Annotated in this window: 106 protein-coding genes, 1 tRNA gene and 2 pseudogenes; 50 read left to right on the top strand and 59 right to left on the bottom strand. The window is 69.5% G+C overall.

Translation table 11 applies throughout. The annotated features are described in order from the left end of the window. From ACIPQB_RS22080 to ACIPQB_RS22065, 4 genes are all read right to left on the bottom strand, one after another. On the bottom strand, window positions 1–683 hold a 683-nt coding region (locus ACIPQB_RS22080; protein ID WP_446487401.1), incomplete at its 3' end, for an RluA family pseudouridine synthase. Then, a complete protein-coding gene (locus ACIPQB_RS22075; RefSeq protein ID WP_446487395.1) occupies window positions 676–807 on the bottom strand; it encodes a hypothetical protein in 132 nt (43 codons plus the stop codon). The genes ACIPQB_RS22080 and ACIPQB_RS22075, both read right to left, overlap by 8 nt. Continuing rightward, on the bottom strand, window positions 804–1,031 hold the full coding sequence (locus tag ACIPQB_RS22070) for a hypothetical protein (protein ID WP_446487394.1): 228 nt from the start codon (window positions 1,029–1,031) through the stop codon (window positions 804–806). Before ACIPQB_RS22070 ends, ACIPQB_RS22075 begins: the two co-directional genes overlap by 4 nt. A gap of 70 nt (window positions 1,032–1,101) precedes the next feature. Then, window positions 1,102–2,403, bottom strand: coding sequence for a replication-associated recombination protein A (locus ACIPQB_RS22065; protein WP_446487393.1), 1,302 nt, complete (start codon window positions 2,401–2,403; stop codon window positions 1,102–1,104). Between the two features lie 34 nt (window positions 2,404–2,437). Between ACIPQB_RS22065 and ACIPQB_RS22060 the strand changes: the two genes are divergently transcribed. Continuing rightward, window positions 2,438–2,854, top strand: coding sequence for a VOC family protein (locus ACIPQB_RS22060; RefSeq protein ID WP_446487392.1), 417 nt, complete (start codon window positions 2,438–2,440; stop codon window positions 2,852–2,854). A 35-nt stretch (window positions 2,855–2,889) separates the two neighbouring features. Here the strand turns inward: ACIPQB_RS22060 and tatC are convergent, their stop codons facing one another. The 8 genes from tatC to ACIPQB_RS22020 form a co-directional block, all read right to left on the bottom strand. Beyond that, window positions 2,890–3,801 carry a twin-arginine translocase subunit TatC gene (gene tatC, locus ACIPQB_RS22055; RefSeq protein ID WP_446487391.1) on the bottom strand — a complete coding sequence of 304 codons (912 nt, stop codon included), beginning with the start codon at window positions 3,799–3,801 and terminating at the stop codon, window positions 2,890–2,892. Continuing rightward, the gene (gene tatB / locus ACIPQB_RS22050) at window positions 3,798–4,361 is read right to left on the bottom strand and encodes a Sec-independent protein translocase protein TatB (RefSeq protein ID WP_446487390.1); all 564 of its coding nucleotides are present in this window, start codon (window positions 4,359–4,361) and stop codon (window positions 3,798–3,800) included. Before tatB ends, tatC begins: the two co-directional genes overlap by 4 nt. A 141-nt stretch (window positions 4,362–4,502) precedes the next feature. Beyond that, complete coding sequence (locus tag ACIPQB_RS22045; RefSeq protein WP_446487389.1) at window positions 4,503–4,727, bottom strand: twin-arginine translocase TatA/TatE family subunit; 225 nt, start codon at window positions 4,725–4,727, stop codon at window positions 4,503–4,505. Window positions 4,728–4,904: 177 nt separating this feature from the next. Then, window positions 4,905–5,555, bottom strand: a complete 651-nt coding sequence (gene scpB, locus ACIPQB_RS22040) for an SMC-Scp complex subunit ScpB (RefSeq protein WP_446487388.1) — start codon at window positions 5,553–5,555, stop codon at window positions 4,905–4,907. Continuing rightward, window positions 5,552–6,376, bottom strand: a complete 825-nt coding sequence (locus ACIPQB_RS22035) for a segregation and condensation protein A (protein WP_446487387.1) — start codon at window positions 6,374–6,376, stop codon at window positions 5,552–5,554. Before ACIPQB_RS22035 ends, scpB begins: the two co-directional genes overlap by 4 nt. Further along, window positions 6,373–7,398, bottom strand: coding sequence for a beta-N-acetylhexosaminidase (gene nagZ, locus ACIPQB_RS22030; RefSeq protein WP_446487386.1), 1,026 nt, complete (start codon window positions 7,396–7,398; stop codon window positions 6,373–6,375). The genes ACIPQB_RS22035 and nagZ overlap by 4 nt, the downstream gene beginning before the upstream one ends. Before the next feature lie 13 nt (window positions 7,399–7,411). Continuing rightward, window positions 7,412–8,242, bottom strand: a complete 831-nt coding sequence (gene ftsN, locus ACIPQB_RS22025) for a cell division protein FtsN (protein WP_446487385.1) — start codon at window positions 8,240–8,242, stop codon at window positions 7,412–7,414. Window positions 8,243–8,359: 117 nt separating this feature from the next. Beyond that, window positions 8,360–9,541 (bottom strand): deoxyguanosinetriphosphate triphosphohydrolase, encoded by a 1,182-nt coding sequence (locus tag ACIPQB_RS22020; protein ID WP_446487384.1) that lies wholly within the window; start codon window positions 9,539–9,541, stop codon window positions 8,360–8,362. A 78-nt stretch (window positions 9,542–9,619) separates the two neighbouring features. Between ACIPQB_RS22020 and ACIPQB_RS22015 the strand changes: the two genes are divergently transcribed. The 7 genes from ACIPQB_RS22015 to ACIPQB_RS21985 all read left to right on the top strand — a co-directional run bounded on the left by ACIPQB_RS22015 (window position 9,620) and on the right by ACIPQB_RS21985 (window position 14,464). Continuing rightward, a complete protein-coding gene (locus ACIPQB_RS22015; RefSeq protein WP_446487383.1) occupies window positions 9,620–9,952 on the top strand; it encodes a HesB/IscA family protein in 333 nt (110 codons plus the stop codon). Window positions 9,953–10,126: 174 nt separating this feature from the next. After that, on the top strand, window positions 10,127–10,438 hold the full coding sequence (locus ACIPQB_RS22010; protein WP_446487382.1) for a hypothetical protein: 312 nt from the start codon (window positions 10,127–10,129) through the stop codon (window positions 10,436–10,438). A gap of 137 nt (window positions 10,439–10,575) precedes the next feature. Beyond that, window positions 10,576–11,364, top strand: a complete 789-nt coding sequence (xth, locus tag ACIPQB_RS22005) for an exodeoxyribonuclease III (RefSeq protein WP_446487381.1) — start codon at window positions 10,576–10,578, stop codon at window positions 11,362–11,364. 61 nt (window positions 11,365–11,425) lie between these two features. Then, on the top strand, window positions 11,426–12,268 hold the full coding sequence (locus ACIPQB_RS22000; protein WP_446487380.1) for a hypothetical protein: 843 nt from the start codon (window positions 11,426–11,428) through the stop codon (window positions 12,266–12,268). Between the two features lie 71 nt (window positions 12,269–12,339). Then, on the top strand, window positions 12,340–12,669 hold the full coding sequence (locus tag ACIPQB_RS21995) for a hypothetical protein (protein WP_446487379.1): 330 nt from the start codon (window positions 12,340–12,342) through the stop codon (window positions 12,667–12,669). A 45-nt stretch (window positions 12,670–12,714) separates the two neighbouring features. Next, window positions 12,715–13,065 carry a hypothetical protein gene (locus ACIPQB_RS21990; protein WP_446487378.1) on the top strand — a complete coding sequence of 117 codons (351 nt, stop codon included), beginning with the start codon at window positions 12,715–12,717 and terminating at the stop codon, window positions 13,063–13,065. A 172-nt stretch (window positions 13,066–13,237) separates the two neighbouring features. Continuing rightward, entirely contained in the window at window positions 13,238–14,464 is a 1,227-nt protein-coding gene (locus ACIPQB_RS21985) for a M1 family aminopeptidase (RefSeq protein WP_446487377.1), read from the top strand. Window positions 14,465–14,472: 8 nt separating this feature from the next. Here ACIPQB_RS21985 and ilvD read toward each other — a convergent pair whose 3' ends face one another. After that, window positions 14,473–16,203 (bottom strand): dihydroxy-acid dehydratase, encoded by a 1,731-nt coding sequence (gene ilvD / locus ACIPQB_RS21980; protein WP_446487376.1) that lies wholly within the window; start codon window positions 16,201–16,203, stop codon window positions 14,473–14,475. Between the two features lie 155 nt (window positions 16,204–16,358). Beyond that, window positions 16,359–17,222, bottom strand: a complete 864-nt coding sequence (locus ACIPQB_RS21975; RefSeq protein WP_446487375.1) for a LysR family transcriptional regulator — start codon at window positions 17,220–17,222, stop codon at window positions 16,359–16,361. A gap of 93 nt (window positions 17,223–17,315) precedes the next feature. Here ACIPQB_RS21975 and ACIPQB_RS21970 point away from each other — a divergent pair, with 93 nt between their 5' ends. After that, the gene (locus tag ACIPQB_RS21970) at window positions 17,316–18,287 is read left to right on the top strand and encodes a quinone oxidoreductase family protein (protein ID WP_446487374.1); all 972 of its coding nucleotides are present in this window, start codon (window positions 17,316–17,318) and stop codon (window positions 18,285–18,287) included. 184 nt (window positions 18,288–18,471) lie between these two features. Here the strand turns inward: ACIPQB_RS21970 and ACIPQB_RS21965 are convergent, their stop codons facing one another. Continuing rightward, complete coding sequence (locus tag ACIPQB_RS21965; RefSeq protein ID WP_446487373.1) at window positions 18,472–19,401, bottom strand: Gfo/Idh/MocA family protein; 930 nt, start codon at window positions 19,399–19,401, stop codon at window positions 18,472–18,474. A 154-nt stretch (window positions 19,402–19,555) separates the two neighbouring features. On the opposite strand from ACIPQB_RS21965, the gene ACIPQB_RS21960 reads away from it, so the two are divergent. Together ACIPQB_RS21960 and ACIPQB_RS21955 are read left to right on the top strand one after the other, a co-directional pair. Further along, window positions 19,556–20,059: an RcnB family protein gene (locus ACIPQB_RS21960; protein ID WP_446487372.1), complete on the top strand. Its 504-nt coding sequence runs from the start codon at window positions 19,556–19,558 to the stop codon at window positions 20,057–20,059. Between the two features lie 178 nt (window positions 20,060–20,237). After that, window positions 20,238–20,606, top strand: coding sequence for a proteophosphoglycan 5 (locus ACIPQB_RS21955; RefSeq protein ID WP_446487371.1), 369 nt, complete (start codon window positions 20,238–20,240; stop codon window positions 20,604–20,606). A 74-nt stretch (window positions 20,607–20,680) separates the two neighbouring features. Here the strand turns inward: ACIPQB_RS21955 and gatB are convergent, their stop codons facing one another. Then, on the bottom strand, window positions 20,681–22,177 hold the full coding sequence (gatB, locus tag ACIPQB_RS21950) for an Asp-tRNA(Asn)/Glu-tRNA(Gln) amidotransferase subunit GatB (RefSeq protein ID WP_446487370.1): 1,497 nt from the start codon (window positions 22,175–22,177) through the stop codon (window positions 20,681–20,683). A gap of 30 nt (window positions 22,178–22,207) precedes the next feature. Next, a complete protein-coding gene (locus tag ACIPQB_RS21945; protein ID WP_446487369.1) occupies window positions 22,208–22,606 on the bottom strand; it encodes an endonuclease domain-containing protein in 399 nt (132 codons plus the stop codon). A 195-nt stretch (window positions 22,607–22,801) separates the two neighbouring features. Between ACIPQB_RS21945 and ACIPQB_RS21940 the strand changes: the two genes are divergently transcribed. Next, window positions 22,802–23,377, top strand: coding sequence for a hypothetical protein (locus ACIPQB_RS21940; RefSeq protein WP_446487368.1), 576 nt, complete (start codon window positions 22,802–22,804; stop codon window positions 23,375–23,377). Window positions 23,378–23,443: 66 nt separating this feature from the next. On the opposite strand, the gene gatA is transcribed toward ACIPQB_RS21940, so the two are convergent. Both gatA and gatC read right to left on the bottom strand, forming a co-directional pair. Further along, window positions 23,444–24,916 (bottom strand): Asp-tRNA(Asn)/Glu-tRNA(Gln) amidotransferase subunit GatA, encoded by a 1,473-nt coding sequence (gene gatA, locus ACIPQB_RS21935; protein WP_446487367.1) that lies wholly within the window; start codon window positions 24,914–24,916, stop codon window positions 23,444–23,446. After that, on the bottom strand, window positions 24,916–25,203 hold the full coding sequence (gene gatC, locus ACIPQB_RS21930) for an Asp-tRNA(Asn)/Glu-tRNA(Gln) amidotransferase subunit GatC (RefSeq protein ID WP_446487366.1): 288 nt from the start codon (window positions 25,201–25,203) through the stop codon (window positions 24,916–24,918). The genes gatA and gatC overlap by 1 nt, the downstream gene beginning before the upstream one ends. 101 nt (window positions 25,204–25,304) lie before the next feature. Between gatC and ruvX the strand changes: the two genes are divergently transcribed. The 6 genes from ruvX to ACIPQB_RS21900 all read left to right on the top strand — a co-directional run bounded on the left by ruvX (window position 25,305) and on the right by ACIPQB_RS21900 (window position 34,355). Beyond that, entirely contained in the window at window positions 25,305–25,799 is a 495-nt protein-coding gene (gene ruvX / locus ACIPQB_RS21925; RefSeq protein ID WP_446487365.1) for a Holliday junction resolvase RuvX, read from the top strand. Window positions 25,800–26,146: 347 nt separating this feature from the next. Beyond that, window positions 26,147–27,169, top strand: a complete 1,023-nt coding sequence (locus tag ACIPQB_RS21920; RefSeq protein ID WP_446487364.1) for an aspartate carbamoyltransferase catalytic subunit — start codon at window positions 26,147–26,149, stop codon at window positions 27,167–27,169. Between the two features lie 112 nt (window positions 27,170–27,281). Then, the gene (pyrC, locus tag ACIPQB_RS21915) at window positions 27,282–28,583 is read left to right on the top strand and encodes a dihydroorotase (protein ID WP_446487363.1); all 1,302 of its coding nucleotides are present in this window, start codon (window positions 27,282–27,284) and stop codon (window positions 28,581–28,583) included. Window positions 28,584–28,679: 96 nt separating this feature from the next. Beyond that, a complete protein-coding gene (locus ACIPQB_RS21910) occupies window positions 28,680–30,548 on the top strand; it encodes a right-handed parallel beta-helix repeat-containing protein (protein ID WP_446487362.1) in 1,869 nt (622 codons plus the stop codon). A 1,252-nt stretch (window positions 30,549–31,800) separates the two neighbouring features. Next, a complete protein-coding gene (locus tag ACIPQB_RS21905) occupies window positions 31,801–32,859 on the top strand; it encodes an acyltransferase family protein (RefSeq protein ID WP_446487361.1) in 1,059 nt (352 codons plus the stop codon). A gap of 389 nt (window positions 32,860–33,248) precedes the next feature. Continuing rightward, window positions 33,249–34,355 carry an O-antigen ligase family protein gene (locus ACIPQB_RS21900; protein WP_446487360.1) on the top strand — a complete coding sequence of 369 codons (1,107 nt, stop codon included), beginning with the start codon at window positions 33,249–33,251 and terminating at the stop codon, window positions 34,353–34,355. Window positions 34,356–34,562: 207 nt separating this feature from the next. On the opposite strand, the gene ACIPQB_RS21895 is transcribed toward ACIPQB_RS21900, so the two are convergent. Then, window positions 34,563–35,267 (bottom strand): SGNH/GDSL hydrolase family protein, encoded by a 705-nt coding sequence (locus ACIPQB_RS21895; RefSeq protein ID WP_446487359.1) that lies wholly within the window; start codon window positions 35,265–35,267, stop codon window positions 34,563–34,565. A 122-nt stretch (window positions 35,268–35,389) separates the two neighbouring features. On the opposite strand from ACIPQB_RS21895, the gene ACIPQB_RS21890 reads away from it, so the two are divergent. The 4 genes and pseudogenes from ACIPQB_RS21890 (at window position 35,390) to ACIPQB_RS21875 (ending at window position 37,302) form a co-directional block, all read left to right on the top strand. Next, a complete protein-coding gene (locus ACIPQB_RS21890; protein WP_446487358.1) occupies window positions 35,390–35,722 on the top strand; it encodes a hypothetical protein in 333 nt (110 codons plus the stop codon). A 268-nt stretch (window positions 35,723–35,990) separates the two neighbouring features. After that, window positions 35,991–36,572, top strand: a pseudogene (locus tag ACIPQB_RS21885) (SGNH/GDSL hydrolase family protein); the annotation flags it as partial. Between the two features lie 95 nt (window positions 36,573–36,667). Beyond that, window positions 36,668–36,901, top strand: coding sequence for an antitoxin (locus tag ACIPQB_RS21880; protein WP_446487357.1), 234 nt, complete (start codon window positions 36,668–36,670; stop codon window positions 36,899–36,901). Then, complete coding sequence (locus ACIPQB_RS21875; protein WP_446487356.1) at window positions 36,898–37,302, top strand: PIN domain-containing protein; 405 nt, start codon at window positions 36,898–36,900, stop codon at window positions 37,300–37,302. The genes ACIPQB_RS21880 and ACIPQB_RS21875 overlap by 4 nt, the downstream gene beginning before the upstream one ends. On the opposite strand, the gene ACIPQB_RS21870 is transcribed toward ACIPQB_RS21875, so the two are convergent. Further along, window positions 37,299–37,829 (bottom strand): phosphoribosyltransferase, encoded by a 531-nt coding sequence (locus ACIPQB_RS21870; protein ID WP_446487355.1) that lies wholly within the window; start codon window positions 37,827–37,829, stop codon window positions 37,299–37,301. The genes ACIPQB_RS21875 and ACIPQB_RS21870 overlap by 4 nt on opposite strands. 11 nt (window positions 37,830–37,840) lie before the next feature. Further along, window positions 37,841–38,779: a DUF3426 domain-containing protein gene (locus ACIPQB_RS21865; RefSeq protein ID WP_446487354.1), complete on the bottom strand. Its 939-nt coding sequence runs from the start codon at window positions 38,777–38,779 to the stop codon at window positions 37,841–37,843. A gap of 83 nt (window positions 38,780–38,862) precedes the next feature. Here ACIPQB_RS21865 and ftsE point away from each other — a divergent pair, with 83 nt between their 5' ends. Genes ftsE through ACIPQB_RS21845 form a run of 4 tightly spaced genes read left to right on the top strand, consistent with a single transcriptional unit; the run spans window position 38,863 to window position 41,841 of the window. After that, window positions 38,863–39,615, top strand: coding sequence for a cell division ATP-binding protein FtsE (gene ftsE / locus ACIPQB_RS21860; RefSeq protein WP_446487353.1), 753 nt, complete (start codon window positions 38,863–38,865; stop codon window positions 39,613–39,615). Then, window positions 39,612–40,505, top strand: coding sequence for a cell division protein FtsX (locus ACIPQB_RS21855; protein ID WP_446487352.1), 894 nt, complete (start codon window positions 39,612–39,614; stop codon window positions 40,503–40,505). Before ftsE ends, ACIPQB_RS21855 begins: the two co-directional genes overlap by 4 nt. Then, window positions 40,502–41,134, top strand: a complete 633-nt coding sequence (locus ACIPQB_RS21850; protein ID WP_446487351.1) for a YdcF family protein — start codon at window positions 40,502–40,504, stop codon at window positions 41,132–41,134. The genes ACIPQB_RS21855 and ACIPQB_RS21850 overlap by 4 nt, the downstream gene beginning before the upstream one ends. Further along, the gene (locus tag ACIPQB_RS21845) at window positions 41,131–41,841 is read left to right on the top strand and encodes a lysophospholipid acyltransferase family protein (RefSeq protein WP_446487350.1); all 711 of its coding nucleotides are present in this window, start codon (window positions 41,131–41,133) and stop codon (window positions 41,839–41,841) included. Before ACIPQB_RS21850 ends, ACIPQB_RS21845 begins: the two co-directional genes overlap by 4 nt. A 148-nt stretch (window positions 41,842–41,989) precedes the next feature. Here ACIPQB_RS21845 and ACIPQB_RS21840 read toward each other — a convergent pair whose 3' ends face one another. Beyond that, complete coding sequence (locus ACIPQB_RS21840) at window positions 41,990–42,571, bottom strand: aspartyl/asparaginyl beta-hydroxylase domain-containing protein (RefSeq protein ID WP_446487349.1); 582 nt, start codon at window positions 42,569–42,571, stop codon at window positions 41,990–41,992. 54 nt (window positions 42,572–42,625) lie between these two features. On the opposite strand from ACIPQB_RS21840, the gene ACIPQB_RS21835 reads away from it, so the two are divergent. Beyond that, a complete protein-coding gene (locus ACIPQB_RS21835; protein ID WP_446487348.1) occupies window positions 42,626–43,846 on the top strand; it encodes an aspartyl beta-hydroxylase in 1,221 nt (406 codons plus the stop codon). Here ACIPQB_RS21835 and rodA read toward each other — a convergent pair. The 8 genes from rodA to ACIPQB_RS21795 form a co-directional block, all read right to left on the bottom strand. Further along, window positions 43,835–44,992, bottom strand: coding sequence for a rod shape-determining protein RodA (rodA, locus tag ACIPQB_RS21830; protein WP_446487347.1), 1,158 nt, complete (start codon window positions 44,990–44,992; stop codon window positions 43,835–43,837). The genes ACIPQB_RS21835 and rodA overlap by 12 nt on opposite strands. Beyond that, on the bottom strand, window positions 44,989–47,013 hold the full coding sequence (gene mrdA, locus ACIPQB_RS21825; protein WP_446487346.1) for a penicillin-binding protein 2: 2,025 nt from the start codon (window positions 47,011–47,013) through the stop codon (window positions 44,989–44,991). The genes rodA and mrdA overlap by 4 nt, the downstream gene beginning before the upstream one ends. Window positions 47,014–47,017: 4 nt before the next feature. Beyond that, window positions 47,018–47,533 carry a hypothetical protein gene (locus ACIPQB_RS21820; protein ID WP_446487400.1) on the bottom strand — a complete coding sequence of 172 codons (516 nt, stop codon included), beginning with the start codon at window positions 47,531–47,533 and terminating at the stop codon, window positions 47,018–47,020. Beyond that, a complete protein-coding gene (gene mreC, locus ACIPQB_RS21815) occupies window positions 47,530–48,726 on the bottom strand; it encodes a rod shape-determining protein MreC (protein ID WP_446487345.1) in 1,197 nt (398 codons plus the stop codon). Before mreC ends, ACIPQB_RS21820 begins: the two co-directional genes overlap by 4 nt. A gap of 61 nt (window positions 48,727–48,787) precedes the next feature. Further along, window positions 48,788–49,831 carry a rod shape-determining protein gene (locus tag ACIPQB_RS21810; RefSeq protein WP_004623009.1) on the bottom strand — a complete coding sequence of 348 codons (1,044 nt, stop codon included), beginning with the start codon at window positions 49,829–49,831 and terminating at the stop codon, window positions 48,788–48,790. A gap of 380 nt (window positions 49,832–50,211) precedes the next feature. Then, window positions 50,212–51,096 (bottom strand): EamA/RhaT family transporter, encoded by an 885-nt coding sequence (locus tag ACIPQB_RS21805; RefSeq protein ID WP_446487344.1) that lies wholly within the window; start codon window positions 51,094–51,096, stop codon window positions 50,212–50,214. Window positions 51,097–51,289: 193 nt separating this feature from the next. Continuing rightward, window positions 51,290–52,864 carry a 2-isopropylmalate synthase gene (locus tag ACIPQB_RS21800; RefSeq protein ID WP_446487343.1) on the bottom strand — a complete coding sequence of 525 codons (1,575 nt, stop codon included), beginning with the start codon at window positions 52,862–52,864 and terminating at the stop codon, window positions 51,290–51,292. A gap of 300 nt (window positions 52,865–53,164) precedes the next feature. Then, window positions 53,165–53,872: a TVP38/TMEM64 family protein gene (locus tag ACIPQB_RS21795; RefSeq protein WP_446487342.1), complete on the bottom strand. Its 708-nt coding sequence runs from the start codon at window positions 53,870–53,872 to the stop codon at window positions 53,165–53,167. Between the two features lie 194 nt (window positions 53,873–54,066). Here ACIPQB_RS21795 and ACIPQB_RS21790 point away from each other — a divergent pair, with 194 nt between their 5' ends. The 5 genes from ACIPQB_RS21790 to ACIPQB_RS21770 all read left to right on the top strand — a co-directional run bounded on the left by ACIPQB_RS21790 (window position 54,067) and on the right by ACIPQB_RS21770 (window position 57,640). Continuing rightward, entirely contained in the window at window positions 54,067–54,729 is a 663-nt protein-coding gene (locus ACIPQB_RS21790; RefSeq protein ID WP_446487341.1) for an AAA family ATPase, read from the top strand. Between the two features lie 185 nt (window positions 54,730–54,914). Then, entirely contained in the window at window positions 54,915–55,568 is a 654-nt protein-coding gene (locus tag ACIPQB_RS21785; RefSeq protein ID WP_446487340.1) for an AAA family ATPase, read from the top strand. 334 nt (window positions 55,569–55,902) lie between these two features. Next, window positions 55,903–57,105, top strand: coding sequence for a pyridoxal phosphate-dependent aminotransferase (locus ACIPQB_RS21780; RefSeq protein ID WP_446487339.1), 1,203 nt, complete (start codon window positions 55,903–55,905; stop codon window positions 57,103–57,105). A gap of 117 nt (window positions 57,106–57,222) precedes the next feature. Beyond that, a complete protein-coding gene (locus ACIPQB_RS21775; protein WP_446487338.1) occupies window positions 57,223–57,369 on the top strand; it encodes a hypothetical protein in 147 nt (48 codons plus the stop codon). 10 nt (window positions 57,370–57,379) lie between these two features. Further along, on the top strand, window positions 57,380–57,640 hold the full coding sequence (locus ACIPQB_RS21770) for a hypothetical protein (RefSeq protein ID WP_446487337.1): 261 nt from the start codon (window positions 57,380–57,382) through the stop codon (window positions 57,638–57,640). A gap of 24 nt (window positions 57,641–57,664) precedes the next feature. Here ACIPQB_RS21770 and ACIPQB_RS21765 read toward each other — a convergent pair whose 3' ends face one another. Together ACIPQB_RS21765 and ACIPQB_RS21760 are read right to left on the bottom strand one after the other, a co-directional pair. Then, window positions 57,665–58,303 (bottom strand): glutathione S-transferase family protein, encoded by a 639-nt coding sequence (locus ACIPQB_RS21765; protein WP_446487336.1) that lies wholly within the window; start codon window positions 58,301–58,303, stop codon window positions 57,665–57,667. 71 nt (window positions 58,304–58,374) lie between these two features. Continuing rightward, entirely contained in the window at window positions 58,375–58,611 is a 237-nt protein-coding gene (locus tag ACIPQB_RS21760) for a DUF2171 domain-containing protein (protein WP_446487335.1), read from the bottom strand. A gap of 136 nt (window positions 58,612–58,747) precedes the next feature. On the opposite strand from ACIPQB_RS21760, the gene ACIPQB_RS21755 reads away from it, so the two are divergent. Together ACIPQB_RS21755 and ACIPQB_RS21750 are read left to right on the top strand one after the other, a co-directional pair. After that, entirely contained in the window at window positions 58,748–59,761 is a 1,014-nt protein-coding gene (locus tag ACIPQB_RS21755) for a DUF6807 family protein (protein ID WP_446487334.1), read from the top strand. Window positions 59,762–59,763: 2 nt separating this feature from the next. Then, on the top strand, window positions 59,764–59,952 hold the full coding sequence (locus ACIPQB_RS21750; protein ID WP_446487333.1) for a DUF4169 family protein: 189 nt from the start codon (window positions 59,764–59,766) through the stop codon (window positions 59,950–59,952). 21 nt (window positions 59,953–59,973) lie between these two features. On the opposite strand, the gene ACIPQB_RS21745 is transcribed toward ACIPQB_RS21750, so the two are convergent. Then, entirely contained in the window at window positions 59,974–61,809 is a 1,836-nt protein-coding gene (locus tag ACIPQB_RS21745) for a vWA domain-containing protein (protein ID WP_446487332.1), read from the bottom strand. 69 nt (window positions 61,810–61,878) lie between these two features. Then, window positions 61,879–62,046: a hypothetical protein gene (locus ACIPQB_RS21740; protein ID WP_446487331.1), complete on the bottom strand. Its 168-nt coding sequence runs from the start codon at window positions 62,044–62,046 to the stop codon at window positions 61,879–61,881. 94 nt (window positions 62,047–62,140) lie between these two features. Between ACIPQB_RS21740 and ACIPQB_RS21735 the strand changes: the two genes are divergently transcribed. Then, entirely contained in the window at window positions 62,141–63,058 is a 918-nt protein-coding gene (locus ACIPQB_RS21735) for a LysR substrate-binding domain-containing protein (protein WP_446487330.1), read from the top strand. Window positions 63,059–63,210: 152 nt separating this feature from the next. Beyond that, window positions 63,211–63,432, top strand: a complete 222-nt coding sequence (locus ACIPQB_RS21730) for a ribbon-helix-helix domain-containing protein (protein WP_446487329.1) — start codon at window positions 63,211–63,213, stop codon at window positions 63,430–63,432. A gap of 2 nt (window positions 63,433–63,434) precedes the next feature. Here the strand turns inward: ACIPQB_RS21730 and ACIPQB_RS21725 are convergent, their stop codons facing one another. Both ACIPQB_RS21725 and ACIPQB_RS21720 read right to left on the bottom strand, forming a co-directional pair. Then, window positions 63,435–63,683: a hypothetical protein gene (locus tag ACIPQB_RS21725; RefSeq protein ID WP_446487328.1), complete on the bottom strand. Its 249-nt coding sequence runs from the start codon at window positions 63,681–63,683 to the stop codon at window positions 63,435–63,437. A gap of 11 nt (window positions 63,684–63,694) precedes the next feature. Beyond that, the gene (locus ACIPQB_RS21720) at window positions 63,695–63,919 is read right to left on the bottom strand and encodes a hypothetical protein (RefSeq protein WP_446487327.1); all 225 of its coding nucleotides are present in this window, start codon (window positions 63,917–63,919) and stop codon (window positions 63,695–63,697) included. A gap of 138 nt (window positions 63,920–64,057) precedes the next feature. On the opposite strand from ACIPQB_RS21720, the gene ACIPQB_RS21715 reads away from it, so the two are divergent. Next, window positions 64,058–66,454 (top strand): ATP-dependent helicase, encoded by a 2,397-nt coding sequence (locus ACIPQB_RS21715; RefSeq protein ID WP_446487326.1) that lies wholly within the window; start codon window positions 64,058–64,060, stop codon window positions 66,452–66,454. 91 nt (window positions 66,455–66,545) lie between these two features. Beyond that, window positions 66,546–67,382, top strand: coding sequence for an AraC family transcriptional regulator (locus ACIPQB_RS21710; RefSeq protein WP_446487325.1), 837 nt, complete (start codon window positions 66,546–66,548; stop codon window positions 67,380–67,382). A gap of 180 nt (window positions 67,383–67,562) precedes the next feature. Here the strand turns inward: ACIPQB_RS21710 and ACIPQB_RS21705 are convergent, their stop codons facing one another. Then, the gene (locus ACIPQB_RS21705) at window positions 67,563–67,913 is read right to left on the bottom strand and encodes a nuclear transport factor 2 family protein (protein WP_446487324.1); all 351 of its coding nucleotides are present in this window, start codon (window positions 67,911–67,913) and stop codon (window positions 67,563–67,565) included. A gap of 454 nt (window positions 67,914–68,367) precedes the next feature. On the opposite strand from ACIPQB_RS21705, the gene clpS reads away from it, so the two are divergent. From clpS to ACIPQB_RS21685, 4 genes are all read left to right on the top strand, one after another. Next, complete coding sequence (gene clpS / locus ACIPQB_RS21700; RefSeq protein WP_007672483.1) at window positions 68,368–68,697, top strand: ATP-dependent Clp protease adapter ClpS; 330 nt, start codon at window positions 68,368–68,370, stop codon at window positions 68,695–68,697. A gap of 11 nt (window positions 68,698–68,708) precedes the next feature. Continuing rightward, complete coding sequence (gene clpA / locus ACIPQB_RS21695) at window positions 68,709–71,030, top strand: ATP-dependent Clp protease ATP-binding subunit ClpA (RefSeq protein ID WP_446487323.1); 2,322 nt, start codon at window positions 68,709–68,711, stop codon at window positions 71,028–71,030. 124 nt (window positions 71,031–71,154) lie between these two features. Further along, complete coding sequence (locus ACIPQB_RS21690; RefSeq protein ID WP_446487322.1) at window positions 71,155–71,487, top strand: hypothetical protein; 333 nt, start codon at window positions 71,155–71,157, stop codon at window positions 71,485–71,487. Between the two features lie 266 nt (window positions 71,488–71,753). Beyond that, window positions 71,754–72,647 (top strand): hypothetical protein, encoded by an 894-nt coding sequence (locus ACIPQB_RS21685; protein ID WP_446487321.1) that lies wholly within the window; start codon window positions 71,754–71,756, stop codon window positions 72,645–72,647. Window positions 72,648–72,665: 18 nt separating this feature from the next. Here the strand turns inward: ACIPQB_RS21685 and ACIPQB_RS21680 are convergent, their stop codons facing one another. After that, a complete protein-coding gene (locus ACIPQB_RS21680; protein WP_446487320.1) occupies window positions 72,666–73,097 on the bottom strand; it encodes an HIT family protein in 432 nt (143 codons plus the stop codon). A gap of 60 nt (window positions 73,098–73,157) precedes the next feature. Between ACIPQB_RS21680 and ACIPQB_RS21675 the strand changes: the two genes are divergently transcribed. Then, window positions 73,158–73,742 carry a DUF4287 domain-containing protein gene (locus tag ACIPQB_RS21675; protein ID WP_446487399.1) on the top strand — a complete coding sequence of 195 codons (585 nt, stop codon included), beginning with the start codon at window positions 73,158–73,160 and terminating at the stop codon, window positions 73,740–73,742. 31 nt (window positions 73,743–73,773) lie between these two features. Here ACIPQB_RS21675 and ACIPQB_RS21670 read toward each other — a convergent pair whose 3' ends face one another. The 4 genes from ACIPQB_RS21670 to ACIPQB_RS21655 all read right to left on the bottom strand — a co-directional run bounded on the left by ACIPQB_RS21670 (window position 73,774) and on the right by ACIPQB_RS21655 (window position 76,720). Then, the gene (locus tag ACIPQB_RS21670; protein WP_446487319.1) at window positions 73,774–74,934 is read right to left on the bottom strand and encodes a GNAT family N-acetyltransferase; all 1,161 of its coding nucleotides are present in this window, start codon (window positions 74,932–74,934) and stop codon (window positions 73,774–73,776) included. After that, window positions 74,931–75,704: a glycerophosphodiester phosphodiesterase family protein gene (locus ACIPQB_RS21665; protein ID WP_446487318.1), complete on the bottom strand. Its 774-nt coding sequence runs from the start codon at window positions 75,702–75,704 to the stop codon at window positions 74,931–74,933. The genes ACIPQB_RS21670 and ACIPQB_RS21665 overlap by 4 nt, the downstream gene beginning before the upstream one ends. Next, window positions 75,704–76,165, bottom strand: a complete 462-nt coding sequence (locus ACIPQB_RS21660; protein WP_446487317.1) for a RidA family protein — start codon at window positions 76,163–76,165, stop codon at window positions 75,704–75,706. The genes ACIPQB_RS21665 and ACIPQB_RS21660 overlap by 1 nt, the downstream gene beginning before the upstream one ends. Window positions 76,166–76,285: 120 nt before the next feature. After that, window positions 76,286–76,720, bottom strand: a complete 435-nt coding sequence (locus tag ACIPQB_RS21655; protein ID WP_446487316.1) for a phasin family protein — start codon at window positions 76,718–76,720, stop codon at window positions 76,286–76,288. A gap of 326 nt (window positions 76,721–77,046) precedes the next feature. Between ACIPQB_RS21655 and ACIPQB_RS21650 the strand changes: the two genes are divergently transcribed. Then, complete coding sequence (locus ACIPQB_RS21650; RefSeq protein WP_446487315.1) at window positions 77,047–78,366, top strand: serine hydrolase; 1,320 nt, start codon at window positions 77,047–77,049, stop codon at window positions 78,364–78,366. A 165-nt stretch (window positions 78,367–78,531) separates the two neighbouring features. On the opposite strand, the gene ACIPQB_RS21645 is transcribed toward ACIPQB_RS21650, so the two are convergent. Further along, window positions 78,532–78,957 (bottom strand): J domain-containing protein, encoded by a 426-nt coding sequence (locus ACIPQB_RS21645; RefSeq protein ID WP_446487314.1) that lies wholly within the window; start codon window positions 78,955–78,957, stop codon window positions 78,532–78,534. 49 nt (window positions 78,958–79,006) lie between these two features. After that, window positions 79,007–79,843, bottom strand: coding sequence for a division plane-positioning ATPase MipZ (gene mipZ / locus ACIPQB_RS21640; protein WP_446487313.1), 837 nt, complete (start codon window positions 79,841–79,843; stop codon window positions 79,007–79,009). Between the two features lie 180 nt (window positions 79,844–80,023). Here mipZ and panC point away from each other — a divergent pair, with 180 nt between their 5' ends. After that, window positions 80,024–80,884, top strand: coding sequence for a pantoate--beta-alanine ligase (panC, locus tag ACIPQB_RS21635; protein WP_446487312.1), 861 nt, complete (start codon window positions 80,024–80,026; stop codon window positions 80,882–80,884). 154 nt (window positions 80,885–81,038) lie between these two features. On the opposite strand, the gene ACIPQB_RS21630 is transcribed toward panC, so the two are convergent. From ACIPQB_RS21630 to ACIPQB_RS21610, 5 genes are read right to left on the bottom strand one after another with little or no spacing between them, the layout of a single operon-like run. Then, window positions 81,039–81,440, bottom strand: coding sequence for a DUF1489 family protein (locus ACIPQB_RS21630; protein ID WP_446487311.1), 402 nt, complete (start codon window positions 81,438–81,440; stop codon window positions 81,039–81,041). A 10-nt stretch (window positions 81,441–81,450) separates the two neighbouring features. After that, complete coding sequence (locus ACIPQB_RS21625) at window positions 81,451–83,409, bottom strand: ATP-binding protein (RefSeq protein ID WP_446487310.1); 1,959 nt, start codon at window positions 83,407–83,409, stop codon at window positions 81,451–81,453. Between the two features lie 9 nt (window positions 83,410–83,418). Continuing rightward, window positions 83,419–84,621: a DUF3667 domain-containing protein gene (locus ACIPQB_RS21620; protein ID WP_446487309.1), complete on the bottom strand. Its 1,203-nt coding sequence runs from the start codon at window positions 84,619–84,621 to the stop codon at window positions 83,419–83,421. 19 nt (window positions 84,622–84,640) lie between these two features. After that, a complete protein-coding gene (locus ACIPQB_RS21615; protein ID WP_446487308.1) occupies window positions 84,641–85,492 on the bottom strand; it encodes an enoyl-CoA hydratase-related protein in 852 nt (283 codons plus the stop codon). Between the two features lie 33 nt (window positions 85,493–85,525). Continuing rightward, window positions 85,526–87,133 (bottom strand): carboxyl transferase domain-containing protein, encoded by a 1,608-nt coding sequence (locus tag ACIPQB_RS21610; RefSeq protein WP_446487307.1) that lies wholly within the window; start codon window positions 87,131–87,133, stop codon window positions 85,526–85,528. A 111-nt stretch (window positions 87,134–87,244) separates the two neighbouring features. Here ACIPQB_RS21610 and ACIPQB_RS21605 point away from each other — a divergent pair, with 111 nt between their 5' ends. Further along, window positions 87,245–88,996 carry a patatin-like phospholipase family protein gene (locus tag ACIPQB_RS21605; protein ID WP_446487398.1) on the top strand — a complete coding sequence of 584 codons (1,752 nt, stop codon included), beginning with the start codon at window positions 87,245–87,247 and terminating at the stop codon, window positions 88,994–88,996. Between the two features lie 75 nt (window positions 88,997–89,071). On the opposite strand, the gene ACIPQB_RS21600 is transcribed toward ACIPQB_RS21605, so the two are convergent. Continuing rightward, window positions 89,072–89,848, bottom strand: a complete 777-nt coding sequence (locus ACIPQB_RS21600) for a methyltransferase domain-containing protein (protein ID WP_446487306.1) — start codon at window positions 89,846–89,848, stop codon at window positions 89,072–89,074. 141 nt (window positions 89,849–89,989) lie between these two features. On the opposite strand from ACIPQB_RS21600, the gene ACIPQB_RS21595 reads away from it, so the two are divergent. Both ACIPQB_RS21595 and ACIPQB_RS21590 read left to right on the top strand, forming a co-directional pair. Next, window positions 89,990–90,124: a hypothetical protein gene (locus ACIPQB_RS21595; protein WP_446487305.1), complete on the top strand. Its 135-nt coding sequence runs from the start codon at window positions 89,990–89,992 to the stop codon at window positions 90,122–90,124. Window positions 90,125–90,301: 177 nt separating this feature from the next. Further along, a pseudogene (locus ACIPQB_RS21590) lies at window positions 90,302–90,387 on the top strand (hypothetical protein). A gap of 100 nt (window positions 90,388–90,487) precedes the next feature. Here the strand turns inward: ACIPQB_RS21590 and ACIPQB_RS21585 are convergent. The 4 genes from ACIPQB_RS21585 to ACIPQB_RS21570 form a co-directional block, all read right to left on the bottom strand. After that, on the bottom strand, window positions 90,488–91,642 hold the full coding sequence (locus ACIPQB_RS21585) for an acyl-CoA dehydrogenase family protein (protein ID WP_446487304.1): 1,155 nt from the start codon (window positions 91,640–91,642) through the stop codon (window positions 90,488–90,490). Window positions 91,643–91,822: 180 nt separating this feature from the next. Beyond that, window positions 91,823–93,025 carry a lysozyme gene (locus ACIPQB_RS21580; protein WP_446487303.1) on the bottom strand — a complete coding sequence of 401 codons (1,203 nt, stop codon included), beginning with the start codon at window positions 93,023–93,025 and terminating at the stop codon, window positions 91,823–91,825. Window positions 93,026–93,096: 71 nt separating this feature from the next. Then, entirely contained in the window at window positions 93,097–94,539 is a 1,443-nt protein-coding gene (gene mgtE, locus ACIPQB_RS21575) for a magnesium transporter (protein ID WP_446487302.1), read from the bottom strand. 142 nt (window positions 94,540–94,681) lie between these two features. After that, window positions 94,682–94,766, bottom strand: a tRNA-Leu gene (locus ACIPQB_RS21570). 63 nt (window positions 94,767–94,829) lie between these two features. On the opposite strand from ACIPQB_RS21570, the gene ACIPQB_RS21565 reads away from it, so the two are divergent. Then, window positions 94,830–95,072, top strand: a complete 243-nt coding sequence (locus ACIPQB_RS21565) for a hypothetical protein (protein WP_446487301.1) — start codon at window positions 94,830–94,832, stop codon at window positions 95,070–95,072. A 2-nt stretch (window positions 95,073–95,074) separates the two neighbouring features. Here ACIPQB_RS21565 and ACIPQB_RS21560 read toward each other — a convergent pair whose 3' ends face one another. Next, complete coding sequence (locus tag ACIPQB_RS21560; protein WP_028040691.1) at window positions 95,075–95,326, bottom strand: FliM/FliN family flagellar motor switch protein; 252 nt, start codon at window positions 95,324–95,326, stop codon at window positions 95,075–95,077. 70 nt (window positions 95,327–95,396) lie between these two features. Between ACIPQB_RS21560 and lipB the strand changes: the two genes are divergently transcribed. Next, window positions 95,397–96,122 (top strand): lipoyl(octanoyl) transferase LipB, encoded by a 726-nt coding sequence (lipB, locus tag ACIPQB_RS21555; protein WP_446487300.1) that lies wholly within the window; start codon window positions 95,397–95,399, stop codon window positions 96,120–96,122. A 226-nt stretch (window positions 96,123–96,348) separates the two neighbouring features. On the opposite strand, the gene ACIPQB_RS21550 is transcribed toward lipB, so the two are convergent. From ACIPQB_RS21550 to ACIPQB_RS21540, 3 genes are all read right to left on the bottom strand, one after another. Next, the gene (locus ACIPQB_RS21550; protein WP_446487299.1) at window positions 96,349–96,753 is read right to left on the bottom strand and encodes a DUF805 domain-containing protein; all 405 of its coding nucleotides are present in this window, start codon (window positions 96,751–96,753) and stop codon (window positions 96,349–96,351) included. 71 nt (window positions 96,754–96,824) lie between these two features. Then, the gene (locus tag ACIPQB_RS21545; RefSeq protein ID WP_446487397.1) at window positions 96,825–97,211 is read right to left on the bottom strand and encodes a RusA family crossover junction endodeoxyribonuclease; all 387 of its coding nucleotides are present in this window, start codon (window positions 97,209–97,211) and stop codon (window positions 96,825–96,827) included. A 2-nt stretch (window positions 97,212–97,213) separates the two neighbouring features. Further along, window positions 97,214–97,537 carry a YbjQ family protein gene (locus ACIPQB_RS21540; protein WP_446487298.1) on the bottom strand — a complete coding sequence of 108 codons (324 nt, stop codon included), beginning with the start codon at window positions 97,535–97,537 and terminating at the stop codon, window positions 97,214–97,216. Between the last annotated feature and the right edge of the window lie 186 nt (window positions 97,538–97,723).

The following is a 97,723-nucleotide window of genomic DNA, read 5'->3' as shown; positions in this document are numbered from 1 at the left end:
AGCAACCGCCGGGCGACCGGCGCCCCGCCCAGCATCCGCCCCCCGCCCTCGCGGCTGTCGCCGGCGATCGGCCGGCCGATCGACGCCATGTGGACCCGCAGCTGGTGCATGCGGCCGGTGTCGGGGCTGAGCTCGACCAGGGCCGCCCCCTCCCCGGTCGCCAGGGTGCGGTAGCGGCTGCGGGCCGCCTCGGCCTCGGGGTGGTCAGGCGGGCAGACCCGCATATAGGCCTCGCGGCCGATCGACTCGCGGCGCAGCGGGCTGTCGATCTGGCCGCCGCGCGGCTCGGGCGCGCCGGGGGCGACGATGGCCAGGTAGGTCTTGCGGAACCGCTTGCCCATCAGGGCCTTGCCCAGGAAGGTCGCCGCCGGCTTGGTGCGGGCGGTGAGGATCACCCCGGAGGTGTCGCGGTCCAGCCGGTGGATCAGCCGCGGCCGCGGCCTGTCGCGACGGGCCAGGGCCCACAGCAGGTCGTCCAGCGTATGGGCCCGGATGCGGCCGCCCTGGCTGGACAGGCCGGCGGGCTTGTTGAGCACGAAGACGCTGTCGTCCTCGTAGATCACCAGTGACCGGGTGAAGGCGACCTCCTCCGGCGTCAGGGCGATGGGGGTGTCGGACGCCTTGGGCTGGGGCTGGGCGGGCGGGGTGCGGAAACGGGGGCTCGTGGCGTTCGACTTATTCAGCGTGATGCTTCCCCTCGCGACGCGCTATCAGGGCGTCGAGTTCGCGCCTGAGGAAAATGCCATAGATTCCAACCGCGATCCCGACAGGGCCGAGAATGCAGATCATGGCTTCCAGCGGGGTCATGACGTCTCTCCGTGGGGCGCAACATACCACGCCAGCACATGCAGGACGAGCGCCAGAACCATGCCCACATAGCTCGCCGCCTTGAACCCCGCCCCTTTGATATAGGGTTCGACGAACGAGGCCCCGACGATCGCATAAGCATAGGTCGTCAAATTGGCGGTGAGGAGTTTGAGGCGCACCTTGAGATGCGCTTCCTGCTCAGCACTGCGTATCAGACGCGGCATCCCTCGCCCTCGAAAACAAATGGAACGAAACGGAAACATGAATTCAGGATGAATTCAACACCGCAACGTCCTACTTCCCCTCCCGCCGCAAGGGGTTCCAGGCGTCGAGCCGTTCCTTGACCTTGGCCTCGGCCCCGACCGGCTTGGGGTCGTACAGGTTGGGCCGGGCCATGCCGTCGGGGAAGTAATTCTGGCCCGACACCCCGCCCTCGACGTCGTGGTCGTAGGCGTAGCCGTCGCCATAGCCGAGCGACTTCATCAGCTTGGTCGGGGCGTTGAGGATGTGGGCCGGCGGCGGCAGGCTGCCGGTCTCCTTGGCGGCGCGGCGAGCGGCCTTGTAGGCCGTGTAGACGGCGTTGGACTTCGGGGCGCTGGCCATGTGGACCACGGCCTGGGCCAGGGCCAGCTCACCCTCGGGCGATCCCAGGAAGTCGTAGGCGTCCTTGGCGGCGGTGGTCAGCAGCAGGCTCAAGGGATCGGCCGCGCCGATGTCCTCGCTGGCCATCCGCACTAGGCGGCGGGCGATGAACAGCGGGTCCTCGCCGCCCTCCAGCATTCGGGCCAGCCAGTAGAGCGCCGCGTCCGGATCGCTGCCGCGCACTGACTTGTGCAGGGCCGAGACCAGATTGTAGTGCTCCTCGCGGTTTTTGTCGTAGGCCGGGCGGCGCTTCTGCAGGAACTGGCCCAGCTGGGTCGGGTTGAGCGGTGTGTCCGTGCCCACCGCCAGCAGGGTCTCGGTCAGGGTCAGCAGATAGCGGCCGTCGCCGTCGGCCATGGCGACCAGGGTGGCGCGGGCGTCGGGATCGAGCGGCAGCTTGCGCCCCTCGGCGGTCTCGGCCTTGACCAGCAACGCCTCCAGCGCCTCCTCATCCAGGCGCTTGAGCACGAAGACCTGGCAGCGCGACAGCAGGGCGCCGTTCAGTTCGAACGACGGGTTCTCGGTGGTGGCGCCGACCAGGGTGACGATCCCCTCCTCGACGAAGGGCAAGAAGCCGTCCTGCTGGGCGCGGTTGAAGCGGTGGATCTCGTCGACGAACAGCAGGGTGCTCTGGCCGGCCGAGCGGCGCACCCGGGCCTGCTCGAAGGCCTTCTTCAGATCGGCGACGCCGGAGAACACCGCCGAGATCTGCATGAACTCATAGCCCCCGGCCTTGGCCAGCAGGCGGGCGATGGTGGTCTTGCCGGTGCCGGGCGGCCCCCAGAGGATCATCGAGGCCAGGCGGCGGGCGGCCGCCATCCGGCCGATCGGGCCGTCGGGGCCCAGCAGGTGCTCCTGGCCCACGACCTCGTCGAGGCTCTGGGGCCGCAGGCGGTCGGCCAGCGGGCTGGGCGCATGGGGCGTCAGGCCGGCGGCTTGGAAAAGATCGGACATGGAGTAGGTTTACTGAATAGCGGGAGGAACCACCATGACCAACGACGGCGACCCGACCCGAGGTCCCGAAACCGGGATCACCCCCTATCTCTCCGTGGTCGGCGGCCAGGCGGCCGTGGACTTCTACAAGCGGGCGTTCAACGCCGAGGAGACCTTCCGCAACACCGCCGACGACGGCGAGCGCCTGCTGCATTCGCGGCTGCTGATCAACGGCGACTGGGTGATGCTGTCGGACCACTTCAGCGAGATGGCCCATGGCGACTATGTCCCGCCGTCGGCGGTCACCCTGCACCTGCAGGTCGACGACGCCGACCTGTGGTGGAACCGGGCGGTCGAGGCCGGAGCGACGGTGCGCTTCCCGCTGGCCGACCAGTTCTGGGGTGATCGCTACGGCCAACTGGTCGACCCGTTCGGCCACAGCTGGTCGATCGCCTCGAAGATCAAGGCCTGACGACGTCGCTTGTAGGATGGCTGACGACGGCGGTCCTAGACCACCGCCACGTCGGTGCCCTGCCCGGCCTCTTCCTTGGCGCGGCGGCGTTCGATCAGCCACACGCACCAGATCGACACCTCATAGAGCAGGCACAGCGGGATCGCCAAGGTGATCTGGCTGATCGGATCGGGCGGGGTGACGATGGCGGCGATCAGGAACACCCCGACGATGGCGTAGCGCCGGCCCTCGCGCAGCAGCTTGGAGCTGACCAGCCCGGCCAGGCCGGCCAGGGCCAGCACCACCGGCAGCTGGAACGACAGGCCGAACGCCAGCAGCAGGGTCGTCACCAGGCTCAGATAGTCGGAGACCTTCGGCAGCAGCTGCACCTCGATCGCCCCGCCGCCGGTGATCTGCTGGCTCAGCGAGAACCACAGCACGAACGGCAGCATGACGAAATAGACCAGGGCCGCGCCCATCAGGAACAGTACCGGCGAGGCGATCAGGAACGGCAGGAAGGCGCGGCGCTCCTTGCGGTAGAGGCCCGGCGCGACGAAGCGGTACAGCTGCCAGGCGATCACCGGGAACGACACCACCACCGCCCCGAAGGCGGCCAGCTTCATCTTGGTGAAGAAGAACTCCAGCGGCGCGGTGTAGACGAACTTCAGCGTGCCGGTCCCGGCGTGGGGCACTTCCTTCAGGCCGATCAGGGCCAGCAGCAGGTCGAACGGGCCGTGATGGCCGCCGCTGGCCTTCTGGGCGGCCAGCAGTTCCGAGCCGACCTGGAACGGGTGCAGCAGGAACATGTAGATCGGGCCGGCATAGAAGAAGCAGACCATGAAGGCCACGGCCAGCACGGCCACGCAGATGATCAGCCGGGTGCGCAGCTCGACCAGGTGCTCGAGCAGCGGCGCGCGCGAGGCCTCGATCTCGGCTTCGTCGGGGTCGTGTCCGAGGGCCTGGGTCAAGAGATGATGTCCGATTTCCTGGAGGCCCGGGTCTTCTTCGGCGGCGGGGCCGAGATCTCGTCAGTCTTGCGGGCCGCGCGCTTGGCGGGGGCCTTGGCCGGCTTGATCTCGACCGCAGGTTCAGGCGTCGGCGCGGCCTTCGGCTTGGCCTTGGCCCGCGGCCGGGGCTTGGGCGCGTCGAGCGCGGCCGGTTCGGCGACGGCCGGCGATTCGGGCGCGGCGGCGGGCGGATAGGGCTGGACCGCGCCGCTGTTGAGACTGGCGTCGATCTCGGCGAAGGTCTCGTTGAGGCCGACGTCGCGGGCCGCGTCGGCGGCGTCCTTGAACGGCTGGATGTACTGGCCCGAGCGCATGGCCTGGACCTCCTTGCGCAGCTCGTCGAGCTCCGACTGGCGGGCCATCTCGTCGAAGCTGGCCCGGAACTCCGAAGCCATGCCGCGCATCTTGCCGACGAACTGGCCGATCTTGCGCAACAGGACGGGCAGGTCCTTGGGCCCGACGACGATCAGGGCGACGATCGCCAGGACGAGCAGTTCGGATCCACCGATATCAGGAAGCATAGCCGCCGGCCTTAGAGCGCTTTCCGGTCCGGGGGAAGCCCGACCGTCGCGCCGCTGTCAAAGTCACGCGCCCCGCCCCGCTTTCACGAGGCCCGAGGCGTTGGCGTGGCGGCGATTTGGGCCGCGCCACGCCGCCATCGCCTACGACTTGCGCAGGTCTTCCTTCTCGGCCTCGGTGCGCGGCAGCGCGCCGTTGGCCTTGTTGTCGGCGGTCTCGCTGCTGGTGTCGTCCTTCAGGCCGTCCTTGAAGGCGCGGATGCCCTTGGCGGCGTCGCCCATGATCCCCGACAGCTTGCCGGGACGCGCAAAGAAGATCGCGACAATGGCGGCCAGGACAAGCCAGTGCCAGATGCTCAAACTACCCATATCGCCATGCTCCTTCGCGTACGCGGCCCCCCGGGACCGGACGCACGCCATACCACAATATTTCACTTAATATAGGCGGTTGCGAGGCCGAGCGCCAAGCGCCGCCGGCCGCTTCACGGGCGAACGGCGAAATTGCCGCAGCGCGCCCTTCTCTCCTTGCGGGAGAAGGAAAGAACTTCAGGCCTCCCCGAGGAAATCCTGCGCGAATTCCGGCGCCTCGTCGCCGTCCTCCAGCGGGTCCTCGTCCTCGCCCGGGCGCAGGCCCATCGGGTCGGGCACGGTGAAGCCCGGCGGCAGGTCCAGGGCCAGCAGGCCGGCGGCGCGCATCTCGGCGATTCCCGGCAGGTCGCTCAAGGTCGCCAGGCCGTAATGCTCGAGGAAGGCGTCGGTGGTGCCGAAGGTCACCGGCCGCCCGGGCGTGCGCCGGCGGCCGCGCATCCGCACCAGGCCCAGCTCCAGCAGCACGTCCAGGGTGCCGCGGCTGGCCTGGACGCCGCGCACCGCCTCGATCTCGGCCCGGGTCACCGGCTGGTGGTAGGCGATGATCGCCAGGGTCTCCTGGGCGGCCTTGGACAGCCGCCGCGGCTCCTCGCGCTCCTCGGTCATCAAGAAGGCCAGGTCGACGGCGGTCTGGAAGCGCCAGCGGCCGGCCACCTGGACCAGCTCGATGCCGCGGCCGGCGTAGCGGGCGTGCAGGTCGGCCAGGGCCGCCCCGATGTCGGCGCCCTCGGGCAGGCGCTTGGCCAGGTCCTCGAAACTCAGCGGCTCGGCGGCGGCGAACAGCAAGGCCTCGATGCAGCGCTCGGTGAACAGAGGATCGAGGGTCAAGCGATCGGCTCCAGCGGCTCGGCCCTCGTCCGCAGATAGACGTCCGAGAACGCCTCCATCTGCCGGGCCTCCAGCAGCCCCTCCTTCACCAGCTCCAGGCTGGCCGACAGGGTCGAGGCCAGGTAGCTGGCCGGGCTGGGGCCGTCGGGATCGTCCTCGTAGCGGTCGACCGGGGCGACGCCCGACAGGGTCGTCCAGTCGGCCATCTCTGGCAGCAGGGTGCGCAGGCGATCGCGGGCGTCCTCCAGCGGATAGGCCTGGGGCGGGCGCGGGGCGTAGTGGCGGCCGTGCTCGCGCTTGCGCTGGGTGATATAGGCGGTCATCAGGGCGTAGAGGTCGCCCTCGAACCGCGTCGAGGAGACGATCTTCACCGCCTCCGGATCGCCGCGCATGAACACGTCGCGCCTGAGGATCGGCCGATCCTTCAGGGCCTCGACGGCCTTGCGCATCACGTCCAGCTTGGCCAGGCGGAAGGCCAGCTGGGCGGCCATCTCCTCGGCCGGCGGCTCCTCGGCCTTGGGCCGCTCGGGCTTGGGCAGCAGCAGGCGCGACTTCAGATAGGCCAGCCAGGCGGCCATCACCAGATAGTCGGCGGCCAACGAGAACCGCACCCGGCGGGCCTGCTGCACGAAGGCCAGGTACTGCTCGGCCAGCTTGGTGATCGACAGCTGCAGCAGGTCGACCTTCTGGCTGCGCGCCAGGGCCAGCAGCACGTGCAGCGGACCTTCATAGCCGTCGATGTCGATGACCAGGGCCGCGCCGTCCTCGGCCGCCGCGTCGGCGGCCTCGAAGTCGAGGGTGGGCTGGAAGCCCGTGCTCACGCAAAGCGCCCTTCGAAGGCGGCGTCGAAGCGGGCGCGGGCCTCCGCCACGTCCAGCGGCTCGGGAACCTTGACCAGCCGCCCCATGACCGCCTGCACCCGGCGGCGGGCCTCGCGCGACAGCTTGCCGACGCCCGACATCACCGCCTTCATCTCGGCCATGTCGCCGTTGCAATGCAGGACCATGTCGCAGCCGGCGGCCAGGCTGTCCTTGGCCCGCTGCCGGAAATCGCCCGACAGCGCCTTCATCGACAGGTCGTCGCTCATCAGCAGGCCGTCGAAGCCGAGGGATTCGCGGATGATCTTGCGGATCGCCTTCTTCGAGGTGGTGGCCGGACGGCTGCGGTCGATGGCCGTGTAGACGACGTGAGCGGTCATCGCCATCGGCATGTCCGACAGCACGCGGAACGGCGCGAAGTCGCGGGCCTCCAGTTCGGCCAGCTTGGCCTTGACCACCGGCAGCTCCAGGTGGCTGTCGCTCATCGCCCGGCCGTGGCCGGGGATATGCTTGATGATCGGCAGCACGCCGCCGGCCAGCAGGCCCTCGGCCGCCGCCCGGCCCAGGGTCGCCACCTGCTCGGGGGTGTCGCCATAGGCGCGGTCGCCGATGATCTCGTGGCCCTTGGGATCGGGCACGTCGAGCACCGGCACGCAGTCGACATTGACGCCCAGCGACAGCAGGTCATGGGCGATCAGCCGCGCGCCCAGACGGGTGATCTCGCGGGCGACCAGCGGGTCGTTGGCGACCAGCTCGCCATAGGCCCGGCCGGGCGGATAGGTCTTCCAGTGGGGCGCGCCCAGGCGGGCGACGCGGCCGCCCTCCTGGTCGATCAGGATCGGCGCCTCGGCCCGGCCGACCGTGGCCCGCAGGGCGGCCGTCAGGGCCCGCACCTGGTCCGGGCTCTCGATATTGCGCCGGAACAGGATGAAGCCCCACGGCTTCACGTCCCGGAAGAACGCGACCTCTTCCGCCGTCAGGGTGGTCCCGGCGCAGCCGAGGATGGCGGCGGAGATGCTGGCCAAGCGACCTGCTCCCTTACTTCACGAAGCAGGATTTGCCGGCGGCGCTCAGGGCGTCGCAGAAGGCCTTGGCCTCGGCGCGGCTGGCGAAACCGGTGACGGCGGTGCGGTAGAGCGTGGCGCCGTTCTTGTCGATCGCCTCGACCTTCTTGCCCTTGCCGGCGGCCATCCCCGGAGCGATGCGGGCGGCGTCGGCCCAGGCCTTGTCGGCCAGGGCGGTCGAGGACAGGGCGCCGATCTGCACGCTGGCCGGGCCGCCGGCCGAGGCGGCGGCGACCGCCGTCGGCGGCTTGGCCGCACCGATGGGCGGTTTGGGCGCGCCAATGGGCGGCTTGGGCGCGACCGCGGCGGTGGCCAGGCCTTCGATGGTCGGCGAGCGGGCGGGCGGCTTGGCGGCGGCGGGAGCGGCCGAGACCGGGGCGCTGGGCCCCGCCGGAGCCGGCTTGGCCGGGGCCAGGGTCGCGGTCTGCACCGGCGCGGTCGGCGGCGGCGCGGCCGGACGCGGCAGCGGCGCCTCGGGCTGTGCGGCGAAGGTCGGCGAGGCCTCGGGCGTCTCGTTCTTGTAGATCTGCAGGCCGGCGGCCGGATCGGTCGGCTGGGCGGTTCCCGCCGCCGGAGGGGCCTTCACCTGGGCCACCGGTTCGCCGACCGTGCGCGGCGGCTCGTTGGCCCCCCGCACGCCGCCGCGATAGATCAGCAGCACCGCGACCAGCAGCGTGGCCAGGACCACGGCGCTGATGATCAGGGTCATGGGCAGGGGCCGGGAGCCGCGGACCGGCTGACGCGCGTCGAACGAGAGCGGCGCATCGGTGGGCGGCGTATAGGCGCCGCGGTGGGGATCGGACATTCGCGTCGAGGCTCCAGACTTCATGCGCGCGGACCGCCGAACAAAAAGCGAATCAGGCGCGCGCCACCGCAGTTTATCGAAGCCCGAGCCTAGCCAGAACCACTCCGAAAGCGCGGGCTAGTTCCAGACATCCAGCTGGAACAATTTCCGGTGCTCCTCGATGGCGAAACGGTCGGTCATGCCCGCGATATAGTCGCAGACCACGCGGGCGCGGCCGGCCTCGTCGCGGTTCTGCGAGCGGGCGAACCATTCCGTCGGCAGGACCTCGGGTTCGGCCAGAAACAGACTGAACATCTCGGCCAGAATGCGGCGAGCCTGGCTGCGCGTCCGGTTGACGCGCCAGTGGCGGTACATGCGGGCGTGCAGGAACTGCCGCAGGCGGGCCAGGTCCTCGGCCATGTCCGGCGAGAAGGCGACCAGGGCGTGGTCCAGGGCCCGCACCTCGTCGGCCGACGCCACGCCGGTGGCGGCGGCGCGCTGCAGGGTCTCGCCCATCACGTCGTCGACCATCGCCCCGATCATCCGCCGCACGGCCTCCAGCCGGGTCAGGCGCAGGTCCAGATCCGGACGCTCGCTTCGCACGGCCGCCAGGATCGGACCGATCAGCGGCACGTCCATCAGCTCGTCCAGGGTGAACAGCCCCGCCTCGACCCCGTCGTCGACGTCGTGGTTGTTATAGGCGATGTCGTCGGCCAGGGCCGCGACCTGGGCCTCGGCCGAGGCCCAGGTGTTCAGGCCCAGCTTGTACTCGGCGTCGTATTTGGAGATCGCCTTCCAGGACGGCTGGCCCAGCTTTGCGGTCACCGGGCCATTGTGCTTGATGATCCCCTCCAGGGTCTCCCAGGTCAGGTTCAGCCCGTCGAAGTCGGGATAGCGGCGCTCCAGCTCGGTGACGACGCGGAAGGTCTGGACGTTGTGGTCGAAGCCGCCATAGGGGGCCATCTTGTCCTGCAACTCATCCTCGCCGGCGTGGCCGAACGGCGGGTGGCCGATGTCGTGCCCCAGGGCGATGGTCTCGGCGAGATCCGAATCCAGTCCCAGGGCCGTGGCCAGCGAACGCGCCACCTGGGCCACCTCCAGCGAATGGGTCAGGCGGGTGCGGAAATTGTCGCCCTCGTGGGCGACGAAGACCTGGGTCTTCTCCTTCAGGCGCCGGAAGGCCGAGGTGTGGATGATGCGGTCGCGGTCGCGGGCGAAGGGGGTGCGCGTGCGGCTCTCGTCTTCCTGGAAGCGGCGGCCGCGCGACTTGGCCGAGTCCTCGGCGTAGGGGGCGCGCGGAACGATGAACGGAGACGACATGGGCGGCCTTTGCTGATCGCCCCCTTTCCCTGGGGCGCGGACACCCTCATATAGGCCAAGCACGGGTTTTCCACAGCCATGACCGACACCGCCGTAACGCTTTCTCCCAACGCCGCCCGCCGGCTGCACGCCATCTCGCAGATGGAAGGCCATCCGGTGATGCTGCGCGTCGCCGTCGACGGCGGCGGCTGCTCGGGCTTCCAATACCGCTTCGACCTGGTCGACAGCGCAGAGGCCGACGACCTGAGGGTCGAGCGCGACGGGGCCGCGGCCCTGGTCGACGTGGTCTCCCTGGCCCTGCTGAAGGGTTCGGAGATCGATTTCGTCGACGAACTGGCCGGCGCCGAGTTCCGGGTCCGCAACCCCAACGCCAAGTCCAGCTGCGGCTGCGGCGTCAGCTTCTCGATCTAGGGCCTCGCGAGCTTTCAAATTCCAACGGTTGATCTGCGCAGCGTCTCTCGCTAAGGAAGAGGAACAAACCATAAACACGCAAGCAGCGGAACGGAAGCGGACGCCGGCGGGAAGAAGATGGTCGCGTCGAAAAGCCAATTGAATTCGAACCCTGTCGATCGCAGGATGAACGCCATGACGCGCGAAGAGATGGACGCCAGGCTGGAGGCCGCGGAGGCGCGAAGCGAGACACGCTTCGTCGAACTCAACAGCAAACTCGACCGCTTGGGCGAAATCCTGACCGGCGACCAGGGTTTCATAGCGCAGATGAACGCCTTGAAGGCTGAAAACAAGGCCGACAACAAGGCTACGCGATGGACGGTTGTCATTACCATGATCACCTCCATCCTGGCTGCGGCGGCCTTGGTGATGAGCGTCCAGGCCAATCTGCTGTCGGCCTTCCAAGCCGGACAGGCCGTGGGCGCTTCGCCGCGGGCTCCGCGCTAAGGACTTGAGGCTGGGGGGATCGCGTCGGCACCTGCCAGACCCACCGCTCATAGCCCGCGGCCAAGTGAAATCCCCAAACCGCGACTTGAGCGCCCGGCCCATGCGCCCTAGCCTCCGCCCGCCTCACGGAGCCTTCGATGCGCATCGCCACCTGGAACGTCAATTCCATCAACGCCCGTCTGGACAACGTCCTGGGCTGGTTCGAATCGGCCGCGCCCGACGTCGCCGTGCTGCAGGAGATCAAGTGCCTGGACGAGAAGTTCCCGGCCGAGGCCTTCGAGCGCCTGGGCTACAACGTCGCCGTCCACGGCCAGAAGACCTATAACGGCGTGGCCATGCTGTCGAAGTTCCCGCTCGAGGAGGTCCGGCGCGGCCTGCCCTTCCTGGATGACGGCGAGGTCGACGAGCAGGCCCGCTATATCGAGGCGGTGATCGGCGCGCCGACCCCGGTGCGGGTGGCCGGCATCTACCTGCCCAACGGCAACCCGCTGGGCACGGAGAAGTTCGCCTACAAGCTGGCCTGGATGCGGCGACTTCAGGCCCACGCCCGCGGGCTGCTTGAGCTGGAGGAGCCGCTGGTCATCGCCGGCGACTACAATGTCATCCCAGAGGCCGAGGACGTGGCCAATCCCCAGGCCTGGCTGGGCGACGCCCTGTTCCAGCCGGAAAGCCGCGCCGCGTTCCGGGCCCTGAAGAACCTCGGCTTCACCGACGCCTATATGCAGGCCGATGGGACGCCGGGCGGCTACACCTTCTGGGACTACCAGGCCGGGGCCTGGCCGCGGAACCTCGGCATCCGCATCGACCACCTGCTGCTGTCGCCCCAGGCGGCGGACAAGCTGGCCGGCGTGGTCATCCATCGCGACGAACGCGACCGGGAAAAGCCGTCGGACCACGTGCCGGTGGTCGCCGAGCTGAGGCTCTGATCCCGCTTCCGCGACGATGCTGGCCCTATTCGAAAACCGGGACTCTCGCTAGCCTGACCTCATGAGCGAACTCTGGCGTCTTTTGGTGCTCGTGACCTTGTCGGCGTCCGCCGTGACCTGCGCGGGCAGCGCCGCGATCTGGTTCATGGACGAGGACCGCCGAATCCGCCGGGCCCTGCGGCACGTGCTTAAGGGCGCCCCCGAGACGGTGATCGTCGCCAAAGGGCGCGGGCGCGGGGCCGGCTTCAACTTCACCAGCAACCAGGCCGCCGTGGCCTGGGACAGCGGCGCCTGGTGCCTGATCTACCGCATCGACGAGTTGATGGGCGCGGAACTGTCGGTCGACGGCCAGGTGATCGGCCGGGTCCATCGGGGCGAGCCGCGCCGGGCCATCGACCAGGTCGTCCAGCAGGCCGCCCGGGTGACCCTCAAGCTGATCTTCGACGACCCGCGCCATCCCGACTTCGAACTGGACCTGTGGCTGGAGGGCGACCAGCAGCGGCGCGAGACCCGCTCGCCGGCCGACGCCATCCAGGAAGCCAACCGCTGGCTGCTGCGGGCCGACGCCATCGTACGCCGGCCGCTGGCCCCCAAGACCCAACCGGTCGACCTGTCGCGCCCGCCGCCGGAGCCGGAGATCGCGCGCCCGGCCCGCGCCGAGCCGCCCAGGCCCTACCAGCCGGCGCTGGAGACCGTCGCGGCGGCCGCCGAAGCCCGTCCGGCCGCCACCGCCCCGCTGTTCGACACCCTCGACACCACCGCCGACCCGGCCGAGGCTCCCTGGGACGACGACCTGGACGACGAACCGCCGCTGGTGCTGGAAAAGCCCTACAAGCCGCTGTCGAAGGCCGCCCGGCCGCCGCGCGACGACCAGGACGAGCTGCCGTTCGACCTGGATGACTAAAGCGCCACCTGGCGTTGACAGGGGCCGATGCGGCGCCGCTAATGACGAGGTTCGCCTGGGAGTTTCGTCCGATGCGCCTCGTCCTCGCCGCCGCTACGATCGGCGTCCTGCTGGCCGGACCAGCCTTGGCCGCGCCGCAGCCGCTGGCGCTGAACCCCGCCGACCTCGATCGCGACGGCGCGGTCAGCCCCGAGGAAGCCGCCGCCTGGCTCGACCGCGATCGGGGCGCCATCATCCCCGTCCGGATGCCAGCCCCGGCCCGCGCCGCGGCGGCGGTGGAACAGCGTCGGACAATGTTCGACCAGGGCCTGCTGCGCCCCAACGATTTCCGCGCGCCGGCGCCGGAGGATCGGCCGCCCGAAGAGCTGTTCTACAAGGATTTCAGGAAGATCAAGAAGTAGGCCGGGCGGCGCTCGACGCTGCTTTCAAAACCGTGGGAGATCCGGATGTCCGTTTCGCGTCCCATCACAGCCCTGGCGCTCGTCGCCGCCCTGCTGGCTCCAGGCCTGGCCCTGGCCCAGCAGCCCCTGCGCCTGCGGCTCGACCCCGCCGACGCCGATCATGACGGACGGATCAGCGACGCCGAACGCGCGGCCAGCCTCGCTCAGACCGTGGCCGACATTGCGCCCGTCGCCAAACCGGCCAATCTGCGGTCCCGGATCCGGCCGGCCGCCTACACTCCCAAGCCCGGCCCCCTGGACATGGCCCGGCGGGTCGTCCCGCCCAGCGAATTCGAGACCGTGCTGGAGTATCGCTTCTACCGCGAGGTCGAGCGGCGCGGAGAGAGCACGTTCTAGCTTCATCGTCCGCTCATGGCGGACAGCCGCCGAAACGCGGTTTCGCGCGCTCGCGACGGCTGTCGCCCTGATCGGGCTGACGAGCCCCGGGCTTGCCGACGCGTCGCCGGGCCAAGGCTTCGACGTCACGCGTTACGATCTCGCACTGACACCGGACATCCGGAACAGGACAGTGGCGGGACGCGAGACGATCACGCTTCGCGCGACGGGCGATCGGCTTCAGCGGCTCGGCTTCACCGGCAATGCGCTGAGCATCGACAGCGCGACCCTGGACGGCGTCCCCGTCGCCGCCAGCGTTCAGGAAGACGTCCTCAGCTTCGATCTTCCCAAGCCGCTCGCCCGCGGGCGCATCGTCAGGCTGGCGCTGACCTATCATGGTCGACCCGCGCGCGGCTTGTCCGGCTCGGCGACCTCCCTCTACACGACCTACTTCGCCTGCGATTGGATGATCTGTCCCCAAGACCGGTTCGGCGACAAGGCGGCGTTCTCATTGGCGCTTCGCGTTCCGACCGGAATGGATACGCTCTCGGTCGGCCGCCTGATCGCCAGGGCCCCGACTCGCGACGGCGGCGAAGTTCATAGGTGGAAGGCGCCCCGCCCCTATTCACCCTACCTCTTCGGCTTCGCGGTCGGGAGATTTGCGCGCGCTGGCGATCGGATTGGATCGGCCAAGCTCTCCTATCTGAGCGACGTCGCCGACACGGCCGAGCTGAAACGGCGGTTCGCCGAGACAAGTCAGATGGTTCAATTTCTTTCCGACAGGGCTGGCGCGCCGCTCCCCGTCTCTGAGTACAGCCAGCTTCTGGTCGAGGGCCGCGAGGCGCAGGAAGCGGCCACCTATTCGGTCCTTGGCGTCGACGCGCTTGCGACGAAGGCGGATGATCCGACGGAGGACTGGGCCGTCGTGCATGAGCTCGCCCACCAATGGTGGGGTAATCTCGTCACCTGCGCGACACTGCAGGACTTCTGGCTCAATGAGGGGATCACCACCTTCATGACCGCCGCCTGGAAGGAGCACCGATACGGGCGCGCCGCCTATGACGCCGAACTGGCCGTAGCGCGGGGCCGGCTCGACAAGGCGCGGGCGGCGGGCTTCGACAAGCCGCTGGCCTGGGACGGGCGCTATCCCAACTTGGCGACGCGGCGCGCGGTCCAGTACAGCAAGGGCGCGCTTTTCATGGACCATCTGCGCGCCATCCTGGGCGAAGACGCCTTCTGGGCCGGCCTGCGGCGTTATACCCGCAAGCACGCGGGCGGCCTGGTCACAAGCATGGACTTGGAGAAGGCGATGGAAGCGTCCAGCGGCCGGGATTTGCACCCGCTCTTCTCAGAATGGGTGTCCGGCGCCGACAACGCTTCGGAACCTCCTCCTCCAGCCGCCCCGGCGCCCGCGTCGTAGATTTCCGCTCAGATATCCGCGTAGACGTGGGTTTCCTTCGCCGCGCCGGGATGGGTCGTGGCGCCCAGATAGGCCGGCCCGACCAGCTGGGCGAACTTCCAGATGGCGCCGCTGTTGTAGTCGTGCCCGCGCGGCTGCCAATGGCGACGACGGTTCTCCAGCTCGATCGGGTCGACCTCGAGGTCGATCGTGCCCTGGGTGGCGTCGATGCTGATGATGTCGCCGTCCTGGATCAGGGCGATCGGCCCGCCGACGGCGGCTTCCGGACCGACGTGGCCGACGCACAGGCCTCGCGTGGCCCCTGAGAAGCGGCCGTCGGTGATCAGGGCGATGTTCTCCACGCCCTGGCCGTAGATCGCGGCGGTGGTCGACAGCATCTCGCGCATGCCCGGCCCGCCCTTGGGGCCTTCGTAGCGGATGACCAGGACGTCGCCTTCCTTGTAGTCGCGGTTCGACACCGCTTCGAAACAGGCCGCCTCGCCGTCGAACACCCGGGCCGGGCCGCGGTGCACCTGGTGCTTGAGGCCGGCCACCTTGACGATGCCGCCGTCGGGAGCCAGCGAACCCCACAGGCCGACGACGCCGCCGGTGGGCGACAGCGGATTGGAGACCGGGCGGATGACGTCCTGGTCGTCGCGCCAGACCACGTCGGCCAGGTTCTCGGCCAGGGTCTTGCCGGTCACGGTCATGACGTCGCCGTGCAGCAGGCCGGCGTCCAGCAGGGTGCGCAGCAGCATGGGCACGCCGCCGGCCTCGCCCATGTCCTTGGCGACATAGCGGCCGCCCGGCTTGAGGTCGGCGATGTAGGGCGTGCGGGCGGCGATCTCGGCCACGTCCTTGAGGGTGAACTCGATGCCGCACTCGTGGGCCATGGCCGGCAGGTGCAGGGCGCCGTTGGTCGAGCCGCCGGTTGCGGCGACGACGACAGCGGCGTTCTCGAAGGCCTGGCGGGTGCAGATGTCGCGCGGGCGGATGTTCTGCTCGATCAGCCGCATCACCGCCTCGCCCGAGGCGACGGCGTACTGGTCGCGGTCCAGGTAAGGGGCCGGCAGGGCTGACGACAGCGGCAGGGCCAGGCCGATGGCTTCCGACACGCAGGCCATGGTGTTGGCGGTGAACTGGCCGCCGCAGGCCCCGTCCGACGGACAGGCGTGCTGCTCCAGCTCGCACAGGGTCTTGGCGTCCATGGTTCCGGCCGCGTGGGCCCCGACGCCCTCGAACACGTCCATCACGGTGATGTCGCGGCCCTGGAAGCGGCCCGGCAGGATCGAGCCGCCGTACAGGAACACCGACGGCACGTTCAGGCGCAGCATGGCCATCATCATGCCCGGCAGGCTCTTGTCGCAGCCGGCGACGCCCACGAGGGCGTCATAGCCGTGGCCGCGCATGGTCAGCTCGACCGAGTCGGCGATGACGTCGCGGCTGACCAGCGAGCTGCGCATGCCCTCGTGGCCCATGGCGATGCCGTCGGTAACGGTGATGGTGCAGAACTCGCGCGGCGTGCCGCCGGCCGCCTTGACGCCTTGCGAGGCGGCGTGGGCCTGGCGCATCAGGGCGGTGTTACAGGGCGCGGCCTCGTTCCAGCACGAGGCCACGCCGACGAAGGGCTGGGCGATCTCGCGGGTGCCAAGCCCCATGGCGTAGTAATACGAGCGGTGCGGCGCGCGGGCCGGCCCCTCGGTCACATGCCGGCTCGGGAGTTTGGACTTGTCCCAGCTGCCGTCGGGGTTCTTGGTCATGGTCTAGGCCCTTGGAAATCGAGAGGCTGACCTACTCCAGCCGCCAAGCTGAAGGAAGGGGGCGTGGACGCAAAATCCGTTCCCGGAACGCCAGATCGAGGCCGAAAACCACCCCGCCGGGTGCGAACACATCGCAGAAGCGGCAAAATCGCGCGCTACACACCCAGCAGGCGGTCGCGATGGCGATGCAGGACGGCCGCGATGTGGTCGCCGACGGCCCGCACCGCGGCCGAGCGGCGCAGGTCCTCGTGCACGGCCAGCCAGAGGCCGCGATTGGGCGGCTTGTCGCCGGACCAGCGGCGCAGTCCGGGATCGCCGTCGGCCATGAAGCAGGGCAACAGGGCCACGCCCAGGCCGGCCCGCGCCGCCGGTTGCAGGATGCTCATGTCGTTGGCGCGAAAGCCGATGGGGCGGCCGGACGCGAAGGCCAGCAGCCATTCCTGCTGCGGCAGCCGGTCCATCTCGGCGTCATAGCTGACCAGCGACCAGTCGCCGTCGGGCCCGTGCGGATAGTCGGTCGCGGCGTAGAGCCCGTAGGCCATTTCGCCGACCTTGCGCGCCACGCTGGTCGGTTCGCTCGGAGCCTGCAGACGCAGGGTCAGGTCGGCCTCGCGCCGGGTCAGCGACACCAGCGAGGCCTCGCCGCGCAGGGTGACGGTGATCGACGGCTGAACGCGCCGCAGCTCGGCCAGGCTTTCGACCAGCATGAACATCGCCAGGGCCGGCGGGACGCTGACCACCACCTCGGCGACGCTCGGCTGGCGCTCGGCCTGGGCCAGGCGCTCGACCGCCAGCGCCCGGTCCTCCATGTCGAAGGCCAGGGCCGCGACCCGTTCGCCGGCGTCGGTCAGGGCCGTGCCGCGGCCGCGGCGCTCCAGCAGCCGCAGGCCCGTGCGCGCCTCCAGGGCGGCGATCCGGCGACCGACCGTGGCGTGGTCGACGCCCAGGGTCCGGGCCGCGCCCGACAGCGAGCCGATGCGGCCCACGGCGGCCAGGTGGCGAAGGTCTTCCCAATCCATCTATGCATTTTTGCACAGATCGTGTGCGATCCTACGGAATTTTCAGAGGATCGAAGACCTGCGAATCCTTGGGCCTCGAAGAGGAGAGACCCCATGGTCCGCAGCATCGAACTTGTCGGCGTCGGCGGCGTCGAACACCTGCAACCGGCCCGTCGCCCCCTGCCCGCGCCGGGCGAAGGCGAACTTCGCGTCCGTCACGCCGCGTCCGGCGTCAACTTCATCGACGTCTATTACCGGACCGGCCTCTACCCGATCTCGCTGCCCGCCGTGCTGGGCGTCGAGGGGGCGGGCGTGGTCGAGGCGGTCGGCGACGGGGTGACGGACTTCGCGCCCGGCGACCGCATCGCCTATGCCGGCGCGCCCCTGGGCGGCTACGCCGAGGCCCGCAACCTGCCGGCGGTCCGGGCGATCCGGCTGCCGGACGGCGTCGACACGCGGACCGCGGCCGGCGCCATGCTGCGCGGCCTGACCGTGCAGATGCTGCTGCGCGGCCCGCGTCCGGCGGCCCCGGGCTCGACCGTCCTGATCCACGCCGCCGCCGGCGGGCTGGGTCAACTGCTGACCCGCTGGGCCCGGCGCATGGATCTGTCGGTGATCGGCACGGTCAGTTCCGAGGCCAAGGCGAAGATCGCCCAGGCGGCGGGGGCCGAGCAGGTGATCGTCGGCCGCGACGCCGACTTCGTCAGCGAGACCCTGGCCCTGACCGGCGGCCGAGGCGTCGACGTCGCCTATGACGGCCTGGGCGGCGACTATCTGCGCAGGACCTTCGACGCCGTCACGCCCTTCGGCATGGTGGTCAATGTCGGCCAGGCCGCCGGTCCGATTCCGCCGGTCGCGGTCGCCGACCTCAGCCGGCGGGGCCTGGCCCTGTGGCGGCCCAGCATCATGGCCTATGTCGCCGACGTGCCGCGCTACCGAGCGGCTGCGGCCGACCTGCTGGGCGCGCTTGAGCGCGGCGACCTCACCGTCGAGATCGGCGGCGAATATGCGCTGGAGGATGCGGGCCAGGCCCAGGCCGACCTGGAGGCCGGGCGCACGACCGGGAGCCTGCTGCTGGTTCCCTAACGCGTGATCGTTGACGGCTGGGTCGCCTTTCACCCCGTCTCCCCGGCGACGGCCGGGGCCCAGGTTCAGCCGTCATGCTGGCCGCTTGTCCGAAATACCCCGCCCTATGATCTGGGCCCCGGCCTTCGCCGGGGAGACGGAGTAGGATGGACGTCTCTGCCTAGCCTCATTCCGCCGTAGCGGCTCAGCCGCAGGCCTGCTCCACCGCCAGGGCCAGGTCCAGCGCTCTCGCCGCCTCCTCGCCGGTGACCACCGGACGCGGGGCGTCGCCGCGCACCGCGGCCAGGAAGCCGGCGACGCTCAGGCCCAGCGGGTCCTGGCCGGCGGGGGTGGCGGTGAAGTCCTCGATCAGCGGGAACGGGGTGGTGTTGCGGAAGGTCCGGGCCAGGAAGTCGATCTCGACCTCTCCGGAGGGATAGACGACCTTCATGGTCCGCTCGCGGGCCTCGGCCACCCGCGATGAGTCGAACACGGCGGTGAAGCCGTTGGCGAAGGTCGCCTCGGCCTTGACCCAGTCCAGGGAGGTCGAGCGGGTCACCGCCCCCTCGCCTTCCACCGTCACCGGGTCGGCCGCGCACAGGGCCAGGGCCAGGTCGATGTCGTGGATCATCAGGTCGAGCACCACCGAGACGTCGAGATTGCGGTCGGACGGCGTGCCGCGCCGCACCGCTTCCAGGCGCAAGGGCTGCTCGGGAATGTCCAGCAGGCCCATGGCCTGGAACACCACCCGCTCCTGGTGGCCGCAGGCCAGGGCCAGGCCGCGCTTGGCGGCCTCGCCCACCAGGGCGTCGGCGTCGGCCGGGGTCACGGCCAGCGGCTTTTCCGAATAGACCGGCTTTCCGGCCCGCAGCGCCGCCAGCACCGCCGGGGCGTGATGGACGGCGGGGGTGGCGACGGTGACCACCTCGACGGCGGCCAGGAAGCCGGCCAGGTCGTCGAAGGCTTCGGCGCCCAGCGGCTGGGCCAGGGCCCGGGCCCGGGCCAGGTCGATGTCGTACACCGCCGCCAGGGTCACGCCGGCCAGTTCGGCGTACTTCTTGGCGTGATAGCCGCCGAACACGCCGGCGCCGATGACGCCGGCCTTCAGGGCGCGGACTTGGGGAGCTTGGGTCATGGCCGGCTGTCTAGCCGGTTCGCCCGGATGCGGGAAGCGCCCGGACACAGCCTGACGGCGCCGTTCAGATCAGGTTCAGCCGAAGAGGCGGAGATTGAAGGCCGAGGTCGAGGGAAATGGCGGTCCGCGGATCGTCAGACCAAAAGGAGACGACATGAAACGTCTGTTGCTCACCATCGCCGCCATGGCCGCCGTGGCCGGGCCGATGGCCATGGCCGGCCAGGCGTCGGCTCAGGATCACGGACGCTGGGACCACCATGACCGCGGCGACCACGACCGCGGCGATCGCTGGGATCGGGGCGACCGCTGGGATCGCCACGACAACGGCCGCCATCGTGGATGGGACCGCGACCGCTGGGACCGGCACGACCGCTGGGATGACGGCCGCCACAACGGCTATTACTACAACAACCGCTGGAGCTACGGCCCGCCGCCGGCCTATTACTACGGCCGCCCCGGTTTCCGCCCCGGCTATAGCGCCTGGCGTCGCGGCGGCTACCTGCCGCCCTATTATCGCGGCGACACCTATGTAATCCGCGACTACGGCCGCTATCGCCTGCGTCCGCCGCCGCGTGGCTATTACTGGTATCGCACCGGTAACGACTATGTGCTGGCGGCCATCGCCACCGGTCTGATCTTCGACATCATCAACGACTAGACGAATGTCGACCTGACGCCTCGGCGGCGTTCCTGGACTGGACCTGGGAGCGCCGCCCTCGCCGTATCCTTGCCATGAATGCGACTAAAACGCCTGATTGACGGGCCAATCCCACCGCATTCGAGGGCCAGCGTCGGTCTCGTGTCACTTTCCGACGCGACAGCAACAAGACGCTCCCATGATCAACCTCCGCATCTCGGCCGCCGTCCTCGCCCTGGCCGCCGCCGGTTACGCCGGATCGGCCCTGGCCCAGCAGACCGCCCCGGCCACCGACCCCTCCGCCCAGACCACCCAGAGCGCGCCGTCCTCCTCGATGACCGATCCCTCCGCCTCATCGACGTCCTCGACGACGGGCACGGATTCGACCCTGGCCGCGCCCCAGGCCGACTCCGCCTCCGCCAGCGGCTCGCCGACCTCGGCCACGGCTTCGGACCCCAGCGCCAGCGGTACGGACGCCACCGCGGCCAAGCCTGAGAAAAAACACAAGAAACACCACAAGTCGGACGCCGAAGCCGGCGCCGCCACCTCGGAAACCCCCAAGCCGTAAGGCGGCGTTCCGCGGACAAAAAAGGCCCGCCGCATCCGCGGCGGGCCTTTCTTATGCCTGCGGGGTCGGCGGGCTCAGAGCCCGAGCTTGGCCTTCAGCAGGTCGTTGACGGTGGCCGGATTGGCCTTGCCGCCGGTCTCCTTCATCACCTGGCCGACGAACCAGCCGATGGCCTGGGGCTTTTCCTTCACGGCCGCAGCCTTGTCGGGATTGGCCGCGATCAGCTTGTCGATCGCCGCCTCGATGGCGCCGGTGTCGTTGATCTGCACCAGGCCGCGTTTCTCGACGATCTGCGCCGGACGGCCCTCGCCGGCCCACATGTGCTCGAAGACCTCCTTGGCGATCTTGGAGCTGATGACGCCGGTCTCGATCAGCTCGACCAGCTGGGCGATGTCGGCGGCCGGCAGCGGCGAGGCGGCGATCTCGCGGCCGTTCGCCGACAGCTTCGACAGCAGTTCGTTGGTCACCCAGTTGGAGACCAGCTTGGCGTCGCGGCCCTTGGCGGCGGCCTCGAAATAGTCGGCCCGGTCGCTTTCGATGATCAGCACGCCGGCGTCGTAGGCCGACAGGCCGTACTGGCTCTGCAGCCGCGCCTTCTTGGCGTCCGGCAGCTCGGGCAGGGTCTCTTCGATCGACTTGACCCAGGCGGGGTCCAGCACCAGCGGCAGCAAGTCCGGGTCGGGGAAGTAGCGGTAGTCGTGCGCCTCTTCCTTGCTGCGCATCGAGCGGGTCTCCAGCTTGTTCGGGTCGAACAGCCGGGTCTCCTGGTCGATCTTGCCGCCGTCCTCCAGGATCTCGATCTGGCGACGGGCCTCGTATTCGATGGCCTGCTGGATGTAGCGGTAGGAATTGACGTTCTTGATCTCGCAGCGGGTGCCCAGGTGGCTGAAGCTGCCGGTGGCGCGGAACTTCTCGTAGTCGCCGGGGCGGCAGACCGAGACGTTGACGTCGGCGCGCAGGTTGCCCTTCTCCATGTCGCCGTCGCAGGTGCCCAGATAGACTAGGATCGTCCGCAGCTTCTTGACGTAGGCGGCGGCCTCTTCCGAGGTGCGCATGTCGGGCTTGGAGACGATCTCCATCAGCGCCGTGCCCGCCCGGTTGAGGTCGACATAGGTGGCGTTCGGGTCCTGGTCGTGCAGCGACTTGCCGGCGTCCTGCTCCAGGTGCAGGCGCTCGATGCGCACGTCGAAGGTCGTGCCGTCGTCACGCTCGACGGTCACCACGCCCTCGCCGACGATCGGCTGGTCGAACTGGCTGATCTGATAGCCCTGCGGCAGGTCGGGGTAGAAGTAGTTCTTGCGGTCGAACCGGCTCTTCAGATTGATCTGCGCCTTCAGGCCCAGGCCGGTCTTGACCGCCTGTTCGACGCAGAAGCCGTTCAGCACCGGCAGCATGCCGGGCATGGCCGCGTCGACTAGGCTGACCTGCTGGTTCGGCCCCGCACCGAAGCCGACGGCGGCGCCGGAGAACAGCTTGGACTTGCTGGCCACCTGGGCGTGGATCTCCAGACCCAGAACGATTTCCCAGGGGCCGGTGCGGCCTTGGATCTGTTTGGCGGCGGTTTCGGTCATGTCTCAATTCCTGGCCGCGCGGGCGGCCGACTAACTAAGATCCCTTCCCTCCCCCTTGTGGGGAGGGTGGCCCCGAAGGGGTCGGGTGGGGCTCGCTGCGCTCAGGGCGTGACAAATCACATCCATGACGGCGTCGATATCCTCATGCACCGCGCGGGTCGCGAAGCGCAAGGTTTGGAAGCCTGAGCGGCTGAAAACTTGATCGCGACGGGCGTCGTGAGCCGCCTGTTCGAGCTCCTGATGGTGGGGCCCATCCACTTCGACGACGAGCCCTCGGCTCAGACAGACGAAGTCAGGATAATAGCCCAGGATCGGCCGCTGCCGTCGAAAGTGAAAGCCCTCGGCCCTCAAGGCCCGCAGCCGCACCCACAGGCGGACTTCCTGCGTGCTCATCGTTTTGCGCAAGGCTCTCGCGCGTTCGACGCTCATGGTGAAGCCCCACCCGACCCCTTCGGGGCCACCCTCCCCATAAAGGGGAGGGAAAGGGTGATTTATGACCTCCGGCGCATGCAACAAGAAAAACGACCAATTCTTGTCAGCGCCGCGGCCATTTCAGGTCGAGCGGAACCGCCGAGATCAACTCTCGTTGACTCCCTCAAAGCGTATATCGCTCAGGAGGAAATCATGGCTGTTCTTCAACTCGACGCCAACGAACCCTATCTGGACACCCCGGCGCGCAACGACAGTTCCGCGCTGTTTCCGGCCGCGCCGGTCTATGCTCGCCCGGCCAAGCGCAGGACTTCGTCCAACCTGGCCCTGGTGGTCGGCCTGCCGGTGGTCGCGATCGCCGCGGGCGCCCTGGCCTGGGGGCTGATGGCGCAGCGGGCCGAGACCCCGACCACGGGCACGCCGCCGGCCAAGATCGCCGAGGCCGCGCCCCCGGCCCTGCCGGAAACCGCCCTGTCGAAGTCCGCGCCGCAGCCGCCCCCCGCTCCGGCGACTGAGGCCGCGCCGAAGCCGACCCAGGTCGCCCGCGCCGAGCCCGCGCCCGCCCCGCGTCCAGTCCCTGCCCGTCGCGCCGCCCCCGCCCGTCACGCGGCGGCGGCCAGCGCCCCCGCCGCCGAGTCGGCCGCCTCGAACGCCAGCGCCACGGTCGCGGCGCCTGCGGCGGCGCCGGCTCCAACCCCGGTGATTGCGGCCCCGAGCGCCCCGGTCCCCGCGCCGACGCCGGCTCCGGTCACGCCGGTCCAACCGATGTAAGGGCGTAAAAAAGGGCGGCTCCCGACGGGGCCGCCCTCCTTTTTCGGATCGCCGTCTACCGGCCGGTCACCACCACTTGTCGGCCTTGGCCTTGAAGCCCGCCGCCTTCTCCAGCGCCCCGGCCACCGAGAACACCGTGCCCTCGTCCAGCGGCTTGCCGATGATCTGCAGGCCCAGCGGCAGGCCGTTGGCGTCGAGGCCGGCCGGCAGGGACAGGCCCGGCAGGCCGGCGAGGTTGGTGGTCACAGTGAACACGTCGTTCAGGTACATGGCGATCGGGTCGTTGCTGTTCTCGCCCAGGCCGAAGGCGGCCGAGGGCGCCGTCGGGGTCAGCAGGGCGTCGCAGGTTTCCCAGGCCTTGTCGAAGTCCTCGGCGATGCGGCGGCGCACCTTCAGGGCCTTCAGGTAATAGGCGTCGTAATAGCCGGCGCTGAGCACATAGGTGCCGATCAGGATGCGGCGCTTGACCTCGTCGCCGAAGCCGGCGGCGCGGGTGTTCTCATAGACCTCGGTGAGGTTCTGGCCCTCGGCCCGCAGGCCGTAGCGCATGCCGTCATAGCGGGCCAGGTTCGAGGAGGCCTCGGCCGGGGCGACGATGTAATAGGCCGGCAGGGCGTATTTGGTGTGCGGCAGGCTGACCTCGACGATCTCGCAGCCGGCGTCCTTCAGCCAGGCGACGCCGTCGGCCCACAGCTTCTCGATCTCGGCCGGCATGTTGTCGACGCGGTATTCTTTGGGGATGCCGATCCGCAGGCCCTTCACCGACTTGCCGACGAAGGCCGAGAAGTCGGGCACTGGCACGTCGAGGCTGGTGGAGTCCTTGGGGTCGTGGCCGCACATCGAGGTCAGCAGCAGGGCCGCGTCCTCGACGGTCTTGGCGATCGGCCCGGCCTGGTCCAGCGAACTGGCGAAGGCCACCACGCCCCAGCGCGAGCAGCGGCCGTAGGTCGGCTTGATGCCGACCGTGCCGGTGAAGGCGGCCGGCTGGCGGATCGAGCCGCCGGTGTCGGTGGCCGTGGCCCCCAGGCACAGGTCGGCGGCCACGGCCGCGGCGCTGCCGCCCGAGCTGCCGCCCGGGGTCAGGGCCTGGTTGGAGCCGGCCTTGCGCCAGGGATTGGTCACGGGGCCGTAGCCGCTGGTCTCGTTCGACGAGCCCATGGCGAACTCGTCAAGGTTCAGCTTGCCCAGCATCACCGCCCCGTCGCGCCACAGCTGGCTGGTGACGGTCGACTCATAGGGCGGCACGAACGGTTCGAGGATCTTCGAGGCGGCCGTGGTCCGCACGCCGTTGGTGCAGAACAGGTCCTTGATCCCCAGCGGCGCGCCGTCCAGCGGGCCGTTGGTCCCGGCGGCGTAGCGGGCGTCCGAGGCGGCGGCCATCTCCAGCGCCCTGTCCGGGGTCTCGACCAGATAGGCGTTGAGCAGGCGCGCGCCCTCGACGGCGGCGATGTGGGCCTTGGTCAGCTCGACGGCCGAGAAGTCCTTGGCCTTCAGGCCGTCCAGCGCGCCCTTCAGGGTCAGCGAGGTGAGCGCACTCATTATTCGACCACCTTGGGCACGACGAAGAAGCCGCCCACCGACTTGGGGGCGTTGGCGGTGACGACCGAGGCGTCGCCCCCCATGGTCACCACGTCCTCGCGCAGCGGCAGGCCGGCGTGGACGACGCTGGTCAGCGGCTCGACGCCGTCGGTGTCGACCTCGGCCAGCTGCTCGATCCAGGTCATGATGCCGTTGAGCTCCTGGGCCAGGGCCTCGATGCGCTCTTCGGGTTCGGCGATACGCGCGAGCCGCGCGACCTTCCGCACGGTGGCGGCGTCAATGGCCATGGGGGCCTCCTGAAATTCGAGCGTGTGGGTTAGCCGTGCGAGGGGCGCTTTGACAAGCGCTTCCCTTGTCGGGAGGACGTCTGGGCATGTTATGAGGGGCGATGCCCGTGCTCGACATCGCCGAATTCGCCGCCGCCATCCCCGACTACCTGCCGATCGTCGGCCTGGATCCGGGCGAAAAGACCATCGGCGTGGCCGTGTCCGACGTCACCCTGACCGTCGCCAGCCCGCTGGCCCTGATCAAGAAGACCAAGTTCAGCGAGGACGCCGAGGTGCTGTTCAAGCTGATGGGCAGCCGCAAGGCGGCGGGGATCGTCATCGGCCTGCCGATGAACATGGACGGCACCGAGGGCGTGCGCTGCCAGTCCAACCGGGCGTTCGGCCGCAACCTGCTGCGCCTGCAGCCCCACCTGCCGATCACCTTCTGGGACGAGCGGCTGTCGACGGCGGCGGTGACCCGGGTCCTGATCGACGAGCACGACGTCAACCGCAAGCGCCGCGCCGAGGTCGTCGACAAGATGGCCGCCGCCTGGATCCTGCAGGGAGCGCTGGAACGCATGCGCGGCATCGCCGAGGCGGCGGGCAAGGGGTTTTAGGCGGGGTGAGGGAATAGATCCGTAGCGAGCGACCACGCTGCTGTGGGGATTTGGACGAGTTTGCCTTCAACAAACAGTGTCAAGGCAGTGAGAAGCACCCCTCCGAACCAGATCACCGCTCGCTTCACGGCGGTCAGCGCGTTGGCCAAAATGAGATCCGACGAACTGAATTGATGCATCTGCATTACTTTAAGTCCTTCAAAGGGCGGCTGGCGCCTCACGGCGCTAGTGAGCTGGGGCTGGAGCATCCCCAAGCAGACTTTTACACGCTCGACAGGCGGGTTCGTAGGGGGGCTCCGATTGCGCCGCCTTCCCTCCCCCGCCGAAGCCGCCTATGACACCGTTTCATGACGGCCAAGCCCCCCTCCGCGCCCCATGACTCCGCCCCCCGCGATCCAGGGACGGCGATTGATCCGATCCTGAAGCGGATCTTCTCGTTCCCCCGCCGCCACTTCCTGTCGGCCGGCGACCTCAACGCCCCGCAGGCCACGGACCTGCTCGACCTGGCCGACGCCTTCGTCGCCTTCAACCGCCAGCAGTCCAAGTCCCTCGACATCCTCAAGGGCCGGACGCTGATGAACCTGTTCTTCGAGAACAGCACCCGCACCCAGTCCAGCTTCGAGATCGCCGGCAAGCGGCTGGGGGCCGACGTCGTCAATATGAGCCCGCGCACCTCGTCGATCACCAAGGGCGAGACCCTGATCGACACCGCCGTCACCCTCAACGCCATGCGCCCCGACCTGCTGGTGGTGCGCCACGCCTCGTCGGGGGCGGCCAGCCTGCTCAGCCAGAAGGTCAGCGGCAGCGTCATCAACGCCGGCGACGGCCAGCACGAGCATCCGACCCAGGCGGTGCTGGACGCCCTGTCGATCCGCCGGGCGTTCGGCCGGGTCTCGGGCCTGACCGTGGCGATCTGCGGCGACGTGCTGCACAGCCGGGTGGCGCGCTCGAACGTCTCGCTGCTGCACACGCTGGGCGCCAGCGTCCGCCTGGTCGGGCCGCCGACCCTGATGCCGGCCCAGGCCGAGCGCTGGGGCGTCACCGTCCACCACGACATGAAGGCCGGCATCGCCGGGGCCGACGTGGTGATGATGCTGCGCCTGCAGCTGGAGCGGATGCAGGGGGCCTTCGTGCCCTCGACTCGTGAATATTTCCGCTTCTACGGCCTGGACCGCGACAAGCTGGCCAAGGCCGCGCCGCGGGCCAAGGTCATGCACCCCGGACCGATGAACCGCGGCGTCGAGATCGACTCCGACGTCGCCGACGATCCGGAGATCAGCCTGATCCAGGACCAGGTCGAGATGGGCGTCGCGGCGCGGATGGCGGTGCTGGCCAGCCTGGCGCATCGGCTTGAGGAGCACGGCAAGTGAGTTCGCTCTCTCATCCGCTCATCCCGGCGAATGCCGGGACCCAGATGAAGCCCGGTGAGCGCTCAGGATGGATCTGGGTCCCGGCATTCGCCGGGATGAGCGGAGTTTTTGAATGAACAGCCCCCAGCCCCTGGCCCTGATCAACGCCCGCCTGGTCGATCCCGAGAGCGGCTATGACGGCCCCGGCGGGGTGATCGTCTCCGAGGGGGTGATCGCCGACGTCGCCAAGGGCCGCGAGTTCGGCAAGCTCGGCAAGTCCGTCCGAGTCGTCGACTGCGGCGGGGCCCTGCTGGCCCCCGGCCTGATCGACCTGCGGGTCAAGACCGGGGAGCCGGGGGCCGAGACCAAGGAGACCCTGGCCAGCGCCGCCCGGGCCGCGGCGGCCGGCGGGGTGACCAGCTTCGTCGTCCAACCCGACACCGACCCGGCCGTCGACGATCCCAGCGTCGTCGACTTCATCCTGCGCCGCGCCCGCGACATCGACGCCGCCCGCATCCTCTGCGCCGGCGCGGCGACCAAGGGCCTGCTGGGCGAGCAGATGGCCGAGATCGGCCTGATGCGCGAGGCCGGCTGCGTCTATGTCACCGACGCCGACCGGCCGATCGTCGACAGCAAGGTGATGCAGCGCATCCTGACCTATGCGCGGGGCTTCGACACCCTGCTGGCCCACCGGCCGATGGACCCGTGGCTGGCCAAGGGCGGGGCGGCGACCGGCGGCGAGTTCGCCGGGCGCATGGGCCTGCCGTCGATCTCGCCGATGGCCGAGCGGATCATGCTCGAGCGCGACGTCGCCCTGCTGGAGGCGACGGGCGGCCGGCTGCTGGTCGACCAGATCACCAGCGCCGGGGCCCTGGAGACCCTGGCCCGCGCCAAGCAGAAAGGCCTGCGGATCCACGCCAGCGTCTCGATCAACCACCTGTCGTTCAACGAGCTGGACATCGGCGACTATCGCAGCTTCGCCAAGGTGACCCCGCCCCTGCGCGGCGAGGACGACCGCCAGGCCCTGATCGAGGCCCTGGCCAGCGGCCTGATCGACATCGTCGTCAGCGCCCACGCCCCGGCCCCGGCCGAGGACAAGCGCCTGCCCTATGACGAGGCCGCCCCCGGCGCGGTGGGGCTGGAGACCCTGCTGCCGGCCCTGCTGAGCCTCTATCACGAGGAACGCCTGCCGCTGCTGGACCTGATCCGCGCCGTGACCCTGGCCCCGGCCGCCCTGATCGGCCTGCAGTCGGGCCGCATCGCCCCGGGCGCCCCGGCCGACCTGGTGCTCTGCGACCTCGACGCCCCGGTGATCGTCAACGCCGACCGGCTGCTGTCGAAGTCCAAGAACTCGCCGTTCGACGGCCGCCGCCTGCAAGGCCAGGTGCTGATGACCCTGGTCGACGGACGGGTGGCGCACCGGGCCGAGGGGTGACCCCAAATTCCGTCCCCCGCCGGTCCTATGGACTAAATTTTGGCGGGAAGCGCGCGCGTCCTCCAGGCTGACCGAGCAGACGCGAAGGACGAGACGATGAGAACCCGCGCCATAGCCCTGGGCCTGGTGTCCGGCCTGGCCTTCGCGGCGGCGGCCAGGGCCGCGACGGTGCGTGTCGATTGCGCCGGCCTGCCCCAGGCCGACGCCGCCATCGCCGCGGCCATCGGCCAGGCCGGCCCGGGCGGGACGGTCGAGCTGTCGGGCCTGTGCCGCCTCGCCGGCCCGGTCGCCATCCCGCCCGGCGTGTCCGGACGGCCGGGCGCCCCGTTCGTGCTGCGCGGCGCAGCCGGCGCGGCGCTGACGGGACTGACGCCGCTGCGCGCCGCCCCGGTCGACCCGGCCGCCCTGTCGCTGGCGCCGGCCGCCGCCCGCCCGCACCTGGCCGGCTATGTCCTGCCGCCCGCCCTGGCCCAGCGCTACGCCGGCTTCGGCGGCCGCGGCAACGCCTATGACGCCAAAGGCGCCCCCGTGCTGCTGGCCCAGGACGACCAGACCCTGCGCCAGGCCCGCTGGCCCAACGACGGCTACGCCAGCGCCCCGATCGCCCAGCCGCAGAAGGGCCCGGTGGTCGCCCCCGCCTTCGCCAGCGACCGGGCCGACGCCTGGGCCCGCGAGCCCGACCTGTGGGCCGGCGGCTTCTGGACCTTCGACTGGGCCTACGAGACCGCCAAGGTCGCCCGCGTCGAGGCCGGCGCGGTCACTCTGGCCCCGCTGCGCACCCGTTATGACGAGGCCAAGACGCTCAGCTATTTCGTCTACAACGCGGTGTCGGAGCTGGACCAGCCCGGCGAGTTCGTGGTCCTGCCCGGCGGCCGCGTCCTGGCCTGGCCCGCCCGCCCCGGCGCCCCGCTGGAGGTCGCCCAGGCGACCCGGCTGCTGTCGATCGCCGGCGCCCACGACATCCGCGTCGAGGCCCTGGCCCTGGTCGGCGCCCTGGACGGCGGCGCCCGCGTCGTCGACTCCGCCGACGTGTCGCTGTCGGGCCTGCGGGTGACGCGGATCGGCGGCGTGGGGATCCAGGTCGAGGGCGGCCGCAACGTGGTCATCGACCACGCCGACATCGACGACATCGGCGAGACCGGCGTCTTCCTGCGCGGCGGCGAGCGCAGGAGCCTGACCCCCGGCGGCCACGCCGTCGTCGACAGCCGGATCCGCCGCTTCGGCCAGCTGACCCGCGCCTACCGCCCCGGCGTCCAGCTGCAGGGGGTGGGGCTGAGCGTCCGCGGCTCGCACATCAGCGACGCCCCGCATTCGGCCATCATCTATGCCGGCAACGACCACCTCATCGACGGCAACGAGATCGACCACGTCGTCCGCGAGACCGGAGACGCCGGCGCCATCTATGCCGGCCGCGACCTGGTCGCGCGGGGCACGACGATCCAGAACAACTACATCCACGACGTCACGCCCGGCGCCGGCCCCGGCAAGGAGGTGCGCGGCGTCTATTTCGACGACTATCTCGGCGGCCAGGTCATCCGCGACAACCTGTTCCTGCGGGTCATGGACCCCGTCTTCATCCACGGCGGCAGCCAGAACCAGGTTTCGGGCAACCTCATCGCCTGCTCGACGGGCACGGCGATCTATATCGAAAGCATCCGGCCCGAACGGTGGGCGCGCTTCGCCCCCGACCTGGAGCGCGCCCGCCTTCAGGCGCAGACGCCGGACGCCATGCTGAAAAGCCGCTATCCCGGCTTTACGGGCGTCGATCCCCAGAGCGCCGCCAGCAGCCAGGGCAACCTCGTCGCCGACAACGAAATTCCCGACGGCGCCAGGAACCGCTTCGACAACGCCCCCCTGCAGAAGATCGGCCCGATGAAGCCAGGCCCGGCGGCCGACTGTTCCGGCGCCGGCGACGCCGCGATCCTCAGCCGCTGGCGTCGATCGACGCCGGGCGCTTCGGGATGAGGACTTCGCCGCCGGCGCGCCTCGAAGGACGCGCGGCTTTTCGACCTCGGGCTTTCGCGGCGAGTGGGTGAGGAGGTGCGGAGCGGCCGGGCCAGGCCCGGAGACCGTGGGTAGTGTGTTTGCGTTTCGGCTTGGATCGACCGCTCCGCGGAACCGTTTTTCTCGAGGGACGGCGACTGAGGGCCTGTTTCATCCCGATCGACGTTCCCCCTCGGACGGGCAGGATCAAAGTCGCCCGGAAGGGGCCGTCAGCGACTCCGACAGATCCTGGAACAGGCCGGTTTGAACCTCCCGGCCCCGTCGACCCGCCTGTCCCGCGACCGTCCCCGGCAGACCTTGGAGCCTTCTGAGCCCCGCAACCCGCCGCGATCCGATCGCCAGGCCCAGGCGGCCCCGCTCGGTTCCATCTCCATCGCCGCTTCGGGTCGGTACCAAGCGCCCTCCTCCGCGACGGAGACAGGTTTGATTGTGCGGGAGGTTCGAGCCCTGGCGCGTTGGTGACGCTGGTTATTTTTCAGGGCGTTGAAGTTGCTGGGGTTTCTCGCGCAAGCGGCGGGGATCGAGCGGCGTCGATCCCCCTAAACCGTCGTCATCCTCGGACTTGTTCCGAGGACCCCTCGTTCAGCCGCGCTGTCGCTCCAGACGGAGCCGCGGCCTCGCCGCTCCCAGGATCGACCTTCTCCTCGGTGGAGGCAGGGGTCCTCGGAACAAGTCCGAGGATGACGGGGCTTTGGGATGTTCAGTGTGAAATCGGGAGCGAGGGACACACGCTCGTTTCCGATCCGGCTCCGCCGCCGACGTCGTGTCGGAGAAAGGGTGTGTGTCCCTCGGCGTTCTTCCCAAAACTCGACCGCCGCACCCGGCCGTTCCGCCGTCGCAGCGGAACCCGCCATCGACCCCTCATCCCACCTCGCTCCGCGAGGCTGCTTTCTCCCGCAAGGGGAGAAGGAGATTGTGCCGGCGGTGAGGCCGGGTGGGGCCTGCTGAGCCCGCCGATCGCCTTCGCGGGGGTGATCGGGGGCGGAGGCGGTGCAGCCCTCATCCAAATTAAGTGCAATGTCACAGTAATCCGAGGGACACAGGGGATGAGGAACACGGGGATGAGGGACACACAGTCATTTCCCCTGCTGTCTTTCAGCCAAATATTTGCGTTTTGGGAAATGAGCGTGTTTCCTCAGCCCACTAGACTCCACTTGTCTTTGTTGCTCTCTGGATAGGAGGTGGCGATCACGCCGTCCCAGGGGGGAATGAAGTGCAGAAAATCGATCCGTTACAGTCAGCGCACGGCGTCGCCGCCGCAGTCGTCCTGGTGCACCACACGCTCATGGTGTTCCAGTCCGACGGGCTCCTCGCCGCAGCAGCCCGTTATTCGGAAGGACCTGCCCATATGGCGGTTGTGTTCTTCTTTGTACTGAGCGGGTTCGTTCTGACGCTGTCTCTTGAGCGCCGCGGGCTGTCGGTCACGAGCATCGGCTCATTTTTGGTGCGGCGGGGGTTCCGCATCTTTCCGGCCATTTGGCTGGCTACAGCGTTGGGACTAGCCTATCTGACGCTCGTCCACCGCCCAAATCTTGCTCACACGTCGGCCTGGTTCGATCAGTTCTACCCCGCGGGTCACCTTGGGGCCGGAACGCTAATCGCCTGCTTGCTAGGTGTTTCGACGCTGCTCGTTGTTCCGGCCTGGTCCATCTTCGTTGAGCTGGTCGGCTCAGCGCTCATGCCTGCGCTCGTTTGGGCGCGCCGTGTTCGCTGGATGCCCTATGCGCTGTTCATCTTCCTGGCGGCGCTGTCCTTTGTCTTGAGCGGCCGCAATAGCGTTGGCGTGTACCTCTGCCAATTTGCGCTCGGAGCACTCGTCGCCGGCGCAACGGTCACCATCGACCGGCGCCACGTCTGGGCGGCGGTCGCGGTGACGGTCGCCCTGTTTCAGATCCGCTATTCGCTGGGCCTGGCCTATCACCATCCCACGCTGGCGATCGCCGAGGCCTTTTGCGCCAGCGTCTTCGTGTTGGCGATCAAGGCCTCGAGCCAAGGCCTGCTGACCTCGAAGGCGGCGGCTCATGTCGGGGACGTGTCCTATAGCCTTTACGCGCTCCACTTCCCGATCATGAGCAGCTTGGCGGTCCTTATCGTCTCGGCAGGCCTCAACGGCCTGGTTGCCCAGTTGGCTCTCACGCTGGGCACCTTTGGTCTGACGCTAGCTCTTGCCGGGACCAGTTACCGTTTCGTCGAAAAGCCCGGCATCCGCATCGGCAAGTTCTTCACCGATGCGCTCGAAGCCGGCCGTCTCGATGCCGTGGGCGCCACTTAGACGTCCTGCTTCCTTGAGGGACACACACTCATTTCCGACACCACCCCGTCGCCGACAGGGCGTTGGGCGAAACGAGCGTGTGTCCCTCATTTCCTCGTAATCCCGGGCGTTAATTCACTTGCGTAATGGCTGAGCTATGCTTTTGATAGTCAGATCGCTGGCCCACCGGGGGCGCCAGTCGATTCCTGGATCGAACGAGTCCGACATTGCTTGCGATAGCCATTTGCGCTGCCTGCCTCGCCGCCGGGTTGTTCTGGCCCGGCGCGGTCCTAGCGGGCGTGCTTCTGACCTACACCGCGGCCTCGATCTCGTCCCATGACTGGGTCACCCCCGTCTATGCCGTCGGCGCCCTGGCCGTTGTAATCGTTAGACTTCCCCGGACCAGGCCCGTGCTCGTGCCCAACGCGCTCGACCTGGCGTTCTTCACCTTCATCTTGGCCTACGCCGCGACCGCCGTATACGCCGTCTATCCGGACGCGGCCGTGGCGGCGGCCACCAAGATGCTGATGGCGACGGTGTCGATCTATCTGGTCGGACGCCTGATCATTTCGCAAAAAAACGCCGAGGACGTGATCAAGCAGTTCATCGTCGCCACCCTGATCTCCAGCGCGGCGATGACCTATCTGCTCTTCCACGCCGCCACGCAAAACGGTGCGAACTACTGGAGCCGGCTGAGCGTCGAGGGCTCCAGCGCCGTGGGGACGGCGCAGCCCATCCCGATGGCGCTGATCGCCGCCGTGCTGGCGGGAATCTACTGCGTGGCGCGCAAGAAGTGGCTCTACCTGTTGCCCGTCGTCGCATTGGGCGGCTGGGTCTTCTATATCGCCGTCCTGACGGGAACCCGGGGCATCTTCATCGCGGCCGGCGCGGGGCTGATCGCCGCGGCCGTGGCGGGACGTCGTATCGTTCCATGGGCGCGCCTGATCGGCATTTCCGTCCTGGCGGTCGTCGCCATCGGCCTCGCCACGCCCCACCTGGAAGAGACCAAGCGCCTGACCTTCTCGATCGATCGGCTGGTCGGGAACTTCCAGGGCGGCAGCATTGTCGTCGACGAGTCGGCCCGCCTGCGGATGCAGGTTCAGGAAAGGGGCGTGGACATGTTCAAGGACAATCCGTTCGGCGGCGTGGGGATCGGCAATTACGACGCGATCACCCATTTCTTCTATCCGCATAATCTCGAGATCGAGATCGCGGCCGAGGCGGGCATCGTCGGCCTGCTGCTGCTGGGCCTCTATCTGTACACGCTGTTTGTGAGCCAGACGCGGATCATGATGTTCCAGCCTGCCGTCGGCGTGGTTCTTCTGGCGATGACGGCCTCCTGTTTCATGCACCAGCAGGTGTCGTTCGCCTTCGCCATGGCCAAGCCGCTGTTCATGTTCACCGGCCTGACGGCCAGCGCCCTGATGACCTTCCGCGCCCCCAGCTCCAACGCCGCCAGAACCCCCCGCCGCCGGCGTCAGGTCGCGCCAGGTCTGTCAAACCGCGTCCGGAACTGAAACCGACGGCTCTTGGGTTCCCGCCGCTTTTCCCTTCAATCCGTCATCCCGGGCCTTGTGCCCGGGACCCCTCTGTCCGCCGCAAGTGCAGGGGTGTGGCGCGCTGGCGCGCCATTTCGCTTCACCGTCAGCTGAACCATGGGTCCCGGGCACAAGGCCCGGGATGACGGCGGTGGGATGAGAACGATCGAGATCAAAGGCCGCCCCCTAAGCCCCGCACCGAGCCAGCTCGGCGGCCAGGGCCGTCGCGATCACCTCATGCCCCGCGGCGTTGGGGTGGATGTCGTCGCCGCTGTTGAACGCGTCGGCCATCCGGCCGGACGCGCCCCCGACCAGCGGCCGGGTGACGTCGACCAGGTCTCCAAAGGCCGGCGCGGCCTGTTTCAGCCAGTCGTTCATTCTCGCCAGCGCCTGATCGCGGGCCGGGGTTGAGCGGGCGGAGTCGTGGGTGGGCGGGATGGTCAGGACGACGATGCGCGCGCCGGCGTCGCGGGCCAGCCCCAGCTGGGCCGTCATGCTGGCGGCGTACTGCTCGACCAGCTGACCTTGCCAGGCGTCGTTGATCCCCTCTTCGAAGACGATCGTGTCGAACCTTCCCGAGGCCAGGAGCGTGCGGACCAGGGGTTCGATCTGGTCCGACCGCTTGCCCGGATGGGCGGAGATCTCCGAGCCCTCGGCGAGGCTCCTGGCCTGCGAGGTCCCCAGCAGGGCGAGGGTGCGGGCCGGAAAGCCGTTGGCGAAGCCGCCGGCCCCCGCCGCGCCGGCGACGCTGTCGCCGACGAACAGGATGCGCCCGGCGCCCTGCGCCGAGCCGCAGGCGGGGCCCGGCTTCGAGGCCCGCGGGCCCGCGCTCGCCGCCGGACCCAGGGGCGCCAGGGAGAGCAGGACCATGGCCGACGCGGCGATCGTCAAAGCCCCCGAAATCCTTACGACTTTCATCGCCGTCCTACCGAAATGAATGTGACATTTTTTAAAGCTTGGCTATCAAAACTCGGCCTAAACTGGTACTCTCGCCCCGGATGAGGGGACCCATCATGACCGAGACGCCGCCACTTTCGCTTCCCATCAGCTTTGACGGACGCGTGACGCTGGTTCGCCGGATTCTCCTGGCGATGGCTGCGCTGTTCGCGATGTTCTATCTTGGAACCTATCATGCGCTGATCCCGCCGCCGGCTCGCCCGCTGGTCTACTTCTTCGGCCTGTTCTTCGCCCTCTATGCTGGGCTGAGCGAATGGCAGTTTCATGGTCGAAGCAGGACCGTCGAGAGCGCAGAGACCGTCGTCGGGTCGCGCCCCCGATGGTGGAGCCGCTGGGCCCTGGCCCTGCCGCTCGCCAAGTCCGGCCCCGAAAGCGCCCAGGGTCATTAGGACGTACTGATCCAAGATCGAAGCGCTCTGGAGTTCGACTCCTTGCGCTTCTCCTTTTCACCGTCATCCCGGGCCGTGTGCCCGGGCCCCCTCTGTCCGCCGCAAGGGCGGAGGTGTGGCGCGCGAGCGCGCCAGTTCGCTTCCCCGTCGGCTGAACCAGGGGTCCCGGGCACAAGGCCCGGGATGACGAACTGTTAGGGCGCCAGAACGGTCGAGATCAAAGGCCGTTGATCCAAGATCCAAGCGCCCTCCCCCTCCCCCGCAACGCGCCCTGCCCGAGGCGGCGTCCAGGCGGCTCGGCCCGATTGTGGCCTGCAGCGTCGGCTTCTCCGGACGCACCACCGCCCAGATCCTCGGCGAGTATCGCGGGGCCAAGGAGGCGGAGATCCTGAAGGCGCTGGGCGGCCGGGCCGACGTCGCCATCGCCCTGACCGGGGTCAATGACCAGGTCCAGCACATCGGCGCCAGACGGCGCGCCGCCGACGTCGCCGCGCTCGCCGCCCGGCTGCGCAGCGACAGCCGGCGCGTGCTGATCGTCGCCGATCCCTACATCTCGCCGGTGGACGCATCGTGGCTCGGCGCCCAGCTCAAGCACGACGCCGCCCGCTACCTCAACGACGGCGGCGCCAGGAGCGTCACGGCGTCCTACCGCAACGCCGTGATGGCGACCGGGGTCGAGATGGTGCCGTTCGACCCGTTCATCGGCTCCTACGCGAAGAACCGGGCCTGCTACGCCGGCGACGGCATCCACCTGACGCCGTCCTGCTTCACCCGCTACGGCGCCTATCTGGGAACCTGGATCGGCGACCACCGGTCGGGACGCGCCCAGGCCGCGCTGGCTTTACGGTGACAGTGCGCTCATTAACGCCGATCTGACCGCTGCAGGGCGCATTGCCGCCGGCGCCCCTTTGGCCTATGCTGCGGCCTATGCCGGAGCATTTGTTCATGGGCTACGAGAAACACGTCAAGCTGTTCCGCAACGGCCGCAACCAAGCCGTCCGTATTCCGCGCGAAGTGGAGCTGCCGGGCGACGAGGCGATCCTGCGCAAGGACGGCGATCGCCTGATCCTCGAACCGGTTCCGCCCCGCTCGCTGTTGGCGGTGCTGGCCTCGCTGCAGCCGATCGACGACGACTTCGCACCGATTGACGATCCCGTTCCGGAGGCCGTGGAACCTTGAGCCGGGGCTGGCTGCTGGACACGAATATCCTGTCCGATCTCGTCCGCAATCCATCCGGTTCAGCATCGGATCGACTTCGTCGGCTTGGCGACGCCAATGTGCGAACCAGCATCGTCGTGGCCGCCGAGCTTCGCTTCGGCGCGGCCAAGAGGGGTTCGGAGCGCCTGACGCGACAATTGGAAACCGTCCTGTCGGCGATCGAGGTCCTGCCGCTCGCCTCGCCGGCCGATCGCCTCTACGGCGAAATCCGCGCCCGGCTTGAAAAGCAAGGTACGCCCATCGGCGGCAACGACCTCCTCATCGCCGCCCACGCCCTGGCGCTCGACTGCGTCCTGGTCACCGACAATGAACGCGAGTTCTCGCGGGTCGAAGGTCTGGTGACCGAGAACTGGCTCCGTTAGTCCATCGCCCCGATATACGGCAGGCCGCGGCTCATGCCCTCGTCGTCGAGGCCGTAGCCGACCAGGTAGCGCGCCGGCGCTTCCCAGGCCACGAAGTCGGGGTCGATCGGGCGCGGGGTCGGCCAGGGCTTGCGGGCGAAAACGGCGGTCATCACCTCGCTGGCGCCGGCGTCCTTGACCAGGCGGGCGGCCTCGCTGAGCGACAGGCCGGTGTCGAGCACGTCATCGACCACCAGGGCCCGGCGGCCGACCAGCGGCCGTTGCAGGTCGGCGCGGACCTCGCAGCGGCCCGAGCTCTTGCGCTCGTCGTGATAGGAGGCCAGCCACAGGGCGTCGAAGCGGACATTGCGCCCGGCCCGCCACAGGGCCCGGGTCAGGTCGGCGGCGAACCACAGGCCGCCGGTCAGCAGGCAGACGGCGACGGTGTCGTCGTCGATGCGGGGGGCGATCACCTGGGCCAGGGCTTCCACCCGCTCGGCGATCTCTTGCTGCGAGATCAGGACTTCGGGGGCGGCGCGCTCGGTCATGACGGGATTCTTCAGCGGTGGTCGGCCTGGGCCGGTTCGACCGCTCCGGTCTCATGACCCGGGGGCGCCTGTCCAGCCCCTTGCGCCGGTTCGACCTCGACGATCGGCGCCCCGGCCGCCAGATCGGCCGGCTGGTCCTGGGCCCCTCGCAGCGACGGTGTCTGCGGATTGGAGACCTTCTCCAGGTGCGGCGCCGCGTCGGCCTTGCGAGCCGCGCCCGGCTCCAGGGCGAAGCCGATCTCCAGGGTGTTGGCGCTCTTGGGCGGGTCCAGCAGGGTGACCGAGAAATGCCGGGTCTGGCTGGGCGGGATCAGCGGGTCGGCGGCGGCGGCCAGCTTGCCGGCCACCCGCTTGCCATGGTCGTTGAGCAGGGCCACCCGCAGCGGCGGGGTGGAGACGGCGCGGTCGGTGATGTTGCGCAGCACGCCGGTGATGGTGATGGCCGCATGGCCTTCGCGCATCGACGGCTCGGCCTTGAGTCCCTCAACCACCAGGCCGACCGTGTTGACGGGCTTGTTGATGAAGGCGTAGGCGCCGGCCGTGCGCGGCCACAGCTGGGCGACGTCGAGACGCAGGAAATAGGCGCCGGCCAGGACCAGCAGCATCACCGCGACCATGCCGCCCCAGATGACGCCGGTGGTCTTGGCCTCCTTAAGCCGGCGCTCGGCGTCGGCCCGGGCCCGGAACACCTTGGGCAGTTCCTCGCCCGGCAGGGCGCTGACCGGGGCCTCGGGATCGTCGGCGGGGTTGGCCGCGCCGTCCAGCGCCGCCATGGCCGGCTCGCCCGCCAGGTCGGCGGCCGAGGGCTCTTCGAAGAGGTCCAGGGCGTCCTCGTTGCGGGCCGTCCAGCGATTGCCGCAGGCCGCGCAGCGCACGACGCGGCCGGCCGAGCCGACCTTGGAGTCATCGACGAAATAGCGGCTGGCGCACTCGGGACAGGTCAGTATCATGGCCGCGAATCGGACGCTCCCCGCTCCTACCCACGAGGTCGCCGATTTTGCCAGCCATGTCCACAAGCCCCAGCGACACACCCTTGCGCATCGACGAAGACCAGGACGACGACTCCGTCCCCGTCGTCCGCTTCGAGGGCGTCTCGATGCGGTATGGACGAGGGCCGGAAACCCTGAGCGACCTCGCCTTTTCCTTACACCCAGGGTCTTTCCATTTCCTCACCGGCCCGTCGGGGGCCGGCAAGAGTTCGCTGCTCAAGCTGATCTATCTGGCCCACCGTGCGTCACGGGGTCGCGTGCAGCTGTTCGGCCGCGACGTCAGCCTGGTCAAGCCCGACGACCTGCCGTTCCTGCGCCGCCGGATCGGGGTGGTGTTCCAGGAGTTCCGGCTGCTGGAGCACCTGCCGGTGTTCGACAACGCCGCCCTGCCGCTGCGGATCTCCGGCCGCAAGCCGGCCAGCTACCGCGACGACGTGGCCGAGCTGCTGCAGTGGGTGGGGCTGGGCGAGCGCATGCACGCCCTGCCGGCCACCCTGTCGGGCGGCGAGAAGCAGCGCCTGGCGATCGCCCGGGCCGTGGTCGATCGCCCCGACGTGCTGCTGGCCGACGAGCCGACCGGCAATGTCGATCCGGCCATGTCGCTGCGGCTGCTGCGGCTGTTCGTCGAGCTCAACCGCCTGGGCACCACGGTGCTGATCGCCACCCACGACGAGGACCTGGTGGCCCGCGCCAACCGCCCCACCCTGCACCTGGAGCAGGGCCGGCTGGTCGACTTCGCTGGCGGCGGCCTCGCCGACTTCGACGACGATGACGACGACGACGGGGACGCGGCGTGAGCCCGCCCTTCACCGTCGCCCGCTGGAAGCCGGGCCCGCTGCTGCCGCCGCGCGACGCCCGCGACGGCTCGCTGGTCTTCGTGGTGGCGGTGCTGTGTTTCCTGGCCTGCCTGACGGCCCTGGCCGCCCTGGCCTCGACCCGCGCCGCCGAGGGCTGGACCGCCCAGCTGACCGGCTCGGCCACCGTGGTGGTGCGGCCCCGCAGCGGCGAGACCCCCGACAGCGCCGCGGCCCGCGCCGCCGAGACCCTGTCCGGGGTCAAGGGCGTCACCGAGGCCCGGGCCCTGACTAAGGACAAGGCCGAGGCCCTGCTCGAACCCTGGATCGGCCGCGAGGCCCTGATCGCCGACCTGCCGGTGCCGCGCCTGGTGACCCTGGACCTGGATCCCCGCGCCCCGGCCACGGCCGCCACGCTGAGCAAGGCCTTGAAGGACGCCAATGTCGACGCCGTGGTCGACGACCACAGCCGCTGGATCGCCGACATCGAGCGCGCCGCTCGCCTGGCCCGCTGGGCGGCGATCGGCGTCTTCGCCCTGATCGCGGCGGCGGCCGGGGCGGTGATCATCTTCGCCACCCATGCGGCCCTGCTGGCCCGCCACGACGTCGTCGAGATCCTGCACCTGTCGGGGGCCGAGGACGGCTTCATCGCCGCCCTGTTCCAGAACCGCTTCGCCGGCATGGCCTTCCTGGCCGGCTTGCTGGGCGGGACCGGGGCGGTCATGATCGGCGCGGCGGCGCGGCTGGCGGGCGGCGGCCAGGGCCTGACGCCGGTCCTGCCGCTGGCCTGGATCGACCTGCTGGCGCCCCTGCCCTGCCCGCTGGTGGCGGCGCTGGTGGCCGGGATCGCGGCCCGCGCCGCCTCCCTGCGCCTGCTGAGAGCCATGCCGTGAAGACCATCGCCGCCCTGCTGATCCTGGTGATGGTCTGGTTCGTCGGCCTGCTGGCCTTCGCCGGCCGCATCGACCAGTCGACTCCGGCCCGCGAGCCGCCGGTCTCGGACGGGGTGGTGGTGCTGACCGGCGCCTCCAACATCCGGCTGGAGGCGGCGACCAAGCTACTGGAGGCCGGCAAGGGCAAGCGGCTGCTGATCTCGGGCGTCAACCGCGAGGCCACCCGCGAGGACGTGCTGGGCGTCACCAAGGCCGTCAAGCCGATCTATGACTGCTGCGTCGACCTGGGCTTCGTGGCCGCCGACACCATCGGCAACGCCCGCGAGACGGCCGAATGGGCCAAGGCCATGAACTATCACAGCCTGATCGTCGTCACCGCCGACTATCATATGCCGCGCTCGATGCTGGAGCTGCGGGCGACCATGCCCGGCGTCGTCCTGCATCCTTATCCGGTGGTCACCCAGAGCCTCTACGCCCATCGCTGGTGGCGCGACGGCGTGGGCGCCCGGCGGCTGATCGTGGAATATTGCAAATACCTGGCGATCCTGGGCCGCGAAGCGTTCCTGAAGCTGGGTCCCCAGGACAAGGCCGCCCCTGCGGCGGACCGGCCGGCGAAGGAAGCGTCTTGATCTATCTGCGTTCATTCCTGTTCCAGCTGTTCTTCTGGCTCTGGTCGGTGCTCTGGGCCATCGGCATGCTGCTGACCCTGCCCCTGCCGCGCCGGGCCAACACCTGGGCGCTGTCGAGCTGGTCCAAGGGCCTGATCTGGGGCCTGCGCTGGCTGGCCGGGGTCAGGGTCGAGGTGCGCGGCGAGGCGTTCAGGCCCACCGGCCCGGCCATCGTCGCGGCCAAGCACCAGTCGATGTTCGACGTTTTCAGCCAGTTCGCCCTGCTGCCCGACGCCTGCTTCGTGATGAAGAAGGAGCTGCTGATGGTGCCGCTGTTCGGCTGGCACGGGCTGAAGGCCGGGATGATCGTCGTCGACCGCGCCGGCCATTCCACGGCGCTGAAGAAGCTGGTGCGCGACGCCGTCGCCCGGATGAAGGAAACCCGCCAGGTGGTGATCTTCCCCGAGGGCACCCGCGGCGAGGTCGGCGTCCCCGGCGACTACAAGCCCGGCATCGCGGCCCTCTATCGCGAGCTCGACATGCCAGTCACGCCCCTGGCCCTGAACTGCGGCGTCCACTGGCCCAAGGGCCTGCTGCGGCCGCCGGGCACGATCGTCTTCGAATACCTGCCGCCCATCCCCGCCGGCCTGAAGCGCGGCGAGTTCATGCGCGAGCTGCAGACCCGCATCGACACCGCGACCAAGGCGCTGGAGGACGAGGGGCTGTAGGGGGGCGCTTTCCCGCGTTCTGTACGCGCCGTTTTCCTCCGTCTCCCCGGCGAAGGCCGGGGCCCAGGTGAAGCCCACGAGCCGCTCAGGATGAATCTGGACCCCGGCCTTCGCCGGGGAGACGGCGGTGGGACGGCCCGGTTGATAACTACACCTCCACCGTCACGCCCTGCCGCACCAGGCCTCTCAGCCAGTCATTGACGACCAGATCCAGCACCAGATGGACGCGATCCTCCGCGCCCCGGTTGGCGACGCTGTGCGGGTCGGCCAGGCGCAGGTACCAGGCCTCGCCGGCCTTCATCTCGACCCGTGCGCCGTTGAGCCGGAACTCGACGCCGGGATTGGTGGTCACCGGCACGTGGACGCGGGCCGTACCGTTCTCGACCCCCAGGTCGAGGTCGGTGTGCTCCTTGATGACCGAGCCCGGCGTCAGCTTCATCAGGCGGACGCTGCGGACCTCGCAGGCGAAGACGGCGACCACCGCGCGGAAATGGTCGCAAGCCGCCAGCATCGGGGTATCCTCGAACACGGTGGCGGTCGGGTCCGAATAGATCATCCGGATCGGATGGGTCTCGCCCGCGGCGCAGCGCAGGGGGATGACGCTCCAGTCGCCCTCGTAGTTCTGGCGAACGAAATGCGAGGTCCAGGCGATGGAGGACAGCTTGTCGAGATCGCCCCGCAACCCGGCTGAGTCGAACGACAGGGGCAGGCGCGCTCGATCTGGAAACATCCTTCGCCCCCGCCGTTTCGCCGCCCCGTCCTCGAACCCTGACCGGAAAGCCTGATGCCTGCAAGCACCAGGACCGGGCAGGACCAGCCGAGCGGATTCGAACGCTTCCAGGCCCTGGTGCTGAGGGACGCGGCCTTGCAGGCGGCGCTCGGCGAGGTCGAGGACGCTGCGGCCTTGTTGGACCGGGCGGTCGCGGCGGCGCGGGCCTGCGCCATCGATCTCGACGCCGAGGCCCTGGCCCGCCGGCTCGCCGCCCCGGAGCCGCCGCCGGTGCTGGCCGGCCTGGAGCCGGGCCCGGGCTGGCTGCCCGTCGACCTTTCGCCGGACCAGGACACGGTCGCCTGGGCCTGGTTCGGCCGGCGGCGGCTGACCGAGCCGTTCTTCGCCGACTCCGTCGGCCGCGCCCAGCGCCAGCCGTTCAACCGCCTGTTCAGCTTCCGCACGCCGCTGGCGGCGCTGGACTGGGCGGCGCGACGCGGCCGGCGGCCCGACGGCCTGATCTTCCACATGTCGCGCTGCGGCTCGACCCTGGCGGCCCAGATGCTGGGGGGCCCGCAAGCCCACATCGTGGTGTCCGAGGCCGCGCCGATCGACGCGGCGGTGCAGTGGGCCCGCGCCGATCCCGGGGCCGGCGACGCAGCCCACGTGGCCCTGCTGCGGGCGATCGTCGGGGCCATGGGCCAGGCTCGCGATCCCGGCCAAAGCCGCTATGTCGTCAAGCTGGACAGCTGGCACGCCCTGGCCCTGCCGCTGTTCCGGCGGGCCTTTCCCGACACGCCGTGGGTGTTCCTCTATCGCGACCCGCTGGAGGTGATGGTCTCGCAAGCCCGCCAGCGCGGCATGCAGATGGTCCCCGCCTTCGCGCCGCCCGCGCTCTACGGCCTCGACCTGCCCGGCGGGGTTCCGGACGAGGACTACTGGGCCCGGGTGCTGGCCGCCGTGTGCGACGCGGCGCTGGACGGCTACGCCGAAGGCGGCGGCCTGCTGGTGAACTACGCCCAGCTGCCGGGCGCGGTGAGCGCGCAGATCCTGCCGCACTTCGGGATCGCCGGCTCGCCGGCCGACCGCGTGATCATGGACCGGATCGCCCTGCGCGACGCCAAGGCCCCGAGCTTCGCCTTCGCCGCCGATTCCGACGCCAAGCGGCGGGCGGCGACGGCGGCGGTCAGGACGGCCTGCGCGCGACGGCTGGACGGGGTCTACGCCCGTCTCGAGGCGCTGCGGACGGCGTCCCCTGCTTCCCCGCGCCGGGGAAGGCCGTCGCTACATCAGTGAGCCCTTGCCGCTGGTCACCTCGGTGTAGCGGTGAACGCGCACGGCCTGGACCAGGCCGAAACCGACCATCACCGTCAGCATGACCGTGCCGCCGTAGCTGAGCATCGGCATCGGCACCCCGACCACCGGGGCCATGCCCATCACCATCGCGCCGTTGATCAGCACATAGAGGGCGAAGGTCGCCGTCACCCCCGCCGCCGACAGCCGGCCGAAGTGGCTGTGGCTGATCGAGGCGATGCGCAGGGCCATGAAGATCGCCACGCCGTACAGGAACAGCACGCTGAGGCAGCCGACGAAGCCGAACTCCTCGGCCAGGGTGGCGAAGATGAAGTCGGTCTGCTTCTCGGGCAGGAAGTTCAGCTGGCTCTGCGAGCCCAGGCCCCAGCCCTTGCCCAGCAGCCCGCCCGAGCCCAGAGCGATCTTCGACTGCATGATGTGGTAGCCGTTGCCCGAAGGGTCCTTCTCCGGGTCCATGAAGGTCAGGATGCGGTTGCGCTGGTAGTCGTGCAGCACGAAGAAGATGAACGGCGGCAGGGCGGCCAGCACGCCGACGATCCCGATGACGATCAGCCGCAGCGACAGTCCCGCCAGCACCATCACCGCCAGGCCCGGCAGGGCGATCAGCATCGCCGTGCCGAGGTCGGGCTGGTGGGCGACCAGCAGGACCGGCACGCCGATCAGGCCGGCGGGGATCAAGAGCTTCCACGACAGCCGGGCGCTGTCGGCCGACAGGCCGTGATAATAGCGGGCCAGAGCGAGGACGACGCCGATCTTCATGATCTCCGACGGCTGGAAGCGCACCGGCCCCAGGGCCAGCCAACGCTGGGCGCCCAGCGAGGAATCCCCCACCAGGGCCACGGCCACCAGCAGCAGCAGTCCGACGCCATAGACCGGATAGGCCAGGCTGAACCAGACCCGCAGGTCGACCAGGGCCAGGACGATCATCAGCACGAAATAGATGCCGAAGCGCAGCAGGTGCTTGTCGGCCCACGGCTCCCACGAGCCGCCGGCGATCGAGAACAGCATCAGCGCGCCGGCGCCCGCGATCAGGGCGAGCACCAGGCACAGGGTCCAGTCGATCTCGGTGAACTTGATGATCGGCCGGTCGCGTTCGCCGGGCCGGCTGAGGCCGCCGCTGAGGGTCATCGTGGCGCTCCAGGCGGCGTGGCGGAATCGATCGGCGGCGGCGGCGCGCCCTCAGTCGGCTCGTCGGGGGCCGCGCCCTCGACGGACCCGTCGGGACTGGCCTCGACCGGCTCCTCGGGCAGCGGCATCGGCCGCTCGATGCGGGCGCGGATCTCGGGATCTTTCAGCAGGGCCACGCGCATGACCTCGCGGGCCCGCGGGGCCCCGGCCGTGGCCCCGCCCATGCCGCCGTGCTCGACGATGACGGTGACCGAGTAGCGCGGGTCGTCATAGGGGGCGAAGGCCACGAACAGGTTGTGGTCCTTGAGCTTCCAGGCGACGCCGGTGCTCTTGCGGTTGGCGACCTTGTCGTAGCTGCGCACCTGGGCGGTGCCGGTCTTGCCGGCCATCTTGACGTCGCCCAGGCCCAGCTGGCTCTGGCGATAGGCGGTGCCGCGCACGTCGTTGGCCACCGCCTCCATGCCGCCGCGCACATAGGCCAGGTGCTCCATCGAGAACGGCAGATCGGGCACGGCCGCGCCGCTGGGCTGCTCGACCCCGCCGACCGACTTGATCAGGCGGGGGTTCAGCGCCTTCTTGCTGTTGGCCAGGCGCGAGACCATCACCGCCAGCTGCAGGGCGTTGACGTTCAGGGCCCCCTGGCCGATGCCGTAGCTGGGCGTCTCGCCCGGAAACCAGATCTGGTTGGCCGGATTCTTCTTGAAGGCGGTCTTCTTCCATTCGCGGTCGGGAACCAGGCCCTTCTTCTGGCCGGGAATGCCGATGTCGAAGATCTGGCCAAAGCCCATGGCCCGGGCGGCGGCGGCGATGGCGTCCGGCCCGATCTTCAGGGCGGTCTGGTAGAAATAGATGTCGCACGAGTTCTTGATGGCGTCGTGCATGTTCTGCGAGCCGTGGCCGCGCTTTTCCCAGCACCGCCAGGTGCGGTTGCCATAGTACCAGCTGCCGCCGCAATTGATCCGGATCTCGGGATCGATCCCGGCCGTCAGGGCCGCCAGGGCGACGGTCGGCTTGAAGGTCGAGCCGGGCGGATAGGTGCCGCTCAGCGCCTTGTCCAGCAGCGGCTTGCGTTCGTATTCGGACAGCGCCTTGTACTCGGGCCCGGACAGCCCCTTGACGAAGCGGTTGGCGTCGAAGCTGGGGGCCGAGACCATGGCCAGCAAGTCGCCGTTGCGGATGTCCATCACCACGATGGCGCCGCTCTCGTCGCCCATCACCTCCAGGGCGCGGTTCTGGATGTCGGCGTCCAGGGTCAGCCGCACCTCCTTGCCGGGCGTGGCGGGGATGTCGCCGGCCGGGTCCAGGCGCACCACCCGCCCCTGGGCGTCGACCTCGGCCTTGGTCGCCCCGGGGCGGCCGCGCAGCTCGTGGTCCAGCGCCTTCTCCACCCCCTGCTTGCCGATCCGGAAGCCGGGATGGTGCAGCAGGTCCTGGTCGGGCTCGTCCTTGGCCTTCTCCAGGTCGCGGTCGGAGACCTTGGCGACATAGCCGATGACGTGGGCGAACGCGCCGCCGAACGGGTAGACCCGCACCTCGCCCATGTCGGCGGTGACGCCCGGCAGCTCCGGGGCGCGGATATTGACGCGGGAGAACTCCTCCCAGGTCATGTCCTCCATCACCGCCACCGGCGCCTTCTTGGCGGCGCGGGCGATGTCCTTGATCAGGCGGGCGCGGCGCGAATCGTCGATCGGCACCAGCTTGGCCAGGTCGTCCAGCGTCGCCTCGACGTCCAGGTCCTTGTCCTTGGTGACCATCAGCCGGAAGTTCGGCCGGTTCGAGGCCAGGGCCACGCCGTTGCGGTCGAGGATCAGGCCGCGCGGGGGCGGCACCAGGCGGTAGTTGAACTGGTTGCCGGCCGAGAGCTTCTGGTAGCGCTGGGCCTCGACCAGCTGCAGCTGGGCCAGGCGCCCGCCCAGGGCCAGCAGCCCGCCCCCGGCCAGGCCGCCCATCAGGAACGCCCGGCGGTGGAAGACCCCCTGCCGTTCGTTGACCTCGAAGAAGAAGATGGACGGCTCGCTCATGGCGTCACCGGAACCGTACGTCCGCGTCCTCGAACCGGTCAATCAGCCGGTGGGCGAACGGGAACATCAGCACCGTGACCAGGAACTGCCAGAACACCGCCAGCAGGCTGGGCATGGCCAGGCTGTCGAGCATGGTGAACAGGAAGCCCGAGATCATCGCCACGGCCGTCACCCCGGCGAACCAGGCCCACAGGATCGGCTGGCTCTGGCCCGACATCATATTGCGCCCGACCAGGGCGGTGGCGTAGGCGACCAGCAGCGACAGGCCCCACAGGCCGGTCGGTCCGCCCCAGAACACGTCCAGGAACAGGCCCAGCACCAGCAGGCCGAAGGGAGCCAGGATCGAGGGCCGGATCACCGCCCAGGCGAAGGCCGGCACCATGGCGAACACCGGCTCGGGCAGCTGCAGGCCGTAGAGGCGGATCGGCGCGGCGAAGACCAGGGTCGCCAGCAAGCACAGCAGCATCGGCACGCCCAGCCAGCGGCCGGGGTGCAGGGGACGGGCGCCGGCCACGGTCAGCCGCCTCCCGCGCGCGGCTGCGCGGTCGCGGGTTTGGTCGTGGCGGGCTTGGCGGTCGCCGGCTTGGCCGTGGCGGGCTGGGCGGTCACAGGCTTGCTCACGGCGGGCTTCGGCGTCGCCGGTTTGGGTTGGGCGGTCGTCGCGGTCGAGGGCGGCGCGGCGGCGGCCGGCTTGGGCGAGGCGGCGGCGGGCGAGGTCGCCGTCCCGGTCGCCGGCGGGACGGTCGCGCCAGCCGCCGGCGGCGCGGCGGCCGGCGGGGCCGTGGCGACAGGGCCCAGGATCGAGACGTCCGGGTCCTCGGTGGTCACCGGCGGCAGGCTGCGGGTCTCCAGCGCCTTCTCGTCGGCCAGCTGCGAGAAGTCCTTGAACAGCAGGATGCGGACATAGTCGATGGCGGCGTCGTCGGCGAACAGCACCACCCGCCAGCGGCCGTCCAGCCCCTTGACCGCCGCCCCCACCGGCAGGCCGCGCGGCACCACGCCGCCGTCGCCGGAGGTGACGACCCGGTCGCCTTCCTTGATCGGATCGGCGCCGCGCAGATAGTCCAGCTTGGGATTGGGGCCGCCGTCGCCGGTCAGGATGGCGCGGGCGTTGGTGCGGTCGATCATCACCGGCGTGCGCGAGGCGATGTCGGTCAGCAACAGCACCCGACTGGCCCCGTTGGCGACGCCGACCACCCGGCCGACCAGGCCGCGCTCGTTCATCACCGGATTGCCGACCACCACGCCCTTTTCCGAGCCGGAATCGGCCAGGCGCGTGTTGGCGAACGGCCCCCGGCTGTCGCTGACCACCCGGGCGGCGACCATCGGGATCGGCGGGTCGGTGCGCAGGCCGAGCAGCGAGCGGTAGCGGTCGTTCTTGTCGACCTCGGCCAGGTACTGGTCGCGATAGCCGCGCATCTCCTTCAGCTCGGCCTTCAGCCGACGGTTCTCCGAGGCGGTGAAGAAGTAGCTGCTGACGAAGTCGACGCCCAGGCCGGTCCAGCGTCCCGGGGCCGCAATGACGCCGCTGACCGGCTTGGACACCGTGTCCACCGTCTGGCGGGTGACGCCATAGGCCTGTTGCTGCAGGGTCTCGCGCCGGTCGGCCAGCAGGAACGCCACCGCGATCACGATCGCGACGATCAACGCCACGGCCGCTGTCCAGGTAAGCGGCACTTTCAGGTCGCCGAGCGGACCTTCGCGAAAGGGCACGAACTGTTCTCCCGACGCTCCCCGCAGCGTCCGACTTGGATGGGCGACCTAGATTTGGCGCCTAGGCGAGAGTCGATTCAAGCACGCCCTTCATCCACTTGGGATGTTCGAGCACCTTGCCGCAGCCCAGGGCCACGCACGACAGCGGATCGTCGGCCACGGTGACCGGCAGGCCGGTGTGGTCGCGGATCTCGGCGTCCAGGCCGCGCAGCAGGGCGCCGCCGCCAGTCAGCATGATGCCCTTGTCGGCGATGTCGCTGGCCAGTTCGGGCGGGGTGGCTTCCAGGGCGACCTTCACCGCCTCGACGATCTGCCCGACCGGTTCGGCCAGGGCGTCGGCGGCCTGCTTTTCGCTGATGCGGACTTCGCGCGGCACGCCCTGCATCAGGTCGCGGCCCTTGACGTCGATCGACAGGCCCTCGCCGTCGGCCGGGGCGCGGGCGGTGCCGATTTCCTTCTTGATGCGCTCGGCGGTGGTCTCGCCGATCAGCAGGTTATGGTGGCGGCGCATGTAGCTGATGATCGCCTCGTCCATCTTGTCGCCGCCGACCCGGACGCTGCGCGAATAGACGATGCCCGACAGCGACAGCACGGCCACCTCAGTGGTGCCGCCGCCGATGTCGACGACCATCGAGCCGGTCGGCTCGTGGATCGGCAGGCCGGCGCCGATCGCCGCGGCCATCGGCTCGTCGATCAGGCCCACGCGGCGGGCCGAGGCGTTCAGGCAGCTGTCGTTGATCGCCCGGCGCTCGACGGCGGTGGCGCCCGACGGCACGCAGACGATCACCTTGGGGTTCACGAAGCCCTTGCGGTTGTGAACCTTGCGGATGAAGTACTTGATCATCTCCTCGGCGACTTCGAAGTCGGCGATGACCCCGTCGCGCATCGGGCGGATGGCTTCCATGTGGCCGGGCGTGCGGCCCAGCATCTGTTTGGCCTCGATCCCCACGGCGTGCACGATCTTGCGGCCGCCGACATTGCGCAGCGCCACCACCGACGGTTCGTTCAGCACGATGCCCTTGCCCTTCATGTAGATGAGGGTGTTGGCGGTGCCCAGGTCGATGGCGATGTCGTTGGAGATGACGCCGAAAAGGGAAGAAAACATTGAAAGCCCTGACTGAGGGGATAGGGGGCGAGGCGGGATTCGAACAGGCGAAGGCGGAACGGGCGAGATCGAAAAGGCGGGACGGAGCCATTTGTGTCGCATCGGCGACAAAGGCGAAGGGAAAAGATGGCTCCTACTTCAATTCCAAGCGAGGACAACATGATTCCCGCGATTGCGGGCTGCCGTCCCCTTGCCGGGCGCTGAGGCGGATGACGGGAGCGCGGAGCTCCGCCGCGCCGTCGTCCGACCGCCGCAAGGCGCGCCGACGACGCCCGTTTGCCCTGCGAAAGCGTTGAATTCAAGGTCTATTGCAGCCTTGGCCTCAGCTGTTTTCGCAGAACTGCGGCGCGGGGAGGTTCAACCCAGAAACATGGCGTTTTCTAGCCCAGAGCGGTCATGGCCACGCCGGCTGCGGCGATCAGTCCGAAGAGCATCTGCACGGCGGTCAGGCGTTCGGCGAACAGGCGGCGTCCGGCGGCGGCGGCGATCGGCGCCTCGACCACCCCGACCGCCCGCACCGGCCCGGCCGGGGCCAGGGCCAGGGCCACGAACCAGCCTGCCGAGGCCGTCGCGCCCCAGAACCCCGCCGCCAGCGACGGCCGCCAGGCCCGGGCCACCGCCGCCAGGGCCGGCCGGTCGACCAGGGCCAGATAGGCGGTCAGGGCCAGGGTCTGGACGCCCTGCACCACCGCCAGGGTGATCACGGCGGCGAAGACCGGATGGCCCGGCTCCAGGGCGTGGCCGGCCTGGCGGAAGGCGTTCAGCGAAAAGCCGAAGGCCAGGCCCGACAGCAGGCCAAAGAGGGCCCCGCTGACCGGCCGCTCGCCCGAGGCCCCGGCGCGCGGCCAGGTGACCACCAGCAGGGCGAGACTGGTCACGGCCACCCCGGTCCAGCCGATCGCGCTCAGCCGGTCGCCATAGACCGCCAGGCCCAGCAGGGCCGCCAGCGGCAGCGAGCTCTGCTGCACGGCGGTGGCCACGGCGAAGCCGGCCCGGCGCATGGCCACCAGCAGGGCGGCGGTGGCCCCGATCTGGCTGGCCCCGCCCAGCAGGGCCGGCGCCCAGAAGGCCAGGGACGCTCGCAGGTGCGGGTCGCGGGTCAGCACCGCGGCCAGGGTCACGAACGCCGCCGTGAACGGCAGGGCGAACAGGAACCGCACCAGGGTCGCGCCCCACGGCCCGGTCCCGCCCATCACCGAGCGCTGGGCGGCGTTGCGCGTCACCTGGCAGAAGGCCGCGGCGACGGTGATCGGGATCCAGATCATGAGTTTGCCCCGCCGCTCCTGTACGGACGGCCTCAACAACCACCATCATCCCGGGCCTTGTGCCCGGGACCCATGGTTCAGCTTGCATGTGAGGTGCTGTGGCGCGCTGGCGCGCCACTCCTCCGCACTTGCGACGGAGGGATGGGTCCCGGGCACGAGGCCCGGGATGACGATCGCGAATAGGGACCGAGCCCTAGAACCCGCTGGCGATCGCCGCTTCGGGCCGGCTCTTTTCCTTGCGCGCCATGAGGTTGTTCAGGGCGTTGACATAGGCCTTGGCCGAGGCGGTCAGGGTGTCGGTGTCGGCGGCCTGGCCGGTGGCGATGCGGCCGTCCTCCTCAAGACGGACCGAGACCTGGGCCTGGGCGTCGGTGCCCTCGGTCACCGCATGCACCTGGAACAGGCGCAGGGCGGCCTCGTGCGGCACGATCTGCTGGATGGCGTTGAACACCGCGTCGACCGGACCGTCGCCCGAGGCCTCCGAGGTCTTGATCTCGCCGTCGACTTCCAGGGTCAGCTCGGCCGACTGGCCGTCGGTGCCGGCCACCACCCGCAGGCGCTGGACGCGGATGCGCTCGGAACCGCGCGCCAGGGCGTCGTCGACCAGGGCGATGATGTCGTCGTCATAGACGTGCTTCTTGCGGTCGGCCAAATCCTTGAAGCGGCCGAAGGCCTCCTTCAGCGCGTTCTGGCCCAGCTCGTAACCCAGGTCCTTGAGCTTGGCGCGGAAGGCGTGGCTGCCCGAGTGCTTGCCCATGACCAGGCTGGACGGCGCCTGGCCGACCGATTCCGGGGTCATGATCTCGTAGGTCTCGCGGTTCTTCAGCATCCCGTCCTGGTGGATGCCGCTTTCATGCGCGAAGGCGTTCTTGCCGACGATGGCCTTGTTGTACTGCACCGGGAACCCGGTGATGGCCGAGACGTAGCGGCTGGCGCGGGTGATGTGGGTGGTGTCGATCTTGGTCTCGTAGGGCAGCTTGTCGCCGCGCACCTTCAGGGCCATCACGACCTCTTCCAGCGCCGCGTTGCCGGCCCGCTCGCCCAGGCCGTTGATCGCGCACTCGATCTGGCGCGCCCCGCCCTGCACCCCGGCCAGGCTGTTGGCCACAGCCAGGCCCAGGTCGTTGTGGCAGTGGGTCGAGAAGATCACCTTGTCGGCGCCCTCGACGTTGTTGACCATCCAGCTGAACAGGTCGGCGTATTCGGACGGATAGGTGTAGCCCACCGTGTCGGGCAGGTTGATCGTCGTGGCGCCGGCCTTGATGGCGGTCTCGATGGCGCGGCGCAGGAACTGGCGGTCGCTGCGGGTGGCGTCCTCGGCCGACCATTCGACGTCGTCGCGCAGATTGCGGGCGTGGCCGACCGAGCGGGCGATCACGTCGATCACGGCGTCCGGCTCCATCTGCAGCTTGTGCTTCATGTGCAGGTCGCTGGTGGCGATGACCACGTGGATGCGGCCGCGCTGCGTGCCCTTCAGGGCTTCCGCGCAGCGGTCGATGTCGACCTGGTGGGCGCGGCACAGGCCGGCGACGGTGGAGTTCTTGACGATCTTGGCGATCTCGCGGACCGCCTCGAAGTCGCCGTTCGAGGCGATCGGGAAGCCGGCTTCGATGACGTCGACCCCCATCTCCTCAAGGATCTTGGCCAGCTCCAGCTTCTCGTCGTGCGACATCGAGGCGCCGGGCGACTGCTCGCCGTCGCGCATGGTGGTGTCGAAAATGACGACGTTGTCGCGCTTCTCAGGAGCGGCGGGCGATACGGGGGTCATGGAATTACTCGTCGGAAGGTGTCTGCGTGCGGGGCGGCGGCGGGTCGGTCTCCCCTGCACGCCCGGCCACGACGAAGCGCGGCCCCTAGAGCGCCCAGGGGTTGGTAAGCCGAAGCAGGAGCAGGTCGCGCGCGACGTTCATGCCAGCTTTCTACACAGCGGCCTGAAATCCAGCAAGCATTTTGCGTCAACCATACGTTTCGGCGGGAACCGGGCAAGTTCCGCCCAACAATTCCAGGATTGGCGGAACATCTCGCTGGGAAAAACCGTCGCCTCGCCTGCCCGGCTTTCTGAGCGGGCCTATTCCGCCGTCTCGCGCCGCTTCAGCCAGGACCGCGCGGCCAGGCCGCAGGCGATCCAGACCACCACCGCCGCCACCAGCATGACGATGTGCTGGCGGCCGCCGCCCTTGAGCGCCTGGACGATGGAGTTGCCGGCGAAGGCGGTCAGGGCGATCTTCGGAATGATGCCGACAGCCGTGCCGCCGGTGAAGTCCAGCAGCCGCATCGGCGTCACCCCGGCGGCCATGTTGACGACGATGAACGGCGCCGAGGGCACCAGCCGTACGATCAGGCTGGCCAGGAAGCCGTTGCGGCCGATCAGCCGCATGAACTTCTGCACGCCGTCGCCGGCCAGGTCGTTCAGCAGCCGGCCGCCGAAGGTCCGGCCCATCCAGAAGCCGACCAGGGACGAGACCAGGGTGCCGATCCAGCTGTAGGCGAAGCCGGTCCACGGCCCGAAGGCGACCACCGCCGCGGCGATCAGCACGAACTGCGGCACCCCGACGAAGGCCAGGACGGCGAAGGCGCCCACCGCTACCGGCAGGGCCCAGGGCCCGTGGGCGGCGCTCAGCCAGTGCTCGACCGCCACCTCGCCGTTCAGCCCCAGCATCTGGGCCCCGAACAGGAAGACCACCCCCACCCCGCCGAACAGCACGAACGACACCGCCACCGTGCGCCAGGCCCGGCGGTCCATGTTGGTGAAGAATTCGATCAGACGGGCTATCACGCCCCTGCCTCGCCCATGCCCCCGGCCGGGTCAAGCCGCGACCGCCGATTTCCTGTCGCGCTTGGGGCGCCGGGCGGGCCGGGCGTGGTTAAGATTCCCGTAACGCGACATTTGCATTGCGCGACCGTCGTAACCGGCGGCTAAGTTATCCACAGGCCTCCGAGCGTATCGGGGCGTCCTTGGGAGCGTTGGACGTGAAGATCGTGGCTGTGATTTCCCGCAAGGGCGGGGCCGGCAAGACGACCCTGTCAATCAACCTGGCCCTGACCGCCCACCTGGCCGGCTGGAAGACGATGCTGGCCGACATCGACCCGCAGCGGTCGGCCTCCGACGCCTTGCGCGCCCGGACCGCGGCCGGACCGACCCTGGCCGAGATCAACGCCGGCAAGCTGTTCCAGGCCCGCTCCCAGGCCCTGCACGACGGCTATGACGTCATGCTGATCGACACCCCCGCCGCCCCGGACGCCGACGTCGCCGTGGCGGTCAATTCCGCCGACCTGTGCGTACTGGTCTGCCGCCCCACCTTCCTCGACATCGCCTCGGTGGCGCGCTCGGCCGAGATGGTCCGGCGCTTGGGCAAGGCCGGGCTGATCGTGCTCAACCAGGCCCCCGCCAAGCGCGCCGGGCTGGAGCCGGTCAACGTGCAGAAGGCGGTCGAGGCCCTGCGCTTCTGCGGCCTGCCGGTCGCCCCGGTCGGCCTGCGCGCGCGGGTCGCCTACCAGCAGTCGGTCGCCCACGGCCGCTCGGTCGCCGAGTGGGAGCCGGCCAGCCCGGCCAGCCAGGAGATCGCGCGCCTGTGGAGCCACATGGCCGCTCAGATGGCGCTGGACGGCGGCCGCAGCGCCCACGCCGTGTAGTCTAGGAGAGGTCGTCGGTCGACCTCCTCCGGAAAGACTTCCGCGGGCTGGATAGCCCCGCCGGCCAAGACTCCGGCAATTGAACTTCTGTTCATACTTTCGGTCCTAACAATCTTGGACCTGGGAGCTTTACGGCGGCGACGGCGGCCGATGGTCGGGGCGAACAAGCAGTGAAGACGATTACTGTGCTTTCCCGGAAGGGCGGAGCGGGCAAGACGACCCTGGCCGTGAATCTCGCCCTGGCCGCCTTCCTGGCCGGACGCAAGGTGATGCTGGCCGACATCGACCCCCAGCGGTCGGCCTCCGAAGCGCTGCGAGCCCGCGCCGAGCCCGGCCCGGTCCTGGCCGAGATCTGCGCCGGCAAGCTGTTCCATGCCCGCTCCAGCGCCCTGCGCGAGAACTTCGACTACCTGTTCATCGACACCCCGGCCTCGCCCGAGGCCGACGTGGCCCAGGCGATCAATGTCGCCGACCTCTGCCTGGTGGTCGGACGGCCGTCGTTCCTGGACCTGGCCCCGATCGTGCGCTCGGCCGAGGCGGTCCGCCGCCTGGGCAAGGGCGGCTTCGTGGTGCTCAACCAGGCCCACACCAGCAAGCCGGAGGTCGCCGCGGTGGCCTATCCGGAGATCATCGAGGCCCTGCGCTTCTGCGGCCTGCCTCTGGCGCCCCGCGGCCTAAGGTCGCGCGAGGCCTTCCAGAAGGCCATGGCCCATGGTCGATCGGTGGCTGAATGGGAGCCCGGCGGCGCGGCCGGCCGCGACCTGGAGCGGCTCTGGATCCATGTCGAGACCAGCCTCGGCGGCGGCGAGACGCCGCTGAAGACCGCGCTGGCGGGCTGAAGGCTTTAAACTGCGGCTCGCCCCGGTTGGGAGTCCGCCTCTATTTATCCGTTTCCTCCGCGAAGGCGGGGGCCCAAGCGGCCTGAGCCGCTTCAACGCCGCGGGAAACTCCGGACTCGGCTCGGGTTCCCGCCTGCGCGGGGATGATCGGATAAACACCCTCCGTATCGCCCGCCCCCTGGCCCCCGCCCCGCCCCAGCCCAGGTTCGGCACGAACAGCGGCCCTCGCCAGCCTTTGTTGCGTTGCACGGCGGCAAGCGCGGGCGTAAGACCGCCACAATCCTGAAACCGGCCTGCCAGGGCCAAGCCTCACCTCCAGGGGAGTTTAAGCATCATGTCGCTCGAGTCCGCCGCCCTGCGGCGCATCGCCCCGTCCGCCACCATCGCCATCAGCGCCAAGGCCCGCGCCCTGCAGGCGGCCGGCCGCGACGTGATCGGCCTGGCGGCCGGCGAACCGGACTTCGACACCCCCGACAACATCAAGGACGCCGGCATCGCCGCCATCAAGGCCGGCAAGACCAAATATACCGACCCGGACGGCATGCCCGAGCTGAAGCAGGCGATCTGCGCCAAGTTCAAGCGCGAGAACGGCCTCGACTACAAGCCCAGCCAGGTCCACATCGCCCCGGGCGGCAAGCCGGTGATCTACAACGCCCTAGTCGCCACCCTCGACCCGGGCGACGAGGTGATCATCCCCGCCCCCTACTGGGTGTCGTATCCGGACATGGTGCTGCTGGCCGGCGGCACGCCGGTGCGGGTGGCCACCACCGCCGAGCGCGGATTCAAGCTGACGCCCGAGGCGCTGGAGGCGGCGATCACGCCGAAGTCCAAGTGGCTGATCATCAACAGCCCGTCCAACCCCTCGGGCGGCGCCTATACCCGCGCCGAGCTGCGGGCCCTGGCCGACGTGCTGCTGCGCCACCCGCAGGTCTGGGTGCTGACCGACGACATGTACGAGCACCTGGTGTTCGACGACTTCGAGTTCACCACCATCGCCCAGGTCGAGCCCCAGCTCTATGACCGCACCCTGACGATGAACGGCGTGTCGAAGGCCTACGCCATGACCGGCTGGCGGATCGGCTATGCGGCCGGCCCCGAGCCGCTGATCAAGGCCATGGCCAAGATGATCAGCCAGACCACCTCCAACCCCTCGTCCATCTCGCAATGGGCCGCGGTCGAGGCCCTGAACGGGACCCAGGACTTCATCAAGCCCAACGCCAAGCTGTTCCAGGAGCGCCGCGACCTGGTGGTGTCGATGCTGAACCAGGCCCAGGGCCTCCATTGCCCGACCCCGGAAGGCGCCTTCTACGTCTATCCGTCCTGCGCCGGCCTGATCGGCAAGACCGCCCCGAGCGGCAAGGTCATCGCCAGCGACGAGGACTTCGCCGTCGAGCTGCTGGAGACCGAGGGCGTGGCCGTGGTGCATGGCGCGGCCTTCGGCCTGTCGCCGTTCTTCCGCATCAGCTACGCCACCAGCAACGCCGTGCTGGAGGACGCCTGCGCGCGCATCCAGCGCTTCTGCGGCAATGTGAAATAGGCGTTCTTCCCGATCGCGGCCGTCGTTCTCGCCATTTTGGCGAGGATGACGGCTGTAAGTGGGCCGCGAACCGCGCTAGGGCTCCTTTTCGCCGCATCCCGCGGCCAGGAGATCGTCATGGCGCGCACCCCGAACTATTCTTTCGAACGCCAGGAACGCGAGCGCCTGAAGGCCCAGAAGGCCGCCCAGAAGGCGGCCGAGAAAGCCGCCGCCAAGCAGGCGGCCGAAGACGCGGCTCCCAAGCCCCCTACCGACGACCAGTGAAAGACGGCCTATGCCCAGCTCGACCATGTTCAACCACGAAACCGTCTCGCTGGACGGCGAGCACTTCTCGGACTGCGAGTTCCGCGACTGCCGCCTGACCTTCGCCGGCGGTGCGGCGCCGGTGTTCGACAACTGCCGGGTGGTGGACTGCGAGTGGAAGTTCGAGGGCGCGGCCGAGCAGACCCTCGCCCACCTGAAGGCGATGTGGAACGTCGGCGGCAAGGCCCCGGTCCAGGCGCTGATCAAGGAAATCACCGGCGGCGGCCGCTAGGCTCCTGAGCTTGAAGCCCTGGCCCTAGCCGTCGATCCAGTCGGTCAGCCCCTCGCGGGCATGGACCTGGCGCAGGGACTCCATCGCCCGCATCCGGGCCAGGTAGCGGGCGAGGTTCGGCCAGGCCGTGGCGGGCCGGGGCATGTTGCGCGACCAGCGCATCAGCATGGTCGCCAGGAAGTCGGCCGCCGACAGCCGCTCGCCCAGCAGGTGGGGACCCGCGCCGGCCAGCTGGCCGTCCAGCCGGTCCCAGGCCGCTTCGATCCGCGCCCGGGCCCCGGCCTGGACCGCGTCGGCGGCGGCCTCGCCGGCCGGCTCGTGCGGATAGAACCAGGCCCGGAAGCTCGGCAGCAGGGTGTTGGCCAGATAGACCATGGTCTGCAGATAGGCGGCCCGCTCCGGCGCGCCGGGGGCCGGGGCCAGGCCCCTGTCGGGATGGCGTTCGGCCAGCAGCATCAGGATCGCCGTGCTCTCGGCCACCGGCGCCCCGTCGACCACCAGGGTCGGGACCAGGCCGTCGGGATTGAGCCTCAGATAGTCCGGCCGCTTGTGCGCCCCGGCGCCGGTGTCGGTCAGCACCGCCTCGAACGGCGCGCCGATCTCGATCAGCATCCAGTGCACGGCCAGGCTGGCCGCGCCGGGGCTGTAATAGAGCTGGTACATGGGAATCCCTCGCCCGCAACGGGCGAGGGATCGGCCAGGGCCGCGGGCCTGTCAACCGGTCGGCGACGGGGTCAGTGCTTCTCGCGCCACAGGGCCTTGGCGTCGTCCTGGGTCATGGTCAGGTGCACGCCGTCGTCGTCGACATGGTCGACCCAGGTGATCGGGATCAGGTGGTGCTTGAGGCCGCCGCCCAGGTCGAACTTGGCCAGCTCGATCTCGGCGCCGACCACGTGGTCGACCCGGCCGACATGGCCGCCGTCGGAGCCGACCACTTCCTGGTGTTCACGGATTTGCGAAGCGTCGATCATGGTGTTCCTCCTGCTCAGGGGCGCCGCAGGAAAACGGCTGGCGCGCGGCGGAGTTCAAGACGGGCTTGCGAGGCGCGAAGGTTCCCGTTACGTTCACGCTGAGGTTGCGCTGCTGGCGTCTTGAGGGGAAAGACCGATGATCAGACCGCTCGCCGCCCTGCTGCTGGCCGGCGCGACGACGTCCGCGGCCTGGGGCCAGGCGACGCCGGCGGCCGACCCCGTCGCCGCCGAAGCCGCCTCGCCCGCCGCAGCCTCGCCGCCGCCGCCGGTCACGCCCCTGCCCCGCGTCGACGCGGCGTTCGCCGAGGACGGCGTGACCCTGACCGACGGCGGCAAGAGCGTGCTGTTCTACCGCACCGCGGCCGCCGATCCGCGCGAGCCGGGCCGCCTCAACTACGTCCACCCGCTCTATGCGCCGGACGGGACGGTGCTGACCGAGGACCGGCCGGCCGACCACCTGCACCAGCGCGGGGTGTTCTGGAGCTGGCATCAGGTGATCGTCGACGGCAAGCCGGCCGCCGACGGCTGGTTCATGAAGGACCTGACCTTCCACGTCCGCGAAAAGCGCTTCAAGGGCGATGGGGCCGGCGGCGGAACCCTGGTGGTCAACGCCGACTGGATCGTCCGCGCCGCCCCCGACCAGCCCCCTGAACGCGCCTATGTGGCGCGCGAGACCACCAAGGTGCGGGTGTTTCCGCTGAAGAACGGCGCCCGCCGCATCGACTTCGACACGGCGATCACCGCCCGCGCCGACAGCCTCGCCCTGGGCGGCAGCGACGACGCCAAGGGCTATGGCGGCTTCTCGCTGCGGCTGGTCCGGCCCGCGCGCCTGGCCTTCGGCTCGGACGGCAAGGCGGTGGCCCCCGCGGTCGGGCCGGTCGAGGCCGGCAAGGCCATGGGCTTCGCCTGGACGCCGGACTCCGACCCCGCCCGCCCCGCCGTTCCGGCCTGGACCGTCGGCCTGGCCTGCCGGGCCAATGGCGCGCCGATCACCCGCTGGATCCTGCGCCAGGAACTGTCGATGCAGAACTGCGTCTTCCCCGGCCGCGCGCCGTTCGTGCTCCGCAAAGGCCAGACCCTGCGCCTGCAGTCCACCTTGATCCTCCGCCCCGCCGCGCCCGTCGCGGCGAAACCCGCCAGGAAGGGCTAGCCATGGCCGAGATCCGCAACCTCAACCAGGCCCGCAAGGCCAAGGCCAAGGCCGACGACAAGGCCAAGGCCGCCGAGAACCGCGCCAAGTTCGGCCGCACCAAGGCCGACAAGGCCCTGGAGGCGGCCCGGGCCGAAAAGCTGCAGCACGCCCTCGACGGGGCCAAGCGCGAAACACGCGACGAGGAGTAAAGCCCTCGCCGCGGTGAAGGGTCAGGACACCTTCGGCTCGCGGATCAGGGTCAGGACGACGCCGCTCTTGCGGTCGGTCAGCACGAGACCGTCCGGGCGGCTCAGGCGGTAGTCGAAGACAATCTTCGAGTCCTCGAAAGCCACCTGTCCGGCCTGGATCCGATAGGTCTCGGGTTCATCGGCCTCAAATCCCTGGCCGGTTCGGCGGTGGACCACCACGTCGGCATCCGCGCCGAACTCGATGCGGTCGCCGCGACGCAGGTCGATGTCGCCGGTTCCGCCGACCCGCGACACCCGCCACAGCCCGGGCAGAACGCCAGGGCCTAAGGCCGCCTCGCTGGCATGGCCCGACAGCAGAGCGGTCTGGGACAGCAGGCCGCCGACCAGCTGGCGCTCGGGCGACAGCCGCGGATCGCGGTCGGCCCGCAGGCGCGCGTCCAGCTTGCGAAGCGCCTGGTAGGCCCCCTCCTCATCGCTGGCCTGGTGATAAAGGGTGGTGGCCTGGCGCAGGACCAGGAACTCGTCGATCAGCATGCGGCCCAAGCGCAGGCCTTCGCTCGGCGCGCCATGGGCGGCGGCGACCGTGAGCGTGTCGCCGGCCGCGCCGCCGTCGCTGGCGCGGACATAGGCCAGCTTGACGTCAAGCAGCCGATCGCTCGGCCCCAGGGCCGGCTCGGGCAGGAAGGCCGCATCCTCGGCCTTGGCCAGGGCGACGAACAGGCCGCCGCCGTTGGTGCTCAGAAAGGCGGTCGGCACGGTCAGGGTGGTCGCGCCGTCGGGCGCCGCCTTCAGCGCCTCCGCCGGCGCGCCATAGACCGCGGAGATCCGGTAACCCGGATGCGGTTTGACCGTCAGGGTCACGTCGAAGGCCAGTTCAGAGACCATGGTGTCCAGCTTGGCCGAAAACACCGTCTCGACGTCCTTTTCGTCGCGCAGGAAGTAGAGATTGCCGCCGCGCACCCCGGCCACCTGGGCCGCCAGCGACGCGTCGAACTGCACGCCGACGCCGATCGTGGTCAAGCCCACGCCGCGGCGCGACGCCTCCTGGGCCATTCCCATGAAGCTGTCGGCGTCCACCGCCCCGACGTTGGGCTGCTCGTCTGTGAACAACATCACGCGGGTCGAGCCTTGGAAGGCCGGCATGCTGGCGAAGGCGGTGTCGTAGCCGACCCTCAGCCCCTCCTCCATGTTGGTCGAGCCTTCGCTGGCGATCGCATCGATCGCCGCCTCGGCCTTGCGGCGCCCCGCGGCGTCGATCCGCGTGGGCTCCAGATGGCGATAGGACCGATCGCCATAGAGCACGATGCTGATCTGGTCGCCCGGCCGCAGTTGGCGGACGATCCTGCGCAGGCTCGCACGGACATGATCCAGCGGCTCGCCATCCATGGAGCCCGACTTGTCGACCACCGCCACCAGGTTCAGCGGCGCGCGCTTCCAGGTCTTGGCGTCGACGTTGGAACTGAAGCCCAGCCCGACCAGCAGGCGGTCCTTCGGCGCGGCCAGCAGGTCGGCCGGCATGGCCTCGCCCGTCAGGCACAGCACCGCCGCGCAGGCGCGCTGTCCGGGGATCATCAGGTCGTAGTCGCCCATCAGCCCTTCGGGCGTAATGGTGTCGGGCATCGGGATGCGCCCGGCGTCGGCCTCGCCGCGGAAATGATTGACGTCCTGAGCCCCGCCCTGGCGGACCCTCATGCCGGAGACGATGACCTCCTCAAGGGCTGCGTCATCGTCCTTGTCCGGCGCGGTTTGGGCCCAGCCGGCGCCGAACATCGTCAAGCTCAGCAACGCCGAGACGGAGACCGCCAGCAACGGACGGCCGATGGATCGGGACGAACTGCGGAACGACAAGCGCGACATGCGCCACCTCCCCCTATAGTTGTTTGAGAGGCTAACACGCGGCGGCGAAAGAGCACGCGGATTTTGCGGTCAGCGCGGCGCCAGGTAGCGCATCGGCTTGCGGGTCGGGGCGGGCCGGGCCGCAGCGGCGGCGCGGCGGCGCGCCCGCCGGGCCTTGGCGGCGGTGACCAGTTCCTGGACCGCCAACACCCAGCCGAATGTGGTTTCCTTATGGGTCTTGAAGACTTCGTCCATCATCGGGTGCCTTTTTATCCGCTGTGATGGCGGTAAAATCGCGCCGATGCCGCTGCGTGACAAACGCGGTGTCCTTGGGTATGAATAAGCTGCCCTTATGTCAGACATCCTCGCCAGCCTGCCGCTCAGCGCCATCCGGATCTTCGAGGCGGCCGCCCGCCTGAAGAGCTTCACCCGCGCCGCCGACGCCCTGGGGATCAGCCAGGCCGCGGTCAGTTGGCAGGTCAAGGCTCTGGAGCAGCGGCTGGACCAGGCCCTGTTCGTGCGCCTGCCGCGCGAGGTGGCCCTGACCCCGGCCGGCGAGCGGCTGTCGCGCGCGGCCACCGAGGCCATGGGCCTGCTGCGCGCCGCCGTTTCCGACCTGGTCGACACCGAAGAGGGGGTGCTGTCGATCACCACCGTCCAGAGCCTCGGCGCCCAGTGGCTGGCCCCGCGGCTGGGCGGCTTCCAGATCGCCCACCCGAAGATCGCGGTGCGGCTGGACGCCTCCAGCCGGACCGTCGACCTGCTGCGCGAGGATGTCGACCTGGCCCTGAGGAGCGGCCGGGGTCAATGGCCGGGCCTGGAGACCCACCTGCTGGTTCCTTCCGTGCAGACCGCCCTGTGCACCCCCAGCTTCCTGCAGGCGATCGGCGGTCTGGCCGCGCCGGCCGACCTGGTCGACGTCCCGCGCATCGGTTCGTCCGCCGAGTGGGCGACCTGGTTCGCGGCTGCGGGCGTGACCTGGGCCACGCCGCCGGCCGAGCCGCGGCTGCGGGCCGACGCCCAGGCGCTGGAGGTGGCCTCGGCCCTGGCCGACCAGGGCGTGGCCCTGGGCTCGCCGATCTTCTTCGCCCGCGAGATCGCCCAGGGCCGGCTGGTCGCGCCGTTCGACGTCGCCCCCCGCTATGGCGGCGGCTACTGGATCGCCTATCCGGCCGAGCGCCGGCGCACGCGCAAGATCGCCGCCTTCCGCGACTGGATCCTGGCCGAGGCGGCCGCCGACCCGCTGATCGCCCGCTATCGCGAGGCCTGAAGGCCGCCAAGCGCCATCTTCGGTTGATTTGATCGGCGGGGGGACTTGCGCCGCCACGCGCATAGGGCATCCTTCCGGCGAACCCTATAGAGAGGCCGTTGCGTCACCTTCATTCCGGTGGGTTCCCGTGACGGCGACTTGGGGACGGGCCAATGGGCAGTCTGAAAAAGCGTTCGATCAACCTGGCCGGCCACGCCACCTCCCTGGCCCTGGAGCCGGAGTTCTGGGCCGTGCTGCAGGCCGCCGCCGCGGCCGACGCCATCAGCATCGCCGGCCTGATCCAGCGGATCGACGCTGGACGCGGCGCGCGGCCCCTGGCCTCAGCCTGCCGGGTGTTCGCCCTGCACTGCAATGCGGCCGGCCCGAAGGGCTGAGCCTAGCCGTTGGTGACGCCCGGCCCTGGCCTGGGCAGGGGCGCAGGGTTCGGATTAGGGGCGGTGTCGCGCCGCGGCAGGACGGGGGCCGCCGGCACGCGCATCGACAGGTCGCCCGGCCGCACCGCCAGCACGCCCGAACGCCAGCCGCTCCAGACCAGCGCCGCGATCAGCGCCAGCAGCACCGCCAACAGGGCCGCGCCGATCCATCCGGTGTGGTGGCGGGGATGGACGCCGGGGTCATGGATCATCGCCGCCGCTCCTAGCCGCCGGGCTGCGGCGCGCTCGGCGGCTTGGGCGCGTCGGGGACCTTGGGCGCGGCGGGCAGTTGCGGCGCCGAGGCGCTGATGTCGACGTCGACCTTCTTCTTCTGGGTGAAGCCGCCGCTGAACATCAGAAAGGCCAGCACCGCCACGACGACCACCAGGGCGCCGACGATGAAGGCCATGCCGGCGCCGCCCCCGCCCGTATTGGAATCTTCGGCCATGTTCGGCCTCCTTGTCGCTTCCGTCCCGCAAGAGAAACGGCGCGGTGGAACCGAGGTTCCGGTTCCCGCCCGCCGGCTGGCCTGCGGGATCGCGGGGCTGGGGCTTAAGCCGGCCGATCTTTGTGCTACATATGTTCCATGTCCCTAGGCCCCGACTCGCACAGCTTCCCCGGCGACCTGCCCGCCCCGCGCATCTCCGACCTGGCCCGCCCGCGCGCGCCGGAAGGCTCCCGTCCGAACTATCTGGAGGGGCTGAACCCCGAGCAGCGCGCCGCGGTCGAGGCCACCGAAGGCCCGGTGCTGGTGCTGGCCGGCGCGGGCACCGGCAAGACCCGGGTGCTGACCACCCGCCTGGCCCACATCCTGGCCACCGGCCGGGCCCGGCCGTGGGAGCTGCTGGTCGTCACCTTCACCAACAAGGCCGCCCGCGAGATGCGCGAGCGGATCACCCACATCATCGGCGACGAGGCCGAGGGCCTGCGCTGGCTGGGCACCTTCCACTCGGTGGCCGCCCAGATCCTGCGCCGCCACGCCGAGCTGCTGGGCCTGAAGTCCAGCTACACGATCATCGACACCGACGACCAGGAACGGCTGCTCAAGCAGCTGATCGAGGCCGCCAACATCGACGCCAAGCGCTGGACGCCGCGGACCCTGGCCGGCCTGATCGACGCCTGGAAGAACCGCGGCTGGACCCCCGACAAGGTGCCGGCCAGCGAGGCGGGCGAGTTCGCCGCCGGCAAGGGCGTCAGCCTCTACCGCCAGTACCAGGAACGCCTGCGGATCCTCAACGCCTGCGACTTCGGCGACCTGTTGCTGCACAACATCACCCTGTTCACCAGCCATCCGGACGTGCTGGCCGACTTCCAGCGGCGCTTCCAGTACGTGATGGTCGACGAGTACCAGGACACCAACGTCGCCCAGTACCTGTGGCTGCGGCTGCTGGCCCAGGGCCGCCAGAACGTCTGCTGCGTGGGCGACGACGACCAGTCGATCTATGGCTGGCGCGGGGCCGAGGTCGACAACATCCTGCGCTTCGAGCGCGACTTCCCCGGGGCCAAGGTCGTCAAGCTGGAGCGCAACTACCGCTCGACCGAGCACATCCTGGCCGCCGCCTCGGGCCTGATCGACGCCAACAAGAGCCGGCTCGGCAAGACCCTGTGGACCGAGGCGGCCGGCGGCGAGAAGGTCAAGGTCAGCGGCGTCTGGGACGGCGAGGCCGAGAGCCGGATGGTCGCCGACGAGATCGAGAAGGCCAAGCGGGCCGGCCGCAAGTACAGCCACATGGCCATACTGGTCCGCGCCTCGTTCCAGATGCGGGCCTTCGAAGAGCGCTTCGTGATGCTGCAGATCCCTTACAAGGTGGTCGGCGGCCCGCGGTTCTTCGAGCGGGCCGAGATCCGCGACGCCCACGCCTATCTGCGCCTGATCCAGTCGCCCGACGACGACCTGGCCTTCGAGCGCATCGTCAATGTGCCCAAGCGCGGCATCGGCGACACCTCGGTGCAGAAGCTGCTGCAGATCGCCCGGGCCGAAGGCATGTCGACGGTCGACGCGGCGCGGGTGATCATCGGCGGCGACGACCTGCCGGCCCGCACCCGCACGGCGCTGGCCAACTTCCTGCGCGACCTCGACCGCTGGCGCGCCCTGGCCGCCACCACCCCGCACCAGCGAGTGATGGAGGCGGTGCTGGAGGAGAGCGGCTATACCGACGCGCTGCGCCTCGACAAGGGCCCCACCAGCCAGACCCGGCTGGAGAACCTGAAGGAACTGGTGCAGTCGATGAGCGCCTTCGACACGCTCGAGGGCTATCTGGGGCACGTGTCGCTGGTCATGGACCTGGACAAGGGGGCCGGCGACGACGCGGTCTGGATCATGACCCTGCACTCGGCCAAGGGCCTGGAGTTCCCGCTGGTGTTTCTGCCCGGCTGGGAGGAAGGCGTGTTCCCCAGCCAGCGCAGCATGGACGACAAGGGCGAAAAGGGCCTCGAGGAAGAGCGCCGCCTGGCCTATGTCGGCATCACCCGGGCCCGCGAGGAGGCGCGGATCAGCTTCGTGGCCAACCGCCAAGTCTATGGCCGCTGGACCAGCCAGCTGCCCAGCCGCTTCGTCGACGAGCTGCCCCTGGCCCATGTCGATGCGGCCTCGGAGACCGGCTATTACGGCGGCGGACCGGGCATGCAGCAGACCGCCGCCTCGCGCTGGGACGAACCGGCCGCCACCTTCAACAGCAGCGGCGGCGGCTATTCCAGCCCGGGCTGGAAGCGGGCCCAGGAACGCACGGCAGGTTTCAGCGAGCGCGGCGCGACCTGGCGGACCGGCGGCTCGGCCGCCCGTTCGGCCCCGATCGAGGGCGAGGGCCGGCTGGTCGCCGTCTCGGCCAGCTCGGCGGCCAGCGACCACAAGCGCGGCGACCGGGTGTTCCACGTCAAGTTCGGCTACGGCACGATCACCGGCGTCGAGGGCAACAAGCTCAGCGTGTCGTTCGAGAAGGCCGGCGACAAGAAGGTGATCGACAGCTTCGTCGAGAAGGCGTGAGCCGGGACCGATAGGCGGAGCGCAATCGCGATCAAACGCGGCTCTGACCGGCGCGTTATCCACACCGCACGCTTCGTCTCGAGACCCGCCCATGAACCCCGTCGAACGCGCCCTCTGGTTCATCGAAAGCCATTTCGCCCAGCCCCTGGACCTGGACGAGATCGCCAAGAGCGGCGGGATTTCGCGCTTTCACATGTGCCGCGCCTTCGTGGTCGCCACCGGTCGCCCGGTGATCGGCTATCTGCGGGCCCGGCGGCTGACGGAGGCGGCGCGGCAGCTGGCCGGTGGGGCGCCCGACATCCTGTCGGTGGCCCTGGAGGCCGGCTACGGCTCGCACGAGGCGTTCACCCGCGCGTTCCGCGACCAGTTCGGGATCACCCCCGAACAGGTGCGGGCGGCCCGCGACCTGGAACCCCTCAAGCTGGTGGAGCCCATCGTGTTGGACAGCAGCCTTCGAACCGACCTTCCCCCGCCGCGCATCGAGCAGGGCCGCGCCCTGCTGATCGCCGGCCTGACCGGCCGCTACGGCTGCGAAGGCCCCGGCGGCATCCCCGCCCAGTGGCAGCGCCTCGGCGAGCATGTCGGCCACATTCCTGGTGAGCGCGGCGACGCCGCCTACGGCGTCGTGCTGAACGGCGACGACCTTGGCAATTTCGACTATGTCACCGGCGTCGAGGTGGCCGACTTCTCCGACCTGCCGGAGGGCTTCGTCTCGGTGCGGCTGCCGGCCCGGCTCTACGCGGTGTTCCGCCACGCTGAGCACGTCTCGACCATCCGCCGGACCATGCACACCATCTATACCCAATGGCTGCCGGAGTCGGACTACGAGCCCGACGACGCGCCGTTCTTCGAGCGCTACGGCCCCGAATTCGATCCCCGGACCGGCGAGGGCGGGCTTGAGGCGTGGATCCCGGTGAAGCGCAAATAGCAGACAGGTCGGGGGACACACCCAGATCCCCCTTTTCCGTCTCCCCGGCGAAGGCCGGGGCCCAGATCATAGGGCTGTGTGTTCCGGATAAGCGTCCGACACGACGGCTGAATCTGGACCCCGGCCTTCGCCGGGGAGACGGGAAAGTATTCAGCCTTCGATCATCGCGCCCTAGCCCCGTCAGCCGTCCCAGGCATGGACGTTGGTCTGGTCGGTGATCAGGCCGTCGGCCAGGGTGAGCATCGCCGTGGAGAACACCCGCGCGCCGTCGGGATAGGCGCAGGCCTGGGTGAAGGCCAGGTGGTCGTGGTCGGCGACCACGGAGTCGACATGGTGGGTCATCGCCCGGCCGCAGACGTCCTCATAGAACGACCGGATCTCGCCCTTGCCGTGCAGCTCCAGAGGCGCGCTCGGCGGGTGGTCGCGGTCGATGATTCGCATCACCGCGTCGTCAGCGTAGAACCCGGTCAGGGCGCGGGCGTCGCGGCCTTCGATGGCCTGCTTCAGCTGGGTGGTCGTCACGGAGGTCATGGGACGGTCCTCCTCCAGGCCGCCGCGGCGAACCGCGGGGCAGGCCGACGATCGGTCGCCTCCTGGCCTGGGGAGCGGAAGTGTACGCCCGCGGCGACCAAAGACGAAACCGCCCAAAAAACAGGCAGCCGGCGATCCGTCCGCTGTCCGCCGCCCCGCAAGCCCCGCCATATCGCAGCGGCGGCGACTCACGGCGGCGCCGCGATTCCCTGCTGAGTCGGCCTTTGCCGCCCCTTGCGCACCGCTCCGAAGGCCCCCATTTCCGCGCCTCGCCGATCAACAGCCTTAACACGGCCTCCGGGCGGGTCCCCGCTATCCCAAGCGGGGAGCCACTTTGCGCGGCGCCCCTGTGTTAAAGCGGCGCAGGGACGCGGCAGCCTCTTCCAATGCCGCCGCGTTTCCATATCTAATCCTAGTAAGGCGGGTGGTTCGGCCCGCCGGGAGTGAACGGTCGATGGCCGAGCGAAAGCAAGGCGGACAGAACAACGGCGCGGGCTCTTCGGTGATCACGGAAGTGAAACCGAAGACACAGAAGCCTTCGCTCTATCGCGTACTGATCTTGAACGACGATTATACTCCTATGGAATTCGTCGTTTACGTACTTGAACGTTTCTTCAACAAGTCGCGCGAAGATGCGACCCGGATCATGCTGCACGTTCATCAGCATGGCGTCGGCGTTTGCGGCGTTTTCACCTACGAAGTTGCTGAGACCAAGGTCGCCCAGGTGATCGACTCAGCGCGCAGGCATCAGCACCCCCTGCAGTGCACCATGGAAAAGGATTGAGGAGCCTCCCCTTGCCCTCTTTTTCGCGCCCACTTGAAGAATCCCTGCATCGCGCCGTCGCTTACGCCAACCAGCGCAAGCACGAGTACGCCACGCTTGAACATCTGCTGCTGTCGCTCACCGACGACGACGACGCGGCCGGCGTCATGCGCGCCTGCGATGTCGACCTCAACGCTCTGAAGAAGAGCCTCGTGAACTATCTCGACGTCGAGCTGGCCTCGCTGATCGTCGACGACGAGGACGACGCCAAGCCGACCGCCGGCTTCCAGCGCGTGATCCAGCGCGCGGTCATCCACGTGCAGTCCTCCGGCCGCGAGGAAGTCACCGGCGCCAACGTGCTGGTGGCGATCTTCTCGGAACGCGAGAGCCACGCCGCCTATTTCCTGCAAGAGCAGGACATGACCCGCTACGACGCGGTCAACTTCATCGCCCACGGCATCGCCAAGAAGGCCGGCGCCTCCGAGCCGAAGACGGCCAAGGGCGCGACGGTCGAGGAAGACGTTGAGAAGCCCAACGCCAAGACCGGCGGCGAGGCCCTCGAAGCCTATTGCGTCGACCTCAACGAAAAGGCCCGCCAGGGCAAGGTCGACCCGCTGATCGGCCGGGCCAGCGAGGTCGAGCGCGCGATCCAGATCCTCTGCCGCCGGACCAAGAACAACCCGCTGCTGGTCGGCGAACCCGGCGTCGGCAAGACCGCCATCGCCGAGGGCCTGGCCCGCAAGATCATCACCCATCAGGTCCCCGAGGTCCTGGCGGAAGCCACCATCTACTCGCTCGACATGGGCGCGCTGCTGGCCGGCACCCGCTATCGCGGCGACTTCGAGGAACGCGTCAAGCAGGTGGTCAAGGAGCTCGAAGGCCACCCCAACGCGGTGCTGTTCATCGACGAGATCCACACGGTGATCGGCGCCGGCGCGACCAGCGGCGGAGCGATGGACGCCTCCAACCTGCTGAAGCCCGCCCTGGCCTCGGGCACCCTGCGCTGCATGGGCTCGACCACCTACAAGGAGTTCCGCCAGCACTTCGAGAAGGACCGGGCCCTGGTCCGCCGCTTCCAGAAGATCGACGTCAACGAGCCGACGGTGGAAGACACCATCAAGATCCTCAAGGGGCTGAAGAGCTACTACGAGGACTTCCACAAGCTGAAATACACCAACGACGCCCTCAAGGTGGCGGTGGAGCTGTCGGCCAAGTACATCACCGACCGCAAGCTGCCCGACAAGGCGATCGACGTGATCGACGAGGCGGGCGCGGGCCAGATGCTGCTGCCGGAAGGCCGCCGCAAGAAGGTCCTGGGCGTCAAGGAGATCGAGGCCGTGGTGGCCAAGATCGCCCGCATCCCGCCCAAGTCGGTCAGCAAGTCCGACACCGAGTCGCTGCGCGAGCTTGAGGCCGACCTGAAGCGCGCCGTGTTCGGCCAGGACGAGGCGCTGCTGCAGCTGTCCTCGGCCATGAAGCTGGCCAGGGCCGGCCTGCGCGATCCGGACAAGCCGATCGGCAGCTACCTGTTCAGCGGCCCGACCGGCGTCGGCAAGACCGAGGCGGCCAAGCAGCTGGCCTCGACCCTCGGGATCGAGATGATCCGCTTCGACATGTCGGAATATATGGAGCGCCACACCGTCAGTCGGCTGATCGGGGCTCCTCCCGGCTATGTCGGCTACGATCAGGGCGGCCAGCTGACCGACGCCGTCGACCAGCACCCCCACGCCGTGGTGCTGCTGGACGAGATCGAGAAGGCCCACCAGGACGTCTACAACATCCTGCTGCAGGTCATGGACCACGGGGTGCTGACCGACAGCAACGGCAAGAAGGTCGATTTCAGGAACGTCATCCTGATCATGACCACCAATGCCGGGGCTTCGGACGCCCAGCGCCAGGCGATCGGCTTCGGCCGCGACAAGGTGCAGGGCGAGGAAGAGGCCGCGCTCAAGCGCCTGTTCACCCCGGAGTTCCGCAACCGTCTCGACGCGGTGGTGGCCTTCAAGCCGCTGACGCCGGAGATCATCCGGATGGTCGTGCAGAAGTTCGTCATGCAGATGGAGGCCCAGCTGGCCGACCGGAACGTGACGATCTCGCTGAGCGACGACGCGGCCGACTGGCTGGCCAAGAACGGCTTCGACGAGCTCTACGGCGCCCGCCCCCTGGCGCGGGTCATCCAGGAGCACATCAAGAAGCCGCTCGCCGACGACATCCTGTTCGGACGGCTGGTCCGCGGCGGCCACGTCAAGGTGGTCCTCAAGGACAGCAAGATCGACTTCGAAATCGAAAGCGCCCCCGAAAAGCCGGGCAAGGCGCCCAAGGAAGACGAAGCCGAACCGGCCCTGGCCGAGTAGGCTTTTCAAGCGGCAAGACAGCGAGAGGCCCGGAGCGATCCGGGCCTTTTTGCTTTGGGGGAATTCTCATCAGGCTCGCGGATAGCGACTGGACAAAACATGAACAAACGAATAGATTGCAAACATGACCTCGCCGTTCGACACGCTCGACGCCTCAAGACGCCTTCGTGATGCCGGCGTGGAGCCGCGCGCGGCGGACGCGATCGTGGACTTGGTGCAATCGGCGGCCCGCATGCCTGATATCAGCGACCTGGCGACCAAGAGCGACCTCAACCAACTCGCCAGCCAGATGGCCACCAAGTCCGAACTCACCGCCCTTCGCCTCGAACTGAAGGCCGACATCAACGCGCTGGAAACCCGCTTTAGCGAAAAGCTTCGCCTGCAAGGCTGGGCGCTGATGGGCGGCATGGCGGCGCTGATCACGATCTATACCGCGCTGATCAAGCTGTTTCCCTGAGCCCTACAGCGTCCTGCAGCATCTCGTACGGCCTTTGATTTCGACCGCTTTCGTCCCCAACGCCGTCATCCCGGGCCTCTTGTGCGACGCTATTCTGTTCGGCCGGCTGGTATCGAAGGATCGGCTTGGAGAGCCTTGGCCGAACAGGCGCTTCCAACGGCAAGACAGCGGAAGGCCCAAGACGATCCGAGCCCTGTTGCTCTCGAAACGCAAGGTTGCTCGCCGCACCAGCGCCACCTAGGCTGAAGGCCGCTTCGGGGGCTTTCATGCATCAATCGCTTCGTTCACTGGCCGTCACGGCCATCACCTTGGCCTGCGTCGGCGCATGCGACGCCGCGCCGGCCAAGCCCGCGAAGATCATCGCCATGCCGGCGGCCGATCCCAAGGCCGACGCCCTGCGCGACAAGCTGGGCCGATCGGTGCTCGACACCCCCGGCGTCGTGCTGCCGGATAATCACCAGTCCCTCGACGCCGCCATGGCGCGGCGCGACTGGACCTATCTGACCTCGGTGGTCCGCGACCCCGGCAGCGCTGAAAACATGATGCGACTGCTCAACTGGGAACGCTATCAGACCTATCGCGGCGGCGGCTATGGCGTCACCTACATGTACGTCACCACCCTGGCCATGGCAGCCAATTCCTACGACAAGGCCGCCGCCAAGGACCCCAGCTTCGCCCAGACAGCGCGCGGCCTGCGTATGGGGGCCTTGACCCAACTCCTCTACACCTACGCCGTGGTCGCCGTGGATGGCGTACGCTGCGCTGATCCGACGGCACCGCAGGCTCACCGCGACCAGATCGCCGGGTTCACCGACGAACTGCGGCTTTCGGTCAATCAGCTTTCCCACCAGGAGCGCGTCACCGTCCTGATGACGGCCGTTCGCCAGGAACAGGAACTGGCCCCCGTGCGCGATACCGACCCTGACCTGTGCCGGGGTGGTCTCGACGACTTAAGCGAGGCTCTGGAATCCCATGCTGAACGAACCACCACCACGGGACCTCAGCCGGGCTACCCCGGCACGAACGTCTTGGTGCCGATCGATCCCGCCCGTCCTCCGAAATACAGTGATCGCGCCCTTTGGGCCGTGCGACAGGAGAAGGTGCGCGACGGCCTGCCCGACGCGCTCGGCGCTCTCATCGGCATGACTCGCAACAAATAGGTTGCGGCGGCGCCTGAGCTAGAGCGTTGCCGCGATCTTCTCCGCCAGCACCTTCAACTCCCCGACATCGGCCATGCCCTCGCCGTGCCGGCCGAGCGGCGCGTCGGCATAGCGGGGGATGACGTGGAAATGCAGGTGGAACACGCTCTGGCCGGCGGCGGCGCCGTTGAACTGGGTGACCACCACGCCGTCGGGCTCCAGGGCTTTAGTCACCGCCTGGACCGCCTTCTGCACCGCGCCGATCAGCCGGCCCAGGGTCTTGGTCTCGGCCTCCAGCAGGTTGCGGGCCTGGCTGGTCTTGGAGATCACCAGCAGGTGGCCGGGCGACTGCGGGAAGGCGTCCATGAAGGCCAGGACCTGGTCGTCCTCGAACACCTTCACCGCCGGAATCTCGCCCCGGATGATCCTGGCGAAGATGTTGTCCGTGTCGTAGCGTCCGTGAAGGCTCATGGTCGTCTCCTGTCCTGCGAGGCGGTCGTAGCAAACCCCCCGGGAGGCGCAAGCATGGGCATGAAGGACGGCTCCACCGAGCACCTCACCGAACGCCAGAAGAAGTGGTTCGCCTCGGTGCAGGCCAGCCTCGAGCGCGACACCGGCAAGAGCCTCGACCAATGGGTCGAGATCGTCCGCCGCGACTGCCCGGAGACCCGGCCGCGGGCCCGGACCCAGTGGCTCAAGGCCGTCCACGGCCTGGGCGTCAACCGCGCCGCCTACATCCTGTCGACGGCCTTTCCGGAAGGCCCCGGCTGGGACGACGCCGACGCCCTGCGCGCGGCCCTGTGGACCGATCCGGCCTCGGCCGCGATCCTGGCGGCGCTGCAGGCGGCGGTCGCCGGTCTCGACGGCCTGGTCACCGGCCAGCGCAAGGGCTTCACCGCCTGGTCGCGCGAATTCCAGTTCGCCGCGGCCAAGCCCGTCAAGGGCGGCGGCGCGATGCTGGGCCTGGCCGTTCCTCCCGACGCCTCCCCTCGCCTGTCGCCGACCAAGGCCGAAAGCTGGTCCGAACGCCTGAAGGCCAAGCTCGCCCTGGCCTCGCCGGCCGAGGTCGACGACGAGCTCCGGGCGCTTCTGAAGGCGGCCTGGGAGCGGTCCTGACGACCGTCGCCGAAGCCACCGCCCGGCCGGCCTAACGTTCCTCCCGGAACGGCGAATATTCCTCGGTCAGCATCTCCATCTCGGCGCTGACCGCCTGGCGCTCGCGCTCCAGGTAGCGGGCCACGGGTTCGCGCAGGGCCGGGTCGGCGATCCAGTGGGCCGAAAACACCGGGCTGGGCAGGTAGCCGCGGGCGATCTTGTGCTGGCCCTGGGCCCCGGCCTCGACGCGCGGCAGGCCCAGGCGGATGCCGTGCTCGATGGCCTGATAGTAGCAGAGCTCGAAATGCAGGAACGGCACGTCCTCGATGCAGCCCCAGTGGCGGCCGTAGAGGCAGTCGCCGCCGATCAGGTTCAGGGCCCCGGCGATCCACGGCCCGCCCGGCCGCCGGGCCATGATCAGCAGCACCTTGTCGGCCATCCGCTCGCCCAGCAGCGAATAGAAGGCGCGGTTCAGATAGGGCCGTCCCCACTTGCGCCCGCCGGTGTCCATGTAGAAGCCGAAGAAGGCGTCCCAGTGGGCCTCGGTCAGGTCGCCGCCGGTCAGGGCGACGATCTCCAGCCCCGCCTGGGCGTCGCGGCGCTCGCGGCGGATGGTCTTGCGGCGGTTGGACGACAGGGCGGCCAGGAAGTCGTCGAAGCCGCCATAGCCGTTGTTGTACCAGTGGTACTGCTGGTCCTGCCGCTGCAGCAGGCCGCGCTCGCCCATCCAGGCCCACTCGTCGGCCTGGGGGAAGGTCACATGCAGCGACGAGGCCGTCAGCCGCTCGCACAGGGTCAGAGCCCCGCCCAGCAGGGCGGAGCGGCCATCCTCGACGTCGACCCCGGGCCGGACGATCAGCCGCGGGCCGGTCACCGGCGAGAACGGCGCCGAACACTGCAGCTTGGGATAATAGCGCCCGCCAGCCCGCTCATAGGCGTCGGCCCAGGCGTGGTCGAAGACATATTCGCCCTGGCTGTGGGACTTCAGATAGAGCGGCATGACCGCCGCCGTCCGGCCGGCCTCGTCGGCGACCGTCAGGTGATGCGGGGCCCAGCCGGTGCGCTCGGTCGCGCAGCCGCTCTCCTCCAGGGCGTCGAGAAAGTCGAAGCTGACGAACGGGTCGCCCGAAGCGGCGGCGCAGGCGTCCCACGCCTCCCGACCGATCTCGGCGATGCGCCGATGGACGCGCACCTCCGCCTTGACGCCTGTCACGCGGCGAAGCCCTCGAAGATCAGGTTGTCGCAATGGTCGCGGACGCCGCTCCACTGCTCGGCCGAGCGGACGGTCCAGGCGATCACCGGCATGCCCTGGGCCCGCAGGCGATCCGCCTGGGGGCTGGGCAGCATGTCCAGGCCCAGGGCCAGGAAGTCGGGGCGGGCGATCTCGACATGCTCCAGGGCCGCCAGCGACTTGCGGATCTCCGGGGCCAGCTTGCGGGCGTTCTCGTCGGACCAGGCGTAGCTGTCCAGGCCGCGCAGAATCTGCGGCTGGTGCTCGGCGAACCAGGCGTGGGAATAGGGATTGAAGCCGATCACCGCGATCGGGCCGTTGTGGTCGAGCAGGATCTCCGACACCCGCTTCTCCAGCTCGCCGACCTCGCCGAACGGGGTCTTCAGCTCGATATAGACCATGGCCCGGTGGCCGATCACGGTCAGGGCGTCGGCCAGGGTCGGGATGGTCTCCTCGGTCCCCGACAGGGTCAGGCGGGTCAGGTCGGCGACGGCGTGGTCGCGCGGCCGGCCCTCGGCGCCCGTCAGGCGCTCCAGGTGGTCGTCGTGGAAGACCACCACGTGGTTGTCGGCGGTCAGCTGCACGTCCAGCTCGATGGCGTAGCCGGCGGCGCAGGCGGCCTGGAAGGCGGCCAGGGAGTTCTCGGGCGCGCCGCCCGGCGACCACAGGCCCCGATGCGCCACCGCCGGTCCGAACAGCAGCTTCCAGGCCTCGCCGAACACCTCGGGTGCGGGCCGGGGCCGGGCGCGCATCAGGCCAGCTCGACCACGGCGTCGACCTCGACCGCGAAGCCCAGCGGCAGCTTGTAGACGCCCACCGCCGAGCGGGCGTGGCGGCCGGCGTCGCCGAACGCCGCGACCATCAGGTCCGAGCAGCCGTTGATGACCTTGGGGATGTCGATGAAGTCGCCCGCCGCCTGGACGAAGCCGCCCAGCTTGACCACCCGCCGGACGCGGTCGAGGTCGCCGTTCGCCGCCGCCTTCATCTGGGCCAGCAGGTTGACCCCGCACAGGTGCGCCGCCTTCTGGGCCGTCTCCAGGTCGACATCGGCTCCGACCGTGCCCTTGACGCCGCCGTCGGCGTCGAGCGAGATCTGGCCGGAGATGTGGACCAGGTTCCCGGACTGGACGAACGGCACATAGTTGGCGACCGGCGCCACCGGCTGCGGCAGCACGATTCCCAGCTCGGCCAGACGTTCTTCGACCTTCGACATCACCTGCTCCAAAAACTTGGACCCATGCTTAGCGCGGCGGGATGGCAGGACAAGAAAAAAGGCCCGGACCGTTCCCGGTCCGGGCCTTCCAGATCTGTCGGGGCCCGAAGGCCGCGAAGCTTAGCGGGCGGCTTGCAGCTTCTCGACCGCGGCGGTGACGCGCTCGTTCAGCGGCTTCACCGAGTCCTTGATCGAGGCCGAGACGATCTCCGAGGCCTTGCTGACCTGGGCGATATAGGCTTCCAGGGCCGACTTGGCCCAGGCGGTCTGCAGCTCGACGGCTTCCTGCACGCTCTTGGCGGCGGCCAGCGCCTTGGCGGCGGCGACTTGGTCCTCGGCGGCCTTCTTCGAATAGGCGAAGGTCTCCGCGCCCAGGGCTTCGGCGCCCTTGGTGGCGGCGGTCACCGAAGCGACCACGGCTTCCAGGTTCTTCTTCGAATAGGTGTTGGCCTCGGCCAGGGCGGCCAGGGACTTTTCCACGCCGTCCTTGAACGCTTGGTTCGAGGCGGTGCTGAACTGCTCGGCGGTCTTCTTCAGGGTTTCGGTAGCGGCCATGGGGGATCTCCTGGCTGGGGGCGAGGCTTGGCGGGGCATGGGACGGGACCGGACAAAAAACAACGCCAGATCGAGCCCACGCGCTTGGGACAACGCCGGTGTCTCATGTTGCAGTGCAGCAGTCAAGAATTTTGTGCAGCGCACCATTCCCTAGCGGAAACGCATTAAGCACGCCGCAGCTTGGCCGCAACGCCATGAAATTATCCATATCCGCGACGAAAGCGCTCACCAGTTGTTTACTTTGGCGTAAGGCGAGAGCGCGCATGCTACGGATCACGCATGTGGCGGTGCGAAACCGCTCAGTTCAAATGACGGACGCATTTGTCATGTTCGCCAAGCTTTTGTCCGCCCGTTTGGTCCTCGCCGCAGCTGCTCTCGCCGGCGTCCTGACCAGCGGCCTGGCCACGCCCTCGACGGCCCTGGCCCAGATCCCGTACCTGCAGATGAACGCGGCCGAGCCCAAGTATGCGGCGATCGTCATCGACGCCAATTCGGGCGAAATGCTTTACGACAAAAGGGCTGACAGCCCCCGCTACCCGGCGTCGGTCACCAAGGTGATGACGCTCTACCTGACCTTCGAGGCCCTCAGCGAGGGCCGGCTGAAGCTGACCGACCGGGTGTCGTTCTCGCCGCACGCCGCCGCCCAGGCGCCGACCAAGCTGGGCCTGCGGCCCGGCGACAGCATCAGCGTCGACGAGGCGATTCGCGCCATGACCGTGAAGTCGGCCAACGACGTCGCCGTGGCCATGGCCGAGCGACTCGGCGGCAGCGAGGGCCGGTTCGCCGCCCTGATGACCCTGCGCGGCCAGGAACTGGGCATGCGCAACAGCCGCTTCGTTAACGCTTCGGGCCTGCCCGACAGCCGCCAGATCAGCACCGCCCGCGACCTGGCCATCCTGTCGCGCGCCACCATGCGCGACTTCCCGCAATACTATTCCTACTTCAGCATCACCGGCTTCACGTTCCGCGGCAACTATATCCGCGGCCACAACCGCCTGCTGAGCAGCATGCCCGGCTTCGACGGGCTGAAGACCGGCTACACCACCGCCTCGGGCTTCAACCTCGCCGGCTCGGCCGTGCGCGACGGCCACCGGCTGATCGCCGTGGTGCTGGGGGGGTCGTCCACCGCCTGGCGCGACAACAACATGGAAGACCTGCTGACCACCGGCTTCGACGTGCTCAAGCGTCGTTCGCACGGCGAGCGCACGACCATCGCCGCCAACCTCTATGAGGACGAGCCGAACGGCCCGATCATGCGGCCCTCGACCGAGGAAGGCGACGGCGACCAGGCCGGCCTGAAGATCGTGCTGACCGACAACCCCGCCCCGCCCGCGCCGCTGAAGCTGTCGCCCAGCCTGCGCGCCGCCCAGCAGTCCGCGGCCAAGACGACCAAGCCGGCCAAGGGCGAATGGGGCGTTCAGGTCGGCGCCTTCAAGTCCAAGGGCCTGGCCCGGGAGCAGCTGTCGCTGGTCCGCTCGCGCTTCGCCAAGTTCGTCGCCGACGCCGAGGGCGCGGTCGAGGGCGCGGCCGGCGGGTCGTTCCGGGCCCAGTTCCAGGGCCTGACCGCCGAGGCCGCCCGCGGCGCCTGCCGGGCGATCAGCGCCAAGCGCCAGCCCTGCCTGATCCTGGCGCCGGACCGCGGTTAGAGCGCGAAGGCTGAATCACCCCTACCCGTCTCCCCGGCGAAGGCCGGGGCCCAGGTCGTAGGGCTGTGTGTTTCGGATAGGCGTCCAAGACGACGGCTGAATCTGGACCCCGGCCTTCGCCGGGAGACGGAATGGGTGGGCGTTTCGACCTGCCCCCACCCCCCGCTATTTCCCATTGAGAAGCCGGTCCCGCGCCGCGTTCAGCTGCGCGGCCAGGCCGGCGGTGCCGCCCTTGTCGGGGTGGGCCATGCGGATCAGCCGGGCGTAGGCCGCCTGGATCTCGGCCCGGCTCGCCTGCGGACCGACGCCGAGGATTGAGCGAGCCTCGGCCAGGCTGGGCCCGCCGGCGCTCTCCCGGACCCTGCGCACCACCGGCCGCTGGCGGGCGGTCATCGCCGTCCACAGGCCCAGCACCAGCAGCACCGCGCCCGGCTCCCAGGCCCCGCGGATGCCGGCATAGGCCGCGCCGGCGAAGGCGACGATGGCCACGACTCCGGCGCCGATGCGCCAGCCGTCGCCCTTCAGGGCCCGGGTCGCCCGGCCCGACAGGATGAACAGCAGGATCACCCCGCCTAGCAGCAGATAGAACATTCAGTACGCGTTCCCGGCGACGCCCGGCCTTCGACCCGCGGTCGTCGGCCTATTGGGCGGCGAGCAGAGTTTCCCCGGAATAGGCCGAAAGGCCAAGGGAATGCATCAGGGCCCGCAGTTCCTGACGGGCGGCCAGGTGCTGCAGCGACACCGGCACCGGCCGGACCTGGGTCGACAGGTCGGCGATGGTCAGGCCGAACGGGAACAGCTCGCGATAGATCACCCGGTCGCGCAGGCCCGGGCCCATGCGGAAGCCGACCCGCTTGGACAGGGCGGTCAGGCGGTCCTCGACCCGCTTGCGGTTGCGGGCCTCGGTGGTGGCCAGGCGGTTGCGCAGCACCACCCAGTCCAGGGCCTGGCGCTGGCCCGACAGGGCGCGGGCCTTGCGGGCTTCCCAGACGGTCAGCGAATAGAGGCTGGGCTTCTGCAGGTCCATGGTCACCGGATCGACATGGCCCAGCATGTCGAAGTCGACGAAGCTGTCGTTCATCGGGGTGACGATCAGGTCGGCCAGGCCGTGGGCCTGGCGCGAGATCGCGGTGTCGCCGCCGGGGGTGTCGATCAGCACGAAGTCGGCCGCCTCGCGCGCGGCGGTGAAGGCGGCCTCGAACTTGACGACCTGGTCGGCCTCCGGGCCGGCGGCCAGGGCGATGTCGTCGTCGCTGAGGCGCTGCTGGATCGGCATCGGCAGGGTGACGCCGTTGGCGGCCACCCAGGCCTGGCGGTTCTCGAAGAACCGCATCGACGAGCACTGGCGCAGGTCCAGATCGAGCAGCGCCACCTTGGCGCCGCCGTAAAGCAGGGCGGTGGCCAGGTGCACGGCGATCGTCGACTTGCCCGCCCCGCCCTTTTCATTGCCGACGACGATGACGCGCGTTTCGGCCATGGCTGCCTTCCTTGTTTTCGCCCGACTCGGCGACTCTCACTGAAAGATTAACATGAACGGCGTACGCTGAGAGGGTTAGGCGTCGATCCCGCCCTCCTTGCCTGTGGACCCATTGTCGCAGGTGGACGCCAAAGCCCGCCTCGGTCATAAGCCAACGCCTGTTCGAGACAGGAGTTCGCCGTGTCCCACCCGACGCCGAAAATCGTCCGCACCGTCGCCGACCTGCGCGCGGTGGTGCGCGGCTGGAAGGTCGCCGGCGAGCGCGTGGCCCTGGTTCCGACCATGGGCGCGCTGCACCAGGGCCACCTGTCGCTGATCGCGCTGGGCCAAACTCACGCCGACCGTACGATCGCCAGCGTCTTCGTCAATCCCCGCCAGTTCGCCCCGCACGAGGATTTCGACTCCTATCCGCGCGGCGAGGCGCGCGACGCCGAGCTGCTGGCCGGCGCCGGCTGCGACCTGCTGTTCGCCCCGACCGTCGACGAGATGTACGCCCCGGGCTTCTCGACGGCGGTCCAGGTCTCGGGCGTGTCTGAACCGCTGGAGGGCGCGGCGCGGCCGCAGTTCTTCGGCGGGGTGGCCACCGTGGTCGCCAAGCTGCTGATCCAGGCCCAGGCCGACGTCGCGGTGTTCGGCGAGAAGGACTACCAGCAGCTGCAGGTGATCCGGCGCATGGTCCGCGACCTGGACCTGCCGGTCGAGATCGTCGGCGCGCCGACCGCCCGGGCCGAGGACGGCCTGGCCCTGTCGTCGCGCAATGCCTATCTGACCGCGCCGGAACGAGCCGCCGCCGTCGCCCTGCCCACGGCCCTGAAGACCGCCGCCCGGGCCGTGGCCGCCGGCGGCCGCGTCGACGCCGCCGAGGCGGCCGGCCAGGCCGCCCTGGCCGCCGCCGGCTTCGGGCCGATCGACTATCTGGAGGTGCGCGACGCCGGCGACCTGTCGCGCCTGGGCCCCGGCCCGATCGGCGCCGCCGACGCCCGGATCTTGGTGGCGGCATGGCTAGGCAAGACCCGGCTGATTGACAACATGGCCATATAAAATCCGCTCATCCCGGCGAATGCCGGGACCCAGATGGAATGGCGCTTGGGCTGACGCCGAGGACTCTGAGCCCTTCCAGTCATCCGCACAGCTAGAGGATCTGGGTCCCGGCATTCGCCGGGATGAGCGGAAATTAGGGAAACCGATTAGGCGCCTACCAAGCCCCCAACTCGCGCAGCTGCCGGGCCAGGTCGGCCGGCATGTCGGCGGCCTCGCCGGCGGTCAGGTCGGCCGGCGCGTCCTCGGCCCGCAGGTAGCGCCAGCCCTGGAACGGCCGCCGCGGGGTCGGGGCGACGCGGACGATGGTCGGGTCGACGGTGACCTCGCAGCGCGCCGCCTGGCCCTCGCCGACCGTGTCGATGGCCAGGATGGTCTGGCGGCAGAGGATCTGGCCCTTCATCACCCGGTACAGCGAGCCGCCGTCCAGCACCTCGTCGACGCGCTTGGGGGTCATGCGGGTGTGCATGATCCACGGCCGGTCGGCCTCGGCGTGCCAGGCGACGAGTTCGTCGATGTTGTCGCAACCGACGACCAGCTTGATGATGTGCAGGGGCATGGCGGGCTACTTAGTGGACCGGCTCCAGCTTCGCCAGCACCACCCCTTCGCTGACCTGGCCGCCGGCCGTGGCCGACAGCTCGGCGACCACGCCGTCGAACGGCGCGGCCAGGGCGTGCTCCATCTTCATGGCCTCGAGGGTCAGCAGGGTCTGGCCCTTGACCACGGTCTGGCCGGCCTCGACGGCCACCGAGACGATCTTGCCCGGCATCGGGGACAGGATCGCCCCGTCCGAGGCGGCGACATGGGCCGCCCCGACCTGCGGCCGGAAGTCGAACTCGCGAACCTCGCCGCCTTCGAACACATAGAGCGGGTCGTCGCCGAACACGCTCGGCAGCACCTCGACATCGTCCAGGGCCCGGCCCTCCTCGACCGTGATGTCCCACGACCAGTCGTCGCCCTCGCCGACCAGCGCGACCCGCAGCGGGACGGGCTTGCCGTCGACGGCCATCGGTAGATCCATCGCCGCTCGCGGGGCGTTCATCCGGAAGCCCAGCAGCCGCGACGGCGCGCTGGCCCACGGGTCGGCCTTGGGGTGGTCGGCGTCCATGAACGCCTCCAGCCGATGGCCGATGGCCGCCAGGGCCGGGGCGTCGGAGACCGCGCGCGCGGTCAGCTCCTCCAGCCGCGCCTCGATGAAGCCGGTGTCGACATCGCCGTCGACGAAGTCGGGATGGCCGGCGCAGCGAGCCAGGAAGGCGGCGTTGGTCTTGACCGGCCAGACCTCGACCAGGCCGCAGGCCTCGGCCAGCCGCGCGGCCGCGTCCTCGCGGTCGACGCCGTGGGCGATCAGCTTGGCGATCATCGGGTCGTAGAACGGGGTGACCGCGCCACCCTCCTCCACCGCGCTGTCGATGCGCACGTCGCCCTCCGGCAGGCGGAAATGGACCAGCGGGCCGGTGCTGGGCAGGAAGCCGGTGGCCGGATTCTCGGCGTAGAGGCGGGCCTCCATGGCCCAGCCGTCCAGAACGATCTCCTCCTGAGCCAGGGGCAGCGGCTCACCGGAGGCCACCCGCAGCTGCCATTCGACCAGGTCCTGGCCGGTGACCATCTCCGTGACCGGATGCTCGACCTGCAGCCGGGTGTTCATCTCCATGAACCAGATGCGGTCGGCGCGCAGGCCCTCGGAGGCGTCGGCGATGAACTCGACCGTGCCGGCCCCGACATAGCCCACGGCCTTGGCGGCCTTGACCGCGGCGTCGCAGACGGCGGCGCGGGTGGCCTCGTCCATGCCGGGGGCCGGAGCCTCCTCGATGACCTTCTGGTGGCGGCGCTGCAGCGAGCAGTCGCGCTCGAACAGGTGGACGACCTGGCCCTGGCTGTCGCCGAACACCTGCACCTCGATGTGGCGCGGGCGGGTGACATATTTCTCCAGCAGCACCCGGTCGTCGCCGAAGCTGGCGGCGGCCTCGCGCTGGCAGGAGGCCAGCAGGGCGGCGAAGTCCGCAGCCTGGTCGACCTTGCGCATGCCCTTGCCGCCGCCGCCGGCCACGGCCTTGATCAGCACGGGGAAGCCAATCGCAGCAGCCTCGGCGGCCAGGCGCTCGGGCGACTGGTCTTCGCCCAGATAGCCGGGGGTGGTCGGCACGCCGGCGGCGATCATGACCTTCTTGGCGGCGTCCTTCAGGCCCATGGCCCGGATCGCCGAGGGCGGCGGGCCGATCCAGACCAGGCCGGCGTCGATCACCGCCTGGGCGAAGTCGGCGTTCTCGGACAGGAAGCCGTAGCCGGGATGGATCGCCTCGGCCCCGGCCTGGCGGGCGGCGGCGATGATCTTCTCGGGGACCAGATAGCTCTCCCGCGCCGCGGCCGGGCCGATCAGGATGGCCATGTCGGCCTCCATCACGAACGGAGCCTGGGCGTCGGCCTCGGAATAGACCGCGACGGTCCGCACGCCGAGTTCGCGGGCGGTGCGGATGATCCGGCGGGCGATCTCGCCGCGGTTGGCGATCAGGACGGAGGAGAGCAAGGGCGAATCCTAGATCTGCGCCAGGGCCAGAAGCGCCAGGCCGGCGAGCAGGAGTGAGAACGACAGGACGGTGACGAACCAGACGACCAGGGTCTTGAGCGTCGCGCCGACGAAGCTGGAGCCGTAGGCTCCGCGCAGGGTCTGGAACAGGTTGACGGGGGTCCACAGGACCAGCAGGCCGAACCACCAGGTCTTGACCGGCTCGGGCAGCACCAGCCCCAGGGCGTTGGTCAGGAAGGCGAAGGACAGCAGGTTCATCGCCACCAGCAGGTGGTCGTAGATGAAGAACTTCGGCTTGTTGCGATAGACCAGGGCCAGGCTCAGCCCGACGATCGGCAGCAGCAGCACGGCCAGCCGATGACCCCAGGTGAACAGCACCATCTGGTAGAGTTCGGGGTTCTCCCGGGCCTTGGCGATGCTCTCCTTCAGCCAGCCGCCGGCGTGGCGACCATGCCCGGCCTGGACCATCGGGATTTCGCCGTCGCCCAGCGGCAGGCTGCGGATCTTGGCCGCCTCGGCCTTGCGGGCCTCTTCCTCGCTCAGGCCCAGGCTCTTGGGCAGGTCGCCGGCGGCGATGCGATCGGCCTGGGCGACGTCCTCGGCGTAGCGCGCCTGCAGCTTGGCCACGGCCTTGGCGTAGTCGGCGGCGACCTCGGCCTTGGCGTTGTCGGGGTCCTTGAGGTCGGCGTCGCGCTCGGCGGCGGCCTCCTTGAGGGCGTCGTCGCGGTCCTTGGCGGCCTCGGCCTTCAGCCGCGTCGCCTCGGCGGCCCGGCCCTGCGACGTGGCCAGCAGGGCGGCCTTGGCCTCCCGCGCCTGTTCGGCATGGTGCTGCGAGGCGTGGATGGCGTGCTCGGCGGCGAAGATGAACAGCAGCAGGGCGACCAGAAAGGTGCGGAACGGCGGCACGTGCCGCACGATCCGGCCCTCCATATAGTCCCGGGCCAGGGCTCCCGGCCGCAGGAACAGGGCCGGCAGGGTCGCGGCCAGCCGGCCGTCGAGGTGGAACATCCCCTCGATCGCCTCCCAGACCAGGTGCAGGATCGAGCGCTTGTGGGTGTCGGCGTTCTGGCCGCAGGCGTGGCAGTACGGGCCCTCGAGCGTGGTCCCGCAATTGGCGCAGGGCGTCCCGACCCCGGCGAAGGGATGCGTCCCGCGCCGCTTGAAGATCTCGCCCAGCGAGTCGGCCGCCGCCGCTTCCATTTCCCCGGTCATCTTGCCCCCGTTCTCAACCCTAGTTGGACCAGGAGGGTTTACGACGGGCGAGGAAGGCGCGCACCCCTTCTTGGCCCTCTTCCGACACCCGACGGCGGGCGATGCGCCTTGCCGTCTCGTCGATCAGGCCGCGGTCGATCTTCTGGCCGGCGAAGTCGTTGACCAGCGCCTTGGCCTCGCCGATCGCCCCGGGCGCGCAGGCGGCGACCTCCTCGATCAGGGCGTCCTGGGCGGCGACCAGTCCGGCGGCGTCGTCGAACACTTCGTCGACCAGGCCGTAGCTCCAGGCGGCGTCGGCGTCGAACACCCGGCCGGTGGCGAACAGCAGCTTGGCGGTGCGGGGGCCCAGGGCGGCGATCACATAGGGGCTGATGGTGGCCGGGGTCAGGCCCAGCTTGACCTCGGAGAAGGCGAACCGGGCGTCGGCCGTGGCCAGGGCGTGGTCGCAGGCCGCCACCAGCCCGGCCCCGCCGCCGAAGGCCGGTCCCTCGACCAGGGCCACGGTCAGGGCCGGGATGTCGTGCAGGGCCTTGAGCATGTGGGCCAGGTCCAGGGCGTCGGAACGGTTGTCGTCCTCGCTCCAGTCGGCGGCCGCCCGCATCCACTCCAGGTCGGCGCCGGCGCAGAACGCCCCGCCGACGCCGCGCAGGAAGACGACCCGCACGCCCTCGGCCCCGTGCAGGGTCTCGAACGCCTCGCGCAGGGCGGCGATGGTCGCCGCGTCGAAGGCGTTCTTCTTGGCCGGCCGGTTGATCCACACGGTCACCGCGCCCTCGGGCGTGGAGTCCAGGTGGACCAGCGGACTCATGGCGTCGGTGTCGGGGACCTCGACAGGGACCTCGACGGGGGGGTCGGCGATCGGGTTGGTCATCACTGCGCCTTTCGTGGAGCGAACGGGCCGAGGCTACATCCGGAACACGCCGAAGGTGGTCTCCGGAATCGGCGCGTTGAGGCTGGCGCTGATCGCCAGGCCCAGCACGTCGCGGGTCTGGACCGGGTCGATGATCCCGTCGTCCCACAGCCGGGCGGTGGCGTGGTAGGGGTCGCCCTCGGCCTCGTAGCGGGCGCGGATCGGGGCCTTGAAGGCCTCCTCGTCCTCGGCCGCCCAGGTCTCGCCCTTGGCCTCCATCCCGTCGCGCTTGATGGTCGACAGCACGCTGGCGGCCTGCTCGCCGCCCATCACCGAGATCCGCGCATTGGGCCAGGTGAACAGGAAGCGCGGGCTGTAGGCCCGGCCGCACATGCCGTAGTTGCCGGCCCCGAAGCTGCCGCCGATTAGCACCGTGAACTTGGGCACCTCGGCCGAGGCCACCGCGGTGACCAGCTTGGCGCCGTCCTTGGCGATCCCGCCGGCCTCGTACTTGCCGCCGACCATGAAGCCCGAGATGTTCTGCAGGAACACCAGCGGGATCTTGCGCTTGCAGGCCAGCTCGATGAAGTGCGCGCCCTTGACGGCGCTCTCGCTGAACAGCACGCCGTTATTGGCCAGGATCGCCACCGGAAAGCCCCAGATGCGGGCGAAGCCGCAGACCAGGGTGGTCCCGTACAGCGCCTTGAACTCGTCGAACTCGCTGCCGTCGACGAGGCGGGCGATGACCTCGCGCACGTCGTAGGGGGCGCGCACGTCGGTGGGCACGACGCCGTACAGGTCCTCGGCGTCGAACAGCGGCGGCTTGCTCTCGCGGACCTCGGTCTCGACGCGCTTGACGCTGTTGAGGTTGGCGACGATCGAGCGGACGATCTCCAGCGCGTGCTCGTCGTCATTGGCCACGTGGTCGACCACGCCCGAGCGGCGGCCGTGGGTGTCGGCCCCGCCCAGTTCCTCTGCGCTGATCACCTCGCCGGTGGCGGCCTTCACCAGCGGCGGCCCGGCCAGGAAGATGGTGCCCTGGTCGCGGACGATGACGGTCTCGTCGCTCATCGCCGGCACATAGGCGCCGCCGGCCGTGCACGAGCCCATGACGCAGGCGATCTGGGCGATGCCCGCCGCGCTCATCCGGGCCTGGTTGAAGAAGATCCGGCCGAAGTGGTCGCGGTCGGGGAACACCTCGGCCTGGTGCGGCAGGTTGGCCCCGCCGCTGTCGACCAGATAGACGCACGGCAGCCGGTTCTGCTCGGCGATCTCCTGGGCGCGCAGGTGCTTCTTCACCGTCATCGGGAAATAGGCGCCGCCCTTCACCGTGGCGTCGTTGGCGACGATCATCACCTCGCGGCCCGAGACCCGGCCGACGCCGGTGATCACCCCGGCCCCGGGGGCTTCGCCGCCATAGAGGTCGCAGGCCGCCAGCTGGCCGATCTCCAGGAACGGCGAGCCGGGGTCCAGCAGGCGCTCGACCCGCTGGCGGGGCAACAGCTTGCCGCGGGCGGCGTGGCGCTGGCGGGCGGTTTCCGGACCGCCCAGGGCGGCGACCGCGACCCTTTCGCGCAAGGCCTGGGCCAGGGCGCGGTTATGAGCGGCGTTTTTGGCGAAGGTTTCGCCGCTTTTGTCGATACCCGTGTTCATCTTCGGCATTATCGAGGCATAGCCTTTTCCGTTTCCTCCCGAAAGCCGCAGTTTTTGCCTACGATGGCCAAGGTCGGCGGTTCAAGTTAGCGTCCTGTCGTGGTCACCCTACCCGACTTCATGGCCGATACGGCCCTCGCCCGGCTGTTCGCGCAAGAACATCGCGACGGCGACGCGGCCTGGTTTTCCCTGCCCGGCGGCGCGACACTCTACGCGCCCGGCGAGGCGGCGGACTACCTGTACTTCCTGCGCACCGGCCGCCTGGGGGCGTTCCGGCGCGAGGAAGGCCAGGAGCCGCAGTTCCTGGGAGTGATCCGCCCGGGCGAGCCGGCCGGCGAGATGGCGATGATCGCCGGCGCTCCCCACTCGGCCAACCTGGTGGCTCTGCGCGATTCGGAGATCTTGGCCCTGCCCCGCGCCGCCTTCTTCGCGGCGGTCGAGCGCGATCCGGCGGTGATGATCGAGCTGTCGCGGCTGATGATCCGCCGGGCCCGCCAGGCCGGGGAGCACGCCTCGATCGGCGATCCGTCGGTCTATGGCTTCATCGCCGTCGAGCCGGGCAAGCTGATCCGCCCGATCGTCGAGCGCATCGCCCACGCCGTCGCCGCCCTGGGCTATTCGGTCACCGTCGAGGGCGCCGAATCCCTGCTGGCCCCGACCGAGTGGTTCTCCAATGTCGAGCGCGGCCACGACTTCGTGCTGTACGTGGCCGAGGCCCACGAAGGCCCCTGGAAGCAGGTGGTCGGCCGCCAGGTGGACCGGCTGTTCCGGGTCGGCCAGGGCGAGCGCGCCCCGCCGCCGGTGATCCCCTCCTACGCCTCCGGGCCGCTGCAGACCCAGCGCCTGGTCGACCTGATCCTGCTGCAGCCGGCCGGGGTGACCCATCCCAAGGGCTCGGCCGAATGGCTGGACGCCACCCGGGCCGCCCGCCTGTTCCATGTCCGCGAGAACGGCATGGCCGATGTCGAGCGCCTGGCCCGGGTGCTGACCGGCCAGTCGGTGGGCCTGGTGCTGTCGGGCGGCGGGGCCCGGGCCTACGCCCATGTCGGCGCCATCCAGGCCCTGCGCGAGCGCGGCGTGCCGATCGACTTCGTCGGCGGCGCCTCGATGGGGGCGGTCGTCGCCGCCGGCCTGGCCATGGGCTGGGACGACGGCGAGATGGAGCTTCGCATCCGCAAGGCCTTCGTCGAGACCAGCCCGTTGGACGACATCGCCTTCCCCCTGGTCGCCATGACCCGCGGCCTGAAGGTCAAGGCGCGGCTGGAGGAGCATTTCGACCATATCGAGATCGCCGACCTGTGGCTGCCGTTCTTCTGCGTCTCCTCGAACCTGACCTCGGGGGCCTATCACCTGCATCGCCAGGGCGTGTTGCAGGACGCCCTGAGGGCCTCGATCTCGCTGCCCGGCGTGCTGCCGCCGGTCGCCGACGGCGGCGCGGTGCTGGTCGACGGGGCGGTGATGAAGAACTTCCCCGCCGACGTCATGCGCGCCTTCCACCTGGGGCCCATCGTCGGGGTCGACGTCACCCGCGGCCGCAGCATCACCGCCGAGGACGTCGACCGCCCCGCCTCGCTGTGGCGCTGGTTCTGGTCGGGCGAATGGCGCAAGGGCCCGCCGATCGTCGCCCTGCTGATGCGGGCCGCCACGGTGTCGACCGGCCGCGACCTGACCGCCAGCCGCGAAGCCTCCGACGTGCTGATCACCCCCAAGCTCGACAAGGTCGACATCCGCGACTGGAAGGCCTTCGAACCGGCGGTGGCGGCCGGACGCACCGCCGCGGCGATCGCCCTGGACGCCCTCAAGGCCCCGGTCACCGAACTGCGCCGGCGGCCGAGCCTGGCCGACAAGAGCCGATCGGGCGATCGGCTCTAGGTTTTTGTTTTCGCATCGCCATTGCGGAAAACCGGCGGCCGCTTTTCCGCGCGATGCTCCTGGCCCGCGCCGCCCTCAGCCCCGCCGCGCGACCAGGAACATCCGCGGGAACGGGAACAGGGTGACCCCGTCCGCCCGGCGCGGATAGTCGACCGCCAGACGGGTCCGCCAGGCCGCCAGGAACGCCGCCCGCTCGGCCGGATCCTCCAGGGCCTCCAGATAGGGCCGCAGGCTGGTCCCCGAGGTCCAGTCGACGATCGGGTCCTCGCCGCCCAGCGCATGGACATAGGTGGTGACCCAGACGTCGAGCTCGGCGCTGAGCGGCGACAGCCAGTCGTGATAGGGCCGCGGATCGAGGCCGGAGCGGACCGGCGCCAGGCCGGCCAGCCGAGCCGCCCACGGCCCGTCGGCGGCGGTCTCGCGCAGGCTGCGCCGCCAGCCGTCGTCCATCACCACCGGAATCTGGCAGGCGAACACCCCGCCGGGCGCCAGCAACCCAAGCAGGCGCGGGAACAGGGTTTGGTGGTCGCCGACCCATTGCAGGGCGGCGTTGGTGAAGATCAGGTCGGGCGGGACCTGCGGCGAAAAGCCGGCGATGTCGCCCTGCACCCAGTCGATGTCGTCGCGCATCGCCCGTCCGCGGGCCAGCATCTCGGCGCTGGAGTCCAGGCCATGCACCCGGGCCTGCGGATGGCGGGCGGCCAGCAGGGCGGCGTGCTCGCCCGTTCCGCAGCCCAGGTCCCAGATCTCGCGCGGCTCCAGGTCGCGCGGAATCTGCAGCATCAGGTCCAGGGCGGGACGGTCGCGATAGGCCTTGTAGCGTTGATAGACGTCGGGATCCCAGGTCGGCATCGGCCCTCCACGGTCAAGCTGCGACAATCGGTCCGCCTATTTCGACCACCGCGTCGCTTTTGTCACATGGCGCTGAAAACCAGCACTCCTATCCTGGGTTTAGGCGCTCACTGAAGACGCGCCACAGGAAGGAAAACCGCCGTGAACCGCAGCGCCGCCGCCGTCCCCGCCACCGCCAGGACCCTGTCCCTGAACGTGCACCGGGTGGCCGTCCTGGCTCTCAACACCGGTTTTTGGACCCTCATCATCCTGGTCGGACGCGCCCTCTACGCCTGATCGCGATGATGCGGACCCGGGCCGCGCACATCCCCCCTTGCGCGGCCCGGGAGTGCCTTCGTTTTACGCCTCGCCGCGAACCTGACGGGCAGATCGCCCGGTGCGACGCCTGGTCGCGATATTAGCTGTTTGCAGTAAGCACGATCGGCGCCCATATTCGTCGTGTGTCGTTCACAACTGAAAGGAGGTGACCAGTGTCTCATTGTCTCCAACCGCGGTCGCAAGTCGTGACCTGGGGCCTGAAGATCGAGGTCTCCAACTGAAGGCGTCGAACGCCTAAGGTTTAGAGTCACGCCGCGAACGCGGCTACGACGATGGAGGGCCGTCCCGAGCAATCGGGGCGGCCCTTTTCATGTCGGGTTCTCAACTCCCGACCAGTTCCCGGCCGATCAGGAAACGGCGGATCTCGTTGGTGCCGGCGCCGATGTCGTAGAGCTTGGCGTCGCGGACCAGGCGCTCGACCGGCCACTCCTTGGTGTAGCCGGCCCCGCCCAGGGCCTGGACGGCCTCCAGCGACACCTTCACCGCGCTCTCGCTGGCCATCAGGATCGCCCCGGCCGCGTCGAACCGGGTGGTCTTGCCGGCGTCGCAGGCCCTGGCCACGGCGTAGACATAGGCCCGGGCCGCGTTGAGGGCCACGTACATGTCGGCGACCTTGCCCTGCATCAGCTGGAACGAGCCGATCGGCTGGCCGAACTGCTTGCGCTCGCGGACATAGGGCAGCACCACGTCCAGGCACGCCTGCATGATGCCCAGGGGGCCGGCCGACAGCACCGCCCGCTCGTAGTCGAGGCCGCTCATCAGCACCCCGACCCCGCCGCCGACCGGGCCCATGACGTTGTCCTCGGGAACCTCGCAGTCCTCGAACACCAGCTCGGCGGTGTCGCTGCCGCGCATGCCCATCTTGTCGAGCTTCTTGCCGACGCTGAAACCCTTCATGCCCTTCTCGACCAGGAAGGCGGTGATGCCGCGCTCGCTGGTTTTCGCGTAGACCACCAGGGTGTCGGCGTGCGGCGCGTTGGTGATCCAGAACTTCGTGCCGTTCAGCACATAGCGGTCGCCGCGCAGCTCGGCCTTCAGCCGCATCGACACCACGTCCGAGCCCGAACCGGCCTCGCTCATGGCCAGCGAACCGACGTGCTCGCCGCTGATCAGCCTGGGCAGGTAGCGCCGCTTCTGTTCGGGCGTGCCCCAGCGGCGGATCTGGTTGACGCAGAGATTGGAGTGGGCGCCGTAGGACAGGCCGACCGAGGCCGAGGCCCGGGAGACCTCCTCCATGGCCACGACATGCTCCAGATAGCCCAGGCCCAGGCCGCCGAATTCCTCCTCGACCGTGACGCCGTGCAGGCCCAGCTCGCCCATCGGGGCCCACAGCTCGCGCGGGAACAGGTTGGTCTCGTCGATGCGGGCGGCGATCGGCGCGATCTGGTCGGCGGCGAAGCGGGCGGTGGCGTCGCGGATCGCGTCCGCCGTCTCGCCAAGCGAGAAGTCCATCGAAGGTGCGGTTTGGTGGGTCATGACCCATGGAATAGCACAAACGCCCGCGGATCAAGCAGACCCGCGGGCGTTTGTGCTCTCAAAGAACAGGATCCAGGGTCTAGAGCATCGCGCGGAAAAGTGGCCGCCGGTTTTCCGCAATAGCGATGCGAAAACGAAAACCTAGAGCCAGTCGCGCGATCCTACATCGTGCGACCGGCTCTAGTCTTCGCCGAGCTGGGGATCGGCCAAGCGCCGCATCAGCAGATAGGCCGAGGTGGCGAAGCAGATGACGCCGATCACGCTGGCGCCCCAGCCGAACATCCGGACCGGCGACAGGCCGTGGTTGGCGGCGACGCTGAGGTTCCAGACAATGCCGCCGCCGAACAGCGCCAGGCCCAGCAGGCCCAGGACCACCAGCAGGCCAATGCTGCCGAAGGCCTCCGGCTGGGCGCCGGCGAACGACACCTGCTGGGTCTTCAGATCGACCTCGGCGGCGCTGATCGAGAAACCGCCCAGATTGAACAGCGACCCGCCGGCCGCCGGCTTGGCCGGTTCGAACAGGCTGGGCTGGGCCTCGGCGTCCGGCTCGGACGGCGAGGCCTCCGGCGGCGCGGCCTCGGCCGGCGGTTCCGAGGGTTCCGGCGTCAGCGTGAACGGCGCGGTCTCGGCGGTCGGCTGGTAGAAGAGCGGCGCGGGTTCGGCGGCGGCGGGGACCGTCGGCGCAGGCGCCTCGTCGGGCAGGATGGCCTGCAGCCGCGCGCCGACCGCGGCGGCGGCCTGCTCGCTGGCGCTGGGGCCGCGATGCTCGAGGCCCAGCGGCGGCGGGCCGCCATCCCGCACGGCCACGACCCGCTCGCCCTGCAGCGACGTGGTGATCGCAGCCGGCGTCTGGACCGGGATCAGGTGGGCGGCGTCGCTGTCGATCCGGGGACGCAGCACCGAGCTGGGCGCGGCGATCCAGTCGCCGTCGACCGGGGCCAGGAACAAGGCCTTCTCGGCCGAGCGGCGGCGCACCAGTGCGTCGACGACGATCCGCTCGCCCTCGAAATCGGCCTTGCGCCACAGCTCCATGGCGTAGGCGGCCTGCAGCAGCGCGCCCTCGTTGATCCGGCGCAGCACGTCCGAGCGCACGAAGCTGTCGGTCCCGATGTTGAAGGCGAAGCAGACCAGGGCGTCGAACTGGTTCTGGTTCAGCGGGGTGTAGACGTTCTCGTTGACCGCATGGGCCACGGTGATCAGGTCGTAGAGCAGCAGGGCCTCGGCGTCCTGCTCGGAAACCGAGGCGCCGCCGCGCGCGGTCAGGGTGTGGCCGTAGCCCAGCGTCCAGCGTCCGTCGGGAAGCTGAGCGGCTTTCATCCGGTAACCCTCGAATCTCTTGATGAGATCGACGGCGGCGCGGGAGACCTGATAGCGCGGTTTCATCGCCAAGAATGACCCAGTTTGAGACAGACGCGGATGCGTTCAACCGGTTCCGCGCAAGATGGGCGCCGCGGTCAGGGCAACAACAGGGCCGCGATGGTCAGCACGGCGAAGAAACCCATGAAGTCGGTCAGGAAGGTCACGAAGATCGACGACGAGACCGCCGGGTCGCGGCCCATCTTCTCCAGGGCCAGCGGGGCCAGGATGCCGCCCAGGGCGGCGGTGACGATATTGGCCACCAGGGCCGCCCCTACCGTGAAGGCCAGGCGGGCGTTGTGGTAGAAGGCGAAGGTCGCCATGCCCATCACCAGGGCCAGGACCAGGCCGTTCATCACCCCCACCGACAGCTCGCGGACGATGATCCGCTTGGCGTTGGCCGAGTTCAGCTCCTTGCTGGCCAGGGCCCGCACCGCCACCGCCAGGGTCTGGGTGCCGGCGTTGCCGCCCAGCGACGAGACGATCGGCATCAGCACCGCCAAGGCCACAAGCTTGGCGATCTGGTCCTGGAAGATGGCGATGGCGCTGACGGCGATGGTCTCGGTGACCAGGTTCAGCAGCAGCCACGGCAGGCGCGAGCGGACGATGTCGTTGACCGTGGCGTCGCGGCCGGTGTCGCTGACCCCGGCCAGGGCCAGGATGTCCTCCTGGGCCTCCTCGCGGATGACGCCGACGATGTCGTCGACGGTGATCTGGCCCACCAACCGGCCGCCGGCCTCGACCACCGGGGCGCTGATCAGGTGGTACTTGTCGAAGATGTAGGCGACCTCCTCCTGGTCCATGTCGACGGTGATCTCGGTCACCGGCTCCATGATCTCGGCCAGGGGGGTGTCGAGCTTGCTGGTCAGCAGCAGGCTGATCGGCAAGGCCCCGACCGGCGTGAAGGCCGGGTCGACCACATAGACGTCGAAGAACAGCTCCGGCAGGTGGTCGCCGGACACCCGCACGTGGTCGATGGTCTGGCCCACGGTCCAGAACTGCGGCGCGGCCAGGAACTCGCGCTGCATCAGGCGGCCGGCCGTCTCGTCCTCGTAGGACAGCGAGGTCTCGATCGCCGCGCGGTCGCCCTCGTCCATGGCGGCCAGAACCTGGGCGCGCTTGCCCTCGTCGAGGTCGTCGATGACGTCGGCGGCGTCGTCGGAGTCCAGCTCCTCCAGCGCCTTGGCCAGGGTCGCCGACGGCGTGGCCTCCAGCACCTCCTCGCGCAGGTTGTCGTCCAGCTCGGCGATGATCTCGCCCAGCCATTCGGGGTCGAGGACCGGGATCACCTCCTCGCGGTAGCCGGCCGACAGGAAGCCCATCAGGTCGGCGACGTCGGCCGGCTCCAGGGCGTGGACCAGCTCGCGCAGCCGCGCGGTGTCGCCGCGGTCGGCCGCGTCGATGACCATGTCGACATAGTCGGGATTGAGGGCGTAGTCGTCGCCGAGGGCGAGATCTTCGAGGTCCTCGACCGTCTCCGGCTCCGGAATCAGCAGGTTGTGGCGCGCCTCGTCGGTCAGGTCGGTTGTTTCCCGGGACATGGGGACCTCCTGAACTCTAACGTTGCGTCCTGCGCGTGACCTGAAGCTGCGAAGGGCCAAGCCCTTCCCCGGAAATGGTTAGAGCGCCCCCGGCGAGTCGGAAACCGATTTCGCCGGGCGCGCTCTAAGCCGTTGTCCCACCTGGTGCGGTCGAGAAGACTCGAACTTCCACGGGTTGCCCCACAGCGACCTCAACGCTGCGCGTCTACCAATTCCGCCACGACCGCTCATGGTGAGGCGCGGCAGGTAGCAAACTGAGTCTGGTTTGGGAAGAGCGGAGTTGGTCCGAGGTGAGAAAGCCGCATAAGATCGTCGACATGAAGCCGCCCTGGTCTGTCCTACCCCACATTCCCCACGGCTCGATCGGCTGGCGAATGGGCGAAGGCGAAGAGGTCCACACCCATTTCTACCGGGCGTTCTCTGACCTCTTGGCCGATGCTCGGAACGACTATGAGCGCCTGAATCCAGAACCACCGGAATGGCGGGGCTTCTACGACCGGATTCGGGCCAATCCCTGGCCCAACGAACGGTGAGCTTAGGTCCCGCCGGCCATGTAGTCGTAGACGTCGGCGGCGCGGGTCACCTGGATGGCGATGCGGTCGTCGCTGATCTGGATCTCGCCGCGGGCGATCGGGTGGTTGTTGGCCAGGATCCAGACCTCGTCATTGGTCTTGGCGTCCAGCGGGATCACCGCGCCGCGGCCCATGCGCAGCAGCTGCTGCATCGGCAGGATCGAGCGCCCCAGAAGAACGGAGATCTCGACATTGACGGCGTTGACCTGGCTCACGAACTAAGTCCCTGGAAGATACGCGCGGCCCCGGTTGGTCGCGACACACCTCATGCAAGATTAAGGCCGCATGCTTGATCGCCCGTTAAGCCTTGAAAATAAGGACCTTCCGCCGCTGGGACGCCCCGACGGCGCCGCGGTCGGCTGGGCGGTTTCGGCCGGTTACGTCCCCTACCCGGCAGCCGTTGCCGCCATGGAGGCCCGCGCCGCCGCCATCGCCGACGGAACCGCCGGCGAGCTGGTCTGGCTGCTGGAGCATCCGCCGCTCTATACCGCCGGGGTCTCGGCCAAGGCCGCCGACCTGATCGCCCCCGACCGTTTCCCGGTGTTCCAGAGCGGCCGCGGCGGACAGTTCACCTATCACGGCCCCGGCCAGCGGGTGGCCTATGTGATGCTCGACCTAACCCGGCGCGGCCGCGACGTGCGGGCCTTCGTCGAGGCGCTGGAGGCCTGGATCATCGAGGCCCTGGCCGCCTTCAACGTCACCGGCGAACTGCGCGAGGGCCGGGTGGGCGTCTGGGTCGAGCGCAAGGGCCCCGGCTGGGCGCGCGAGGACAAGATCGCCGCCGTCGGCGTCAAGCTGCGCAAGTGGATCAGCTTCCACGGGATCAGCCTCAACGTCGAACCGGATCTCGAACACTTCTCGGGCATCGTGCCCTGCGGCCAGATCGAGCACGGGGTCACCAGCCTGGTCGACCTGGGCCTGCCGGTGACCCTGGACGAGGCCGACGCGGCGCTGAAGGCCAGCTTCGTGCGGGTGTTCGGGAGGGTCGAAGATGCGGCGGCGCCGGTCTAGACGCCAACTGCCTTTGCTTCCGGCGAGTCGCGGCCTTCAATCAAAATAACACCGTCATTCCGGGCCTTGTGCCCGGAACCCCTCTCAAAGCCGCAAGTGCGGAGGTGTGGCGCGCTGGCGCGCCAAGGCGACGCACCGTCAGCTGAACCAGGGGTTCCGGGCACAAGGCCCGGAATGACGGAGCATTAAAATGCGCTTCAGAGTCGCCACCCCAGGGTTTGCCGATCTAAACCGCCGTCGCCGGCCGCAGCGGGTTGGGGCCATAGCGGTTGGCGCCCTGCTCGCCGGGCATGACGCCCAGCTCGATGACCGCCCAGACCACGACGCCGGCGAACAGGAAGTCGAGGACGTGGGTGGGGGTCGGCCAGACGGCGACCAGCGACAGCAGGACCAGCGCCGCCCACCAGCCCGAGCGCCCACGGTCGTGCAGCCGCTTGGACAGCACGCAGGTGGCGAAGAACAGCAGCGGCGGATAGACCAGCCAGCCGGTCAGCAGGTGAACGGTCATGCCGGGCAGCTCATAGAGGGTCGCAAAGCCCAGCAGCGCCGCCGAGGCGACCAGGAACGGCCCGCGCGCCATCCGCCCCGAGGCCGACAGGAAGAAGTCCATCCATGCGGCGCGATCGTCCATTCCGGTCCGTTCCAGCGATTCCGATAGGCCGAACCTAGGCCGCGCCGGCCTCCGACGAAAGTCCCGGAGGTTCAGCCCTCCAGCGTCACCCGCAGGAACCGCGTCTCCAGCTTGCGCACGACGATGACGATCCGCTCGCGCTCGGCCGGGCGGCGCTCGACCAGCAGCCGGGCCACCTGGGCGTCGTCGTGGAAGGCGTAGCCCTTGATGGCGTCCAGCAGGGCCTTGGCCAGGTTGTCGAGGTCCATCCACGGCGGTTCGCCGACGAATTCCATGCCGATCTCGACCGAGAACTCGCCCCAGGCCGGGCGCGCCCCGCGCCAGACCTTGCGGAAGAATTCGTAGATCAGCGGCTTGTAGTACTTGGCCTGGGTGGTCAGGCCGTCGACCACCAGGGTCAACTCGCCGTCGGCCTCGCGGGCCCGGACCTTGCCGTGGTGGACCCAGCCCTCGTCCATCATTAGGCGATCGGTTCGACCTTCACGGCGGTGCCGTAGGCCAGCACCTCGGTGATGCCTTCCATGATCTCGTTGGCGTCGTAGCGCACGGCGATGATGGCGTTGGCCCCCTGTTCGGCGGCGTGGGCCACCAGCAGGTCGTAGGCCTCCTGGCGCGCCGCCTCGGCCAGGTTGACATAGATCGACAGCTTGCCGCCGAAGATCGACTGGATCGAGCCGCCGATATTGCCGATCACGCTGCGCGAGCGGACGGTGACCCCGCGCACCAGGCCCAGATGGGCGACGACGCGATAGCCGGGCAGATCATTGGTCGTGGCGACGAGCATCGGGCTTTCTCCAGAGGACGTTGCGCTCCTATAGCCGAGCGCTCGCCCCTCTACCATGGCTAGCAGGCTGTTGAAGAAGTCTGTAGCGGCGCGGGACTCGGCATGATTCACTCTTTTGGGCGGGAGCTCTGGAGGGGTGGATGCGCGGGTCGGACGAGCGGACGGGGTCGCTGTTCTCGTATGTGA

This window comes from Caulobacter sp. LARHSG274 (assembly GCF_052871235.1).
This window is presented reverse-complemented; position numbering and strand designations above follow the sequence as displayed.

Bases quoted from the DNA above. Each gene is read 5' to 3' on its own strand.
- ACIPQB_RS22075 (WP_446487395.1), bottom strand. From the start codon at position 807: ATGACCCCGCTGGAAGCCATGATCTGCATTCTCGGCCCTGTCGGGATC.
- ACIPQB_RS22070 (WP_446487394.1), bottom strand. From the start codon at position 1,031: ATGCCGCGTCTGATACGCAGTGCTGAGCAGGAAGCGCATCTCAAGGTG.
- ACIPQB_RS22065 (WP_446487393.1), bottom strand. From the start codon at position 2,403: ATGTCCGATCTTTTCCAAGCCGCCGGCCTGACGCCCCATGCGCCCAGC.
- ACIPQB_RS22060 (WP_446487392.1), top strand. From the start codon at position 2,438: ATGACCAACGACGGCGACCCGACCCGAGGTCCCGAAACCGGGATCACC.
- tatB (WP_446487390.1), bottom strand. From the start codon at position 4,361: ATGCTTCCTGATATCGGTGGATCCGAACTGCTCGTCCTGGCGATCGTC.
- ACIPQB_RS22045 (WP_446487389.1), bottom strand. From the start codon at position 4,727: ATGGGTAGTTTGAGCATCTGGCACTGGCTTGTCCTGGCCGCCATTGTC.
- ftsN (WP_446487385.1), bottom strand. From the start codon at position 8,242: ATGTCCGATCCCCACCGCGGCGCCTATACGCCGCCCACCGATGCGCCG.
- ACIPQB_RS22020 (WP_446487384.1), bottom strand. From the start codon at position 9,541: ATGTCGTCTCCGTTCATCGTTCCGCGCGCCCCCTACGCCGAGGACTCG.
- ACIPQB_RS22015 (WP_446487383.1), top strand. From the start codon at position 9,620: ATGACCGACACCGCCGTAACGCTTTCTCCCAACGCCGCCCGCCGGCTG.
- ACIPQB_RS22010 (WP_446487382.1), top strand. From the start codon at position 10,127: ATGACGCGCGAAGAGATGGACGCCAGGCTGGAGGCCGCGGAGGCGCGA.
- xth (WP_446487381.1), top strand. From the start codon at position 10,576: ATGCGCATCGCCACCTGGAACGTCAATTCCATCAACGCCCGTCTGGAC.
- ACIPQB_RS22000 (WP_446487380.1), top strand. From the start codon at position 11,426: ATGAGCGAACTCTGGCGTCTTTTGGTGCTCGTGACCTTGTCGGCGTCC.
- ACIPQB_RS21995 (WP_446487379.1), top strand. From the start codon at position 12,340: ATGCGCCTCGTCCTCGCCGCCGCTACGATCGGCGTCCTGCTGGCCGGA.
- ACIPQB_RS21990 (WP_446487378.1), top strand. From the start codon at position 12,715: ATGTCCGTTTCGCGTCCCATCACAGCCCTGGCGCTCGTCGCCGCCCTG.
- ilvD (WP_446487376.1), bottom strand. From the start codon at position 16,203: ATGACCAAGAACCCCGACGGCAGCTGGGACAAGTCCAAACTCCCGAGC.
- ACIPQB_RS21975 (WP_446487375.1), bottom strand. From the start codon at position 17,222: ATGGATTGGGAAGACCTTCGCCACCTGGCCGCCGTGGGCCGCATCGGC.
- ACIPQB_RS21970 (WP_446487374.1), top strand. From the start codon at position 17,316: ATGGTCCGCAGCATCGAACTTGTCGGCGTCGGCGGCGTCGAACACCTG.
- ACIPQB_RS21965 (WP_446487373.1), bottom strand. From the start codon at position 19,401: ATGACCCAAGCTCCCCAAGTCCGCGCCCTGAAGGCCGGCGTCATCGGC.
- ACIPQB_RS21960 (WP_446487372.1), top strand. From the start codon at position 19,556: ATGAAACGTCTGTTGCTCACCATCGCCGCCATGGCCGCCGTGGCCGGG.
- ACIPQB_RS21955 (WP_446487371.1), top strand. From the start codon at position 20,238: ATGATCAACCTCCGCATCTCGGCCGCCGTCCTCGCCCTGGCCGCCGCC.
- gatB (WP_446487370.1), bottom strand. From the start codon at position 22,177: ATGACCGAAACCGCCGCCAAACAGATCCAAGGCCGCACCGGCCCCTGG.
- ACIPQB_RS21945 (WP_446487369.1), bottom strand. From the start codon at position 22,606: ATGAGCGTCGAACGCGCGAGAGCCTTGCGCAAAACGATGAGCACGCAG.
- ACIPQB_RS21940 (WP_446487368.1), top strand. From the start codon at position 22,802: ATGGCTGTTCTTCAACTCGACGCCAACGAACCCTATCTGGACACCCCG.
- gatA (WP_446487367.1), bottom strand. From the start codon at position 24,916: ATGAGTGCGCTCACCTCGCTGACCCTGAAGGGCGCGCTGGACGGCCTG.
- gatC (WP_446487366.1), bottom strand. From the start codon at position 25,203: ATGGCCATTGACGCCGCCACCGTGCGGAAGGTCGCGCGGCTCGCGCGT.
- ruvX (WP_446487365.1), top strand. From the start codon at position 25,305: ATGCCCGTGCTCGACATCGCCGAATTCGCCGCCGCCATCCCCGACTAC.
- ACIPQB_RS21920 (WP_446487364.1), top strand. From the start codon at position 26,147: ATGACGGCCAAGCCCCCCTCCGCGCCCCATGACTCCGCCCCCCGCGAT.
- pyrC (WP_446487363.1), top strand. From the start codon at position 27,282: ATGAACAGCCCCCAGCCCCTGGCCCTGATCAACGCCCGCCTGGTCGAT.
- ACIPQB_RS21910 (WP_446487362.1), top strand. From the start codon at position 28,680: ATGAGAACCCGCGCCATAGCCCTGGGCCTGGTGTCCGGCCTGGCCTTC.
- ACIPQB_RS21890 (WP_446487358.1), top strand. From the start codon at position 35,390: ATGACCGAGACGCCGCCACTTTCGCTTCCCATCAGCTTTGACGGACGC.
- ACIPQB_RS21880 (WP_446487357.1), top strand. From the start codon at position 36,668: ATGGGCTACGAGAAACACGTCAAGCTGTTCCGCAACGGCCGCAACCAA.
- ACIPQB_RS21870 (WP_446487355.1), bottom strand. From the start codon at position 37,829: ATGACCGAGCGCGCCGCCCCCGAAGTCCTGATCTCGCAGCAAGAGATC.
- ACIPQB_RS21865 (WP_446487354.1), bottom strand. From the start codon at position 38,779: ATGATACTGACCTGTCCCGAGTGCGCCAGCCGCTATTTCGTCGATGAC.
- ACIPQB_RS21840 (WP_446487349.1), bottom strand. From the start codon at position 42,571: ATGTTTCCAGATCGAGCGCGCCTGCCCCTGTCGTTCGACTCAGCCGGG.
- ACIPQB_RS21835 (WP_446487348.1), top strand. From the start codon at position 42,626: ATGCCTGCAAGCACCAGGACCGGGCAGGACCAGCCGAGCGGATTCGAA.
- rodA (WP_446487347.1), bottom strand. From the start codon at position 44,992: ATGACCCTCAGCGGCGGCCTCAGCCGGCCCGGCGAACGCGACCGGCCG.
- mrdA (WP_446487346.1), bottom strand. From the start codon at position 47,013: ATGAGCGAGCCGTCCATCTTCTTCTTCGAGGTCAACGAACGGCAGGGG.
- ACIPQB_RS21810 (WP_004623009.1), bottom strand. From the start codon at position 49,831: ATGTTTTCTTCCCTTTTCGGCGTCATCTCCAACGACATCGCCATCGAC.
- ACIPQB_RS21805 (WP_446487344.1), bottom strand. From the start codon at position 51,096: ATGATCTGGATCCCGATCACCGTCGCCGCGGCCTTCTGCCAGGTGACG.
- ACIPQB_RS21800 (WP_446487343.1), bottom strand. From the start codon at position 52,864: ATGACCCCCGTATCGCCCGCCGCTCCTGAGAAGCGCGACAACGTCGTC.
- ACIPQB_RS21780 (WP_446487339.1), top strand. From the start codon at position 55,903: ATGTCGCTCGAGTCCGCCGCCCTGCGGCGCATCGCCCCGTCCGCCACC.
- ACIPQB_RS21775 (WP_446487338.1), top strand. From the start codon at position 57,223: ATGGCGCGCACCCCGAACTATTCTTTCGAACGCCAGGAACGCGAGCGC.
- ACIPQB_RS21770 (WP_446487337.1), top strand. From the start codon at position 57,380: ATGCCCAGCTCGACCATGTTCAACCACGAAACCGTCTCGCTGGACGGC.
- ACIPQB_RS21765 (WP_446487336.1), bottom strand. From the start codon at position 58,303: ATGTACCAGCTCTATTACAGCCCCGGCGCGGCCAGCCTGGCCGTGCAC.
- ACIPQB_RS21760 (WP_446487335.1), bottom strand. From the start codon at position 58,611: ATGATCGACGCTTCGCAAATCCGTGAACACCAGGAAGTGGTCGGCTCC.
- ACIPQB_RS21755 (WP_446487334.1), top strand. From the start codon at position 58,748: ATGATCAGACCGCTCGCCGCCCTGCTGCTGGCCGGCGCGACGACGTCC.
- ACIPQB_RS21750 (WP_446487333.1), top strand. From the start codon at position 59,764: ATGGCCGAGATCCGCAACCTCAACCAGGCCCGCAAGGCCAAGGCCAAG.
- ACIPQB_RS21745 (WP_446487332.1), bottom strand. From the start codon at position 61,809: ATGTCGCGCTTGTCGTTCCGCAGTTCGTCCCGATCCATCGGCCGTCCG.
- ACIPQB_RS21740 (WP_446487331.1), bottom strand. From the start codon at position 62,046: ATGATGGACGAAGTCTTCAAGACCCATAAGGAAACCACATTCGGCTGG.
- ACIPQB_RS21735 (WP_446487330.1), top strand. From the start codon at position 62,141: ATGTCAGACATCCTCGCCAGCCTGCCGCTCAGCGCCATCCGGATCTTC.
- ACIPQB_RS21730 (WP_446487329.1), top strand. From the start codon at position 63,211: ATGGGCAGTCTGAAAAAGCGTTCGATCAACCTGGCCGGCCACGCCACC.
- ACIPQB_RS21725 (WP_446487328.1), bottom strand. From the start codon at position 63,683: ATGATCCATGACCCCGGCGTCCATCCCCGCCACCACACCGGATGGATC.
- ACIPQB_RS21720 (WP_446487327.1), bottom strand. From the start codon at position 63,919: ATGGCCGAAGATTCCAATACGGGCGGGGGCGGCGCCGGCATGGCCTTC.
- ACIPQB_RS21715 (WP_446487326.1), top strand. From the start codon at position 64,058: ATGTCCCTAGGCCCCGACTCGCACAGCTTCCCCGGCGACCTGCCCGCC.
- ACIPQB_RS21710 (WP_446487325.1), top strand. From the start codon at position 66,546: ATGAACCCCGTCGAACGCGCCCTCTGGTTCATCGAAAGCCATTTCGCC.
- ACIPQB_RS21705 (WP_446487324.1), bottom strand. From the start codon at position 67,913: ATGACCTCCGTGACGACCACCCAGCTGAAGCAGGCCATCGAAGGCCGC.
- clpS (WP_007672483.1), top strand. From the start codon at position 68,368: ATGGCCGAGCGAAAGCAAGGCGGACAGAACAACGGCGCGGGCTCTTCG.
- ACIPQB_RS21690 (WP_446487322.1), top strand. From the start codon at position 71,155: ATGACCTCGCCGTTCGACACGCTCGACGCCTCAAGACGCCTTCGTGAT.
- ACIPQB_RS21685 (WP_446487321.1), top strand. From the start codon at position 71,754: ATGCATCAATCGCTTCGTTCACTGGCCGTCACGGCCATCACCTTGGCC.
- ACIPQB_RS21680 (WP_446487320.1), bottom strand. From the start codon at position 73,097: ATGAGCCTTCACGGACGCTACGACACGGACAACATCTTCGCCAGGATC.
- ACIPQB_RS21675 (WP_446487399.1), top strand. From the start codon at position 73,158: ATGAAGGACGGCTCCACCGAGCACCTCACCGAACGCCAGAAGAAGTGG.
- ACIPQB_RS21665 (WP_446487318.1), bottom strand. From the start codon at position 75,704: ATGCGCGCCCGGCCCCGGCCCGCACCCGAGGTGTTCGGCGAGGCCTGG.
- ACIPQB_RS21660 (WP_446487317.1), bottom strand. From the start codon at position 76,165: ATGTCGAAGGTCGAAGAACGTCTGGCCGAGCTGGGAATCGTGCTGCCG.
- ACIPQB_RS21655 (WP_446487316.1), bottom strand. From the start codon at position 76,720: ATGGCCGCTACCGAAACCCTGAAGAAGACCGCCGAGCAGTTCAGCACC.
- ACIPQB_RS21650 (WP_446487315.1), top strand. From the start codon at position 77,047: ATGTTCGCCAAGCTTTTGTCCGCCCGTTTGGTCCTCGCCGCAGCTGCT.
- ACIPQB_RS21645 (WP_446487314.1), bottom strand. From the start codon at position 78,957: ATGTTCTATCTGCTGCTAGGCGGGGTGATCCTGCTGTTCATCCTGTCG.
- mipZ (WP_446487313.1), bottom strand. From the start codon at position 79,843: ATGGCCGAAACGCGCGTCATCGTCGTCGGCAATGAAAAGGGCGGGGCG.
- ACIPQB_RS21630 (WP_446487311.1), bottom strand. From the start codon at position 81,440: ATGCCCCTGCACATCATCAAGCTGGTCGTCGGTTGCGACAACATCGAC.
- ACIPQB_RS21620 (WP_446487309.1), bottom strand. From the start codon at position 84,621: ATGACCGGGGAAATGGAAGCGGCGGCGGCCGACTCGCTGGGCGAGATC.
- ACIPQB_RS21615 (WP_446487308.1), bottom strand. From the start codon at position 85,492: ATGACCAACCCGATCGCCGACCCCCCCGTCGAGGTCCCTGTCGAGGTC.
- ACIPQB_RS21610 (WP_446487307.1), bottom strand. From the start codon at position 87,133: ATGCCGAAGATGAACACGGGTATCGACAAAAGCGGCGAAACCTTCGCC.
- ACIPQB_RS21605 (WP_446487398.1), top strand. From the start codon at position 87,245: ATGGCCGATACGGCCCTCGCCCGGCTGTTCGCGCAAGAACATCGCGAC.
- ACIPQB_RS21600 (WP_446487306.1), bottom strand. From the start codon at position 89,848: ATGCCGACCTGGGATCCCGACGTCTATCAACGCTACAAGGCCTATCGC.
- ACIPQB_RS21585 (WP_446487304.1), bottom strand. From the start codon at position 91,642: ATGACCCACCAAACCGCACCTTCGATGGACTTCTCGCTTGGCGAGACG.
- ACIPQB_RS21580 (WP_446487303.1), bottom strand. From the start codon at position 93,025: ATGAAACCGCGCTATCAGGTCTCCCGCGCCGCCGTCGATCTCATCAAG.
- mgtE (WP_446487302.1), bottom strand. From the start codon at position 94,539: ATGTCCCGGGAAACAACCGACCTGACCGACGAGGCGCGCCACAACCTG.
- lipB (WP_446487300.1), top strand. From the start codon at position 95,397: ATGCTTGATCGCCCGTTAAGCCTTGAAAATAAGGACCTTCCGCCGCTG.
- ACIPQB_RS21550 (WP_446487299.1), bottom strand. From the start codon at position 96,753: ATGGACGATCGCGCCGCATGGATGGACTTCTTCCTGTCGGCCTCGGGG.
- ACIPQB_RS21545 (WP_446487397.1), bottom strand. From the start codon at position 97,211: ATGGACGAGGGCTGGGTCCACCACGGCAAGGTCCGGGCCCGCGAGGCC.
- ACIPQB_RS21540 (WP_446487298.1), bottom strand. From the start codon at position 97,537: ATGCTCGTCGCCACGACCAATGATCTGCCCGGCTATCGCGTCGTCGCC.